The 114,791-nt window shown below is 74.7% G+C and carries 109 protein-coding genes and 2 riboswitches (1 of these 111 running past the window's edge); of the genes, 91 read left to right on the top strand and 18 right to left on the bottom strand.

Translation table 11 applies throughout. The features are described from left to right. The 12 genes from EV189_RS05985 to EV189_RS05930 all read left to right on the top strand — a co-directional run. Positions 1-759, top strand: partial view of a glycosyltransferase family 4 protein gene (locus tag EV189_RS05985; protein WP_130492060.1) — the 3' portion only. It extends 414 nt beyond the left edge of the window; the window shows 759 of its 1,173 coding nt (coding positions 415-1,173); its start codon lies off the left edge, out of view; its stop codon occupies positions 757-759. Next, positions 759-1,301, top strand: coding sequence for a hypothetical protein (locus tag EV189_RS05980; RefSeq protein WP_130492059.1), 543 nt, complete (start codon positions 759-761; stop codon positions 1,299-1,301). The genes EV189_RS05985 and EV189_RS05980 overlap by 1 nt, the downstream gene beginning before the upstream one ends. Before the next feature lie 46 nt (positions 1,302-1,347). Continuing rightward, positions 1,348-2,304, top strand: coding sequence for a pyridoxal 5'-phosphate synthase lyase subunit PdxS (gene pdxS, locus EV189_RS05975; RefSeq protein ID WP_407938115.1), 957 nt, complete (start codon positions 1,348-1,350; stop codon positions 2,302-2,304). A gap of 88 nt (positions 2,305-2,392) precedes the next feature. Beyond that, positions 2,393-3,037: a pyridoxal 5'-phosphate synthase glutaminase subunit PdxT gene (gene pdxT, locus EV189_RS05970; RefSeq protein ID WP_130492057.1), complete on the top strand. Its 645-nt coding sequence runs from the start codon at positions 2,393-2,395 to the stop codon at positions 3,035-3,037. After that, a complete protein-coding gene (locus EV189_RS05965; protein WP_130492056.1) occupies positions 3,037-3,789 on the top strand; it encodes a YebC/PmpR family DNA-binding transcriptional regulator in 753 nt (250 codons plus the stop codon). The genes pdxT and EV189_RS05965 overlap by 1 nt, the downstream gene beginning before the upstream one ends. 249 nt (positions 3,790-4,038) lie before the next feature. Beyond that, positions 4,039-4,551 carry a crossover junction endodeoxyribonuclease RuvC gene (ruvC, locus tag EV189_RS05960; protein ID WP_130492055.1) on the top strand — a complete coding sequence of 171 codons (513 nt, stop codon included), beginning with the start codon at positions 4,039-4,041 and terminating at the stop codon, positions 4,549-4,551. Continuing rightward, the gene (ruvA, locus tag EV189_RS05955) at positions 4,548-5,147 is read left to right on the top strand and encodes a Holliday junction branch migration protein RuvA (protein WP_130492054.1); all 600 of its coding nucleotides are present in this window, start codon (positions 4,548-4,550) and stop codon (positions 5,145-5,147) included. The genes ruvC and ruvA overlap by 4 nt, the downstream gene beginning before the upstream one ends. Positions 5,148-5,157: 10 nt before the next feature. After that, entirely contained in the window at positions 5,158-6,231 is a 1,074-nt protein-coding gene (gene ruvB / locus EV189_RS05950) for a Holliday junction branch migration DNA helicase RuvB (RefSeq protein WP_130492053.1), read from the top strand. A gap of 282 nt (positions 6,232-6,513) precedes the next feature. Further along, positions 6,514-8,388: a protein translocase subunit SecD gene (gene secD, locus EV189_RS05945; protein ID WP_231116114.1), complete on the top strand. Its 1,875-nt coding sequence runs from the start codon at positions 6,514-6,516 to the stop codon at positions 8,386-8,388. Between the two features lie 2 nt (positions 8,389-8,390). Continuing rightward, the gene (gene secF, locus EV189_RS05940; RefSeq protein ID WP_130492052.1) at positions 8,391-9,551 is read left to right on the top strand and encodes a protein translocase subunit SecF; all 1,161 of its coding nucleotides are present in this window, start codon (positions 8,391-8,393) and stop codon (positions 9,549-9,551) included. Beyond that, positions 9,548-10,072 carry an adenine phosphoribosyltransferase gene (locus tag EV189_RS05935; RefSeq protein WP_130492051.1) on the top strand — a complete coding sequence of 175 codons (525 nt, stop codon included), beginning with the start codon at positions 9,548-9,550 and terminating at the stop codon, positions 10,070-10,072. Before secF ends, EV189_RS05935 begins: the two co-directional genes overlap by 4 nt. A gap of 99 nt (positions 10,073-10,171) precedes the next feature. After that, positions 10,172-12,532, top strand: coding sequence for a RelA/SpoT family protein (locus tag EV189_RS05930; protein ID WP_269204175.1), 2,361 nt, complete (start codon positions 10,172-10,174; stop codon positions 12,530-12,532). 151 nt (positions 12,533-12,683) lie between these two features. On the opposite strand, the gene EV189_RS05925 is transcribed toward EV189_RS05930, so the two are convergent. The 3 genes from EV189_RS05925 to EV189_RS05915 all read right to left on the bottom strand — a co-directional run bounded on the left by EV189_RS05925 (position 12,684) and on the right by EV189_RS05915 (position 15,872). Next, positions 12,684-13,571, bottom strand: a complete 888-nt coding sequence (locus tag EV189_RS05925; RefSeq protein WP_130492049.1) for a type IV toxin-antitoxin system AbiEi family antitoxin domain-containing protein — start codon at positions 13,569-13,571, stop codon at positions 12,684-12,686. Between the two features lie 232 nt (positions 13,572-13,803). Next, positions 13,804-15,033 carry a DUF349 domain-containing protein gene (locus tag EV189_RS05920; protein ID WP_130492048.1) on the bottom strand — a complete coding sequence of 410 codons (1,230 nt, stop codon included), beginning with the start codon at positions 15,031-15,033 and terminating at the stop codon, positions 13,804-13,806. A gap of 2 nt (positions 15,034-15,035) precedes the next feature. Next, the gene (locus tag EV189_RS05915; protein WP_130492047.1) at positions 15,036-15,872 is read right to left on the bottom strand and encodes a peptidylprolyl isomerase; all 837 of its coding nucleotides are present in this window, start codon (positions 15,870-15,872) and stop codon (positions 15,036-15,038) included. Positions 15,873-16,028: 156 nt separating this feature from the next. Between EV189_RS05915 and EV189_RS05910 the strand changes: the two genes are divergently transcribed. From EV189_RS05910 to aroQ, 24 genes are all read left to right on the top strand, one after another. Next, complete coding sequence (locus tag EV189_RS05910; protein ID WP_130492046.1) at positions 16,029-16,703, top strand: MBL fold metallo-hydrolase; 675 nt, start codon at positions 16,029-16,031, stop codon at positions 16,701-16,703. A gap of 21 nt (positions 16,704-16,724) precedes the next feature. Continuing rightward, positions 16,725-17,999: a histidine--tRNA ligase gene (gene hisS / locus EV189_RS05905; RefSeq protein ID WP_130492045.1), complete on the top strand. Its 1,275-nt coding sequence runs from the start codon at positions 16,725-16,727 to the stop codon at positions 17,997-17,999. Beyond that, the gene (gene aspS, locus EV189_RS05900; RefSeq protein WP_130492044.1) at positions 17,996-19,756 is read left to right on the top strand and encodes an aspartate--tRNA ligase; all 1,761 of its coding nucleotides are present in this window, start codon (positions 17,996-17,998) and stop codon (positions 19,754-19,756) included. Before hisS ends, aspS begins: the two co-directional genes overlap by 4 nt. A gap of 103 nt (positions 19,757-19,859) precedes the next feature. Beyond that, complete coding sequence (locus EV189_RS05895) at positions 19,860-21,527, top strand: EAL domain-containing protein (RefSeq protein WP_130492043.1); 1,668 nt, start codon at positions 19,860-19,862, stop codon at positions 21,525-21,527. 41 nt (positions 21,528-21,568) lie between these two features. Continuing rightward, positions 21,569-22,930 carry a replication-associated recombination protein A gene (locus EV189_RS05890; RefSeq protein ID WP_130492042.1) on the top strand — a complete coding sequence of 454 codons (1,362 nt, stop codon included), beginning with the start codon at positions 21,569-21,571 and terminating at the stop codon, positions 22,928-22,930. Between the two features lie 53 nt (positions 22,931-22,983). Beyond that, the gene (gene alaS / locus EV189_RS05885; RefSeq protein WP_130492041.1) at positions 22,984-25,662 is read left to right on the top strand and encodes an alanine--tRNA ligase; all 2,679 of its coding nucleotides are present in this window, start codon (positions 22,984-22,986) and stop codon (positions 25,660-25,662) included. Between the two features lie 11 nt (positions 25,663-25,673). Next, positions 25,674-26,165 (top strand): Holliday junction resolvase RuvX, encoded by a 492-nt coding sequence (ruvX, locus tag EV189_RS05880; protein ID WP_130492040.1) that lies wholly within the window; start codon positions 25,674-25,676, stop codon positions 26,163-26,165. Next, positions 26,162-27,286, top strand: a complete 1,125-nt coding sequence (mltG, locus tag EV189_RS05875) for an endolytic transglycosylase MltG (protein WP_130492039.1) — start codon at positions 26,162-26,164, stop codon at positions 27,284-27,286. The genes ruvX and mltG overlap by 4 nt, the downstream gene beginning before the upstream one ends. Continuing rightward, entirely contained in the window at positions 27,286-28,119 is an 834-nt protein-coding gene (locus EV189_RS05870) for a shikimate dehydrogenase (RefSeq protein ID WP_130492038.1), read from the top strand. The genes mltG and EV189_RS05870 overlap by 1 nt, the downstream gene beginning before the upstream one ends. Before the next feature lie 86 nt (positions 28,120-28,205). Then, a complete protein-coding gene (locus EV189_RS05865; protein ID WP_269204174.1) occupies positions 28,206-29,393 on the top strand; it encodes a type IV pilus twitching motility protein PilT in 1,188 nt (395 codons plus the stop codon). 4 nt (positions 29,394-29,397) lie between these two features. Beyond that, positions 29,398-30,618, top strand: coding sequence for a type II secretion system F family protein (locus tag EV189_RS05860; protein WP_130492037.1), 1,221 nt, complete (start codon positions 29,398-29,400; stop codon positions 30,616-30,618). 308 nt (positions 30,619-30,926) lie between these two features. Beyond that, positions 30,927-31,385, top strand: a complete 459-nt coding sequence (locus EV189_RS05855; RefSeq protein ID WP_130492036.1) for a prepilin-type N-terminal cleavage/methylation domain-containing protein — start codon at positions 30,927-30,929, stop codon at positions 31,383-31,385. Positions 31,386-31,510: 125 nt separating this feature from the next. After that, positions 31,511-32,809: a carboxypeptidase regulatory-like domain-containing protein gene (locus EV189_RS05850; RefSeq protein WP_130492035.1), complete on the top strand. Its 1,299-nt coding sequence runs from the start codon at positions 31,511-31,513 to the stop codon at positions 32,807-32,809. Further along, positions 32,806-33,561 carry a hypothetical protein gene (locus tag EV189_RS05845; RefSeq protein ID WP_130492034.1) on the top strand — a complete coding sequence of 252 codons (756 nt, stop codon included), beginning with the start codon at positions 32,806-32,808 and terminating at the stop codon, positions 33,559-33,561. The genes EV189_RS05850 and EV189_RS05845 overlap by 4 nt, the downstream gene beginning before the upstream one ends. Further along, on the top strand, positions 33,558-35,345 hold the full coding sequence (locus tag EV189_RS05840) for a hypothetical protein (RefSeq protein WP_130492033.1): 1,788 nt from the start codon (positions 33,558-33,560) through the stop codon (positions 35,343-35,345). The genes EV189_RS05845 and EV189_RS05840 overlap by 4 nt, the downstream gene beginning before the upstream one ends. Further along, on the top strand, positions 35,342-36,124 hold the full coding sequence (locus tag EV189_RS05835; protein ID WP_130492032.1) for a prepilin peptidase: 783 nt from the start codon (positions 35,342-35,344) through the stop codon (positions 36,122-36,124). The genes EV189_RS05840 and EV189_RS05835 overlap by 4 nt, the downstream gene beginning before the upstream one ends. A gap of 87 nt (positions 36,125-36,211) precedes the next feature. Further along, positions 36,212-37,240 carry a type IV pilus assembly protein PilM gene (gene pilM, locus EV189_RS05830; RefSeq protein WP_165400155.1) on the top strand — a complete coding sequence of 343 codons (1,029 nt, stop codon included), beginning with the start codon at positions 36,212-36,214 and terminating at the stop codon, positions 37,238-37,240. Then, on the top strand, positions 37,241-37,945 hold the full coding sequence (locus tag EV189_RS05825; RefSeq protein ID WP_130492030.1) for a PilN domain-containing protein: 705 nt from the start codon (positions 37,241-37,243) through the stop codon (positions 37,943-37,945). Next, positions 37,942-38,622 carry a type 4a pilus biogenesis protein PilO gene (gene pilO, locus EV189_RS05820; protein ID WP_130492029.1) on the top strand — a complete coding sequence of 227 codons (681 nt, stop codon included), beginning with the start codon at positions 37,942-37,944 and terminating at the stop codon, positions 38,620-38,622. The genes EV189_RS05825 and pilO overlap by 4 nt, the downstream gene beginning before the upstream one ends. Before the next feature lie 529 nt (positions 38,623-39,151). Then, positions 39,152-39,355, top strand: coding sequence for a hypothetical protein (locus tag EV189_RS20065; RefSeq protein ID WP_165400154.1), 204 nt, complete (start codon positions 39,152-39,154; stop codon positions 39,353-39,355). Between the two features lie 42 nt (positions 39,356-39,397). After that, a complete protein-coding gene (gene aroC, locus EV189_RS05810; protein ID WP_196788525.1) occupies positions 39,398-40,579 on the top strand; it encodes a chorismate synthase in 1,182 nt (393 codons plus the stop codon). Then, complete coding sequence (locus EV189_RS05805) at positions 40,576-41,097, top strand: shikimate kinase (protein ID WP_130492027.1); 522 nt, start codon at positions 40,576-40,578, stop codon at positions 41,095-41,097. Before aroC ends, EV189_RS05805 begins: the two co-directional genes overlap by 4 nt. Beyond that, positions 41,094-42,188, top strand: coding sequence for a 3-dehydroquinate synthase (gene aroB, locus EV189_RS05800; RefSeq protein WP_130492026.1), 1,095 nt, complete (start codon positions 41,094-41,096; stop codon positions 42,186-42,188). Before EV189_RS05805 ends, aroB begins: the two co-directional genes overlap by 4 nt. Continuing rightward, the gene (aroQ, locus tag EV189_RS05795) at positions 42,185-42,622 is read left to right on the top strand and encodes a type II 3-dehydroquinate dehydratase (protein ID WP_130492025.1); all 438 of its coding nucleotides are present in this window, start codon (positions 42,185-42,187) and stop codon (positions 42,620-42,622) included. Before aroB ends, aroQ begins: the two co-directional genes overlap by 4 nt. A 34-nt stretch (positions 42,623-42,656) precedes the next feature. On the opposite strand, the gene EV189_RS05790 is transcribed toward aroQ, so the two are convergent. Beyond that, the gene (locus tag EV189_RS05790) at positions 42,657-45,086 is read right to left on the bottom strand and encodes a phage tail protein (protein ID WP_130492024.1); all 2,430 of its coding nucleotides are present in this window, start codon (positions 45,084-45,086) and stop codon (positions 42,657-42,659) included. 108 nt (positions 45,087-45,194) lie between these two features. Between EV189_RS05790 and EV189_RS05785 the strand changes: the two genes are divergently transcribed. The 3 genes from EV189_RS05785 to nusB are packed head-to-tail and all read left to right on the top strand — an operon-like array spanning position 45,195 to position 47,326. Continuing rightward, complete coding sequence (locus EV189_RS05785) at positions 45,195-46,271, top strand: M24 family metallopeptidase (RefSeq protein WP_130492023.1); 1,077 nt, start codon at positions 45,195-45,197, stop codon at positions 46,269-46,271. A gap of 45 nt (positions 46,272-46,316) precedes the next feature. Beyond that, the gene (efp, locus tag EV189_RS05780; RefSeq protein WP_130492022.1) at positions 46,317-46,880 is read left to right on the top strand and encodes an elongation factor P; all 564 of its coding nucleotides are present in this window, start codon (positions 46,317-46,319) and stop codon (positions 46,878-46,880) included. A gap of 5 nt (positions 46,881-46,885) precedes the next feature. Then, on the top strand, positions 46,886-47,326 hold the full coding sequence (nusB, locus tag EV189_RS05775; RefSeq protein ID WP_130492021.1) for a transcription antitermination factor NusB: 441 nt from the start codon (positions 46,886-46,888) through the stop codon (positions 47,324-47,326). 75 nt (positions 47,327-47,401) lie between these two features. Here the strand turns inward: nusB and bldD are convergent, their stop codons facing one another. After that, positions 47,402-47,896, bottom strand: coding sequence for a transcriptional regulator BldD (bldD, locus tag EV189_RS05770; protein ID WP_130492020.1), 495 nt, complete (start codon positions 47,894-47,896; stop codon positions 47,402-47,404). A 523-nt stretch (positions 47,897-48,419) separates the two neighbouring features. Between bldD and pyrR the strand changes: the two genes are divergently transcribed. From pyrR to rpe, 19 genes are all read left to right on the top strand, one after another. Then, the gene (pyrR, locus tag EV189_RS05765; RefSeq protein ID WP_130492019.1) at positions 48,420-49,010 is read left to right on the top strand and encodes a bifunctional pyr operon transcriptional regulator/uracil phosphoribosyltransferase PyrR; all 591 of its coding nucleotides are present in this window, start codon (positions 48,420-48,422) and stop codon (positions 49,008-49,010) included. Beyond that, complete coding sequence (locus tag EV189_RS05760; RefSeq protein ID WP_130492018.1) at positions 49,007-49,945, top strand: aspartate carbamoyltransferase catalytic subunit; 939 nt, start codon at positions 49,007-49,009, stop codon at positions 49,943-49,945. The genes pyrR and EV189_RS05760 overlap by 4 nt, the downstream gene beginning before the upstream one ends. After that, on the top strand, positions 49,942-51,225 hold the full coding sequence (locus tag EV189_RS05755) for a dihydroorotase (protein ID WP_130492017.1): 1,284 nt from the start codon (positions 49,942-49,944) through the stop codon (positions 51,223-51,225). Before EV189_RS05760 ends, EV189_RS05755 begins: the two co-directional genes overlap by 4 nt. After that, a complete protein-coding gene (locus EV189_RS05750; protein ID WP_231116113.1) occupies positions 51,222-51,767 on the top strand; it encodes a PH-like domain-containing protein in 546 nt (181 codons plus the stop codon). The genes EV189_RS05755 and EV189_RS05750 overlap by 4 nt, the downstream gene beginning before the upstream one ends. Beyond that, on the top strand, positions 51,764-52,876 hold the full coding sequence (gene carA / locus EV189_RS05745) for a glutamine-hydrolyzing carbamoyl-phosphate synthase small subunit (RefSeq protein ID WP_130492016.1): 1,113 nt from the start codon (positions 51,764-51,766) through the stop codon (positions 52,874-52,876). The genes EV189_RS05750 and carA overlap by 4 nt, the downstream gene beginning before the upstream one ends. After that, positions 52,877-56,176: a carbamoyl-phosphate synthase large subunit gene (carB, locus tag EV189_RS05740; RefSeq protein ID WP_130492015.1), complete on the top strand. Its 3,300-nt coding sequence runs from the start codon at positions 52,877-52,879 to the stop codon at positions 56,174-56,176. Beyond that, positions 56,176-57,039, top strand: a complete 864-nt coding sequence (locus EV189_RS05735) for a dihydroorotate dehydrogenase electron transfer subunit (protein ID WP_231116112.1) — start codon at positions 56,176-56,178, stop codon at positions 57,037-57,039. The genes carB and EV189_RS05735 overlap by 1 nt, the downstream gene beginning before the upstream one ends. After that, positions 57,039-57,977 carry a dihydroorotate dehydrogenase gene (locus tag EV189_RS05730; protein ID WP_130492013.1) on the top strand — a complete coding sequence of 313 codons (939 nt, stop codon included), beginning with the start codon at positions 57,039-57,041 and terminating at the stop codon, positions 57,975-57,977. Before EV189_RS05735 ends, EV189_RS05730 begins: the two co-directional genes overlap by 1 nt. A 3-nt stretch (positions 57,978-57,980) precedes the next feature. Continuing rightward, complete coding sequence (gene pyrF, locus EV189_RS05725) at positions 57,981-58,667, top strand: orotidine-5'-phosphate decarboxylase (RefSeq protein WP_130492012.1); 687 nt, start codon at positions 57,981-57,983, stop codon at positions 58,665-58,667. Positions 58,668-58,847: 180 nt separating this feature from the next. Further along, entirely contained in the window at positions 58,848-59,171 is a 324-nt protein-coding gene (mihF, locus tag EV189_RS05720) for an integration host factor, actinobacterial type (RefSeq protein WP_130492011.1), read from the top strand. Continuing rightward, a complete protein-coding gene (gmk, locus tag EV189_RS05715; protein ID WP_231116111.1) occupies positions 59,168-59,713 on the top strand; it encodes a guanylate kinase in 546 nt (181 codons plus the stop codon). Before mihF ends, gmk begins: the two co-directional genes overlap by 4 nt. A gap of 102 nt (positions 59,714-59,815) precedes the next feature. Further along, complete coding sequence (gene rpoZ / locus EV189_RS05710; RefSeq protein ID WP_130492010.1) at positions 59,816-60,082, top strand: DNA-directed RNA polymerase subunit omega; 267 nt, start codon at positions 59,816-59,818, stop codon at positions 60,080-60,082. 39 nt (positions 60,083-60,121) lie between these two features. Further along, positions 60,122-61,348: a bifunctional phosphopantothenoylcysteine decarboxylase/phosphopantothenate--cysteine ligase CoaBC gene (gene coaBC / locus EV189_RS05705; protein WP_130492009.1), complete on the top strand. Its 1,227-nt coding sequence runs from the start codon at positions 60,122-60,124 to the stop codon at positions 61,346-61,348. 83 nt (positions 61,349-61,431) lie between these two features. Beyond that, complete coding sequence (gene metK, locus EV189_RS05700; RefSeq protein WP_130492008.1) at positions 61,432-62,631, top strand: methionine adenosyltransferase; 1,200 nt, start codon at positions 61,432-61,434, stop codon at positions 62,629-62,631. Positions 62,632-62,917: 286 nt separating this feature from the next. Further along, a complete protein-coding gene (locus tag EV189_RS05695) occupies positions 62,918-65,056 on the top strand; it encodes a primosomal protein N' (protein ID WP_165400153.1) in 2,139 nt (712 codons plus the stop codon). A 93-nt stretch (positions 65,057-65,149) separates the two neighbouring features. After that, the gene (def, locus tag EV189_RS05690; RefSeq protein ID WP_130492007.1) at positions 65,150-65,695 is read left to right on the top strand and encodes a peptide deformylase; all 546 of its coding nucleotides are present in this window, start codon (positions 65,150-65,152) and stop codon (positions 65,693-65,695) included. Then, a complete protein-coding gene (gene fmt, locus EV189_RS05685; RefSeq protein WP_130492006.1) occupies positions 65,695-66,621 on the top strand; it encodes a methionyl-tRNA formyltransferase in 927 nt (308 codons plus the stop codon). Before def ends, fmt begins: the two co-directional genes overlap by 1 nt. After that, entirely contained in the window at positions 66,618-67,973 is a 1,356-nt protein-coding gene (locus EV189_RS05680; RefSeq protein ID WP_231116110.1) for an RsmB/NOP family class I SAM-dependent RNA methyltransferase, read from the top strand. Before fmt ends, EV189_RS05680 begins: the two co-directional genes overlap by 4 nt. 9 nt (positions 67,974-67,982) lie before the next feature. Beyond that, entirely contained in the window at positions 67,983-68,660 is a 678-nt protein-coding gene (gene rpe, locus EV189_RS05675; protein WP_130492005.1) for a ribulose-phosphate 3-epimerase, read from the top strand. Here rpe and EV189_RS05670 read toward each other — a convergent pair. Then, complete coding sequence (locus tag EV189_RS05670; RefSeq protein WP_130492004.1) at positions 68,644-69,489, bottom strand: DMT family transporter; 846 nt, start codon at positions 69,487-69,489, stop codon at positions 68,644-68,646. The two genes, rpe and EV189_RS05670, sit on opposite strands and share 17 nt — an antisense overlap. Before the next feature lie 117 nt (positions 69,490-69,606). Between EV189_RS05670 and EV189_RS05665 the strand changes: the two genes are divergently transcribed. Beyond that, the gene (locus EV189_RS05665; protein ID WP_130492003.1) at positions 69,607-70,221 is read left to right on the top strand and encodes a helix-turn-helix domain-containing protein; all 615 of its coding nucleotides are present in this window, start codon (positions 69,607-69,609) and stop codon (positions 70,219-70,221) included. Here the strand turns inward: EV189_RS05665 and EV189_RS05660 are convergent. From EV189_RS05660 to EV189_RS05650, 3 genes are all read right to left on the bottom strand, one after another. Further along, complete coding sequence (locus tag EV189_RS05660) at positions 70,212-70,967, bottom strand: ABC transporter permease (protein ID WP_130492002.1); 756 nt, start codon at positions 70,965-70,967, stop codon at positions 70,212-70,214. The genes EV189_RS05665 and EV189_RS05660 overlap by 10 nt on opposite strands. Further along, the gene (locus EV189_RS05655; protein WP_231116109.1) at positions 70,964-71,785 is read right to left on the bottom strand and encodes an ABC transporter ATP-binding protein; all 822 of its coding nucleotides are present in this window, start codon (positions 71,783-71,785) and stop codon (positions 70,964-70,966) included. Before EV189_RS05655 ends, EV189_RS05660 begins: the two co-directional genes overlap by 4 nt. A 76-nt stretch (positions 71,786-71,861) precedes the next feature. Beyond that, positions 71,862-72,257: a VOC family protein gene (locus EV189_RS05650; RefSeq protein WP_130492001.1), complete on the bottom strand. Its 396-nt coding sequence runs from the start codon at positions 72,255-72,257 to the stop codon at positions 71,862-71,864. A 171-nt stretch (positions 72,258-72,428) separates the two neighbouring features. Further along, positions 72,429-72,559: riboswitch (FMN riboswitch) on the top strand. 107 nt (positions 72,560-72,666) lie between these two features. Here EV189_RS05650 and ribD point away from each other — a divergent pair. The 7 genes from ribD to EV189_RS05615 are packed head-to-tail and all read left to right on the top strand — an operon-like array spanning position 72,667 to position 78,150. Next, positions 72,667-73,713 carry a bifunctional diaminohydroxyphosphoribosylaminopyrimidine deaminase/5-amino-6-(5-phosphoribosylamino)uracil reductase RibD gene (ribD, locus tag EV189_RS05645; RefSeq protein WP_407938121.1) on the top strand — a complete coding sequence of 349 codons (1,047 nt, stop codon included), beginning with the start codon at positions 72,667-72,669 and terminating at the stop codon, positions 73,711-73,713. A 3-nt stretch (positions 73,714-73,716) separates the two neighbouring features. Then, positions 73,717-74,325, top strand: a complete 609-nt coding sequence (locus tag EV189_RS05640) for a riboflavin synthase (RefSeq protein WP_130492000.1) — start codon at positions 73,717-73,719, stop codon at positions 74,323-74,325. Beyond that, complete coding sequence (locus EV189_RS05635; protein ID WP_130491999.1) at positions 74,322-75,605, top strand: bifunctional 3,4-dihydroxy-2-butanone-4-phosphate synthase/GTP cyclohydrolase II; 1,284 nt, start codon at positions 74,322-74,324, stop codon at positions 75,603-75,605. The genes EV189_RS05640 and EV189_RS05635 overlap by 4 nt, the downstream gene beginning before the upstream one ends. Next, entirely contained in the window at positions 75,602-76,084 is a 483-nt protein-coding gene (gene ribH, locus EV189_RS05630; protein WP_130491998.1) for a 6,7-dimethyl-8-ribityllumazine synthase, read from the top strand. Before EV189_RS05635 ends, ribH begins: the two co-directional genes overlap by 4 nt. Further along, positions 76,081-76,344: a phosphoribosyl-ATP diphosphatase gene (locus tag EV189_RS05625; protein ID WP_130491997.1), complete on the top strand. Its 264-nt coding sequence runs from the start codon at positions 76,081-76,083 to the stop codon at positions 76,342-76,344. The genes ribH and EV189_RS05625 overlap by 4 nt, the downstream gene beginning before the upstream one ends. A gap of 7 nt (positions 76,345-76,351) precedes the next feature. Beyond that, positions 76,352-77,266: a pseudouridine-5'-phosphate glycosidase gene (locus EV189_RS05620; RefSeq protein ID WP_130491996.1), complete on the top strand. Its 915-nt coding sequence runs from the start codon at positions 76,352-76,354 to the stop codon at positions 77,264-77,266. 5 nt (positions 77,267-77,271) lie between these two features. Further along, complete coding sequence (locus EV189_RS05615; RefSeq protein WP_231116107.1) at positions 77,272-78,150, top strand: carbohydrate kinase family protein; 879 nt, start codon at positions 77,272-77,274, stop codon at positions 78,148-78,150. Here the strand turns inward: EV189_RS05615 and EV189_RS05610 are convergent. Next, the gene (locus EV189_RS05610; RefSeq protein ID WP_130491995.1) at positions 78,147-78,959 is read right to left on the bottom strand and encodes a hypothetical protein; all 813 of its coding nucleotides are present in this window, start codon (positions 78,957-78,959) and stop codon (positions 78,147-78,149) included. The genes EV189_RS05615 and EV189_RS05610 overlap by 4 nt on opposite strands. A gap of 355 nt (positions 78,960-79,314) precedes the next feature. Between EV189_RS05610 and dhaK the strand changes: the two genes are divergently transcribed. From dhaK to dhaM, 3 genes are read left to right on the top strand one after another with little or no spacing between them, the layout of a single operon-like run. Beyond that, entirely contained in the window at positions 79,315-80,316 is a 1,002-nt protein-coding gene (dhaK, locus tag EV189_RS05605; protein WP_130491994.1) for a dihydroxyacetone kinase subunit DhaK, read from the top strand. Continuing rightward, entirely contained in the window at positions 80,316-80,966 is a 651-nt protein-coding gene (dhaL, locus tag EV189_RS05600) for a dihydroxyacetone kinase subunit DhaL (protein WP_130491993.1), read from the top strand. The genes dhaK and dhaL overlap by 1 nt, the downstream gene beginning before the upstream one ends. 2 nt (positions 80,967-80,968) lie before the next feature. Beyond that, positions 80,969-83,239, top strand: a complete 2,271-nt coding sequence (gene dhaM, locus EV189_RS05595) for a dihydroxyacetone kinase phosphoryl donor subunit DhaM (RefSeq protein WP_130491992.1) — start codon at positions 80,969-80,971, stop codon at positions 83,237-83,239. Between the two features lie 4 nt (positions 83,240-83,243). Here the strand turns inward: dhaM and EV189_RS05590 are convergent, their stop codons facing one another. Next, positions 83,244-84,521: a DUF1501 domain-containing protein gene (locus tag EV189_RS05590; RefSeq protein ID WP_130491991.1), complete on the bottom strand. Its 1,278-nt coding sequence runs from the start codon at positions 84,519-84,521 to the stop codon at positions 83,244-83,246. Continuing rightward, entirely contained in the window at positions 84,518-85,951 is a 1,434-nt protein-coding gene (locus EV189_RS05585; RefSeq protein ID WP_231116106.1) for a DUF1800 domain-containing protein, read from the bottom strand. Before EV189_RS05585 ends, EV189_RS05590 begins: the two co-directional genes overlap by 4 nt. On the opposite strand from EV189_RS05585, the gene EV189_RS20605 reads away from it, so the two are divergent. Further along, a complete protein-coding gene (locus tag EV189_RS20605) occupies positions 85,938-86,486 on the top strand; it encodes a hypothetical protein (RefSeq protein ID WP_165400150.1) in 549 nt (182 codons plus the stop codon). The genes EV189_RS05585 and EV189_RS20605 overlap by 14 nt on opposite strands. Before the next feature lie 63 nt (positions 86,487-86,549). Here the strand turns inward: EV189_RS20605 and EV189_RS05580 are convergent, their stop codons facing one another. Further along, the gene (locus tag EV189_RS05580) at positions 86,550-87,758 is read right to left on the bottom strand and encodes an aminotransferase-like domain-containing protein (protein ID WP_130491989.1); all 1,209 of its coding nucleotides are present in this window, start codon (positions 87,756-87,758) and stop codon (positions 86,550-86,552) included. Positions 87,759-87,882: 124 nt separating this feature from the next. Here EV189_RS05580 and hisG point away from each other — a divergent pair, with 124 nt between their 5' ends. Together hisG and EV189_RS05570 are read left to right on the top strand one after the other, a co-directional pair. Then, positions 87,883-88,728: an ATP phosphoribosyltransferase gene (gene hisG, locus EV189_RS05575; RefSeq protein ID WP_130491988.1), complete on the top strand. Its 846-nt coding sequence runs from the start codon at positions 87,883-87,885 to the stop codon at positions 88,726-88,728. A gap of 26 nt (positions 88,729-88,754) precedes the next feature. Next, positions 88,755-89,192 (top strand): PH domain-containing protein, encoded by a 438-nt coding sequence (locus tag EV189_RS05570; RefSeq protein ID WP_130491987.1) that lies wholly within the window; start codon positions 88,755-88,757, stop codon positions 89,190-89,192. On the opposite strand, the gene EV189_RS05565 is transcribed toward EV189_RS05570, so the two are convergent. Further along, the gene (locus EV189_RS05565) at positions 89,168-89,755 is read right to left on the bottom strand and encodes a uridine kinase family protein (protein WP_231116105.1); all 588 of its coding nucleotides are present in this window, start codon (positions 89,753-89,755) and stop codon (positions 89,168-89,170) included. The two genes, EV189_RS05570 and EV189_RS05565, sit on opposite strands and share 25 nt — an antisense overlap. Positions 89,756-89,781: 26 nt before the next feature. Here EV189_RS05565 and EV189_RS05560 point away from each other — a divergent pair, with 26 nt between their 5' ends. Both EV189_RS05560 and EV189_RS05555 read left to right on the top strand, forming a co-directional pair. After that, complete coding sequence (locus EV189_RS05560) at positions 89,782-90,492, top strand: SseB family protein (RefSeq protein WP_130491986.1); 711 nt, start codon at positions 89,782-89,784, stop codon at positions 90,490-90,492. A 1-nt stretch (position 90,493) separates the two neighbouring features. Continuing rightward, positions 90,494-90,874: a tautomerase family protein gene (locus EV189_RS05555; protein ID WP_130491985.1), complete on the top strand. Its 381-nt coding sequence runs from the start codon at positions 90,494-90,496 to the stop codon at positions 90,872-90,874. 19 nt (positions 90,875-90,893) lie between these two features. Here the strand turns inward: EV189_RS05555 and EV189_RS05550 are convergent, their stop codons facing one another. Further along, positions 90,894-91,382 carry a DUF1844 domain-containing protein gene (locus tag EV189_RS05550; RefSeq protein WP_231116104.1) on the bottom strand — a complete coding sequence of 163 codons (489 nt, stop codon included), beginning with the start codon at positions 91,380-91,382 and terminating at the stop codon, positions 90,894-90,896. Between the two features lie 324 nt (positions 91,383-91,706). Here EV189_RS05550 and infC point away from each other — a divergent pair, with 324 nt between their 5' ends. The 5 genes from infC to EV189_RS05525 all read left to right on the top strand — a co-directional run bounded on the left by infC (position 91,707) and on the right by EV189_RS05525 (position 96,028). Further along, complete coding sequence (infC, locus tag EV189_RS20955; protein WP_130492879.1) at positions 91,707-92,405, top strand: translation initiation factor IF-3; 699 nt, start codon at positions 91,707-91,709, stop codon at positions 92,403-92,405. An 86-nt stretch (positions 92,406-92,491) separates the two neighbouring features. After that, a complete protein-coding gene (gene rpmI / locus EV189_RS05540) occupies positions 92,492-92,686 on the top strand; it encodes a 50S ribosomal protein L35 (protein WP_130491984.1) in 195 nt (64 codons plus the stop codon). Between the two features lie 47 nt (positions 92,687-92,733). Beyond that, entirely contained in the window at positions 92,734-93,111 is a 378-nt protein-coding gene (gene rplT, locus EV189_RS05535; RefSeq protein ID WP_130491983.1) for a 50S ribosomal protein L20, read from the top strand. Positions 93,112-93,129: 18 nt separating this feature from the next. Next, a complete protein-coding gene (locus EV189_RS05530) occupies positions 93,130-93,972 on the top strand; it encodes a TrmH family RNA methyltransferase (protein WP_165400152.1) in 843 nt (280 codons plus the stop codon). A gap of 148 nt (positions 93,973-94,120) precedes the next feature. Then, positions 94,121-96,028, top strand: coding sequence for an ABC transporter ATP-binding protein (locus EV189_RS05525; RefSeq protein WP_130491982.1), 1,908 nt, complete (start codon positions 94,121-94,123; stop codon positions 96,026-96,028). Between the two features lie 57 nt (positions 96,029-96,085). Here EV189_RS05525 and EV189_RS05520 read toward each other — a convergent pair whose 3' ends face one another. Then, positions 96,086-97,561 carry a glycine hydroxymethyltransferase gene (locus EV189_RS05520; protein ID WP_130491981.1) on the bottom strand — a complete coding sequence of 492 codons (1,476 nt, stop codon included), beginning with the start codon at positions 97,559-97,561 and terminating at the stop codon, positions 96,086-96,088. Positions 97,562-97,582: 21 nt separating this feature from the next. Continuing rightward, positions 97,583-97,672: riboswitch (ZMP/ZTP riboswitch) on the bottom strand. A 28-nt stretch (positions 97,673-97,700) separates the two neighbouring features. Next, positions 97,701-98,309, bottom strand: coding sequence for a cyclase family protein (locus EV189_RS05515; RefSeq protein WP_407938120.1), 609 nt, complete (start codon positions 98,307-98,309; stop codon positions 97,701-97,703). A gap of 108 nt (positions 98,310-98,417) precedes the next feature. Between EV189_RS05515 and EV189_RS05510 the strand changes: the two genes are divergently transcribed. The 3 genes from EV189_RS05510 to pheT are packed head-to-tail and all read left to right on the top strand — an operon-like array spanning position 98,418 to position 103,129. Beyond that, positions 98,418-99,461, top strand: a complete 1,044-nt coding sequence (locus tag EV189_RS05510; RefSeq protein WP_231116102.1) for a sensor histidine kinase — start codon at positions 98,418-98,420, stop codon at positions 99,459-99,461. Positions 99,462-99,512: 51 nt separating this feature from the next. Beyond that, complete coding sequence (gene pheS, locus EV189_RS05505) at positions 99,513-100,622, top strand: phenylalanine--tRNA ligase subunit alpha (RefSeq protein WP_130491978.1); 1,110 nt, start codon at positions 99,513-99,515, stop codon at positions 100,620-100,622. Between the two features lie 2 nt (positions 100,623-100,624). Further along, positions 100,625-103,129 carry a phenylalanine--tRNA ligase subunit beta gene (gene pheT / locus EV189_RS05500; protein ID WP_130491977.1) on the top strand — a complete coding sequence of 835 codons (2,505 nt, stop codon included), beginning with the start codon at positions 100,625-100,627 and terminating at the stop codon, positions 103,127-103,129. On the opposite strand, the gene EV189_RS05495 is transcribed toward pheT, so the two are convergent. Then, positions 103,130-105,118 (bottom strand): putative bifunctional diguanylate cyclase/phosphodiesterase, encoded by a 1,989-nt coding sequence (locus EV189_RS05495; protein WP_130491976.1) that lies wholly within the window; start codon positions 105,116-105,118, stop codon positions 103,130-103,132. Positions 105,119-105,223: 105 nt separating this feature from the next. Between EV189_RS05495 and argC the strand changes: the two genes are divergently transcribed. From argC to tyrS, 9 genes are read left to right on the top strand one after another with little or no spacing between them, the layout of a single operon-like run. Continuing rightward, a complete protein-coding gene (argC, locus tag EV189_RS05490; RefSeq protein WP_130491975.1) occupies positions 105,224-106,258 on the top strand; it encodes an N-acetyl-gamma-glutamyl-phosphate reductase in 1,035 nt (344 codons plus the stop codon). Further along, positions 106,255-107,406, top strand: a complete 1,152-nt coding sequence (argJ, locus tag EV189_RS05485) for a bifunctional glutamate N-acetyltransferase/amino-acid acetyltransferase ArgJ (protein WP_130491974.1) — start codon at positions 106,255-106,257, stop codon at positions 107,404-107,406. Before argC ends, argJ begins: the two co-directional genes overlap by 4 nt. Next, on the top strand, positions 107,403-108,281 hold the full coding sequence (gene argB / locus EV189_RS05480; protein WP_130491973.1) for an acetylglutamate kinase: 879 nt from the start codon (positions 107,403-107,405) through the stop codon (positions 108,279-108,281). The genes argJ and argB overlap by 4 nt, the downstream gene beginning before the upstream one ends. Beyond that, on the top strand, positions 108,278-109,495 hold the full coding sequence (locus EV189_RS05475; protein ID WP_130491972.1) for an acetylornithine transaminase: 1,218 nt from the start codon (positions 108,278-108,280) through the stop codon (positions 109,493-109,495). Before argB ends, EV189_RS05475 begins: the two co-directional genes overlap by 4 nt. Beyond that, a complete protein-coding gene (gene argF / locus EV189_RS05470) occupies positions 109,495-110,418 on the top strand; it encodes an ornithine carbamoyltransferase (RefSeq protein ID WP_130491971.1) in 924 nt (307 codons plus the stop codon). The genes EV189_RS05475 and argF overlap by 1 nt, the downstream gene beginning before the upstream one ends. Continuing rightward, the gene (locus tag EV189_RS05465) at positions 110,415-110,942 is read left to right on the top strand and encodes an arginine repressor (protein WP_231116101.1); all 528 of its coding nucleotides are present in this window, start codon (positions 110,415-110,417) and stop codon (positions 110,940-110,942) included. Before argF ends, EV189_RS05465 begins: the two co-directional genes overlap by 4 nt. Before the next feature lie 46 nt (positions 110,943-110,988). After that, entirely contained in the window at positions 110,989-112,431 is a 1,443-nt protein-coding gene (gene argH, locus EV189_RS05460; protein WP_130491970.1) for an argininosuccinate lyase, read from the top strand. Beyond that, positions 112,416-113,057 (top strand): DNA-3-methyladenine glycosylase, encoded by a 642-nt coding sequence (locus EV189_RS05455; RefSeq protein WP_130491969.1) that lies wholly within the window; start codon positions 112,416-112,418, stop codon positions 113,055-113,057. The genes argH and EV189_RS05455 overlap by 16 nt, the downstream gene beginning before the upstream one ends. After that, positions 113,054-114,322, top strand: coding sequence for a tyrosine--tRNA ligase (tyrS, locus tag EV189_RS05450; protein WP_130491968.1), 1,269 nt, complete (start codon positions 113,054-113,056; stop codon positions 114,320-114,322). Before EV189_RS05455 ends, tyrS begins: the two co-directional genes overlap by 4 nt. Positions 114,323-114,791: the final 469 nt, after the last annotated feature.

Genomic DNA, 114,791 nt, shown 5'->3' with positions numbered 1-114,791 from the left:
GAGAAGCTCTCGGCCCGCATCGCGGTGAGCGAGGACGCCCGGCGCACCGTCGTCGAGCACATCGGCGGCGACGCGGTCGTCATCCCGAACGGCGTCGTCGTCGACGCGTTCGCGCGCGCCGCACCCCGCGAGGAGTGGCGCGGTGCGGACGGGACCGTCGCGTTCCTCGGGCGACTGGACGAGCCGCGCAAGGGGCTGCCGACGCTGCTCGCGGCCTGGCCCGCCGTGCTGGCCGAGCTGCCGCACGCGCGGCTGCTCGTGGGCGGGCGCGGGGACCTGGACGCCGCGTCGGCGCTGCTGCCGGCTGGCACCCAGGGCTCGGTGCGCTTCCTCGGCCAGCTCGATGACGCCGACAAGGCCGCGATGCTGCGCACGGCGGACGTCTACGCCGCACCCAACACGGGCGGCGAGAGCTTCGGGATCGTGCTCGCCGAGGCGATGGCCGCGGGCGCGGCGGTCGTGGCGAGCGACCTGCCGGCGTTCACCCGGGTCCTCGAGGGCGGGCGGGCCGGGGTGCTCGTCCCCGTCGAGGACCCCGCGTCGCTGGCGGCCGCGCTCGTCGCCGTGCTGCGCGACGGCGAGCTGCGCCGCTCGGTCCAGTCCGAGGCGGCGGTCGCAGTGCGCCGCTACGACTGGTCGGTCGTCGCAGCCGACGTCCTCGCGGTCTACGAGACGGTCGCCCAGGGCGCGGAGCACGTGCGCGCCGTCGAGGAGGACGGTCCGGGCCGGCTCGGCCGGCTCTGGGCACGGAGGTCCTGATGCCGCCCGTGCTCGACGTCGTGCTCCTCGTGGTCCTGCTCGCGCTCGTCACCTGGCAGCTCACCTGGACCGCGGGACGGCTCGACCGGCTGCACGGCCGCGTCGAGGGCGCCCGAGCCGCGCTGGACGCGGCGCTCCTGCGCCGGGCCACCGCGGTCCTCGAGCTCGCCGGGTCCGGCCTGCTCGACCCGGCGACGAGCGTGATCCTGGCCGACACCGCGCACGCCGCGCGCACGGCGGGGGAGCCGGAGCGCGAGCTCGCCGAGTCCCAGCTCTCGGTCGCGCTGCGCGCCGTGCTCGACGAGGAGGCCGTCGCGATCCTGCGGGAGGAGCCGGTCGGCGAGGAGGCGCTGGTCGACCTGGCGGACGCCTGCCGCCGGGTGGCGCTGGCGCGCCGCCTGCACAACGACGCCGTACGCTCCGCGACCGTCCTGCGCCGCAAGCGCGTCGTGCGCTGGGCGCGCCTGGCCGGGCACGCAGGAGCGCCGGGATCGTTCGAGATCGACGACGAGGTGCCGCCCGCGCTGGCGCCGCAGGGCTAGTGGTCATCGGGGCGGACGAGGAGCGAGGACGGCCACCGCGACTACGATGGAGGGCGACAGGACCCGTCCGGAAGGCGCGATCGTGACCGAGCAGAGCACCGCCCAGCAGCAGCCCGTGGAGAACGGCGTCGGCACCGCGCGCGTGAAGCGCGGAATGGCCGAGATGCTCAAGGGCGGCGTCATCATGGACGTGATCGACGCCGAGCAGGCGAAGATCGCCGAGGACGCCGGCGCGGTCGCGGTCATGGCGCTCGAGCGGGTCCCCGCCGACATCCGCGCGCAGGGCGGCATCGCCCGCATGAGCGACCCCGACATGATCGAGGGCATCGTCGGCGCCGTCTCCATCCCCGTCATGGCCAAGGCCCGCATCGGCCACTTCGTCGAGGCGCAGGTGCTGCAGTCGCTCGGCGTCGACTACGTCGACGAGTCCGAGGTGCTCACGCCCGCCGACGAGGCGCACCACATCGACAAGTGGGCCTTCACGGTCCCCTTCGTCTGCGGGGCGACCGGCCTGGGCGAGGCGCTGCGCCGCATCGCCGAGGGCGCAGCCATGATCCGCAGCAAGGGCGAGGCCGGGACGGGCAACGTCGTCGAGGCCACGCGCCACATGCGGCAGATCCGCTCCGACATCCGCCGGCTCACCACGCTCGACGAGACCGAGCTGTTCGTCGCGGCCAAGGAGCTGCGGGCGCCGTACGAGCTGGTCGCCGAGGTCGCCCGCCTGGGCAAGCTGCCTGTCGTGCTCTTCACCGCCGGCGGCATCGCCACCCCCGCCGACGCGGCGATGATGATGCAGCTCGGCGCCGAGGGCGTCTTCGTGGGCTCCGGGATCTTCAAGTCCGGCGACCCGGCCAAGCGCGCCGAGGCGATCGTCAAGGCCACGACGTTCCACGACGACCCCGACGTCATCGCGAAGGTCTCGCGCGGCCTCGGCGAGCCGATGGTCGGCATCGGCATCTCCGAGCTGCCCGCGGACCAGCGCTTCGCCGCGCGCGGCTGGTAGCCGCAGCGGCGAGCCGACCACCCACGACCGGGTAGCGCCACCGCGCTGCCCGGTCGCGCGCGCTGCGCCCACGTCGACGAGGAGGACCGTGACCCAGCCGGAGATCGGCGTGCTCGCCCTGCAGGGCGACGTGCGCGAGCACGTCCACGCCCTCGAGGCGGCCGGTGCGCGCCCGGTGCTCGTGCGCCGCCCGAGCGAGGTCGAGGCGGTCGACGCCATCGTCCTCCCGGGCGGGGAGTCGACGACGATCGTCCGCCTCGCCCGGACCTTCGACGTGCTGGAGCCGCTGCGCGCGCGCATCGCCGGGGGGATGCCGGCGTACGGCTCCTGCGCCGGGATGATCCTGCTGGCCGACCGCATCCTGGACGGGGTCGAGGGCCAGGAGACGGTCGGCGGGCTCGACGTGACCGTGCGCCGCAACGCGTTCGGCCGCCAGGTGGACTCGTTCGAGGCCGACGTGGACTTCACCGGCGTCGAGGGCCCGGACGTGCACGCCGTCTTCATCCGGGCGCCCTGGGTGGAGGAGACCGGGCCCGGGGCCCAGCCCCTCGCCCGCGTCCGCGGTGGCGAGGCCGACGGTAGGATCGTCGCCGTCCGCGGCGGACCCACCGGGGCCCTGCTCGCCACCTCGTTCCACCCCGAGCTGACCGGGGACCTGCGCGTCCACGCGCTGTTCGTGGACCTCGTGCGGGACTCCGCCAGCGATCGAGCCGAAGGGCCGGTGAACCGCTGATGAGCGGCCACTCCAAGTGGGCGACCACGAAGCACAAGAAGGCCGTCATCGACGCGAAGCGCGGCAAGCTCTTCGCGAAGCTGATCAAGAACATCGAGGTCGCGGCCCGCACCGGCGGTGGCGACCCCGCGGGCAACCCGACGCTCTACGACGCCATCCAGAAGGCGAAGAAGTCCTCGGTCCCCAACGACAACATCGACCGCGCGGTCAAGCGCGGCTCCGGTGCCGAGGCGGGCGGCGCGGACTACCAGACGATCATGTACGAGGGCTACGCCGCCGGAGGCGTGGCCGTGCTCGTCGAGTGCCTGACGGACAACCGCAACCGCGCCGCGGCCGACGTGCGCATCGCCTTCACCCGCAACGGCGGCTCGATGGCCGACCCGGGCTCCGTGTCGTACATGTTCAACCGCAAGGGCCTCATCATCGTCCCGAAGGCCGACGGGCTGACCGAGGACGACGTCCTCACCGCCGTGCTCGAGGCCGGCGCCGACGAGGTCAACGACGACGGCGAGCAGTTCGAGGTCGTCTGCGAGGCGACCGACCTCGTGGCGGTCCGTACGGCGCTGCAGGACGCGGGCATCGACTACGACTCGGCCGACGCGTCGTTCCTCCCCAGCGTCAAGGTCGAGCTCGACGAGGAGGGCGCGCGCAAGGTCTTCAAGCTCATCGACGCCCTCGAGGACAGCGACGACGTGCAGGAGATCTACGCCAACTACGACGTCTCGGACGAGGTGCTCGAGGCCGTCGGCTGACACGCGGCGCGCCCGGCCCCAGTTGATCGGGGTCCCCGATCAACCGGGGCCCGTCCCGAGCGGATCTGCTCGGGACGGGCCCCCTTGCTGGACGGGCCGCACACCTGGTGCGGTCCGCGGCCCCAGTCGATCGGGCACCCCGATCAACTGGTCCGCTCCGCCGCGACACGCGGCGCCCCCGCCTCCCCGGCAGCCCCGGCAGCGCCCGCTAGCGTGGTCCTCGAACGTACGTTCGGCGGAGGGATGCGCGTGCGCGTGCTGGGAGTCGACCCCGGGCTGACCCGGTGCGGCATCGGGGTCGTCGAGGGGGTGCCGGGCCGCCCGCCTGCGCTCGTCGACGTCGGGGTGATCCGCACACCGGCCGACGCAGCGATCGGGCTGCGCCTGGTGCTGCTCGAGCGCGGCATCGAGGAGTGGCTGGACCGCGCGCAGCCGGAGGCCGTCGCGGTGGAGCGGGTCTTCAGCCAGCACAACGTGCGCACGGTCATGGGCACGGCCCAGGCCAGCGCCGTCGCCATCACCTGCGCGGCACGGCGCGGACTGCCCGTCGCCCTCCACACCCCGAGCGAGGTGAAGGCCGCGATCACCGGCTCCGGACGGGCCGACAAGGCGCAGGTGGCGGCCATGGTCGTGCGCGTGCTGCGCCTCGACGCGGCGCCCAAGCCCGCCGACGCCAGCGACGCGCTGGCGCTGGCGGTCTGCCACGTCTGGCGCGGCGCCGCCCAGCAGCGGCTGGCGAGCGCGCTGGCGGCGCACCGGTGATCGCGTACGTCGCGGGCCGGGTCGCCGCGCTCACCCTGGACACCGCCGTCGTCGAGGTCGGCGGCGTGGGGCTCGCCGTCCGCTGCACCCCGGGGACCCTCGCGGGGCTGCGCGTGGGGGAGACCGGACGGCTGTCGACGACGCTCATCGTCCGCGAGGACGACCTCACGCTCTACGGCTTCGCCGACGACGACGAGCGCGGCACCTTCGAGACCGTGCAGACCGTCAGCGGCATCGGCCCGCGGATCGCCCAGGCGCTGCTCGCCGTGCTCACCCCGGACGCCCTGCGCCGGGCCGTCGCCGACGAGGACCTCACCGCGCTGATGCGCGTGCCCGGCATCGGGAAGAAGGGCGCGCAGCGCCTCGTCCTCGAGCTCAAGGACAAGCTCGGCGCGCCGAGCGGCCCGGAGCTGCCCCAGCAGGCGAGCGGGGGCGGTGAGCCGTGGCGCGACCAGGTCGCCGAGGCGCTGACCGGCCTCGGCTACAGCGCGAAGGACGCGGAGTCGGCGCTCGAGTCCGTCGCCCCGCTGGCCGAGGACGGCGCCGATGTCGGAGCGCTGCTGCGGGCGGCGCTGCGCGGGCTGAGCCGGGCGTGAGCGCCGCCACATGAGCACCGACCGCCTGGTCGGCGGCGCCGCCGACGACGAGGAGCGCGCCGTCGAGGCGGCGCTGCGCCCCACCAGCCTCGACGAGTTCATCGGGCAGGACCGCGTCCGCGACCAGCTCGGGCTCGTCCTCGACGCCGCACGGGCGCGCGGGAAGACCGCGGACCACGTGCTGCTCTCCGGCGGACCGGGGCTCGGCAAGACGACGCTGGCCATGATCATCGCAGGGGAGATGGGCGCGCCGCTGAGGCTCACCAGCGGCCCGGCGATCACGCACGCAGGCGACCTCGCCGCGATCCTCTCCAGCCTCAACGAGGGCGAGGTCCTCTTCCTCGACGAGATCCACCGCCTGGCACGCCCGGCGGAGGAGATGCTCTACATGGCGATGGAGGACTTCCGCGTCGACGTCGTCGTCGGCAAGGGACCCGGCGCGACGGCGATCCCGCTCGAGCTGCCGCCGTTCACGCTCGTGGGCGCGACGACCCGCGCGGGTCTGCTGCCCGCGCCGCTGCGCGACCGCTTCGGCTTCACCGCGCACATGGACCTCTACGAGCCGGCCGAGCTCGAGCTGGTCCTGCGCCGCAGCGCCGGCCTGCTCAAGGTCGACCTGCGCCCGGACGGTGCCTCGACCGTCGCCCGCCGCTCGCGGGGCACCCCCCGCATCGCCAACCGGCTGCTCCGCCGCGTACGCGACTTCGCGGAGGTCCGCGGCACCGGCGTCGTCACCGGCCCCGTCGCCAGCGCGGCCCTCGAGATCTACGAGGTCGACGAGCTGGGCCTCGACCGGCTCGACCGCGGCGTGCTCACCGCGCTCGTCAAGCTGTTCGGCGGTGGTCCGGTCGGCCTGTCCACGCTGGCCGTCGCGGTCGGCGAGGAGCCCGAGACGGTCGAGGTCGTCGCCGAGCCGTTCCTCGTGCGCGCGGGGCTGCTGGCCCGTACGCCACGGGGGCGGATCGCCACGCCGGCCGCGTGGCACCACCTGGGGCTCGTGCCCCCGGCGCCCGCGCCAGTCGCCGTGGCGCTGGCGCGCCAGGACGTGCCCCTGCCGCTCGACGCCGCCGACGACGGCGCCTGACAGCACTCCTGACGGCGCCGACGGTGCCTCCTCACACCCCCGCCACGCCCGAGGACCTACACTCCCGAGTGCGCTGCGGGCACCTCAGGTGACCGGAGCGCGTTGTCGAGGTGGACAGGGCGGCCCGTGTCGGGAGTCCGGTCCGCCCGTGGCCGGTGCCGGCGCTGCGCGCCGGGTCGGCCGCGCCCCGGGGCAGCCGCTCCGGGCACGGCACCGGTGGCGTCCGCCGCCCGCCCCCCGGCCCCGGGGGGCTCCCGCAACGACCCTGCAAGGAGACGACGCGTGGCCAGGAGCCAGCAGTCGCGGAGCACCAGGCCCGGCAAGGCCCTGGGGCTCATGGTGCTCGTGCTCGCCGTGCTCTTCGGCGGCATCGGGCTGGGCGTCGCCTTCGGCAAGGACGCGAGCTGGGCCCCGAAGCTCGGCCTCGACCTCGAGGGCGGCAGCACGATCACGCTGACCCCGCAGGCGACCCAGGGCAGCAAGGTCACCGGCGAGAGCATCAACGAGGCGATCAGCATCATCCGCCAGCGCATCGACGCGGCGGGTGTCGGCGAGAGCGAGGTGACCGCGCAGGGCACGGGCACCGGGCGCAGCATCGTCGTCTCGGTCCCCGGCAAGCAGGACAACGCACTGCTCAAGGCCGCCTCGCAGACCGCCCAGCTGCGCATCCGCCAGGTCCTCGCGACCGCGAGCGACCCCTCCGCCGCCGCGACGGCCTCGCCGAGCGCCTCCTCCTCCGCGGGGTCGGCGACGGGCAGCGCCAGCGCGACCGCCAGTGCCTCGGCGAGCGCGAGCCCGAGCCCCTCCACCAGCGGCCAGGGCCGGGCGCCGTCCGCTGCGCTCGCCGCCGCGACCCCGTCGGCGAGCGGTGCGGCCATCACCGCCACGGCTGCCACCGCCACCCCGGCTGCGTCGCCCACGGAGACGACGGTCGCCGCGAGCGCGGCGGCCAGTGCGCCGGCCTCCAGCGCCGCCGCGGTCCCGGTCACCCCGGCCTCCGACCTGCCCGCCCTCGCCAAGCAGCTCGCCGCGCAGGCGGCCGCCGGGCAGGACGTCACGGCCGCGCTCGCCGGCGCGCAGTGCCCGCCCGGCGACCAGGTGCCCTACGACCAGGACGACGCGAACTCCCCCGTCATCACCTGCTACGCGGGCGGCAAGTTCCTCCTCGCCAAGGCCGACCTCGTCGGCAAGGACGTGTCCGACGCCTACGGTGAGCCCGAGCCCGACTCCCGCGGCAACGCCACCAACACGTGGCAGGTCACGCTGAAGTTCACCGGCGCCGGCGCGACGAAGTGGGGCAACCTGACCGAGCGCGTCTCGTCGCAGGCCCTGCAGAACGCGCAGCTCAACTACATCTCGGTCGAGCTCGACGGCAAGATCATCTCCAACGCGACCGTCACCCAGCGGCTCGGCGGCGACTCGCGCATCACCGGCAACTTCTCGGTGTCGCAGGCGCAGCAGCTGGGCCGGCAGATCAAGTTCGGTGCGCTGCCGCTGTCGTTCACGCAGAGCGACGTCCAGACGGTCTCGGCCTCGCTCGGCTCCGACCAGCTGCGCGGCGGGCTCATCGCCGGCGGCATCGGCCTGCTGCTCGTCGTCCTCTACTCGCTGCTCTACTACCGCGGCCTCGGCCTCATCAGCGTCGCGAGCCTCGTGGTGTCCGCCGTGACGACGTACGGCCTGGTGGCCTTCCTGTCGAACCAGATGGGCTACCGGCTGAGCCTGCCGGGCATCGCCGGTCTCATCGTCGCGATCGGCATCACCGCCGACTCGTTCATCGTCTACTTCGAGCGCCTGCGCGACGAGGTGCGGGAGGGCCGTACCCTCCGGGTCGCGGTCGAGACCGGCTGGAGCCGCGCGCGCCGCACGATCCTCACCGCCGACTTCGTCTCGTTCCTCGCGGCCGCGGTCCTCTACGTCATCTCGGTCGGCAGCGTGAAGGGCTTCGCGTTCACCCTCGGGCTGACGACGATCGTCGACGTGGTCATCGTCTTCCTGTTCACCAAGCCGCTCGTGACCCTGGCCGCCCGGCACGACTTCTTCACCGGCGGGCACCCCTGGTCCGGCCTCGACCCGAGGCGCCTCGGGGCGAAGCCGCGCGCCGCGGTCGCAGCCCCCGCGCGGCCCACCCGTCCCTCGCTCTCGAAGGAGGCCTGAGCATGTCCCGGCTCGGTGACGTCGGCGGCCGCCTCTACCGCGGTGACGTCTCGTACGACTTCGTCGGCAACCAGAAGCGCTGGTACGCCATCAGCGGGGTGATCCTCGTCGTGACCATCGCGGCGCTGTTCCTCCGCCCCCTGCAGCTCGGCATCGAGTTCAAGGGCGGCGCGGAGTTCCGCGTCCCGGGAGCGACCTCCTGCTCGCTGCCCGACGCGCGCAGCACGGTCTCGTCCATCACGGGGACCGAGGTCGTCGCGACGGAGATCGGCGCCGGCGGCAACCGCACCCTGCGCATCCAGACCGAGACGATCAAGCCCGACCAGCGGGTGGCGATCCAGAACGCCCTCGCGAAGACCTGCGGGGTCAAGGCCGACGACGTCAACACGCAGTCGATCAGCGGCTCGTGGGGCCGGGACATCTCGAAGAAGGCCCTGCAGGGCCTGATCATCTTCCTCGTCCTGGTCGCGGTCTACATGGCGATCGCGTTCCGCGAGTGGAAGATGTCCGCGGCCGCGCTGGTCGCGCTGGCCCACGACCTCGTCATCACCGCGGGCGTCTACGCGCTGTCGGGCTTCGAAGTCACGCCGGCGACCGTCACCGGCCTGCTCACCATCCTCGGCTACTCGCTCTACGACACCGTCGTCGTCTTCGACAAGGTGCGCGAGAACACCGCCGGCATCACCGCCGGCAACCGCTACAGCTACAGCGACGCGGCCAACCTGGCGGTCAACCAGACGCTCGTCCGCTCGGTCAACACGAGCCTCATCGCGCTGCTCCCGGTCGCGGGCATCCTGTTCGTCGGCGCCGGTCTGCTCGGCGCGGGTGCGCTGAAGGACATCGCGCTCGCGCTGTTCGTCGGCATCGCGGCCGGCACGTACTCCTCGATCTTCATCGCCACGCCGCTGCTCGCCGACCTCAAGGAGCGCGAGCCCGCGATGCGGGCCCTGCGCAAGCGGGTGGCTGCCCGCAAGGCCGCCCCCGCGCCGGTGCCCGCGGCCGCTGCCGCCGCAGCTCCCGTCGGGGGCTCTACCGCGCTGGTGCTCGAGGACGAGCCCGCCGACGAGGAGTCCTCCGCAGTCGCGCCGCGCCCGCGCACCCAGGCGCAGCGCCGACCCGGGGGCCAGCGCCCGCAGCAGCGTCGCGGCGGCCGCAAGCGGTGAGCGACGAGCGCGCGGCGTACCTCGCGAGCCTGGTCCGCGACGTCCCCGACTTCCCGAAGCCGGGCGTGCTGTTCAAGGACGTCTCGCCGTTGCTCGCCGACCCGCGGGGCTTCCGGACCGTGGTCGACGCACTCGCCGAGGCGGGGGAGGGCGTCGACCTCGTCGCCGGCATCGAGGCGCGCGGGTTCGTCCTCGGCGCGCCCGTGGCCTACGCGCTCGGCGTCGGCTTCGTGCCGCTGCGCAAGGCCGGCAAGCTGCCCGGGCCGACCGTGAGCGTGTCCTACCAGCTGGAGTACGCCACGGCGGAGATCGAGGCCCGCGCCGAGACCGTGCCGCAGGGCGCCCGGGTCCTCCTCGTGGACGACGTCCTCGCGACCGGCGGGACGCTCGTCGCCGGCGCGCAGCTGCTCGAGCGGTGCGGGGCCGCGGTCGAGCGGGCCGCCGTGCTGCTCGAGATCGGGCCCCTCGGCGGCCGCGACCGGCTCGGCGGCTTCCCGCTGACCGCGCTGCTCACGGTCTAGCCCCCGCCCACCCGTCTGCGACGCCTGCCTCTGGCGGGCGGCGACGCGGCGCGCCCGGTCCGGCGTAGACTCGGACGCCCGGGCTGCGAGGAGCTGCGAGTGGCGGACGAGCGTGTCGCGACGGTCGAGTCCGACCGAGCGGAGGACGGCACGCCCGCTGACGCCCCGGCGAGCGCCCCCAAGCCCGCGGCCGACGGCTCCGTCAGCGCCGCGCGCGTCCGCAAGCGGCTCGCCCGCCTCGGTGCGCAGCGCAGCACCAACCCGGTCCTCGAGCCGCTGTTCCGGACCGTTCGCGCGACGCACCCCAAGGCCGACCTGCGCGACCTCGAGCGGGCCTACGACATCGCCGAGCGGTGCCACCGCGGCCAGCGGCGGCGCAGCGGCGACCCGTACATCACGCACCCGCTCGCGGTCGCCACCATCCTCGCCGAGCTCGGCATGACGGTGCCGACGCTGTGCGCGGCGCTGCTGCACGACACCGTCGAGGACACCGAGTACACCCTCGTCCAGCTGCGCGGCGACTTCGGCGACGAGATCGCCGCGCTCGTCGACGGCGTCACCAAGCTCGACAAGGTGAAGTACGGCGAGGCCGCCCAGGCCGAGACCGTCCGCAAGATGGTCGTCGCGATGTCGCGCGACATCCGCGTGCTCGTCATCAAGCTGGCCGACCGGCTGCACAACGCCCGCACCTGGCGCTACATCCCGGCGGAGAAGGCGGAGCGCAAGGCGCGCGAGACCCTCGAGATCTACGCGCCGCTGGCGCACCGGCTCGGCATGAACACCATCAAGTGGGAGCTCGAGGACCTCTCGTTCGCGACGCTCTACCCGAAGATGTACGACGAGATCGTCCGCCTCGTCGCCGACCGCGCGCCCAGCCGTGACGAGTACCTCGCCCGCGTCATCGACCTCGTCACCAGCGACCTGCGCGACTCGAAGATCAAGTGCGTGGTGACGGGCCGGCCGAAGCACTACTACTCCGTCTACCAGAAGATGATCGTGCGCGGCCGCGACTTCGCCGACATCTACGACCTCGTCGGCGTGCGCATCCTCGTCGACAGCGTCCGCGACTGCTACGCGGTCCTCGGCTCGGTGCACGCGCGGTGGAACCCCGTGCCCGGGCGGTTCAAGGACTACATCGCGATGCCCAAGTTCAACCTCTACCAGTCGCTGCACACGACGGTGATCGGGCCGGACGGCAAGCCCGTCGAGCTGCAGATCCGCACGCACGCGATGCACCGCCGCGCGGAGTACGGCGTCGCCGCCCACTGGAAGTACAAGGAGGAGGCGCGCCCCAGCGGCGCCGCGGAGAGCGGCAGCAACGACATGCCGTGGCTGCGCCAGCTGCTCGACTGGCAGCGCGAGACCGAGGACCCGGGGGAGTTCCTCGACTCGCTGCGCTTCGACCTGCAGACCTCCGAGGTCTTCGTCTTCACGCCCAAGGGCGACGTCATCGCCCTGCCCGCGGGCTCGACGCCGGTGGACTTCGCGTACGCCGTGCACACCGAGGTCGGGCACCGCTGCATCGGCGCCCGCGTGAACGGGCGGCTCGTGCCGCTCGAGTCGACGCTGGAGAACGGCGACGCGGTCGAGATCTTCACCTCGAAGGCCGCTGGTGCCGGACCGTCGAGGGACTGGCTGGGCTTCGTCGCCTCGCCGCGTGCCCGCAACAAGATCCGCCACTGGTTCTCCAAGGAGCGCCGCGAGGAGGCGATCGAGCAGGGCAAGGACCAGCTCGCGCGCGCCCTACGCAAGCAGAACCTCCCGATCCAGCGGCTGCTCTCCAGCGAGGCGCTGACCGGGCTGGCCGCCGAGCTGCGCTACCCGGACATCTCCTCGCTCTACGCCGCGATCGGCGAGAACCACGTCTCCGCCCAGTCCGTCGTCAGCAAGCTCGTCGTGCTGTTCGGCGGCGAGGAGGGCGCCGAGGAGGACATCGCCGAGGCGACGGTCCCGACCTCGCCCCGCGTCGCCCGCGGGCGGGCCCGGCCGGCCGGTGACCCCGGCGTCATCGTCTCTGGTGCGCCGGACGTCTGGATCAAGCTGGCCCGCTGCTGCACGCCCGTGCCGGGCGACCCGATCGTCGGCTTCGTGACGCGCGGCAACGGCGTCTCCGTGCACCGCGGCGACTGCGTCAACGTCGTCGGCGAGGCGCTCGACCCCGACCGCATGGTCGACGTCGAGTGGGCTCCGACCTCAAACTCGGTCTTCCTCGTCGCGATCCAGGTCGAGGCGCTCGACCGCTCGCGGCTGCTGTCGGACGTCACCCGTGCGCTGTCCGACCAGCACGTCAACATCCTCTCCGCATCGGTGACGACGACCCGCGACCGCGTCGCGGTCTCCCGCTTCACCTTCGAGATGGGCGACCCCACACACCTCGGGCACGTGCTCCGCGCCGTACGCGGTGTCGAGGGCGTCTACGACGTCTACCGCGTGACGAGCACCGCCCCCGCGCTCGCCTGACCCCGGGTCGGCTGGGCCACCCTTCCCCCCGTGATCATGCAGATCCTGGAGGGCTGGGGTGGGCCGGTGCGCGCCCACCTCTCCGTGATCATGCACTTCGTGGGGGGCGTTACAGCATCTCCTTCCCCGTGATCATGCACGTCCTGGTCGATCAGCTGGCGAGCCGCTCGGGCACTACTCCGAGCAGCCGGGCCACGACCTCCTCGAAGTGCCGTCCCCGGCCGAGCACGTGCTCCTTCGTCACGACGGCGACCTCCCACCCGACCGACCCCAGCAGGCGCCGGCGCTCCTCGTCGCGGCGCCGCTGCTTCGCGCTCGAGTGCCACTCCTGCCCGTCGTACTCGAGGGCCTTGCGCAGCCGGGTCCACGCGAGGTCGAGCCGGAACCTGCGGCGCCCGACGATGACCTCCACCTGCGCGGCGGGCGCCGGGAACCCGGCGTCGTGCAGCCGGAGGCGGGTCGTCGACTCGCCCCAGGACTCGCTGCGCGGCTCCACCAGGGCGGCCAACTCCCGCGCCTGCCGCACATGCGCGTAGCCCGTCCACCGGTCGAGCTCTCTGGCGAGGCCCGTACGGTCCAGTGCGCCGCTGCGGCTCAGGGCGTCCAGCGCAGCGAGGGCGTCAGGGCGCGGCAGCCAGCGAGCAAGATCTGCCGCCGTGCGCAGCGGCGTGGTGACGGGGACACCGTCGAGCCGGTGGACGTCGCCGGCTGCCAGGTCCTCGACGAAGCAGCGCAGGCCCGCCCGGCGTACCGGCTGCACGCCCCGCGGCACCGCGACCTCGAGGACGAGGGCCTCCCGCTCGGTGCCTGGCGGCCGGGCGTCGATGCCGTACGCCCACGCCGCACCCCGACGGGCGAGCACCCCGCCCTCGGGCAGGACCAGTGCGGCGACCTGCAGGCGCGTGACGATGTCGTCGGGGGCTCCGGCGGGGAGGTAGACGCCCTTGGTGACACGGCGGACGTCCCCGTCGCGTACGCGCCGGCGCAGCTCCTCGTAGGAGCCGTGCTGCAGGAACTGAGCGGTGGTGAAGGGGCGCACGACGAGCAGGGTCGACCGAAGACGGCGGTGCTGCGCTCCCGTGGCCGTGAGTTGTGGACGACTCAGGCTGTCCGACGCAGGGCAGCCCTGTGGACCGCCCCGACACGTGCATGATCACGGGCAGGGGTTGGAGCCCACGATGTGCATGATCACGAGAAGGGGTTGTGCCCAGGACGTGCATGATCACGGGGGAGGGGTGCCCAGGATCTGCATGATCACGAGGGGGTGGGGGTCAGGCGGTGAACTCCGCCAGCGCCTTCTCGGCCTCCGTCAGCCAGGAGCGGCGGGCCTCGATGGCGGCCTCGGCGTCGGCGACGTCCTTCGCCTTGCCGGCCGTGCGCGCCTTCTCCGCCTTCGTCTCCAGCTGCGCGATCGACTGCTGCAGCTGGTTCACGGTGGCCTCGGCGCGGGCGCGCGCCTCGGGGTTCGTCCGCCGCCACTCCGCCTGCTCGGCGTCGCGGACGGCGTCCTCGACGCGGCGCAGCCGGCCCTCGATGCGGTCGCGGTCGCCGCGCGGCACGTGGCCGATGGCCTCCCAGCGCTCGCCGATGGAGCGCAGGGCGCGCCGTGCGGTGCGGTGGTCGGTGATGGGGAGCAGGCCCTCGGCCTCGACGACCAGGGCCTCCTTCTGCTCGAGGTTGCCGCGGAACTCCTGGTCGCGGACGTCGAAGGTCGCGTTGCGCGCGGCGAAGAACACGTCCTGCGCGGTGCGGAAGCGCTGCCACAGCGCCTCTTCGTCGTCGCGGCCGGCGCGGCCCGACGTCTTCCACTGCTGCATGAGGTCGCGGTAGGCGGCGGCGGTCTCGCCCCACTCGGTGGAGGTAGAGAGCTCCTCGGCCTTGCGCACCAGCGCTTCCTTGCGCGCCTTGATCTCCGCGCGCTCGGCGTCGAGCGACGCGAAGTGGGCCCGCCGCGACTTGTCGAACGTCGAACGCGCTGCGCTGAAGCGCTTCCACAGCTCGTCGTCTGCGCGGCGGTCGAGGCGCGGCGCCTTCTTCCACTCGTCGAGCAGCTCGCGGAAGCGGTCGCCGCTCGCCTTCCAGGACGTCGCGGTGGCGAGGCCCTCCGCCTCGGTGACGATCCGCTCCTTGTCCTCGCGCGCCTTCTCGCGTGCCTGTGCCCGAGCGGCGTCGGCCTCGACGCGGCGGGCGGCCGCCCGCTCCGCGAGGGAGTCGAGCCGCGTCGAGAGACCGGCGAGGTCACCCACGGCGTTGGCGGTCGCGACCGCGATGCGCAGCCGCTCGACCGAGGCGTCGACGTCCTTGAGCGCCACCTCGGACTTGGCGACCCGCTGCTCCAGCAGGGTCACCTCGGCGTCGAGCGCGTCGTACTTGCGCGCGAAGTAGGCCAGCGCCTCCTCCGGCGTCGCCCCGGGGTAGGAGCCGACGGGCCGCTCGACGTCACCGACGGTCACGTAGACGGTGCCGTCCTCGGCGACGCGGCCGAACTCGCTGCTGGCCATGGTCAGCTCCCTGCCTTCTCGACGGTGACCTTCTCGAAGACCACCGGCTGGTTGGGCTTGCCGTCGCCCTCGGCGTTGCTGTTGTCCGAGCCCGCGCTCGCGATGCGCTGCAGGATGTCGAGGCCGTCGGTCACCTTGCCGAACACGGTGTAGCTCGCCGGCAGGGAGGTGTCCTTGTAGACGATGAAGAACTGGCTCCCGCCCGTGTGCGGCTGGCCCGTGTTGGCCATCGCCAGGGTGCCCGCGGGGTAGGTGACGCCGGTCGCCTTGGTGGGGAGGTTCTCGTCGGGGATCGTGTAGCCCGGGCCGCCCGTGCCCTTGAGGGTCGGGTCGCCGCACTGCAGGACGTAGATGCCGCTGGTCGTGAGGCGGTGGCACCCGGTGCCGTCGAAGAAGCCCTTGCCGGACAGGAACGCGAACGACTTCACGGTCTCCGGTGCCTTGGCGCCGTCGAGGGTGGCGACGACCGTGCCGCAGTCGGTCACCATCGTCATCGTGTAGTCCGCCGCCGCGACCGAGCCGCTGGGCGCGGGGTACGTCGGCTTCGTGGTCGGCTTCGCCGTCTCGTCGTCGCACCCCTGCACGGGCACGGCGGCCTGGGCGGAGGACGAGGCCGAGGCGCTCGGGGACGCGCCGGCGTCCGCTCCCTTGCCCGAGCCACCGGGCTTGACGAGGAACGCGACCACCGCGACGAGGGCGATGACGGCGACGACCGAGCCCGCGGCGGCGACGACCTGCCGCCGCTGCCTCGCCCTCGCCCGCTGGGCAGCCCGACGGGCCTGCTGGCGCTGGTACTTCTCCCGCGCGAGCTGCCGCTCCCGCTTGCTGCTGCCGGCCAAGGGTCGGCCTCCTCGCCGCATGTCATCGGTCGACTACGATTTCCGCCGGACAGTCTAGGCAGCCCCCACGCCCGACGGCCGCGTGGCCCGCCGGGGGACCGGCGAGCAGCGATCACCGCGGGCCCCACGCCGCCGCCCCGCTAGGCTGGGCGCACCATGTTCGTGGCCGGCCTCCCTGCAGCGTCCACGGGGACCAACTGCTGGGTGCTCGCTCCCGCCGCTGGTGCCCAGTGCGTCGTCGTCGACCCCGGCATCGGGATCGTGCCCGGGCTGCGCGACCTGCTCCGCGAGCACCGCCTGCAGCCGGCGGCCGTCGTGCTCACCCACGGGCACCTCGACCACACGTTCTCCGTGCGCCCGGTCTGCGGCAGCGAGCTCCCCGCCTACGTCGGCCCGGGCGACGACTGGATGATCGCCGACCCGTGGGCGGGGCTGTCCCCGGAGTTCCGTGAGATGGCGTGGGCGCAGGGCCTCGAGTGGCAGGAGCCGGACGACGTGCGTCCGCTGCACGACGGCGCGACCGTCGAGCTCGCCGGCGTCCCGCTCACCGTCGCGCACGCACCGGGACACACGCCGGGCTCGGTGCTGCTCTCGACGGCGACGGAGCAGGGGGAGCCGCTGACGCTCTCCGGCGACGTCCTCTTCAAGGGCGCCGTGGGGCGTACGGACCTGCCCGGGGGCAGCTGGGGCCAGATGGTCGCCAGCCTGCGCGACCGGGTCCTGCCCCTGCCCGACGAGACGGTCGTCCTGCCCGGGCACGGGGAGACGACGACCATCGGCGCCGAGCGCGCCACCAACCCGTACCTCCGCGAGATCCTCCTCGCCGGCTGAGGCCGGAGACCGGAAGGCAGCATGAGCAGCTCCCTGCAGGCGCCGAAGGGCGTCGCCGAGTACGTCCCGCCCGACTCCGAGGCGTGGCTCGCCGTGCGCTCCGCGCTCGAGCTGCCGGCGGAGCGCGCGGGCTACGGCTACGCCGAGCTGCCGGTCTTCGAGGACACGACGCTGTTCGTCCGCGGCGTGGGCGAGTCGACCGACGTCGTCAGCAAGGAGATGTACACCTTCGACGACCGCGGCGGCCGCTCCATCACGCTGCGCCCCGAGGGCACCGCGGGCGTCATCCGCGCCGTCATCGAGCACCGGCTCGACCGGGGCCAGCTGCCGGTGAAGCTGCGCTACGCCGGGCCCTTCTTCCGCGCCGAGCGCCCGCAGGCCGGGCGCTACCGCCAGTTCTCCCAGGTGGGCGTCGAGGCCGTCGGCACCGACGACCCCGCGCTCGACGCCGAGGTCGTCGCGATCGGCGACGAGGCGTTCCGCGGGCTGGGGCTCACGGGCTACCGGCTCGAGCTGACGAGCCTCGGCGACGCGACGTGCCGGCCGGCGTACCGCGAGCAGCTGCTGGGCTTCCTGCGCGCGCTGCCCCTCGACGAGGCGACCCGGGCGCGCGCCGAGATCAACCCGCTGCGGGTGCTCGACGACAAGCGGGCCGACGTCCGCGCCCTCACCGCCGACGCTCCGCTCATGCTGGACTCGCTCTGCGACGCCTGCGCGGAGCACTTCGCCACGGTGCGCGGGCTGCTCGAGGCGCTCGGCGTGGCCTACACGGTCAACCCGCGCATGGTCCGCGGGCTCGACTACTACACGCGCACGACCTTCGAGTTCGTCCACGACGGGCTCGGTGCCCAGTCGGGGATCGGAGGCGGCGGCCGCTACGACGGGCTCATGGAGCAGCTCGGCGGGCAGCCGCTCTCCGGCATCGGCTTCGGGCTCGGCGTGGACCGGGCGCTGCTCGCCTGCGGCGTCGAGGGGATCGACCCGGTGCAGCGGCGGCGGGTCGACGCGTACCTCGTCCCACTGGGCGCGGAGGCCAAGCGCCGCGCGGTCGTGCTCGCCGCGCAGCTGCGCGCTGCCGACGTGCGCACCGACATCGCGTACGGCGACCGCGGGCTCAAGGGCGCGATGAAGGGCGCCGACCGCAGCGGCGCGCGCCTCGCCGTCGTCCTCGGCGAGCGCGACCTCGAGGCGGGCGTGGCGCAGGTGAAGGACCTGTCCAGCGGCGAGCAGCACGCCGTGCCGCTGGACGACGTGACCGATCGGGTCATGACGACGATCAGGGAGACAGCGCAGTGATCCGTACCCACGAGGCAGGCACCCTGCGTGCCGAGCACGCCGGCGAGACCGTGACCCTGGCCGGTTGGGTCGCCCGCCGGCGCGACCACGGTGGTGTGGCGTTCCTCGACCTGCGCGACGCCAGCGGCGTGGTGCAGGTGGTCGTGCGCGAGTCCGACGTCGCTCACGACCTGCGCGCCGAGTACTGCGTCAAGGTGACCGGCGAGGTGCGCCGCCGCCCGGAGGGCAACGAGAACCCCGACCTGCCCACCGGCGAGGTCGAGGTCGTCGTCAGCGCGCTCGACGTGCTCTCGGCCGCCGCGCCGCTGCCGTTCCAGCTCGAGGACCAGCTCAACGTCAACGAGGAGACGCGGCTGCACTACCGCTACCTCGACCTGCGCCGCCCGCGCCAGGCGCACGCCCTGCGGATGCGCAGCGAGGTCAGCCGCATCGCGCGGGAGCTGCTGTCCGGCAGGCACTTCGTCGAGGTGGAGACCCCGACGCTCACCGCGTCGACGCCGGAGGGGGCGCGCGACTTCCTCGTGCCCGCACGGCTCCAGCCCGGCAGCTGGTACGCCCTTCCCCAGTCCCCGCAGCTGTTCAAGCAGCTGCTCATGGTCGCCGGGCTCGAGCGCTACTACCAGATCGCCCGCTGCTACCGCGACGAGGACTTCCGCAAGGACCGCCAGCCGGAGTTCACCCAGCTCGACATCGAGATGTCCTTCGTCGAGCAGGACGACGTCATCGAGCTCGGCGAGGCGCTCGTGCGCGCCATCTGGAAGGGCACGATCGGCGTCGAGGTCGGCGACATCCCGCGGATGACGTACGCCGACGCCATGACGCGCTACGGCTCCGACAAGCCCGACCTGCGGTTCGGGCTCGAGCTCGTCGACCTCACGGAGTACTTCCGGGAGACGCCGTTCCGCGTCTTCCAGGCCGAGCACGTCGGCGCCGTCGTCATGCCGGGTGGCGGCTCGCAGCCGCGCAAGACCTTCGACGCGTGGCAGGAGTGGGCCAAGCAGCGCGGCGCCCGCGGTCTCGCGTACGTCACCTTCAGCGAGGACGGCGAGCTCGGCGGCCCGGTCGCGAAGAACCTCTCCGAGTCCGAGCGCGCGGGCCTCCAGGCCGCCACCGGCGCGCAGCCCGGCGACTGCGTCTTCTTCGGCGCGGGTGCCCGCGGTGACGCGCTCGCGCTGCTCGGCGCGGCCCGGCTCGAGATCGCCAAGCGGGGCGGTCTCGTCGACGACACCCTGCCGCCCGAGCAGCAGGAGTGGCGCTTCGTGTGGATCGTCGACGCCCCCATGTTCGAGCGCACGGACGAGGGGGGCTGGACCGCGGTCCACCACCCCTTCACCTCGCCCAAGGCGGAGTGGCAGGACCGGTTCGAGGAGGCGCCGGACCAGGCGCTCGCCTACGCGTACGACATCGTCTGCAACGGCAACGAGATCGGCGGCGGGTCGGTCCGTATCCACCGGGGCGAGGTGCAGCGCCGGGTGTTCGAGCTGCTCGGCATCACCGCCGAGCAGGCCGAGGCGAAGTTCGGCTTCCTGCTCGAGGCCTTCCAGTACGGGCCGCCGCCCCACGCGGGCATCGCCTTCGGCTGGGACCGCGTCTGCATGCTGCTGGCCGGGGCGGACTCCCTGCGCGACGTCATCGCCTTCCCGAAGACGGGCGCCGGCTTCGACCCGCTGACCGGCGCTCCCACGCCGATCACGCCGCAGCAGCGCAAGGAGGCCGGCGTCGACGCGAAGCCGGCCGCGGCGCCCAGCGGCGGCTGAGCCACCCGGACGACGTGCGGCGCGGGCGTGAGTGCCGCGCTGAGCACGGGGTACGGGACCCGCGCGGCAGCGAGGGGGCTGCCGCATCCGTCCGGAGGTCGGCATGGATCGCCCGCAGGGTCGTCTCGTCCGTCCCGCGCGCGGTGACACCCGGCTCCGCCTGGGGCTGGCGGCCGTCGTCACCGGCGCGCTGCTGACGGTCGTCGTCTGGGCGGTGTGCCGCGCCGTCTCCGCGTCGGGGTACGACGCGACCGCCGCCGCGGTCCTGCTCACCCTCACGATCGTGGGCACCGGCGTCAGCGGGACGGTCCTCGAGCTGCGCGCCTCCTCCACGCGCAGCGGGCGGCTGGGGTCCTTGGCGGCGCTGTTCGAGGTCCAGACGCTGCTCCTCGTGCTCCGCGCCGCGGGACTGTCCGTCACGGGAGGGGTGCCCCCGTCGTCCGGGATGGGGTGGGGGTCCTTCGCGACGGCGTACTCCCTGCTCGCGCTGACGTGGTACGCCGGCGGCGCTCCCGTCCACCGGCCCGCCCGGCGCTGGTTCCTCGTCGCCTGCGCCGTGCTGGCCGGCGCCGCGGTCGTGCTGCTCGCCGAGCTCCTGCCGGACCCGTTCGACCGGGATGGCCACCTCGTCGGGTGGGCGCGCGCGGCCTGGTGCGCCGCCGCTGTGCTGGAGGCGGGAGCCCTCGCCCGGCTGTGGCGCAGCGTCTCGGCCCACAGCATGACGGACTGGGCGGTCCGCTGGCCCGTCGTCGCCCTGCTGTCGGCGGAGAGCGCGCTGGTCCTGAGGGCGGCGTCCCCCCGGGTGTACGACGAGGAGTGGTGGACCGCGGTCGTGCTGCAGGCGGGGATCGGCGTCGTCACGATGGTCGGGCTCGTACTCGGGTCCGCCTCCCTGCTGCGCAAGCTGGAGGGCTTCACCGAGGACCTCGCCGGCGGGCTGGACGCCGAGGTTCGGCGCGCAGGCGCCGAGCTCGACCCGTCGGCGCCGCTCCGGCTCCAGGGCGCCTTCGCTGCCGACCAGGAGGGCGGAGCGGTGGAGCGGCTCCTGGCGGGCCGCGACCTCCGGATCGTGCTCCAGGCCGTCGTCGACCTGCGTACCGGCGGTGTGGTGGGCGTCGAAGCGCTCTCGCGGGTGTCCGGCGAGCCTCCGCTGCAGCCTGCGGAGCTCTTCGCCGCGGCGGCGGACCTCGGGGTGCTGCGCGAGGTCGAGCTGCTCGCGGTCGAGCGGGCGCTCGGGCTGCTCTCGGCCGTCCCGGCGCGGGCGTGGCTCGCCGTCAACGTCTCCCCGGAGACGGCCTCGAGCCCCCAGCTCGCCGCGCTGCTGCGCAACGCGCCCCGCCGTCGGCTCGTGCTCGAGCTCACGGAGCACGCCGAGGTCGCGGAGTACGACCTGCTGGTCGACGCGCTCGGCCGGCTGCGCGAGACCGGTGTCCGCATCGCGGTGGACGACGCGGGAGCCGGCTTCTCGAGCTTCCGGCACGTGGTCCGCCTGCGGCCCGACATCGTCAAGCTGGACATGAGCCTCATCGCCGGCATCGACACCGACCCGGTGCGCCGCGCGCTCGTCGCCTCGCTGCTCGGCTTCACCTCCAGCATCGGCGCCTCGGTCGTCGCCGAGGGCATCGAGACCGCCGCCGAGCTCGAGGTGCTGCGCGGGCTCGGCGTGCGCCTGGGGCAGGGCTACCTGCTCGCCCGCCCGCGCCCCGCGCCGGACGCGCTGGTCGTGCAGCTGCCGGACACCGTGGGCTACGCACCGACGTACGGCACCTGAACGACACCGGCGTCGGTGCCGCGCCGTAGCCTGCAGGCGAGATGAGCGACCTGTTCACGAGCGCCGGCGAGGACGTCGCGCGCGAGCGCGCCCCGCTGGCCGTGCGGATGCGCCCGCGCACGCTCGACGAGGTGGTGGGGCAGGCGGCGCTCGTCGGACCCGGCACCCCGCTCCGCCGGCTCGCCGAGGGTGGCCGCGCACCGAGCTCGCTGATCCTCTGGGGCCCGCCGGGCACGGGGAAGACCACGCTCGCGACGTTGGTGGCGCACGCGGGCGAGCGCCACTTCGTCGAGCTCTCCGCGGTGATGGCGGGCGTCAAGGAGGTCCGCGCCGTCGTCGAGGACGCGCGGCGCCGGCTCGGCAGCACCGGGCAGGAGACCGTGCTCTTCGTCGACGAGGTCCACCGCTTCTCGCGCACCCAGCAGGACGCCCTGCTGCCGAGCGTGGAGAACCGGTGGGTCGTCCTCGTCGCGGCCACGACGGAGAACCCGTCGTTCTCGGTGGTCAGCCCGCTGCTCTCCCGCTCGCTGCTGCTGACGCTGCAGCCGCTCGACGACGAGGACGTCCGCACCCTCGTGCGCCGCGCGCTCGCGGAGGAGCGCGGGCTGGGCGGACGCGTCGTCCTCGAGCCGGAGGCCGAGGAGCAGCTGCTGCGCATCGCCGGTGGAGACGCCCGGCGCGCGCTGACCTCGCTCGAGGCGGCCGCCGCCGCGGTCCCCGAGGGCGGCACCGTGGACGCCGCGACCCTGTCCCGGGCCGTCGACCGGGCGCTCGTGCGCTACGACAAGACCGGCGACCAGCACTACGACGTCGCCAGCGCGTTCATCAAGTCCATGCGCGGCTCGGACGTCGACGCCGCGCTGCACTACCTCGCCCGGATGATCGAGGCCGGGGAGGACCCCCGCTTCATCGCCCGCCGGGTCGTCGTCCACGCGGCCGAGGACGTCGGCATGGCCGACCCGACCGTGCTGCAGACCGCGGTCGCCGCCGCCCAGGCCGTCCAGCTCATCGGGCTGCCCGAAGCGCGGATCCCGCTCGCCCAGGCGGTCATCGCGGTGGCCACGGCGCCCAAGTCGAACGCCGTCGTCCGCGGCATCGACGGTGCGCTGGCGGACGTCCGCCGCGGGCTGGCCGGACCCGTACCCGCCCACCTGCGCGACGCCCACTACGCCGGCGCGAAGCGGCTCGAGCACGGGGTGGGCTACCGCTACGCGCACGACTCCCCGCACGGCGTCGTCGAGCAGCAGTACCCGCCCGACGCGCTCGTCGGGCGCGACTACTACCTGCCGGGCGACAACGGCGCCGAGCGCAGTCTCGCCGAGCGCGTCCAGCGGCTGCGGCGGGTCGTCCGCGGGACCCCCGGCGACGCCTCCAGCGCCGGTGACGAGGGGTCGAGCGGGTAGGGTTCCCACCCAGCGGCAGCGGCAGCGCCGCGGGCAGTCGAGCAGGAGGAACCGTGGAGTCCGCTGAGATCGCGCGGCGCTGGCTGAGCTTCTTCGGGGAGCGTGGCCACACGGTGGTCCCCTCCGCCTCGCTCATCGCCGACGACCCCACGCTGCTGCTCGTCAACGCAGGCATGGTGCCGTTCAAGCCGTTCTTCCTCGGGGAGCAGGCCCCGCCGTACCCCCGTGCCACGAGCATCCAGAAGTGCGTGCGCACCCTCGACATCGACGAGGTCGGCAAGACGACGCGGCACGCGTCGTTCTTCCAGATGTGCGGCAACTTCTCCTTCGGCGACTACTTCAAGGAGCGGGCGATCCCGCTCGCCTGGGAGCTGCTGACCCGCTCGCAGTCCGACGGCGGCTACGGCTTCCCCGAGGAGCGGCTCTGGGTCACGGTCCTCCACGACGACGACGAGTCCGCCGACCTCTGGCACCGCGTGGTCGGCGTGCCCCACGAGCGCATCCAGCGCCGCGGCCTCAAGGACAACTACTGGAACATGGGCGTCCCGGGTCCGGGCGGCCCCTGCTCCGAGATCTACTTCGACCGCGGCCCCGAGCACGGGCGCGACGGCGGTCCCGAGGCCGACGAGGAGCGCTACCTCGAGGTCTGGAACCTCGTCTTCATGCAGTACGAGCTCTCCGCCGTGCGCTCCAAGGAGGACTTCGACGTCGCGGGCGAGCTGCCGGCGAAGAACGTCGACACCGGCATGGGCCTCGAGCGGATGGCCACGCTGCTCCAGGGCGTCGACAACCTCTACGAGATCGACACGACCTGGCAGGTGCTCGACCGCGCGTCGACGCTGACCGGGCGCCGCTACGGCTCGGACACCCGCACCGACGTCGCGCTCCGCGTGGTCGCGGACCACGCGCGGACCGCCGCGATGCTCATCGGCGACGGCGTCGCGCCCGGCAACGAGGGCCGCGGCTACGTCCTGCGCCGCATGATGCGCCGCACGATCCGCAACATGCGGCTGCTCGGCGGCCCCGAGCACACGATGGCCGAGCTCGTCGACGCGTCGATCACGGCGATGGCGCCGCAGTACCCCGAGCTCGAGCGCGACCGCACCCGCATCACCACGGTCGCGGTGGCGGAGGAGACGAGCTTCAACTCGACGCTGCGCTCTGGCACGTCGCGCTTCGAGCTCGCCGTCGGCGAGCTCAAGGGCAGCGGCACGGCCCAGGTGCCCGGCGAGGAGGCCTTCCGGCTCCACGACACCTACGGCTTCCCCATCGACCTGACCCTGGAGATGGCCGAGGAGCAGGGCCTCTCGGTCGACACCGAGGGCTTCCGCCGGCTCATGCAGGAGCAGCGCGACCGCGCGAAGGCCGACGCGCGCGCGAAGAAGACCGGCCACGCCGACGTCAGCGCTTACCGCGAGATCGCCGACCGGCTCGGCCGCGCCGTGACCTTCACCGGCTACGACACCGTCGTCGACGAGGGCGTGGTCTCCGGGCTGCTGCGCGACGGCGTGCCCGTACGCGCCGCGGGGGAGGGCGAGGTCGTCGAGGTCGTCCTCGACCGCACGCCGTTCTACGCCGAGGGCGGCGGTCAGCTCGCCGACGCCGGCTACCTGCAGCTGGCGAACGGCGCCCAGGTCGAGGTCTACGACGTCCAGCAGCCCGTCCCCGGTGTCATCGTCCACCGGGGCAAGGTCATGGCCGGCGAGGCCGTCCTCGACCTCGCGGCGCAGGGCCAGGTCGACGTCGAGCGCCGGCGCGCGATCAGCCGCGCGCACACCGCGACGCACATGGTCCACAAGGCCATCCGCGAGGCGCTGGGCGAGACCGCGACGCAGGCCGGTTCGGAGAACGCTCCCGGCCGCTTCCGCTTCGACTTCAGCGCGACCGGCGCCGTGCCCCTCAGCGTGCTGCACGACGTCGAGGCGCGGGTCAACGCGCTGCTGCTCGAGGACCTGCCGGTGCAGGCCGAGCTCATGAGCCAGCAGCAGGCGGTGTCGAGCGGCGCCATGGCGCTGTTCGGCGAGAAGTACGGCGACACCGTCCGCGTCGTGTCGGTCGGCGACTGGGCGCGGGAGCTCTGCGGCGGCACCCACGCGCAGCGCTCCGGCCAGCTCGGCGTCGTCAAGCTGCTCGGCGAGTCCTCCATCGGCGCCGGCGTGCGCCGCATCGAGGCGCTCGTCGCGGCCGACGCGTACGAGTTCCTGGCGCGGGAGCACGTGCTGCTCGCCCAGGTCTCCGAGGCGCTCAAGGCGCGCCCCGAGGAGCTGCCGGAGCGCATCTCCGGGCTCGTCAGCCGGCTGCGCGACGCGGAGAAGGAGCTCGAGCGGGTGCGCTCGGCGCAGGTGCTGGCCGCGGCCGGCAGCCTCGCGTCCTCGCCCACCGACGTGTTCGGCGTCGCCGTCGTCACGCACGCCGCGCCGGACGGCACGAGCGCGGACGACCTGCGCAAGCTCGTCCTCGACCTGCGCGGCCGCCTCGGCCAGGAGCGCCCGAGCGTCGTCGCGGTCGCGGCGAAGGCCGGCGAGCGCCCGGTGGTCGTCATCGCGGTCAACGACAAGGGCCGCGAGTGGGGGCTCAAGGCCGGCGCGCTCGTCAAGGTCGCCGCCCAGGTCCTCGGCGGCGGCGGCGGCGGCAAGGACGACGTCGCGCAGGGCGGCGGCGCGGACGCCTCGCGGATCGGCGACGCGCTCGCGGCGGTGGAGCACACCGTCGGCGCGACGGTGACCGGCTGAGCGTGCCGCCCGTGACGGCGAGCGGCGTGCGCCTGGGCGTCGACGTGGGCAGCGTCCGCGTCGGCGTGGCGGTGAGCGACCCGCGCGGGACGCTCGCGGTGCCGCTCGAGACGGTGCCGCGGGCGACCGGGCGGTCGCGTACGGACGTGGATCGGATCGCCCAGCTCGTGGCGGACTACGCCGCCGTCGAGGTCGTCGTCGGCCTGCCGCTGACGCTGCGCGGCGAGGAGGGGGCGGCCGCGGAGGCCGCGCGGCTGTTCGCCCGCCGGCTCGAGGGCCGGCTCGGGCGGATCCCGGTGCGCTTCGTGGACGAGCGGCTCTCCACGGTGAGCGCGACCCGGGACCTGCGCTCCGCGGGGCTCGGGAGCCGCGAGTCCCGTGGCAGAGTGGATGCGTCCGCCGCGGCGGTGCTCCTGCAGAGCGCCCTCGACGCCGACCGGGCGGCGCAGCAGCACGACCAGCACGCACCCGACACGTACGACGACCCGCAGGTGGAGCGATGACGACGACGCAGGAGACCCCGCAGCGCAGCCCTCGGCCGCCGCGCCCCGGGCGCGGCGCCGAGCGCGTCAAGAGCGCCATCGCCGTGCTCATCGCCCTCGCGATGCTCGGCGGGCTGGGCGGCGGCGCGTACTACGCCGTGCACAAGGCGTTCGGGAAGGTCAGCACGACCGACGACTGGTCCGGCGAGGGCACGGCGGCGCAGCCGGTGACCGTCGAGAAGGGTGACACCGCGGCCGTCATCGGCCGGCGGATGAAGGCGCTCGGAGTCGTGCGCACGGTGCAGGCGTTCGTCGACGCCGCGCGCGCGGACGACCGCTCCGCCAAGATCCAGCCCGGGACCTACCGCCTGCGCAAGCACATGGGGGCGAAGGACGCCCTCGACCTCCTGCTCGACCCGACCGCCCGGGTCTCCATCAAGGTCGTCGTGCCCGAGGGCATGACCGCCGAGGAGATCGTCGCCCTGCTGGCGAAGAAGACGAAGCTGCCGCAGGCGCAGTTCGAGGCGGCGCTGACCAACCCGCGGCTCGGGCTGCCGAGCTGGGCGGGCGGGAAGGCCGAGGGCTTCCTGTTCCCGGCGACGTACGCCTTCGAGCCGGGCGACAAGCCGCTCGCGATGGTCCAGCAGATGGTCGCGCAGGCGCGCCGGCAGTTCGTGAAGCTCGGCATCACCGACGCCAGCGGCGCCCCCGCGTCCGGCGACGGAGGGGCGAACCGCGCGCCGTACGACGTGCTGCGCGTCGCGAGCATGCTGGAGAAGGAGGTCAACAGCCAGGAGGACTACGGCAAGGCCGCGCGGGTCGCGTACAACCGCCTCGACTCGCACCAGGCCCTCGGCTTCGACTCCGCGCTGCACTACTCCTTGGGCCAGGACGTCCCGCTGACGACGGAGATCATCGACGGCAAGGAGCGGGACAACCCGTACAACCTGCGCCGCCGGCCCGGCCTGCCGCCGACGCCGATCAGCAACCCGGGCGCGGCGACGCTCGCCGCCGCCATGGACCCGACGCCCGGCGACTGGCTCTACTTCCTCACCATCGACATGAAGAAGGGCACGACGCTGTTCTTCAAGACCAACAGCGAGTTCGTGGCCGCCAAGGCGAAGTACGGGATCGACTACTGATGCGCGCGGCGGTCCTCGGCCGGCCCGTCGCCCACTCGCTCTCCCCGGTCCTGCACCGCGCCGCGTACGCCGTGCTGGGGCTCGCGGACTGGAGCTACGACGCGGTCGAGGTGGGGGAGGAGGGGCTGGCGGATCTGGTCGGAGGACTCGGTCCGGAGTGGGTGGGGCTCTCGCTCACGATGCCGCTGAAGCGGGCGGTCCTGCCGCTGCTCGACGCGCGCGACGAGGTCGTCGACGCGACCGGCGCCGCGAACACGCTCGTGCTGCGCGACGGGCGCCGGGTGGGGGCGAACACCGACGTCCCCGGCCTCGTGGCCGCGCTCGCCGAGCGGGGAGTACGCCGGACCGAGCGTCCGCTCGTCCTCGGCGGGGGAGCGACGGCGGCGTCCGCGCTGGTCGCGCTCGGGCGGCTCGGGGCTCGGCAGGTGACGCTCGTCGTCCGCAGGCCGCAGGCCGCCGACGAGCTGTCCGCCGTCGCGCGCGCTGCCGGCGTCACGACCAGCGTGGTGCCGTGGGAGCCCGAGCGGGCGGCCGTGGCGATGGCGGCCGCCGACCTGGTCGTGTCCACCGCCCCGGCCGGGGCGACCGACGGTCTGGTCGACGCGCTGCCGCCGCTGGTGTCCGGTGTGCTGTTCGACGTCGTCTACGCCCCCTGGCCCACGCCGCTCGCCGTGTCGTGGCTGCAGCACGGGGAGGACGTCCTGGGCGGTCTCGACCTCCTCGTGCACCAGGCGGCGCTGCAGGTCGTCCTCATGACGGGCACGGCCACGCCGGCCGCGGAGCTCGTCGCCCCGATGCGCGCTGCGGGCGAGGCGGCGCTCGCGGCCGCGTGATCGTCCTGCTCAACCCGGCGGTCCGCCTGCCGATGCGCTAGCCGGAGGGTGGCGTCCGGAGCCGCCCGAGGTGGCAGGAGGCGCACGTGGAGCCCAGTTGGTCCAAGCCGGCGGCGACGTACGGCCTGGAGCCGAGCCCGGTCGCAGCGCCCGCCGTCGCTGCGCTCCCGGCGGCCCGTACGCCCGAGCAGGGCGACGCCCCGTCCGCGCCGCTGGACCTGCACGCGCTGCTCGAGCGGATGCTGGAGCTGCGCGCCTCGGACCTGCACCTCACCGCCGGCGCGGCTCCGGCCTTCCGCGTGCACGGCCGGCTGACGCAGATGACCGACGTGCCGCGGCTCACGCCCACGGACCTCCAGGGCGCGATCTACGGCATGCTGACGCAGCGCCAGCGCGAGCGGTTCGAGCACGCGCTCGAGCTCGACCTGTCGTACAGCCTGCCGGGGCGCGCGCGCTTCCGCGTCAACGTCTACCGCCAGCGCGACGCGCTGGGCGCGGCCTTCCGCGTCATCCCCTTCGAGATCAAGCCGCTCGAGGAGCTCGGCGTGCCCGCTGCCGTCGCGGGGTTCGCCGACCTGCCGCGCGGCTTCGTGCTCGTGACCGGTCCCACGGGCTCGGGCAAGTCGACGACGCTCGCGAGCCTCATCGACCTCGCGAACCGCACCCGCGACGACCACATCCTCACGGTCGAGGACCCGCTGGAGTTCCTGCACCGCCACCAGCGCTGCATCGTCAACCAGCGCGAGGTGGGCGAGGACACGCTGTCGTTCAACGAGGCGCTCAAGCACGCGCTGCGCCAGGACCCGGACATCATCCTCGTCGGCGAGCTCCGCGACCTCGAGACGATCAGCGTCGCGCTGACCGCCGCCGAGACCGGCCACCTCGTCTTCGCGACCCTGCACACCCAGGACGCGGCACAGACGATCGATCGTGTCATCGACGTCTTCCCTCCGGAGCAGCAGGCGCAGGTGCGGGTGCAGCTCGCCGGCACGCTCCAGGGTGTGGTCTCCCAGACACTGGTGAAGCGGGCGGACGGCACCGGCCGGGCGGTGGCGTGCGAGGTCCTCACCATGACGCCCGCCATCAGGAACCTCGTGCGTGACGGCAAGACGCACCAGATCGGCTCCATGATGCAGTCGGGTGCCGCGCACGGGATGCAGACCATGGACCAGCACCTGGCACAGCTCGTGCGCCAGGGCGTGGTGGACTTCGACGAGGCCCTGACCAAGGCGCACCACATCGACGAGTTCCGCCGACTGAGCGGACGGATGTGACAGCGTGAGCCTCACCTTCGAGTACACCGGACGCGACTCCGCGGGGAAGTCGGTCAAGGGCAAGCTCCAGGCGGACTCCAGTGGGTCCGCTCTCACGCGGCTGCGCAGTCAAGGAGTGGCGCCGCTGTCACTGAAGGAAGCGGGTGGCAGCGGCCTCAATCGGGAGCTGGCCCTGCCGACGTTCGGAGCCAAGGTCAAGCTCAAGGACCTGGCGGTCTTCTCCCGCCAGTTCGCGACGATGATCAACTCGGGCCTTTCGCTGCTCCGAGCGCTCACCATCCTCGAGCAGCAGACGGAGAATGCCTTCCTGGCGAGAGCACTCACGACGGTGCGGTCGGACGTCGAGACCGGGGTCTCGCTGTCGGTAGCGATGGCGCGCCACGGCAAGGCGTTCCCGCCGCTGATGGTGAACATGGTGAAGGCGGGCGAGGTCGGCGGCTTCCTCGACACCACGCTGCTGCGGGTCGCCGAGAACTTCGAGGCCGAGGTGAAGCTCCGCGGCAAGGTGAAGTCGGCGATGACCTATCCGGTCGTGGTCTTCGTCATGGCCATCCTCATGTGCACGGGCATGCTCGTCTTCATCGTGCCGACCTTCGCCGGCATGTTCAAGACGCTGGGGGGCACGCTGCCCCTGCCGACCCGGATCCTCCTTCAGCTGAGCCACTTCATGAAGTTCGGCGGCCCGATCGGTCTCGTCACGGTCGTCGCTCTCGCCTTCGCCTGGCCGCGGCTGAAGCACGACCCACGGGTGCGGAACGTGCTCGACCCGCTCTTCCTCAAGGTGCCGATCTTCGGTCCGCTCGTGCAGAAGATCGCGATCAGCAGGTTCACCCGGAACCTGGGGGCGATGCTGCGCGCAGGTGTTCCCATCCTGCAGAGCCTCGACATCGTCGGCAGCACTGCAGGCAACACCGTCATCGCCCAGGCGGTTCGCGAGATCCAGAACAGCGTGCGCTCGGGAGAGTCCGTCACTCGCCCGCTCGAGCGGCACCCGGTCTTCCCTCCCATGGTCGTGCAGATGCTGACCGTGGGCGAGGACACCGGCGCTCTGGACCTCATGCTCGAGAAGATCGCGGAGTTCTACGACCAGGAAGTCGAGCAGACGACCGAGCAGCTGACTGCCCTCATCGAGCCGATCATGATCGCGTTCCTCGGCGCTACTGTCGGCGCGATGATCCTCGCGCTCTACATGCCGATCTTCAAGGTCTCGGACCTGATCAAGTAGCGCTTCCTGCTCCACCGGCCCGGCAGTCCACAAGGGACTGCCGGGCCGTCCTCGTCTGCACGAGCAGGGGCGGCACGGCCTGGAAGCACCACCCGTTCGGAGCACGAGCGGCTCTCAAGTCGGACTGTGGTGGACCGATCTGCTTGGTGTCAGCAAGAGCTGCACCGGCCAGAGACGGACCCGCCCAGGGCGCGGTCGACGGTCGGAGCCTCCGGAGCCTCCGGAGGAATCGGCTGGCCTCGGCCGGCGCCTCGGCGCCGCGGGAGGACCGGCGGGGCAGCACACGTCATCGGTCCCCGGAGGACATCATGCTCGCTCGGTTCCGCAAGGCCATGCAGGAGGAGGAGCAGGGCTTCACCCTGATCGAGCTCCTCGTCGTCATCATCATCATCGGCATCCTCGCGGCTGTCGCCGTTCCCGTCTTCCTCAACCAGCGGAAGAAGGGCTGGGACGCGCAGGCCCAGTCCGACGCGAAGAACCTCTCCACGATCGAGGAGACCTACTTCACGGACAACAACGCCTACGCGCTCGTCGCGGCGGGTAGCACCGGCGCCGCGGCCCACGGCGTGCTGAGCGACTACAACCCCTCGTCCACGATCGCCACTGTCACGATCAAGGGCTACGACTCGACGGGCGCGATCACCACCACCGCTGCGAACGCGGTGAACGGGTACTGCATCGACGTGAAGAGCAAGTCGGGCAACTACTACACCTGGGACAGCTCGAAGGGCGGCCTCCAGGCCGTCGGTACCGCTGCCAAGTGCTGATAGCGGACTGAGCGGGGCCGGGCCCGGGACGGATTCCTCCGTCCCGGGCCCTGGCTCGTCCCTGCCGGCACTCAAGTGCCGGCCCGGGTGGCCGATCCAGAAGGCGCGACCTACCAGGGGGAGACGTGCACCGACTGCGCGCCGATCGCGGCGACGAGGGCTTCACGCTCATCGAGATCGTCGTCTCGATGGTGGTCTTCGCCCTGTTCGCCACCGGCATCCTCGGGGCACTGGTCACGATCGTGCGGACGCAGCGGACCAACAGTGCCCGCGTCGTCGCCGCGCAGTTGGCGAGCTCGGCGATCGAGCTGGCGCGCGGCACTTCCGCGGTGAAGATCCCGCTGGGGACGTCGACGCCCGGCCTGCCCGTGCCGGCCGGGTTCTCGGTCCAACAGGACGCCGCACTCGTCCCCTTCAACGCCACCGGCAGCGCATGCATGGCGACCGGGGGCAAGCTGACCTACGTCAGGGTCACCGAGACCGTGACCTGGTCGGGCATGGGCACGACAGCACCCGTCCGGTCGGACACCCTGGTGGCGCTGCCGATCACCGGCCTCGACCCCACCAAGGGCACCCTGGGCATCCCCGTGCAGGATGCGACCAGCGCTCCCGTCGCCGGTGCGACGGTCACCATCACGGGCGGCGCCAGCGTGGTCACGGGTGCCGACGGGTGCGCGCTGTTCACGGGGCTCACCCCGGGGACCTACACCGGTACCGTGAGCAAGGCGGGCTACGTGGACACGCTCGGCAACCTGAGTGCGACGTCGACCAGCACCAGCGTCACGGCCGCAGCCCTCACCGTGGCCTCGCCCGTCTCGTACGCCGCCGCTGGGATGCTCACCGTGGGCTACGCCGCGCCGGCCGGCTACGCCATCCCTGGCTCCCTGCCGCTGACCGTCGCAGGAACCTCCTCGTCCTACCCGGCACGGACCTTCTACGCCTGTGGCACGCCGCAGGCCACGGCGAGCTTCTGCGCCTCGACGGGCCAGGCGCCGCGCCTGGTGGGGTCCGTCTCCAACAGCGACCCCAGCCGCAACGGGCTCTTCCCCACGGGTACCAGCGGGTCCTACCTGACCTACGCCGGTGACTGCGCGGACAACGCGCTGCCGACTCCGGTCGCGGCCACCCTGGCTCCGGCGGGCAGCACCGCGGTCTCCGTCCCGTTGGGAGGGGTCGCGGTGACGGTGAGGCGCGCGGGGGTCGGAACCGCCGGTGTCACGCTCCGAGCGGTGCACCAGGTCAGCGCGGGGTGCTCCCTCGTCACAACGGTGCCCCTCGGAGTCAGCGGGAGCGGTGGCGCTGCCCCGGTGGCACTCCCCTACGGGCGGTGGACTATCCAGGCACTGGACTCGCTCCTCACCGTCCTCGGCTCCGCGGACGTCACGGTCGACGCCACGGTCAAGACTGCGACGGTGAACGCATGAGGACCCTGCGACTGCAGCGCCGACGTCCCCGCGGTGACGAAGGAGTGACGCTCGCCGAACTCCTGGTCTCCATCGGCCTCATGGCCGTCCTGGGAACGCTCCTCGTGACGTTGTCCGTGGCCGTGCAGCGCACGAGCCGGAGCGCGGACCTGTCGGCACAGCAGGTGGCCGACGTGAGGGCGGCCTACGAGCGCGTCGCGTCCGTGATGCGCGTTGCCGTGGTCCTCAACGACGGGGACACGACACCCTTCCTCACCGCCTCCGGCAACGACGCGGTGTTCTTCGCGAACCTGCGTACGGTCAACCTGAGCGCCGCCAACGCCAGCACCTCGGTGTCCGGGCCCACGAAGGTCGAGTACGTCGCCGTGCCGGGAGCGACGGGGACCGCCTGCAAGGCGACGGAGCAGTGCCTGGTCGAGAGGCTGACGAGCACGTCCTGGTCGTCGGGAGCCGGTGGCACGTACGCCTGGCGCGCGTCCGGGACCACGACCAGCCGCGTGCTCCTGCACGGCCTGTCGCCGTCGGCGACGCTGTTCAGCTTCAACGGGAGCGCGTCCTCTGCCACGGCTGCGCCGCTGCCCGTGGGGAGCACTGGCCTCGCGCCGGCAGACCTGTCGAAGGTGCGGGCCGTCAGCATCACCATCACGCCGGCGGACGCGTACGGCGTCTCGCTGCCCACGGCGACGGCGAGCGGACGGGTGACGCTGGTCGGAACGTCGCACGCCGCCACCGTCCCGGGAGACCTGTCATGAGGATGCGCGCAGCTGGCCGCGATGAGCAGGGCTTCGCCATGGTCGTCGTCATGGGCATGGCGCTCGTGCTGACGCTCGTCGTGTCCGCCTCTCTGTTCGCGGTGACGCGCCAGGCCGCGCCTGACCGCAGGACGCAGGACTACCAAGCCGCGCTCGCCGCCGCTCAAGCCGGTCTCGACGACTACGTGTCCCGGCTCAACGCCTGCGACACCTACTGGCTGGACGCCTGTGGAGCGCCCGCCGGCAGCAACGCGGCGCTCGTCACGGCCTCGGCCGCCCCGACCACGTGGGCGCGGGTCCCCGACACCTCCGGTGTCGCCATCGCGTCGTTCTACCAGTACTCCGTCCTGACCCGGCCCTCGAGCGGCCTGCTGCGCATCCGCGTCACGGGCAGGGTGAACGGCGTCCGCCGCACGCTGACCGCAGACCTGCGCAAGGAACGACTGCTCAACCTCATCTACTACACGACCTACGAGACGCTCGCTCCTGCGCTCTACCCCTACGTCCACCCGGCTGGCCAGATCGTCCCTGGAAGCGACAGCACGCACCGCTTCCAGTACCAGAGCGCCATCTCTGCATCGACCGCCGCCGCCTGCGAGAAGTTCTACTACAACGGGCGGAACAACGTCCGCCTCGGGTCCCGGACCTACTACGCCCAGACGTACAACAGCAACTCGGGTCAGTGGACCAACTCGGGAGGTCCCCAGTCCGAGACGCCCACCTGCGACACCATCTCCTTCGGCGGCGGTGACAAGCTCACGGGGCACGTGCACTCGGAGGACGCGATGAGCATCGGCGCCGGTGGCATCACCTTCCAGTCGCTCCGCGCAGGTGACGTCGTCGGCAGCAACTGGCCGGAGACGGCATCGATCCAGCCCAGCAACCCGAACAAGGTCTACTACGGCCCCGGGGACCCGGTGATGACCTGCACCGGCTGCATGACACCCCAGCGGGAGGACACGATCTCTCTCCCGCCCAGCAATGCCGCTCTGGTCAGCTATGCGGACAAGAGCCAGGGAGGGGAGGGCTGCCTCTACACCGGTCCGACCAAGCTCGCCTTCAACGCCGACGGCAGCGTCAGCGTGACCAGCCCGGGCAGCAGCGACGCGAGCGTGCTCAACAGCGGCTGCGGGAGTGCGTCCGCTCTGGCCTCGGGAGGCACGGCGACGGCGCGCCCGGCCAACGGCGTCATCTACGTGCGGGGGATCACCTCCGGCGGCTGCTCGTCCACCCAGCTCGGCTACACTCTCACGGCCGCGGAGTCCTGTCTGGACGGCAACGCCTTCGTCTCCGGGAGCGTGTCCGGCCACTTCACCGTGGGCGCGCAGAAGGACGTCGACATCGTGGGCAACACCACGTACGCCGGCGGGACGAGCAGCTCGAGCACGGACTCGTTGGGGCTCATCGGCAACGGCTTCGTGCAGGTGTACCACCCGGTGACCGACAGCGACGGCGACGGCGTCTACACCAACGACGTCACCTACAGCCTCCCCAGCGGCGGCGCTGGTATCGAGGTGGACGCCGCCCTGCTCTCGGTCCAGGGATCCATCACCGTGCAGAACTACAACAAGGGTCCGGCGCTCGGCACCCTGCGGCTCGTCGGGGCGCTCGCGCAGAAGTTCCGTGGGCCGGTCGCGTCGACCTCGAGCGGCTCGACCGTGAGCGGGTTCGTCAAGGACTACAGGTACGACTCGCGGCTCGTCACCCAGCCGCCGCCGTTCTTCCTCGACCCCACCAGCGCACGGTGGCAGGTCCAGGCGGTGGCCGAGCAGGCCAACCCGTGACCGGCATCCTCGTCACCTTCGCAGCGATCCTCGGGCTCGCCGTCGGCAGCTTCCTCAACGTGGTGGTGCACCGCGTCCCGCTCGGCGAGAGCGTGGTGTCGCCGCCGTCCCGCTGCCCCGGCTGCGAGACCCGGATCCGGCCGCTCGACAACGTCCCGGTGCTCAGCTGGCTGCTGCTGCGGGGCAAGTGCCGGACCTGCAGGTGCCGCATCTCGCCGCGCTACCCGCTCGTGGAAGTCGGGACGGGGGCGTTGTTCGCCGGGCTGGCAGCGCACTTCGGTGCCGCGCCCGAGCTGCCGGCCTTCCTCTACCTGGCGGCGGTGGGGCTCGCGCTCGCCCTGATCGACCTCGACTGCAAGCGCCTGCCGAACGCGCTGGTGCTCCCGTCGTACCCCGTCGCGATCGTCCTGCTCGCGCTCGCCGTCGCGGGCCCGGCGCCGCTGTCCGCGCTGCTGCGCGCCCTGGTCTGCGGGGTGGCGCTGTTCCTGGTCTTCCTCGGTATCGCTCTCGTCAAGCCGGGAGGGATGGGGTTCGGAGACGTGAAGCTCGCCGGCCTGCTGGGCTGCTACCTCGGGTGGGTCGGGTGGGACAGCACCGTGGTGGGCGGGTTCCTGCCGTTCCTGCTGGGCGGCGCTGTGGGCCTCGTGCTCATGGCGCTGCGTCGCGCCGGCCGACGCAGCGCGATCCCCTTCGGGCCCTTCATGGTCGCGGGGGCGATGATCGCGGTCGTCGCGGGCCAGCCCGTGGGGCATGCGTACGCCTCCTTCGTCCTCGGCTGATCACGCCTCTGCTTGCTTCCCTCAACTGCGCACCGCAGGAGCCGAAGAGGGAGGGGGCAGCAGAGGGCTGAGTCTCGAGGAGGACCTGTGGCGAGTCGTGCCGGCATCGGCCTCGACATCGGCACCACCGCAGTGCGTGTGGTCCAGGTCGCGGAGAGGCGTGGTCGCCTCCGGGTGACCCGCATGGGCGAGGTCGCCCTGCCTCCCGGAGCGGTCCGCGAGGGCGAGGTCGTCGACAGCGCCGCGGTCGCTGCCGCGATCCGACAGCTGTGGGCGGAGGTGCGACCGTCCTCGAAGCGGGTCGGCCTGGGGCTCGCCAGCCGTCGCGTCGTCGTCCGGCAGGTCGACCTGCCCAGCATGCCCGTCGACGAGCTGAGGGCGAGCCTGCCGTTCGCCGTCGGTGACCTCATCCCGATGCCGACGGACGCCGCCATGCTCGACTTCTGGCCCGTCGAGGAGCGGGATGCCGGCGGAGGGAGCGTCGTGCGCGGTCTGCTGGTCGCTGCCGCCAAGCAGGCTGTCGACGACGCGGTGGGCGCCGTCCAGGCCGCCGGGCTGACGCCCGTCTCGATCGACATCCTGCCGTTCGCGCTGCTGCGCGCCCTGCACAGCGGCGCACCGCAGGACGCGCCCCCCGCCGTCGAGGCGCTCGTCGACATCGGCGCCGACGTCACGAGCATGGTCGTGCACTCGGCAGGCCGACCGCTGTTCGTGCGCAGCCTGCTCCGCGGCGGTGCCGCCGCGACCGAGGCCATCGCCACCCGCCTGGCCGTCGACTTCGCGACTGCTGAAGCGCTCAAGCGCGGCGACCTCGCGCCGCCGGACGTCGAGACCGGCGAGGCCGTGCGCGCCCTGCTCGACGAGTCCGCCGCCGAGGTGGCCTTGGAGATCCGCAACTCCTTGGGCTACTACGCAGCGACCGCGGGCGGGAGCTCGCCCGTCGAGCGCGTCGTGCTCTCGGGTGGAGGTGCTCTGCTGTCCGGGCTGCTGCCCCGACTGGTCCTGGACGGCATGCCCGTCGAGGTGGCGTCCCCGACGCACGCCCTGCCCGGGGACGACTCCGTCCCGTCCTTCGCCACGGCCATCCCCGTCGGCCTCGCACTGGGGTGCATCTAGATGCCGACCACCCTCTCCCCGATCGAGTCGGTGCGCTCCAGCGCTCTCGATGCCGCAGCCTTCCGGAGCCTTCCCAGGGTCGACCTGCTGCCGCCGCACGTCCTCGCGGCCGAGCGCCGGCGGCGCGTGCAGCTCGCGCTCGCCGCCACGTCCGTGCTCACGCTGCTCGCGCTGCTCGGCCTCCACCTGGTAGCCGCCCACGGTCGCGACCAGGAACGGGGTCGGCTCGCCGCCGCTCAGGCGGCGGGCGCCGAGGTCGTCTCGCGGCAGCACGAGTACGCCGCGGTCCCGCTCGTCCTGCAGCAGGCGCGGGCCGCGGAGGTGAGGCTCTCGGCCGTCATGGCGGACGAGGTGCGCTGGTCCACCGTGCTGGACCAGCTGACCCGCCGAGTGCCCTCCGGGGTCTGGCTCACGAGCCTCACCGTCTCGCCGCAGCAGGGCGCCGCGGCCGGTGGAGCGACGAGCGCCACCCCGGTGGGGACGGTGGCCTCGATCCAGTTCATCGGCACAGCAGTGAGCTACGACGCGATCTCGCGCTGGTTGGTCGCTCTGTCCGAACAGCCGGGCTTCACCGGTGTCGGGCTGAGCAGCGCCACGGAGGTGCCGGGAGACGCATCGGGGTCGCCGGCGACCTACACGTTCACCTCGTCGGTCAGCGTCACTGGTGAGGCGCTGTCGCACCGCTTCGACACGAAGGGGAAGTGATCGAGGTGAACCGCGTCTACGCCCTCGCCGCAGCGGGGAACCTGGCCCTGGCAGTGGGCGGCTACTGGCTCGGGGTCCATCCGGCGCAGGAGGACACCGGCCACCTGCGGAGCAGCGTCGCGCAGACACTGCAGGCGAACGCCGCTCAGCAGGCCCACCTGGCGAAGCTCCAGGAGCAGGCGGCCGAGCTCCCTGCCGTGCAGCGCCGCCTGGAGGTCCTCGCGGACCAGATCCCGCCGACGGTCGGTCTTCCGGTCGTGGTCCGCCAGCTGACGACGTCGGCGTCCGCGGCCGGCGTCTCCGTGCAGAGCCTGGCACCGGGTGCGCCGACGGCGTTGACCGACGCGACGGGCGGCACCAGCTCCACTGTCGCGGGAGTGCAGCAGGTCCCCGTCGACGTCGTCGTCTCGGGCTCGTACTTCCAGGTGCAGGCCTACCTCCACCGCATCGAGGACCTGCCGCGGGCCGTCCGGATCGTGTCGGTGGCGCTCGCGCGCAACGAGACGGGCGGCACCGCCGGCGGCGAGGTCTCCGGTCACGTCTCCCTGCGTCTGTTCACAGCGGGAGGCGCTACTGCTGGCGCCGATGCCGGTGCGGCCGCCGCTGCCGCAGGTAGCGCGGCCGCAGCCGAGGCTGCGACCGGCGGTGCCCACCCCACGACGACGACGATGAACTGAGGGAGCGGTCGTGAACCTCACCCCTGCCCAGGGTCTGTCCCAGCCGCGACTGGCGGTCGCAGCCGTCCTAGCGGCGCTCGGGGTCGCCGTGACCGGGCTGGTCGTCGTCCCGCACGTCCTCGGTGCCGGGCCGTCCGGCGGTGCGCAGCCCGCGGCTGCCAGCACGCCGGCCTCCACGCGCACCCCCGCTCCGACGGGACGACCCACGGGGACTCGGCCGGCATCCTCCGGGGCTACGAGCGCCGAGCCGGTGGCTGGGGACAGCCCCTCCACCCCACCCACCCACGGCCCGCGCGACCCCTTCGGGGTCCCCGCGGCGTATGCCGCGCGCGCGTCGTCCACCGGTGCTCCTGACGCCAACGGGCTGCCTGCGGCCCCGGCCGGCAGTCCCGCCCCGGTCGCCACGAGCAGCCCGTCGACGACGCCCATCCCCGCCCCTGCGCCGAGCGCCTCCGGGACGCCGTCGGCCCCGTCGCCGCAGCCGACTGCTCCTGCGGCCTCCCCGGCCGCCACGCGGTCGGCGGCGCCCGTGGTGGTCCTGGTGCTGGACGTGGCGGATGACAACAGCTCGGCCCGCGTCCGTGTCGGCACGCGGGCGACGGTGGTCGCCGTCGGCGGTACTGACCTCTCCGGCGTCTCCGTCGTCCGAGCGGAGGGCGGCAGCTGCGTGACCGTGGCCTACGCGGCACAGCGGGACGACCTGTGCGAGGGGCAGAGCGCCACTCTGGGCTGATGGACGCGGGGTGACCGCGGGCGCTGTGGGAGGATCGGCCACGTGCTGCGCTGGATCACCGCAGGTGAGTCCCACGGACCCGCCCTGACCGCCGTCCTCGAGGGACTCCCCGCCGGGGTCCGCGTCACGTCCACGGACGTGGCGGACGACCTCGCCCGGCGCCGCCTCGGCTACGGCCGGGGCGCGCGCATGTCCTTCGAGCGCGACGAGGTGCAGCTGCTCGGCGGCGTGCGCCACGGGCTCTCGCAGGGCGGCCCCGTCGCGGTGCAGGTCGGCAACACCGAGTGGCCGAAGTGGGAGCAGGTCATGTCGGCCGACCCGGTCGACGAGGAGGTCCTCGCCGGCCTCGCCCGCAACGCCGCGCTCACCCGGCCGCGCCCCGGCCACGCCGACCTCGTGGGCATGCAGAAGTACGACGTGGACGACGCGCGCCCGATCCTCGAGCGGGCCTCCGCGCGGGAGACCGCCGCTCGCGTCGCGCTCGGCGTCGTCGCCAAGAAGTTCCTCGAGCAGGTGCTCGGGGCCTCCGTGCTGAGCCACGTCGTCCGCATCGGCGGCGCCGTCGCCCCGGCCGGGTCCGTGCCCGAGCCGGGCGACCTGGAGCGCGTCGACGCCGACCCCGTACGCGCCCTGGACCCCGCCGCCAGCGCTGCGATGGTCGAGGAGATCGACCGCGCGCACAAGGACGGCGACACCCTAGGTGGCGTCGTCGAGGTGGTCGTGCACGGCCTGCCGCCGGGCCTCGGCAGCCACGTGCACTGGGACCGCCGCATCGACGCCCGCCTCGCCGGGGCGCTCATGGGCATCCAGGCGATCAAGGGCGTCGAGGTCGGCGACGGGTTCGAGCTCGCCGCCACGCCGGGGTCCCGCGCGCACGACGAGATCGAGACCGACGACGCCGGGCACGTACGCCGCCGGTCCGGCCGCTCCGGCGGCACCGAGGGCGGCATGACGACGGGCGAGGTGCTGCGCGTCCGCGCCGCCATGAAGCCCATCGCGACCGTGCCGCGCGCGCTCGACACGATCGACACCGCGACGGGCGAGGCGGCCAAGGCCCACCACCAGCGCAGCGACGTCTGCGCTGTGCCGGCAGCCGGCGTGGTGGCCGAGGCGATGGTCGCGCTGGTCCTGGCCGACGCCGTCCTGGAGAAGTTCGGCGGCGACTCGGTGGGGGAGACGCGGCGCAACGTCCAGGGCTACCTCGAGCACCTGCGGGTGAAGTGAGCCCCGTCGCCGTCCTCACCGGTCCTCCCGGTGCCGGGAAGACGACGGTCGGCACCGCCCTGGCGACTCGCCTCGACGTGGGTTTTCGCGACACGGACGCGGACGTCGAGGCGGGCGCCGGCCGCACGGTCGCGGAGATCTTCGTCGAGGACGGCGAACCCCGCTTCCGCGAGCTGGAGGCGGCGGCCGTCCGCGCGGCGCTCGCCGACCACGACGGCGTGCTCGCCCTCGGCGGCGGCGCGATCCTCGACCCTGCAACGCGGAAGGTCCTGCAGGACAGCGGTTCTCCGGTCGTTCTCCTCGAGGTCGGGGTCGCGGAGGCGGCCGTTCGCGTCGGCTTCAACCGCGAACGCCCGCTGCTGCTGGGAAACCCGCGCCAGCAGTGGTCCCGCCTGCTGGAGGCGCGCCTCCCGCTCTACCTCGAGGTGGCCTCGGTCCGCGTCTCCACCGACGACCGCGAGCCGGACCAGGTCGTGGACGAGATCGTCGACGCACTGCAGCACAGGGAGATCTCGTGAACGAGCAGGGCGCGGTCACGCGCATCCCCGTGACGGGCGCTGAGGCGTACGACGTCGTCGTGGGGCGCGGGCTGCTCGGCGAGCTGCGGGGCCTGGTCGGGGAGAAGGTCGCGCGCGTGGCGATCGTGCATCCCGAGGCGCTGGCCGCGACAGCGGAGGCCGTCCGGGAAGACCTGGCAGCTCAGGAGCTCGAGGTCATCCTGCTCGAGACGCCCAACGGCGAGGAAGCCAAGACCGCGCAGGTCGCGGCCTTCTGCTGGGGGGTCCTCGGACAGGCGGGCTTCACCCGCACCGACGCTGTCGTGGGGCTCGGGGGAGGAGCGACGACGGACCTCGCGGGCTTCGTCGCGGCGACCTGGCTGCGTGGCGTCCGCGTCGTGCAGGTCCCGACCACTCTGCTGGGCATGGTCGACGCGGCCGTCGGGGGCAAGACGGGCATCAACACCGCGGAGGGCAAGAACCTCGTCGGCTCCTTCCATCCGCCGGCGGGGGTGCTCTGCGACCTGGCAGCACTGGACACCCTGTCGCGCAACGACCTCGTCGCCGGCATGGCCGAGGTCGTCAAGGCCGGCTTCATCGCCGACCCGCGCATCCTCGAGCTGGTCGAGGCCGACCCGGCTGCGGCGACCGACCCCGCCAGCCCGGTGCTGCGCGAGCTCGTGGAGCGCGCGATCGCGGTCAAGGCGAAGGTCGTCAGCGCCGACCTCAAGGAGGCGGGGGAGCGCGAGTTCCTCAACTACGGCCACACCCTCGGCCACGCGATCGAGAAGGCTGAGCGCTACCAGTGGCGGCACGGGGCCGCCGTGTCCGTGGGCATGGTCTTCGCGGCCGAGCTCGGTCGCATCGCCGGTCGTCTCGACGACGCGACCGCTGACCGGCACCGCAGCGTGCTCGAGCTGCTCGGCCTGCCGACGACGTACGCGGGGGGAGCCGCCGCCTGGCCCAAGCTCCTCGAGGCCATGCAGGTCGACAAGAAGACCCGCGCCAGCATGCTGCGCTTCATCGTCCTCGACGGGCTCGCGCGCCCCGGACGGCTCGAGGGCCCCGACCCGGCGCTCCTGTCGGCGGCGTACGCGGAGGTCTGCCCGTGAGCACGAAGGTCCTCGTCCTCAACGGCCCCAACCTCGGCCGTCTCGGCTCGCGCGAGCCGGAGGTCTACGGCTCAGCCACGCTCGAGGACCTGCGTGCCCGCTGCACATCCTGGGGCGCGGAGCTCGGGCTGGACGTCGAGGTGCGGCAGACCGACGACGAGGCCGAGCTCGTCCACTGGCTGCACGAGGCCGCAGACGCCGCGACGCCCGTGGTGCTGAACCCCGCGGCGTTCACGCACTACTCCTACGCCCTGCGCGACGCCTGCGCCCAGCTGCACGGCCGCGCGCCGCTCGTCGAGGTGCACATCACGAACCCCGCGACCCGCGAGCTCTTCCGCCACACCAGCGTGGTCGCGGGTGTCGCGACCGGCACGGTCGCGGGCTTCGGACTCGACTCCTACCGCCTGGCCCTCAGCTCGCTCGCCCCGCGCTGACGAGTCGGCGCGGGGCGAGCGGGTCGAGCCATGATCAGGACGTCGCGATGGCGTCGACGCCGACGACGGTGCCGCGCGAGCGCGGGTCCTTGCGGCCAGTGGCGGTCACGGCGACCTGGTGCGTCCCGGACGCCACCTTCCGCTGCCACACCAGCCCGCACCCGCTGAAGGAGCGGTAGAGGTCGAGGTCGGCGACGATCTTGCGGTCGACGCTGATGCGGGCCGTGCCCGAGTGCGGGCTGCGGCACAAGTAGACCCGCACGCTGGACCCGGAGACCTGCGTGCTGATCCGCCCGGCCGTGGTGGTGGTCCAGAGGTAGGACCGGCCTATGGCGTCCGACGCGCTGCGTCCGGTCCAGCGACCGGTGCGGGTCGTCGGCGCGGACGCGCTCAGCGAGGCGTCCGCCACGGTGGAGGCGCGAAGCACCGCGCTCAGCGGAGCCGCGCTGTTCCCGCCGGGGTCGGTGACGCCCATGACGGAGACCGCGTACGCCTGGCCAGTGACCCAGCCGCCCTTCGGGGTGAACGACCACGTGGCGGTGCCGCGACCACTGAGGGTGCCGGCGACGGGCGCGCCCCCGGAGGTGACTGCCAGCGTCCCGGTGCTGACCGGCTCCGAGAAGGCGACCTGCAGCGGCGCGCCCTGCTGGAAGCCCGTGCTCGTGAGGAGCTTGGCGGTCGGCGCGGTGACGTCACGCAGGAACGGCGTGCCGTAGGACCAGGGGTAGGCGAACCCCGACTCGTCGACGGCCCGGACGCGCCAGAGGTACGTGCCGTCGGCCAGGCCGGCGAGCGGGAGCGTCGCCCGACTCACCTCCGGACCGTCCCCGGGCAGGCGCGCGGCGTCGACGGTGACGTCCACCGGGGGCTTGGCCCACGTGGTGCCCTGGACGTCGACCTGCACCTGGTACGCCCGGGCGTCGGAGTCCGTGCTGGGCACGAGGTCCGCCCCCGAGCGGGCCGCGTCGCTCTGCGTCCGCCACACGACGTCGGCGTCAGTGGCCGTGACGGTACTGGCGAGGGCGGCGACGGGAGTCGCAGCCCGCTTGACGAACGAGAGCGGGGTGATCGGGCCGCAGCTGCGCCACCCGCAGGCCTGCACGCCCCAGTAGGTCCGCGCCGAGTCCGGCAGCGTGCCGTATGGCATGAGGGAGGTGGTCTCGGTCTCCCACACGTGGTCGGAGCTGCGCAAGTCGCGCGTCCGGCCGACGTACACGCGGTACTTCGCGGCGCCCGGCACTGCGGCCCAGGTGAACAGCGGGGTGCTGCTGACGCGGCCGGCGACGGCCGGCTGGACGGTGGCTGCCGTGACGGCCGTGGTGATGTCAGCGGTCACCGCGTGGACGGTGATGCCGAAGGGGACCGGCGTGGACCACGAGCTGCACTCCGGCGCCGCCACATACGTCGGGACGGTCGACGGGATCGGCACCGTCACCGTCGGAGGGTTCGCCGTGCTGTCCTGCTTGCCGTCAGCGGTGTGCCAGACACCGGTGCACGTCACAGCTGCCGCTGCGAACGGGGTCGTGACCTGGGAGGGCGTGCCGTTTCGCCCGCGGACCCGGACGTACCACGCGACTGGCTGCCCCTGGGAGTCGACCTGCGGGAAGAAGAGCTTGCTGGTGAGGGGGTTCGTGTTGGCGAAGGTGTCCTGCGCCTTGGCGTAGCAGGTGGCGCGGGCGCTCGCCACGCCGTCGAGCGCGGACTGCGTGGGGTTGGTGAGCCCGCCGATGGCGGCCTGGTACGTCGCGTCGCAGGCGGCCAAGTCCTTGGTGAGCTGGTCGAGCCGCGGGTCGTGGGCGGCGGAGCCGAAGACGCAGGTCTGCTCGTCCCCGGGCAGCGCTTCCTTGCCCGTGGCGACGCCGTACGGCGCCAGGTAGGGGTGTTGCGTGAAGCAGGTGTAGCGGTCAGTGTCCTCGAGCCCCTGCTGCGCCGGCTCGTCGGTGTAGGGCGAGTTGCTGAACTCCACCTCGTAGAAGGAGGCTCCCGGCAGCGCGTCCCAGCGGACCGTCGGCACGTCCTCGCTGCCGAGCACTTGGACGCCGCCCGGCGCAGTCTCCCAGCTCCGCGTGAAGGCCGCGGTCGTGCTCCAATCGCCCGCGGCGCCCGCGGCGGTCGCGCGCACCCGCCACACGTAGTCGCCGGCGGGGACGGTGGCGGGCAGCGCCCAGGAGGTGGTGGTCGTCGTCTGGCCGAGCACGTCGGGATCGAAGCCCTCGTCGTCGCTGACCTGGACCTCGTAGCCCGTGGCGCCGCTGACGGGTGCCCAGGAGAGGAGGAGGTCCGTCTGGGCCTTCGTCGCAGCGGGCGCGCCAGAGGAGCTGTCGGGGGACAGCCCGGTGGGGACCCCGAGCGTCACGGCCGAGGCCGAGCCCGGCACCGAGAGCAGCCCGGCGACGAGGGTGAGCAGGGCGACGAGCACCGCTGTGCTCCCGCGGCGGCTGACGGCGGACCCCTGGCCAGTCATGTGGTCTCCCCTCACTGGAGCCCTCGGCTCCTGATCGCCTCCCCTTCGGCCGGACTCGCGCCGTTCCCAGCCACCGTCCGGGTGACCGTCCGACCTAGACTGCGCCGCGTGCCCGGCCCCGAGACCCGCCGCGACGCCCTACGGGCCGTCCTCGCTGAGCGCGGCGTCGACGCCGCGCTGGTGACCGCGCCGGCCGACGTGCGCTACCTCAGCGGCTTCACCGGCTCCAACGGCGCGCTGCTCGTCGCCGCGGACGGGACGGACCGGCTCGCCACCGACGGGCGCTACCTCGAGCAGGCGGCTGGCCAGAGCCCGGGGCTCGAGGTGCTGCCGGCACGGGCGGTGGCCGCGGCGCTGGTGGCAGCGGCGGCGGGCACCGTCGCGTACCAGGCCCAGCACGTGACGGTCGCGCTGCACGCCGACCTCGTGGCGGCGGGGGAGGACCGCGTCGAGCTCGTGGAGCTCGGGCCCGCGGTCGAGGAGCTGCGCCGGGTGAAGGACGACGCCGAGCTCGCCCTGCTGCGCACCGCCTGCGAGGTCACCGACGCGGCGCTCGCCGACCTGCTGGACTCCGTCCACGTCGGCGACACCGAGCGCGCGCTCGCGCTGCGCCTGGAGACCCGCTTCCGCGAGCTCGGCGCGGACGGCGCGGCCTTCGCGAGCATCGTCGCGGGCGGACCGCACAGCGCCGTCCCGCACCACGAGCCGACCGACCGTCCGCTCGCCGCAGGGGACCTGCTCAAGGTCGACTGCGGGGCGCGCTGGGCGGGCTACTGCGCCGACACCACCCGCACGGTCGTGGTCGGTGCGGCCCCCGCGGGCTGGCAGCAGGAGGTCCACGACGTCGTGCGCGCGGCGCAGCGGGCCGGCCTCGACGCCGTACGCCCCGGGGCCGCCGCCCGCGACGTCGACGCCGCGGCCCGCTCGGTGGTCGAGGGCGCGGGGTGGGGGGAGCGGTTCGTGCACGGCCTGGGCCACGGCGTCGGGCTCGAGGTCCACGAGGCGCCGCTGCTCGCGGCCTCCAGCAGCGGTAGGATCGACGCTCGTGTGCCGGTGACCGTGGAGCCGGGGGTCTACCTCCCCGGCTCGGGCGGGGTCCGGATCGAGGACGTGTGCGTCCTCCTGGACGACGCCTCGCGCGTGGAGCTGACCGGGACCGGCCGGGAGCTCCGCCGCGTCGGCTGAGCGCCGGCACCGGACGAGCAGCACTCGACGAGCGAAGGCGACGCAGTGGCGACGACGAACGACTTCAAGAACGGCCTGGTCCTCAACATCGACGGCCAGCTCTGGACCGTCGTGGAGTTCCAGCACGTGAAGCCCGGCAAGGGCGGCGCGTTCGTGCGCAGCAAGCTGAAGAACGTCCTGTCGGGCAAGGTCGTGGACCGCACGTTCAACGCCGGCGTCAAGGTCGAGACCGCGACGGTGGACAAGCGCGACATGCAGTTCCTCTACAAGGACGGCAGCGACTTCGTCTTCATGGACACCGACACCTACGACCAGGTGCACATCCCCGGCCAGGTCGTCGGCAGCAACGCGGACTACCTCCTGGAGAACCAGGAGGCCATGGTCGCCACGCATGAGGGCGCCGCCCTCTACATCGAGCTCCCGGCCTCGGTCGAGCTCGTCATCGAGTACACCGAGCCCGGCCTCCAGGGCGACCGCTCTACCGGCGGCACGAAGCCCGCGCGGCTCGAGACCGGCGCCGAGATCGCGGTGCCGCTGTTCATCACGACGGGCGAGAAGGTCAAGGTGGACACCCGCGACGGGTCCTACCTCGGCCGCGTCAGCTCCTGAGTCCCGTGCCCGACAGCCAGCAGGACGCCTCCCGACCGCCGGCCCGCCACCGGGCGCGGCGGCGCGCCGTCGAGGTGCTCTACGAGTCCGACGCGCGCGGCCGCGACCCGCGCACGACGCTGGCCGAACGCCTCGAGCGGGCCGACCCGCCCGTGAGCGAGTTCGCCGCCGAGATCGTCGAGGGCGTCGTCGCGCACCAGGAGCAGATCGACGGCCTCCTCGCCCAGTACGCCGTGGGCTGGGAGCTCGACCGCATGCCCGCGGTCGACCGGGCGATCCTGCGCATCGGGGCCTACGAGCTGCTGCACGCCGACGTCCCCGACGCCGTGGTGCTCAGCGAGGCCGTCGGGCTGGCGGAGGAGCTCTCGACCGAGGAGTCGCCCCAGTTCGTCAACGGCCTGCTGGCCAAGCTGGCCGCGGTCCGCACCGGGGCCCAGCACTCGTAGCCCGAGCAGCCCCCCACCAGCACGGACGGGCCCCCGGCGGCTGCCGGGGGCCCGTGCGTCGTGCGGGGGAGGGCGTCAGTCGTCGGAGACCGCGCGGCGCGCCTCGGCGTTGAGCACGCCCCAGGCGATGAGCTGCTCGGTGAGCACGCTCGGCGACTGGTCGTAGATCACCGCGAGGGTGCGCAGGTCGTCCTGCCGGATCGAGAGGATCCGCCCGTTGTAGTCGCCGCGCTGGCTCTGGATCGTCGCCGCGTAGCGGGCCAGCGGACCGGCCTTCTCCGCGGGGACCGTGCTCAGCCGCTCGAGGTCGAGGACCAGGCGCGGCGGCGGCTCGGCGGCGCCGCCGGGAGCCCCCTCCGGCAGCAGCTCGGCCACGGGCACGCCGTAGAAGTCCGCCAGCTCGGCGAGCCGCTGGACGGTGACCGCCCGGTCACCTCGCTCGTAGGATCCCACCACGACCGCCTTCCAGCGGCCGTCGGACTTCTCCTCGACGCCGTGCAGCGACAGCCCCTGCTGGGTCCTGATCGCGCGCAGCCGGGCACCCAGTGCCCGTCCGTACTCACTCGCCATGTGGTGGCCCTCCCGTCCACTCCGACGGAGCTCCCCCGCCCGTCACTTTCCGTGACGTTACGGAGCGTGAGGAGGGCGGTCAAGCGGAAGTCCAGACCTTACCCTCATCCGGCGGAATCCATGCTGGTACCCGCGAGGACCGCGCGATGCGTCACCCGTCCGGAGGCCCAGGACCTCCGTCCCGACTCCGCTCCGCACTCGCCGCCGGAGGTCCTGGGGCTCCGGTCCGTACGCGGTGCGTGAGCTGCTTCCCGCGCGTACGACCCTGCCCCGGCCGGCAGCGGGGGTCCCGGGACCGTCCCACCGGGGGGAGCTGGCGCGGCGCCGTAGTGCCCGTCCGGGAGCGGAGCGCTCCGTACGCGCTGGCGGAGCGGAGCGCTCCGCTCCCCGGAGCGGCACCCGCTCCTTCCGGCCCGACGGAGGAGCTGGGGCCGCGCGCCGGCGCGGGAGGGGCGGTGGTAGCGTCAGCCCCGCACGACGTCCTTTAAGACCCGTCCAGCGAGGCGGGGAAGGGGGTCCCCTCATGACGCACGCCCCGAGCGGTGCGGACGGCGGTCCGGCAGCAGCCGGGCGGGTCGTCCTCGACGCCGCCGACGTGGACCGCGCCCTCTCGCGCATCGCCCACGAGGTGATCGAGCGCACGCGCGGCGCCGACGACCTCGTCCTGCTCGGCATCCCCACCCGCGGCGTGCCCCTGGCCGCCCGGCTGGCGGAGCGCATCGCGACCTTCAGCGGCAGCGCGGTGCCCGTGGGAAGCCTCGACGTGACGATGTACCGCGACGACCTGCGGCTGCGCCCGGCGCGCGGCCTCGAGCACACCGACATCCCCGCCGGCGGCGTCGACGGGCGGCTGGTCCTGCTCGTCGACGACGTGCTCTTCTCCGGCCGTACCGTGCGCTCCGCGCTGACGGCGCTCGACGACATCGGGCGGCCCCGCGCGGTGCAGCTCGCCGTCCTCGTCGACCGCGGCCACCGCGAGCTGCCCATCCGGGCGGACTACGTCGGCAAGAACCTCCCCACCTCGCTGCGCGAGCGCGTGCTGGTGCGGCTCGCCGGGCCCGACGGCGCGGACGGGACCGACGCGGTCGTCATCACGACGGAGGAGGCGGCGTGAGGCACCTCGTCAGCGCCGCCGACCTCACCCGCGACGAGGCCGTGCTCGTCCTCGACACCGCGGCGGAGATGGCTGCCCTGCAGCAGCGCGAGATCAAGAAGCTCCCGACGCTGCGCGGCCGGACGGTCGTCAACCTGTTCTACGAGGACTCGACCCGCACCCGGATCTCCTTCGAGGCCGCGGCCAAGCGGCTGTCGGCCGACGTCATCAACTTCTCCGCCAAGGGGTCGAGCGTCTCCAAGGGCGAGAGCCTCAAGGACACCGCGCTGACCCTGCAGTCGATGGGCGCCGACGCCGTCGTCGTGCGGCACAGCGCGAGCGGGGCCGCGCACCGGCTGGCGGCCAGCGGCTGGCTCACCGGCAGCGTCGTCAACGCCGGGGACGGCACCCACGAGCACCCGACGCAGGCGCTGCTCGACGCGTACACCATGCGGACGCGGCTGGGGGAGCTCGCGGGCCGGCGGGTCGTCGTGGTCGGCGACGTGCTGCACAGCCGGGTGGCCCGCTCCAACGTGCTGCTGCTGGCCACGCTCGGCGCCGAGGTCACGCTCGCCGCACCGCCGACACTGCTGCCCGTGGGCGTGGAGTCCTGGCCCTGCTCGGTGACCTACGACCTCGACGCCGTGCTGCCCAAGGCCGACGTCGTCATGGCCCTGCGGGTCCAGCGCGAGCGGATGACCGAGGCGTACTTCCCCTCGGTCAGGGAGTACTCCCGGCGCTTCGGCCTCGACACCACTCGCGCGGCGGCGCTGCCCGAGCACGCCATCGTCATGCACCCGGGGCCGATGAACCGCGGCGTCGAGATCGCCGGCGAGGTCGCCGACAGCCCGCGCTCGACGATCGTCGAGCAGGTCGCCAACGGCGTCAGCGTCCGCATGGCCGTGCTCTACCTGCTCCTCGGTGGAGCGCTCTCGATCGGAGGGACCTCCCGGTGACCGCCACCGTCCTGCGCGCCGCGCGCCCCTACGGCGGGGACCCCGTCGACCTCGTCCTCCGCGACGGGGTCGTGGCCGAGGTCCTCCCGGCCGGCACCGGCTCCGGCAGCGTCGTCGACGCCGACGGCCTCGTCGCGCTGCCGGGCCTCGTCGACCTGCACACCCACCTGCGCGAGCCCGGCCGGGAGGACGCCGAGACCGTCGAGACCGGCACCCGCGCGGCGGCGCTTGGCGGCTTCACCGCGGTCCACGCCATGGCCAACACCGACCCCGTCGCCGACACGGCGGGCGTCGTCGAGCAGGTCTGGCGGCTCGGGCGCGAGGCCGGCCACTGCGACGTCGCCCCGGTCGGCGCCGTGACCGTCGGCCTGCGCGGCGAGCGGCTCGCCGAGCTCGGCGCCATGGCGGAGAGCGCCGCGCGGGTGCGCGTCTTCTCCGACGACGGCCACTGCGTCTCGGACGCGGTCCTCATGCGCCGCGCGCTGGAGTACGTCAAGGCCTTCGACGGCGTCATCGCGCAGCACGCCCAGGAGCCGCGGCTCACCGAGGGCGCGCAGATGAACGAGGGCGCCCTGTCCGGCGTGCTCGGGCTCAAGGGCTGGCCGAGCGTCGCGGAGGAGTCGGTGATCGCGCGCGACATCCTGCTCACCGCTCACGTCGGCAGCCGGCTGCACGTCTGCCACGTCTCCACCGCCGGGTCGGTCGAGATCCTGCGGCTGGCCAAGGAGCGCGGGCTGGCTGTCACCGCTGAAGTGACGCCGCACCACCTGCTCCTCGACGAGGAGCTCGCCGCGACCTACGACGCGGTCTACAAGGTGAACCCCCCGCTGCGCAGCAAGGCCGACGTCGAGGCGCTGCGGCAGGGCGTCGCCGACGGCACCATCGACGCGATCGCCACCGACCACGCGCCGCACGCGGGGGAGGACAAGGAGGGCGAGTGGGCGCACGCGCTGCCCGGCATGCTCGGCCTCGAGACCGCCCTGTCCGTCGCGCAGCTCGCTCTGGTCGACACCGGCCTGCTCGACTGGGCCGGCGTCGCCGAGCGGCTCTCGGTCGCACCCGCCCGGATCGGCCGGCTCGCCGGTCAAGGCCGCCCGCTCTCCGTGGGGGAGCCCGCCAACGTCGTGCTCGTCGACCCCGCCGCCCGCTGGACCGTCGACCCCGCTGCACTGGCCTCGAAGAGCCGCAACACGCCGTACGCCGGGCGCGAGCTCCCCGGGCGGGTGGTCGCGACGTTCCTGCGCGGCAGAGCGACCGTCCTCGACGGGGCGCTCGCGTGACGCTGCTCGCCGCGCCGCACTCGGCGCCCACGACGCACCTCGGCGAGCGGCTCGGCTGGACCGCGCTCGTGCTCGTGCTCCTCGCCCTCGCGTACCTCCTGATGTGGCGGGGCTGGAAGGCCCGTGCCCGCAGGCAGTCCGACGTCCCCGAGCTGGCGGCGGTGCCCCCGGCCGTCGCCCGCGGGCCGCAGCGTGCGCGCTCCGAGGGGACCTACGTCGTCACGACCACCGCGGGCGACTGGCTCGACCGCATCGTCGCGCACGGCCTGGGGGAGCGCAGCCTCGCGCACCTCGCCGTGCACGAGTCCGGCGTGCTGTTCAGCCGCGTCGGCGCACCAGACCTTTTCGTCCCGGCCGCCGCGCTCCGCGGTGCGCGTCTCGAGCGCGGCATGGCCGGCAAGTTCGTGGAGGAAGGAGGCCTCGTCGTGGTGACGTGGCAGCACGGAGACCGCTTGCTGGACACGGGGTTCCGTCCCCGTGCGGCTGCTGACCGCGACGCCCTCGTGGCCGCGGTGGAGTCGCTCGCGGGAGCGGCGCGATGAGGCCGCCGGCGCTGCTCGTCCTCGAGGACGGCCGGAGCTTCCGCGGGGTCGGGTTCGGCGCGGAGGGCGAGACGTTCGGCGAGGCCGTCTTCTCCACCGGCATGACCGGCTACCAGGAGACGCTGACCGACCCGTCGTACCACCGGCAGGTCGTGGTCATGACCGCGCCGCACGTGGGCAACACCGGCGTCAACGACGAGGACCCCGAGTCCGGGCGGATCTGGGTCGCGGGCTACGTCGTCCGCGACCCCTCGCCGCGCCCGTCGAACTGGCGCTCGCGGCGCACCCTCGACGCGGAGCTCGCGGCGCAGGGCGTCGTCGGCATCGCCGGCATCGACACCCGCGCGCTGACGCGGCACCTGCGCGAGCGCGGCGCGATGCGCGTCGGCGTCTCCTCGGTCGAGCGCGACCCGGACGCGCTGCTGCAGCGGGTCCTCGCGAGCCCGGAGATGGTGGGCGCCGACCTCGCGCACGAGGTCACCACGCCCGAGGCGTACGTCGTGCCGGCCCTCGGCGAGCCGCGGCTGCGCGTCGCCTGCCTCGACCTCGGGCTCAAGCGCGCGACGCCCCAGCGCATGGCGCGTCGCGGCATCGAGACCCACGTCCTGCCGGCCACGTCGACCATCGAGGACGTCCTGGCCGTCGCGCCGGACGGGCTGTTCGTCAGCAACGGCCCGGGTGACCCGGCGACCACCGACGGCCCGGTCGAGCTGGTGCGCGCGGCGCTGGAGCGCGAGCTGCCGACCTTCGGCATCTGCTTCGGCAACCAGATCCTCGGCCGCGCGCTCGGTCTCGGGACCTACAAGCTGCGCTACGGCCACCGCGGGATCAACCAGCCCGTCAAGGACTTCGCGACCGGCAAGGTCGAGGTGACGGCGCACAACCACGGCTTCGCGGTCGAGGCGCCGACCGACGGCTCCGCGGTCGACACGCCCTTCGGCCGTGCGCGCGTCAGCCACGTCGGCCTCAACGACGGCGTGGTCGAGGGGCTCTCCTGCGACGAGGTGCCGGCCTTCTCCGTGCAGTACCACCCCGAAGCCGCAGGCGGCCCGCACGACGCCGACTACCTCTTCGACCGCTTCGCCGCGCTCATGGAAGGACGCAAGTAGATGCCGCGCAGGGAAGACATCTCCAGCGTCCTCGTCATCGGCTCCGGCCCGATCGTCATCGGCCAGGCCGCGGAGTTCGACTACTCCGGCACGCAGGCCTGCCGGGTGCTGCGCAGCGAGGGCATCCGCGTGATCCTCGTCAACAGCAACCCCGCGACGATCATGACCGACCCCGAGATCGCCGACGCCACCTACGTCGAGCCGATCACGCCGGAGATGGTCACGAAGGTCATCGAGAAGGAGCGCCCGGACGCGCTCCTCCCGACGCTCGGCGGGCAGACCGCGCTCAACACCGCGATCGCGCTGCACGAGTCCGGCGTCCTCGAGCAGTACGCCGTGGAGCTCATCGGCGCCAACGTCGACGCGATCCGCCGGGGCGAGAACCGCCAGCAGTTCAAGGAGGTCCTCGACACCATCGGGGCGGGCTACGCGAAGTCGCGCATCGCCCACTCGATGGAGGAGTGCTTCGCCGCGGCCGAGGAGCTCGGCTACCCCTGCGTGGTGCGCCCGTCTTTCACCATGGGCGGCGCGGGCTCCGGCATGGCGTACTCACCGGAGGACCTGCAGCGCATCGCGGGCTCCGGCCTCCAGGCGAGCCCGACCAGCGAGGTCCTCCTCGAGGAGTCGATCATCGGCTGGAAGGAGTACGAGCTGGAGATGATGCGCGACCGCAACGACAACGTGGTCGTCGTCTGCTCCATCGAGAACCTCGACCCGATGGGCGTGCACACCGGCGACTCGATCACGGTCGCTCCGGCGATGACGCTGACCGACCGCGAGTACCAGGTGCTGCGCGACTACTCCATCGGCATCATCCGGACGGTCGGCGTCGACACCGGCGGCTGCAACATCCAGTTCGCGGTCAACCCCGAGGACGGCCGCATCGTCGTCATCGAGATGAACCCGCGCGTGTCGCGCTCCTCGGCGCTCGCCTCGAAGGCCACCGGCTTCCCCATCGCGAAGATCGCCGCGCGCCTCGCGATCGGCTACACCCTCGACGAGATCCGCAACGACATCACGCAGGAGACGCCGGCGAGCTTCGAGCCGACGCTCGACTACGTCGTCGTGAAGACGCCGCGCTTCGCCTTCGAGAAGTTCCCGTACGCCGACTCCACCCTCACCACGCACATGAAGTCGGTAGGTGAGGCCATGGCCATCGGGCGCAACTTCACCGAGGCGCTGCAGAAGTCCCTGCGGTCGCTGGAGAAGAAGGGCTCGCAGTTCTCCTGGGCCGGCCCGCTCGGTGACCCGGAGGAGCTGCTGCGCCAGGCGGCGCGACCGCACGACGGACGGCTCCAGCTGGTGCAGCAGGCGATCCGCGCGGGCGCGACCGTCGAGCAGGCCCACGAGGCGACGAAGATCGACCCGTGGTTCCTCGACCAGCTCGCGCTGCTCGACGAGGTCGCCAAGGAGATCGCGGCCGCCGACGAGCTGACCCCGGAGCTGCTGCGCACCGCCAAGCGGCACGGGTTCTCCGACCAGCAGCTCGGCGAGATCCGCAGCCTGCCCGAGCCGGTGGTCCGCGGAGTCCGCCACGCGCTGGGCATCCGCCCGGTCTACAAGACGGTCGACACGTGCGCCGCGGAGTTCGCGGCGCGCACGCCGTACCACTACTCGTCCTACGACGAGGAGACCGAGGTCGTCCCGCGCGAGACGCCCGCGGTGCTCATCCTCGGGTCGGGCCCCAACCGCATCGGCCAGGGCATCGAGTTCGACTACTCCTGCGTGCACGCGAGCTTCGCCCTGCGCGACGCGGGCTTCCAGACCGTCATGGTCAACTGCAACCCCGAGACGGTCTCGACCGACTACGACACCAGCGACCGGCTCTACTTCGAGCCGCTCACGCTGGAGGACGTGCTCGAGGTCGTGCACGCCGAGCGCCAGGCCGGTCCGCTCGCGGGCGTCGTCGTGCAGCTCGGCGGCCAGACCCCGCTCGGGCTCGCGGCCGCGCTCGAGGAGGCCGGTGTCCCGATCGTCGGCACGCCCCCCGCGGCCATCCACCTCGCGGAGGACCGGGGAGCGTTCGGGCGCGTGCTGGCGGCGGCAGACCTGCCGGCGCCCAAGCACGGCACGGCCACGAGCATCGACGAGGCCTCCGAGATCGCCGCCGGCATCGGCTACCCCGTGCTGGTCCGCCCGTCCTACGTCCTCGGCGGGCGCGGCATGCAGATCGTCCACGAGCGCGAGGAGCTCGAGGAGTGGTTCTCGGCCGTGGCCGGCGCGGTCACCCCCGAGCACCCGGTCCTCGTCGACCGCTTCCTCGACGACGCGGTCGAGATCGACGTCGACGCGCTCTACGACGGCACCGAGCTCTACCTCGCCGGCGTCATGGAGCACATCGAGGAGGCCGGGATCCACTCCGGCGACTCGGCATGCGTCCTGCCGCCGGTGACCCTGGGCAGCGAGGAGATCGAGCGCGTACGCCGCTCCACCGAGGCGATCGCCCGCGGTGTCGGGGTGCGCGGCCTGCTCAACGTGCAGTTCGCCCTGGCCGCCGACATCCTCTACGTCCTCGAGGCCAACCCCCGCGCCTCGCGCACGGCGCCGTTCGTCAGCAAGGCGACCGCGGTCCCGCTGGCGAAGGCCGCGGCCCGCGTCATGCTCGGCGCGACGGTCGCGCAGCTGCGCGAGGAGGGGCTGCTGCCCAGGGAGGGTGACGGCGGCGACCTCCCGCTGGGCGCGCCGATCGCGGTCAAGGAGGCGGTCCTGCCGTTCAGCCGCTTCCGCACCGTCGAGGGCGTCCACGTCGACGCGGTCCTCGGCCCGGAGATGCGGTCCACCGGCGAGGTCATGGGCATCGACTCGACCTTCGGCATCGCGTTCGCGAAGTCGCAGGCCGCGGCGTTCGGCGGCCTGCCCACCAAGGGCCGCATCTTCGTCAGCGTCGCCAACCGCGACAAGCGCGCGATGGTGTTCCCGGTGAAGCGCCTGGCGGACCTGGGGTTCGAGCTGCTGGCGACGGCCGGCACCGCGAGTGTGCTCGCCCGCAACGGCGTCCAGGCGACGGTCGTGCGCAAGCACAGCCAGGGCCGCGGCGCCGACGGCGAGCCGACGATCGTCGATCGCATCCTCGCCGGCGAGGTCGACATGGTCGTCAACACGCCGACCGGCCGGGCCGCACGGGCCGACGGCTACGAGATCCGCACCGCCGCGACCGCGATGGACCGTCCGATCATCACGACGGTGCAGGAGCTCGCGGCCGCCGTGCAGGGCATCGAAGCGCTGGGGCGCGACGACATCGGCGTCCGCTCGCTGCAGGAGCACGCCGTGACGATCGCGGCCCTGCGGGGGCAGGGCTGATGGCGGCTGGGCCCCTGCAGGTCAAGGGCGAGGTGATCTCGGTGCGGCGGGTCGGCGCGTACTCCCACGTGACGCTGCTGGCGCCGGGCATCGCAGAGCGCGTGCGCCCCGGGCACTTCGTCGCGCTGGCAGTCGGCGACGCGACCTCGAGCACGCTGCTGCGCCGGTCGTTCTCGATCTACCGCGCCCAGGAGCGCGGCGTCTACGGCGGGACCGTCGAGGTCGTGCTCTCCGCCCACGGGCCTGGCACCCGGTGGCTCAGCGAGCGCCGCGAGCGCGACGCCGTCGACGTCGTCGGCCCGCTCGGTACGCCGTTCACCCTCCCGCGCGACCCGGCGTCCTGCACGCTCGTCGGCGGCGGCTACGGCTCCGCCCCGCTCTTCGGCCTCGCCGACGCCCTGCGCCAGCGGGGCTGCCGGGTCGACGTCGTGCTCGGCGCCGCCACCGAGGAGCGCCTCTTCGGCGTCCTCGACGCCAAGCGCATCGCCCAGTCCGTCACGGTCACCACCGACGACGGCTCCATGGGGGTGCGGGGCCGCGTCACCGACGTGCTGCCCGCGCTGTTCGAGCGCGCCGAGACCGACGTCGTCTACGCCTGCGGTCCCATGCCCATGCTGCGCGCCGTGGCGGGCGTCGCCGCGGCGTACGAGGTCGCCTCGCAGGTCGCCGTCGAGGAGGCCATGGCCTGCGGCATCGGCGTCTGCATGACCTGCGTCCTGCCCGTCGTCGGCGACGACGGCGTCACGCGCATGGTCCGCTCCTGCACCGAGGGGCCGGTCTTCCGCGGCGAGAGCGTCCGCTTCGACGCCGTCGGGACCGTCCCCGCCGACGCGTACGGCGCGCCGCAGGGGAGCGGGCACTGATGGCCGACCTGCAGACCTCGCTGGCCTCCGCCTGGCTCCCGAACCCCCTCGCGACCGCCTCCGGCTGCGCCGCGATGGGCCGGGAGCTGGCCCGCTTCTTCCCGCTGTCCGACCTCGGCGCCGTCGTGACGAAGAGCGTCATGCTCGCGCCCCGGTCCGGGCGTCCCACCCCGCGCATGGCCGAGACGCCGAGCGGCATGCTCAACTCCATCGGCCTGCAGGGCTCGGGCGTCGACGCGCTCGTGGAGCACGACCTGCCGTGGCTGCAGGCGGCGGGCGCGCGGACGATCGTCTCGATCGCCGGCGGCTCCATCGAGGAGTACGCCCTGGTGGCCGAGCGGGTCAACCTCGCCCCGCCGGGCTCGGTGGCGGCCGTCGAGGTCAACATCTCCTGCCCCAACGTCGAGGACCGCGGGCTCGTCTTCGCCTGCGACCCGATGGCCGCGGCCTCCGCGGTCCACGCCGCCCGCCGGGCGCTCGACCCCTCGGTCCCGGTGCTGGCGAAGCTCTCCCCGGACGTGACCGACATCGTCGCGATCGCCCGGGCCTGCGTCGGCGCCGGCGCGGACGGCCTCACGATGATCAACACCGTGCTCGGCATGGTCATCGACACCGACACGCTGCGCCCCGCCCTCGCCGGCATCACCGGCGGGCTCTCCGGCCCGGCGATCCGGCCGGTCGCGGTGCGCTGCGTCTGGCAGGTGCACGCCGCGCTGCCCGACGTCCCGATCCTCGGCGTCGGCGGGGTCCGCACGGGCCTCGACGCCCTGCAGCTCGTCCTCGCCGGGGCCAGCGCGGTCTCGGTCGGCACCGTCGTCTTCAACGACCCCACGGCCCCCGTGCGCGTCCTGCGCGAGCTGGACGAGGCGCTCGACGCCCGGGGCTTCGACTCGCTCGCCCAGGCGGTGGGCTACGCCCACCGCGGACTGGAGGTCTGACCCGTGCGCGCCCCGATCGCCGTCGCCCTCGACGCCCCCGACCTCGCCACCGCCGTGTCCTGGGCCGCTGCCGCGGGCCCCCACGTCCAGTGCCTCAAGGTCGGGCTCGAGACGTACCTCCGCGACGGGCGTGCCGCCGTCGAGGCCGTCCGGGCCGCGGCGCCGGGGGTCGAGCTCTTCCTCGACCTCAAGCTCCACGACATCCCCAACACCGTCGCGGGCGCGGTCCGCTCGGTCGCCGCGCTGGCCCCGGACTACCTCACGGTCCACGCGTCCGGGGGAGCGGCGATGGTGCGCGCGGCCGCCGAGGCGCTGCCGAGCGGCCGCGTCACCGCCGTCACCGTGCTCACGTCGCTGTCCGAGGGCGAGCTCGCGCAGGTCGGGCTCGCGGGACCGCCCATCGACGCCGTACGCCGCCTGGCGGTCCTCGCCGTCGGCGCGGGCGCGGGCGCCCTCGTCTGCTCGCCGCAGGAGGTCGCGGCGGTGCGCGCCGAGGTGGGCCCGGACGTCGTGCTCATCACGCCCGGGGTTCGTCCCGCCGGCGCGGACGCGGGCGACCAGGCGCGCGTCGCGACGCCCGAGCAGGCGCTCGCCGACGGCGCCGACCTGCTCGTCCTGGGGCGCCCCGTCACCGCGGCCGCCGACCCCGGCGCCGCCGCCGCCGCGCTCGCCGCGGCGCTCACCGGCTGACCCGGCGCCCCGGTCCCGCCTGGAGCGGCGGGACTGCCCTCCCGTACGTTGCTCTGCACAGGTCGAGTCGCTAGGTTGCGCACGAGCCGCCCTGCACCGGAGGACCTGCGCACTGCCTGACCCGCGTACCGACGAAGACCGCCCTGCCCGACCCGTGGCCGAGACCCCCGAGGTGACCTGGTGCCCCTTCCCACGCTGACCCCCGAGCAGCGCGCCGCCGCGCTGGAGAAGGCCGCCGCCGCCCGCCGCGCCCGCGCCGAGGTCAAGAGCCGGCTCAAGCACTCGGGCGCGAGCATCGGGGAGGTCATCCGCGCGGGCCAGTCCGACGACGTCGTCGGCAAGATGAAGGTCTCGGCCCTGCTGGAGTCGCTGCCGGGCGTGGGCAAGGTGCGCGCGAAGCAGATCATGGAGCGGCTCGGCATCGCCGAGACCCGGCGGGTGCGGGGCCTCGGTGCGAACCAGGCCGCTGCGCTGGAGCGCGAGTTCCCGGCCCGGGAGGCGTGACCCGCCTGCTGGTGCTGTCCGGTCCCTCCGGCGTCGGCAAGACGACGGTGGTCCGCCAGCTGCGCGAGCGCCACCCCGAGGTCTGGGTCTCCGTCTCCGCCACGACGCGCTTCCCGCGGCCCGGCGAGGTCGACGGCGTGCACTACACCTTCGTCGGCGACGAGGAGTTCGACCGGCTGGTCGCCGACGACGCCCTGCTCGAGTGGGCCGAGTTCGCCGGCAACCGCTACGGCACCCCCCGCCAGGGCGTCGAGCGCCGGCTGGCCGACGGCGTCCCGGTCGTGCTCGAGATCGACCTGCAGGGCGCGCGGCAGGTGCGCGAGCGCGTCCCGGACGCGCTGCTCGTCTTCGTCGCACCGCCGTCGTGGGACGAGCTGGTGCGGCGCCTCTCCGGGCGCGGCACCGAGGCCCCCGACGTCGTCGAGCGGCGCCTCGAGGTCGCCCGCACCGAGCTGGCGGCCGAGCCGGAGTTCGACGTCACGCTCGTCAACACGAGCGTCGACGAGGTCTGCGACGCGCTCGTGGGACTGCTGGAGCGCTGAGCCCGGGCGCTGGGCCCCCCCGATCCCCGTGATCATGCACGACTCGGGGCGCGGCGGCCTGGGGTACCCTGGGACGCTGGCCCGCTCTGGAAGGAAGTCTGCGTGTCTGGAACCTCCGCCGTCCCCGAGGGCATCACCAACCCCCCGATCGACGAGCTGCTCGCAGCGACCGACAGCAAGTACAGCCTCGTCATCTACTCGGCGAAGCGCGCGCGCCAGATCAACGCCTACTACTCCCAGCTCGGCGAGGGCCTGCTGGAGTACGTCGGCCCGCTGGTGGAGACCCACCCGCACGAGAAGCCGCTGTCCATCGCGCTGCGCGAGATCAACAGCGACCTGCTGACCGCCGAGCCGATCGACCAGCCGTAGCGGTCCGGCTCGGCTGACCCGGCGGGAGGTCCGGCGCTCGTGGCGCGCGTCGTGCTCGGCGTCGCCGGCGGCATCGCGGCGTACAAGGCCTGCGAGCTGCTGCGCCGGCTGCGCGAGTCCGGCCACGCCGTCCGCGTCGTCCCCACCGCCTCGGCGCTGCGCTTCGTCGGCGCGGCGACCTGGGAGGCGCTGTCCGGGGAGCCGGTGCACACCGAGGTGTGGGACTCCGTCCCCGAGGTCGAGCACGTGCGCCTCGGCCGCGAGGCGGACCTCGTCATGGTCGTGCCCGCCACCGCCGACCTGCTCGCCCGCGCCGCGCACGGGCAGGCCGACGACCTGCTCACCAGCGTGCTGCTCACCGCGCGCTGCCCGGTGGTGCTCGCCCCCGCGATGCACACCGAGATGTGGGAGCACCCCGCCACCCGCGACAACGTCGCGCTGCTGCGCTCGCGCGGCACGCTCGTCGTCGACCCCACCGTGGGGCGGCTGACCGGCGCCGACAGCGGCCCCGGCCGGCTGCCGGAGCCCGAGCAGCTCGCCGAGGTCGCCCGCGCGGTGCTCGCGCGGGGCGGGCTCGCCCGCGACCTCGCCGGGCGCCACGTCGTGGTCTCCGCCGGCGGGACCCGCGAGCCGCTCGACCCCGTCCGCTTCCTCGGCAACCGCTCCTCGGGCCGGCAGGGCGTCGCCCTCGCGACCACGGCGCTCGCCCGCGGCGCGCGGGTCACGCTGCTCGCCGCCCACCTGGCCGTCCCGGCGCCCGCGGGGGTCGAGGTCGTGCCCGTGCCCACTGCCGCCGCCCTGCTCGACGCTGCGGTCGCCGCCGCGCCCTTGGCCGACGCCGTCGTCATGGCCGCCGCGGTCGCGGACTTCCGCCCGGTGACGACGGCCGCCACCAAGATCAAGAAGTCGCGCGGCGGCGTGCCGCAGGTCGAGCTGGAGCAGACGGCCGACGTCCTCGCGGCGCTCGTGGCCGCGCGCCGGGACGGCCAGGTCGTCGTCGGGTTCGCCGCCGAGACCGGCGACGCGAGCGGGGACGCGCTGGCGCACGGGCGCGCGAAGCTCGCGGCGAAGGGGTGCGACCTGCTCGTCGTCAACGAGGTGGGCGGTCCGGGCCACCCCACCGGCTTCGAGGGCGAGCGCAACGCCGGCGTCGTGCTGCTGCGGGAGGGCGGGGAGGTGCCCGTGCCGCTCGGCAGCAAGGAGGCGCTCGCCGACCTCGTCTGGGACCTCGTGTCCGAGCGCTGGGACTCACCGCTCCCTCGCTGAGACCGCTCGCAGCGCGGGGGTGCCGCCGGACCCGCTCCCGATAGACTCCGGACGTCCGTCGAGCCACCTCCCCGAGGAGCCCCGTGTCGCGCCGCCTCTTCACGTCCGAGTCCGTCACCGAGGGCCACCCGGACAAGATCGCTGACCGCATCAGCGACTCGATCCTCGACGCCCTGCTGCGGGACGACCCGAAGAGCCGCGTCGCCGTCGAGACCCTCATCACGACCGGCCAGGTGCACGTCGCGGGCGAGGTCACCACCTCGACCTACGCCGACATCCCGGGCATCGTGCGCGACGCGGTCCTCGACATCGGCTACGACTCCTCCGCCAAGGGCTTCGACGGCCGCTCCTGCGGCGTCTCGGTCTCGATCGGCGCCCAGTCGCCCGACATCGCCCAGGGCGTCGACGCCGCGTACGAGGCGCGGGTCGAGGGCGACGAGGACCCGCTCGACCGCCAGGGCGCGGGCGACCAGGGCCTGATGTTCGGCTACGCCAACGACGACACCCCCGAGCTGCTGCCGCTGCCGATCGCGCTGGCGCACAAGCTCGCCCAGCGGCTCTCCCAGGTCCGCAAGGACGGCGTCCTGCCCTACCTGCGGCCGGACGGCAAGACCCAGGTGACGATCGAGTACGACGGGGACCGCGCCGTCCGCCTCGACACCGTCGTCGTCTCCAGCCAGCACGCGGGCGACATCGACATCGAGGGCCTGCTCGCCCCCGACATCGAGAACGAGGTCATCAAGCCCGTCCTCGCCTCGCTGCCCGAGGGGCTGTCCGCCGAGGGCCACCGGCTGCTCGTCAACCCGACCGGGAAGTTCGAGATCGGCGGCCCCATGGGCGACGCCGGCCTCACCGGCCGCAAGATCATCGTCGACACCTACGGCGGCTACGCCCGCCACGGCGGCGGCGCGTTCTCCGGCAAGGACCCGTCCAAGGTCGACCGCTCCGCCGCGTACGCGATGCGCTGGGTCGCGAAGAACGTCGTCGCTGCCGGGCTCGCCCGCCGCTGCGAGGTGCAGGTGGCGTACGCCATCGGCAAGGCGGAGCCGGTGGGCCTGTTCGTCGAGACCTTCGGGACCGGCACGGTGCCGGACGAGCAGATCCAGGACGCCGTCAGCACGGTGTTCGACCTGCGGCCCGCGGCGATCATCCGCGACCTCGACCTGCTCCGCCCGATCTACGCGCAGACCTCGGCGTACGGCCACTTCGGCCGCGAGCTCCCCGACTTCACCTGGGAGCGCACCGAGCGCGCCGAGGCGCTCCAGCGCGCCGTCAAGGGCTAGCCGCCGCTGCTGCTCCGCAGCAGGCTCCGCACGTCCCGAGGGGGCGCCCGACCGCGGTCGGGCGCCCCTCGCGCGTCCGTCCCCCCGTGCCACTTGATCAGGCTGCCTGATCGAGTAGGGGTCCGGCCGCACGAGGTCGGCGCCGTACCGACGAGATCTCGTCCGTCCCGCGCACACCTGGTACGGCCGGGCGGGCGGCGCGACGTGGCCGGGCGCCGCGCGCGCCGGGCACCGGGCAGTGGACGGCCCCGGCGCGGCGTCGGCGCCGGCTGGTAGACAGGCGGGCGTGACGACGGCCGGCCCCGAGCAGCAGCAGGGGACCGCCGAGGCGCCGCACACCGTGCCGCACGAGCAGCTCGCCCTCGTGCGCGAGCGCGTGCGACGCGCGGCGCCGAAGCCGGTGGACCCGCCCGCGGCCGAGCTGCCCGTCGCCCGGGTCGCGCTCGACGTGCCCCTCGCCCACCTGGACCGCCCGTTCGACTACCTCGTGCCCGAGGGCATGTCCGCCGGCGCGCAGCCCGGGACCAGGGTGCGGGTCCGCTTCGCCGGGCGCGACGTCGACGGCTTCGTCGTCGCGCGCGAGCCGGGGTCGGACCACCCGGGGCGGCTCGAGCGCGTACGCCGGCTGGTCAGCCCGGAGCCCGTGCTCCACCCCGAGGTGCTGGAGCTCGCCCGCCGGGTGGCCGACCGCTACGCCGGCACGCTCACCGACGTCCTGCGCCTGGCCGTGCCGCCGCGCCACGCCGCCGCCGAGGCCGAGCCGGCGGCAGAGCAGGAGCCGGCAGCCCTCCCGGTCGCCGATCCCGCCGCGTGGGCGGACTACGACGGCGGACCGGCGGCCCTGGCGGCGCTCGCGGACGGTGCGTCCCCGCGCGTCGTCTGGGCGGTGCTGCCGGGACCGCGGTGGGCGGCCGAGGTCGCCCAGGCCGTCGTGGCCACTGCGGCGTCCGGGCGCGGCGCGCTCGTCCTCGCCCCCGACCAGCGCGACGTCGACCGGCTCGACGCCGCGCTCACCGAGCGGCTCGGCGAGGGCCGGCACGTCGTGCTCACGGCGGGGCTCGGGCCGGCCGAGCGCTACCGGCGCTACCTGCGCGCGTCGCGCGGCGAGGTGCGCGTCGTCCTCGGGACGCGGGCGGCCGCCTTCGCCCCGGTGCAGGACCTCGGCCTCGTCCTCGTCTGGGACGACGGCGACGACAGCCTCGCCGAGCCGCGCGCGCCGTACCCGCACGCCCGGGAGGTCGCGCTGCTCCGCGCCTCCGCTGCGTCGTCGGCAGGGCGCCCGCCTGCGCTGGTGCTGGCCGGCCACGCGGTCACCGCGGAGGGGGCGCTGCTCGTCCGCAGCGGGTGGGCGGCACCCTTGCGGGCGCCCCGCGACGTCGTGCGCGCCCGGGCTCCTCGCGTCGTCGTGCCGGAGCGCGAGCCGGGGGGCGAGGACCCGCTGGCGGTGGCGGCGCGGATCCCGACCGCGGCGTGGCGGGCGGCGAGCGCCGCGCTCGAGCGGGGCCCGGTGCTGGTCCAGGTCCCGCGGCTGGGCTACCTCGTCCGGCTCGCCTGCTCGCGCTGCCGCACGCCCACCGCCTGCCCGTCGTGCTCCGGCCCGCTGGCGCTCCCCGCCCCTGGTACGTCCGACGCGGACCTCCCGGCCGCGCTGCGGTGCCGGTGGTGCGCGACCCAGGTGCCCGGCTGGCGCTGCCCGGTCTGCTCCTCGCCCGGGCTGCGCGCCGTGCAGGTGGGCGCCGAGCGCACTGCCGAGGAGCTCGGGCGGGCCTTCCCACGTGCCCGCGTCCTGCAGAGCACGGGGGAGCGGTCCCGGGCGCGGGTGCCCGACCGGCCGGCCATCGTCGTCGCCACCCCCGGGGTCGAGCCCGTCGCCGACGCCGGCTACGCCGCCGCGCTGCTCCTCGACGGCGGCGCCATGCTCGCCCGGCCCGCCCTGCGCGCGCAGGAGGACGCGCTGCGCCGCTGGCTCGACGCCGCCTCGCTCGTGCGACCCGCCGGCGAGGGCGGGACCGTCGTCGTCTGCCTCGAGGGCGAGCGCCCGGTCGTCTCGGCGCTGCTGCGCTGGGACCCCTTCGGCCACGGGCTCGCCGAGCTCGAGGAGCGCGAGCCGCTCGGCCTGCCCCCGGCCGCCCGCGTCGCCGTGCTCAGCGGCGCCCCCGCCACGGTCGCGGAGGCTGCGGTCGAGCTCGACCGTCTCGTGCGCGAGGCCCGCCTCGACGGCGTACGCGCCGGCAGCGTCCTCGAGCTCGAGCCGGAGCCGCGCCCCGGCTCGGCGCCCGAGCCCCGCGCCCGGGTGCTCGTCCGCGCCCCGCGCCGCAGCGGCGCCGGGCTGGCCGCCGCCCTGGCCGCGCTGCAGGCCGGGAGGAGCGCGCGGCGGGCGCGCGACCCGCTGCGCGTGGTCGTCGATCCCGTCGACCTCGGGTGAGCGACCGGGGGATGGGCGACGGGCTGAGCGACCGTCACTGGGCGACGGGCTGAGCGACGGGGAGGGCTCGCGCCCCCGCCTAGACTGGAGCCCATGGCCATCCAGCCCATCCGCCTGTTCGGCGACCCCGTGCTGCGCACGCCCGCGGCGCCGGTCGAGGTCTTCGACAAGGAGCTCCGCGTCCTCGTCAAGGACCTCACCGAGACCATGCTGGAGGCGCCCGGGGCCGGGCTGGCGGCACCGCAGATCGGGGTCTCGCTGCGGGTCTTCACCTACAACGTCGACGGCGTGGTGGGCCACCTCGTCAACCCGAGCCTCGAGCTCTCCGACGAGACGCAGGACGGCGAGGAGGGCTGCCTCTCGCTGCCCGGCTTCAGCGTCGACTGCCGCCGCGCGCTCCGGGTGGCGGCGAAGGGGTTCAACGAGTTCGGCGAGCCCGTGGTCCTCGAGGGCAGCGAGCTGCTCGCCCGCTGCGTGCAGCACGAGACCGACCACCTCGACGGCATCCTGTTCATCGACCGCCTCGACCGCGAGCAGCGCAAGCTCGCCCTCCGCATGATGCGCGAGTCCGAGTGGTTCGGGCAGCCGGCGCCCGTCGTGCGCCTCAGCCCGCACGCCACCTTCGGGGCCGGCCGCTAGTGCGCCTGGTCTTCGCCGGCACCCCCGAGGTCGCCGTCCCGTCGCTCGACGCCCTGCTCGCGAGCGGGCACGAGGTCGTCGCCGTCGTCACCCGCCCCGACGCCCCCGCCGGGCGTGGTCGTCGCCTCACCCCGAGCCCCGTGGCCGAGCGGGCCGCCGCCGAGGGCGTCGAGGTGCTCAAGCCGGAGCGGGTCCGCGACCCGAGGTTCCTCGACCGGCTGCGCGAGCTCGCGCCGGACTGCTGCCCCGTCGTCGCGTACGGCGCCCTGGTCCCGCCCGTCGCGCTCGAGGTCCCGCCGCGCGGCTGGGTCAACCTCCACTTCAGCCTGCTCCCCGCCTGGCGCGGTGCCGCCCCCGTGCAGCGCGCCGTGCTGGCGGGCGACGACGTCACCGGCGCGACCACCTTCCTGCTCGAGGAGGGCCTCGACACCGGCCCGGTCCTCGGCACGCTCACCGAGACCGTGCGCCCGGCCGACACCAGCGGCGACCTGCTCGGCCGGCTCGCCACCGCGGGGGCGGGCCTGCTCGTCGCCACCCTCGACGCGCTGGAGGACGGCTCCGCCCTCCCGGTGGCGCAGCCGACCGACGGCATCAGCCTCGCGCCGAAGCTGACCGTCGACGACGCCCGCGTGCGGTGGGACGAGCCGGCGTTCGCCGTCGACCGCCGGGTCCGCGCCTGCACGCCCGCTCCCGGGGCGTGGTCCACGCTGCGCGGCGAGCGGGTCCGGCTGGGGCCCGTCCGCCCGCTGCGCGACGCCGACCCGCTCGCCCCCGGCGAGCTCGTGGTCGACAAGGCGGGCGCACGGGTCGGCACCGCGACCGGGCCCGTCCTCCTCGGCGAGGTGCGCCCGGCCGGCAGGAAGCCGATGGCGGCGGCGGACTGGCTGCGCGGGCTGCGGCCCGAGCCGGGGGAGCGCTTCGCGTGAGCCCCGCCGCGGGGAGCGCCGCCCGCGACGTCGCCTACGCGGTCCTGCGCGCGGTGAGCTCGCGCGACGCGTACGCCAACCTCGTGCTGCCGGCCCTGCTCCGCGAGCGCGACCTCTCCACGCGCGACGCGGCGCTGGCGACCGAGCTCGCCTACGGCACGCTGCGGGCGAGCGGCACCTACGACGCGGTCCTCGCCACGCTCGTCGACCGCCCGCTGCACCGCATCGACCCGCCGGTGCTCGACGCCCTCCGCCTCGGCGCGCACCAGCTGCTCGCCACCCGGATCCCCAGCCACGCGGCGGTCTCCGAGAGCGTCGAGCTCGTCCGCCGGGAGGCGCGCAGCGCGACCGGCTTCGTCAACGCCGTGCTGCGCAAGGTCGGGCGACAGGACCTCGTCGCGTGGACCGAGGAGCTGGGACGCGACCAGGACGCGCTCGGCCGGCTCGCGCTGCGCCACGCGCACCCGCGCTGGGTCGCCGCCGCCTTCGCCGACGCCCTCGACGGCGACCTCGGCGAGGTCGAGCGCGCGCTCGAGGCCGACAACGCCGCGCCCAGCGTCACCCTCGTCGCCCGCCCGGGCCGCGCCGTCCCCGAGGAGCTCGACGGGACCCGGCCCACCCGCTGGTCGCCGTACGCCCGGGTGCTCGAGTCCGGCGACCCCGGCCGCCTGCCCGCCGTGCGCAGCGGCGCCGCCGGGGTGCAGGACGAGGGCAGCCAGCTCGTCGCCCTCGCCCTCGCCGCGGCGCCGCTGGACGGGCCCGACGCCCGCTGGCTCGACGGCTGCGCGGGACCGGGTGGCAAGGCCGCGCTGCTCGCCGCGCTCGCCGGGCAGCGGGGCGCCGACCTGCTCGCGGTCGAGCGCGCGCCGCACCGGGCGCGGCTGGTCCGCCAGGCCCTCGGCGACGACGCGACGGTGCTCACCGCCGACACGACCACCCGGCCGTACCGCGCCGGCAGCTTCGACCGCGTGCTCGTCGACGTGCCGTGCAGCGGGCTCGGCGCGCTGCGCCGGCGTCCAGAGGCCCGGTGGCGGCGCACGCCGCAGGACGTCGCCGGCCTCGGCTCGCTCCAGCGCGAGCTGCTGAGGGCCGCGCTCGACGGCGTGCGCCCCGGCGGCGTCGTCGCGTACGCCACGTGCAGCCCGCACCTCGCCGAGACGCGCGGGGTCGTCGACGACGTGCTCGCGGAGCGCGACGACGCCGACTGGCTCGACGCGCGGGACGCCCTGCGCACGGCGACCGGGCAGGACCTGCCCGAGCTCGGCGCGGGTCCCGACGTGCAGCTCTGGCCGCACCGGCACGGGACCGACGCGATGTACCTCGCCCTGCTGCGCAAGGACGCCGCTTCCTAGACTGCCCGAGTGACGATCCGCCTGACGCCGAGCATCCTCAACTCCGACTTCAGCGACCTGCGGGGGGAGATCGGGCGCATCGCCGACGCCGCGGACTGGGTGCACGTCGACGTCATGGACGGCCACTTCGTCCCCAACCTCACGCTCGGCCTGCCGGTCGTCGAGCGGCTCGCACAGGCGAGCCCGCTGCCGCTGGACTGCCACCTCATGATCGAGGCCCCCGACCGCTGGGCACCGGCGTACGCGGAGGCGGGCGCCCGGTCGGTGACCTTCCACGCCGAGGCCGTCAGCGCCCCGCTGCGGACGGCCCGCGAGATCCGCGCCCGCGGCGCGCGGGCCGGGCTCGCGCTCAACCCGGCGACGCCGGTCGAGCCGTACGCCGAGCTGCTCGCGGAGTTCGACATGGTGCTCGTCATGACGATCGAGCCCGGCTTCGGCGGCCAGCCGTTCCTGGACTCGGTGCTGCCGAAGCTGCGCCGCACCCGCGAGCTCATCGACGCCTCGGGGGGCGAGCTGTGGCTGCAGGTCGACGGGGGCGTCGGGCTGCAGACGATCGAGCGCGTGGTCGAGGCGGGCGCGGACACGATCGTCGCGGGCTCGGCGGTCTACGGCAGCGCCGACCCGGCGGCGGCGTGCCGGGAGCTGCGGGCCGCGGGCGAGGCGGCGCGCCCTACGGCAGCGAGATGAGCACGACCGCGCCGGTCGCGGCGCCCAGGCCCACGACCTGGGCGAGGACGAGCCGCTCGCGGAGCACGGCCTGGGCGAGCAGCACGGTGCTGACGGGGTAGAGCGAGGCGAGCAGCCCCGTCACCGCCAGCACGCCGTGCGCCGTCGCGAGCAGGTAGAGCGCGTTGGCCGACATGTCGAGCACGCCGGCGCCCACGACGAGCGGCAGGCTCGGCCGGGGGAGCCGGATGCTGCGCCGGGTGGCCGTGGCGAGGGTGACGACGAGCAGGATCGAGGCCGCGCGGGCGCCGACGAGCGGCCAGAGCCCCGCCTCCGAGCGGGCCTGGTCGAGCGTGACGAAGAAGACCCCGAAGCCCGCTCCCGCGAGCAGGGGAGCGCCGAGCCGGCTGTGCCGCAGCGTCTGCCAGGACGGCAGTCCGCCCTCGGCGCTGATGAGGACGACGGCCACGAGGGCCAGCACGATGCCGACGAGCGCGGCCGCCGTGACGGCGTCCCCGAGGGCGAGGCCGACGAGGACCGGCGCGGCGGCGGCGCTCACCGCCGTGACCGGCGCGGCCACGCTCATCACGCTCGTCGCGAGTGCGCGGTAGAACACGAGCAGCCCGCAGCCGCCGCCGAGCCCGGACGCCACGCCCCAGGCGATGTCGCCGGCCGTCGGGTCCTCGCCCAGCCCGGGGACGGACACGAGCAGCGCGAGCAGCGCGAGCAGGCCGGCGGCCTGCGAGACGACGACGACCGGCAGGGTGCCCGCGCGCCGGGTCGCCAGGCCGCCGCAGAAGTCCGACGAGCCGTAGACGACGGCGGAGAGCAGCGCGAGCAGGACGCCCACCGGACCTCCTGTTCACGAAGGGAGTGCACTAGGCTGATCACCTAGTGCAGTGCAGTGCTCCGTCTGTTGTAGCACTCTGCTGCACCGCCAGGCCACTGCGATCACCCGGAGCGTCCCGTGCCCGATGCCGACGCCGTCGCCGCGGCCGTCGCCCGCAACACCCGCCGGCTGCGCCAGGAGCGCGGGTGGACGCTCGAGGTCCTCGCCGGCCGCGCCGGGCTGAGCAAGGGCATGCTCGTCCAGGTCGAGCAGGCGCGCACCAACCCCAGCCTGCAGACGCTGTGCCGGCTCGCCGAGGCCATCGGCGTCACGCTCGCCCGGCTCGTCGAGCTCGACGAGGCGCCCGCGGTGCGCGTCGTCAGCGCGGACCAGGCCGCCGTGCTCTGGCGGCAGGGCGAGAGCCGGGCGACCCTGCTCGTCGGCTCCGACCGGCGCGAGCACGTCGAGCTCTGGGAGTGGGTGCTCGCGCCGGGCCAGGTGCACGAGAGCGAGGAGCACGCGCCGGGCACGCAGGAGCTGCTCCACGTGCTCGAGGGTGCGCTGCTGCTCGAGGTCGACGGGACGACCCACCGCGTCGGGACCGGCGGGGCGGCGGTGTTCCAGGCCGACCGCGGCCACGCGTACCGCTCGGCGGGGGAGACCGCCCTCCGGTTCACGATGACCGTCGTGCAGCCGGAGAGCGACCTCGACCCGGCGGTCTTCCGGTCCGCCGCGCCCGACGCTCAGTCGTAGGAGCGGATGACCCGGACCGACAGGGCGAGCATCACCGCGCCCGCGACCGCCACCACCGCGTACGCCGCGAGCACCCGGCCGCCGATGCCGTCGTCGAGGATCAGCGCGCGCATCCCCTCCATGATGTAGGTCACCGGGTTGATGCTCGCCGCGACCTCCATGGGCCGGGTCAGCATGTGGCGCGGCACGAAGCTCGGGGTGAGGAAGAGCAGCGGGAAGAAGATGAGCCCGCCGGACTGGGTCGCGGCGGCGCTCCGCGTCGTCAGCGCGATGAGCTGCATGAAGCCCGAGTAGACGACGGCCCAGCCGGCGGCGAGCACGACGAGCAGCACGAAGCCGACGAGCCCGCTGGCGATGCGGACCCCGAACGGCAGCGCCACGAGGACCATGACCGTCGTGATGCCGACGTTCTTCACCGCCTCGGCGACGAGCCGGCCGAGCACGATCGAGGACCGGCTGACCGGCGTCGCCCGCAGCTTGTCGAAGTAGCCGCCCTCGATCTCCTCGACGAGGTAGAGCGCCGCGCTGCCGAACGACGCGGCCAGCAGGATCGAGCTGGGCAGCTGGAACGCGGCGTACGACTGGCCGTGCAGGAAGCCGGTCGAGCCCCTGGGGAAGATGCGCCCCGCCTGTCCGACGTTGACGACGAGGAAGAACAGCGGGATCAGCAGCGTCGGGACGAGGGCGTCGGGCTGGCGCAGCGACTCACGCACCGCGCGACGGCCGAGGACCACGGTGTCGCTCATGCCCGCACCTCCTGCACGTCGCCCTCGACCCGCTGCCGCGTCCCGCCGACCGCGTCGAGGAAGACGTCGTCGAGCGTGGGGTCGGCGTCCAGGCCCCGGCGCGACCGCAGCTCGTCCTTCAGCGAGCGCGGGCTCCCCTCCCGGACGATCCGGCCCGCGCTGATGATGGCGAGCCGGCCGCACAGGGCGTCGGCCTCCTCGAGGTACTGCGTGGTGAGGAAGACCGTCGTGCCCTCGCGGTTGATGCGGCGCACCTCGTCCCACACGGTCAGCCGGCTCGCGGGGTCCAGCCCTGTCGTCGGCTCGTCGAGGAAGAGCACCTCCGGCTGGTGCACGAGCGCGGAGGCCAGGTCGAGCCGGCGCTTCATCCCGCCCGAGTAGCCCTTGATGCGGCGGTCGGCGGCCTCCGTGAGGTCGACCAGCTCGAGCAGCTCCTGCGCGCGCTGCTTCGCCTGGGCGGCGGGCGAGCCGAACAGCTGGGCCTGCAGGACGAGCAGCTCGCGCGCGGTCTGCCGGGGGTCGAGCCCGGCCTCCTGCAGCGCGACGCCGATGCGCCGCCGGGCGACGTCCGGCTCGGTGGTGACGTCCGCACCGGCGACCCGGGCGCTGCCCGAGGTGATCGTCAGCAGGGTCGTGAGCATGCGCACGGTCGTCGACTTGCCGGCACCGTTGGGGCCGAGGAACCCGAACACCTCGCCGCGCTCGACCCGCAGGTCGACGCCGCGCACCGCCTCGACGGCTCCTCCGCGGCCCTTGTAGGTCTTGACGAGCCCGGTCGCCTCGACGGCAGCACCCGGGCTGGAGGACTGGACGGGCACGTGGCCACCTCGCATCTGATCCATGCTCCAGAGACGGTCCTCGCCGGGCACGCTCATCGCCAGGCGTCCCCCCGGCTCAGTCGAGCGCGAGTCCGGCGGCCGGCTGGTCGATGCAGAGCACGTTGCCCTCGGAGTCCGTGAACCAGGCGGCGTAGCCCATCCCCTCGTGGTAGGCGATGCCGTCGGTCCAGGTCGTGCCCGGCAGGTCGTACTGCTCGAACACGACGCCGCGCGCGCGCAGCTCCTTCGCCTCGGTCTGGATGTCAGTGACGTGGAACTGGGCGAGGGTGTGGCCGGCCTGGCCGGCGTGCTCGGTCTGGTAGACGCTGAAGAGCGTGTCGCCGGCGCGGTAGACGACCATCCCGCCGAGGTCCTGGGCGGGCTCGAAGCCGAGCACCTCGCTGTAGAAGGCCTTCGCGCGGCCGATGTCGGCGGCGGGGATGTTGGCGGTGACGCGGCTGTCGCTGAGCATGGCCCCTCCTCGGGGAGCGGACGACGGTGCTGCACGTGCTCGCGACGCTAGCCGCGGCTCCGGCCCAGGTCCACGTACGGACGGGCACGCCGGTCCGCCACCTGGACCGCAGCCTGCTCCCGTCGGAATCAGGAATCCCGGAGCGTGAGAGGCTGTTGGACGCGTACAGCGACGCGTGCCCCGGGGTCGGTGCAATTCCGAACCGGCGGTGACAGTCCGCGACCCGGCAGCAGCCAGCTGCCGGCTGACCCGGTGCGACTCCGGGACCGACGGTGAGAGTCCGGACGGGAGGCGGCACGCGGCGGGACGGCGGGAGCGCCGTGCCGTCGCCCCTGCCTGCCCCCACCCACGGACGCGCGTCCGGACCACCCGGCACCCGCCGGGACGGAGCGGAGGCGAGGTGAGCGCGGTGGCGGGCCCCGAGGAGGTCGCGGCGATGCGCCGCGCCGTCGAGCTGGCCGCGCTCGGGCTCCCCACGGCGTCCCCCAACCCGGTCGTCGGGTGCGTCCTGCTCGCCCCCGACGGCACGACCGTCGGTGAGGGCTGGCACGAGCGGCCCGGCGGGCCGCACGCCGAGGTCGCCGCCCTCCGCGACGCGGGGGAGCGCGCCCGCGGCGCCACGGCCGTCGTCACCCTCGAGCCCTGCCGCCACACCGGCCGAACCGGGCCGTGCACCACGGCGCTGCTCGAGGCCGGCGTGCGCCGCGTCGTGTACGCCGTCCCCGACCCCTCGGCCGTCGCCGGGGGCGGCGGTGCGCTGCTGCGCGCCGCCGGCGTCGAGGTGGAGGAGGGCCTGCTCCGCGACGAGGCCGAGGCCGGCAACGCGCGGTGGCTCTTCGCCGCCCGCCACAGCCGCCCGCGCGTGACGTGGAAGTACGCCGCCACCCTCGACGGGCGCGTCGCCGCTGCCGACGGCACGAGCCGCTGGATCACCAGCCCGGAGGCGCGCCTCGACGTGCACCGGCTGCGCGCCGAGCACGACGCGGTCGTCGCGGGCGTCGGCACTGTGCTCGCCGACGACGCCCACCTGGCGGTCCGGCTCGACGAGCCCGTCGCGCGCCAGCCCCTGCGCGTCGTCGTCGACAGCAGCGGGCGCACCCCCGCCGGAGCCCGCGTGCGCGACGACGCCGCCCCGACCTGGGTCGCGACCGCCGCCGAGGTCGGGACGGGTCCCGACGGCCGGGTCGACCTGGAGGCGCTGCTGCGCATCTTGGTCGACCGCGGCGTGCTCACGGCCTTCGTCGAGGGCGGGCCGACGCTGGCCTCCGCGCTGCTGCGCGCCGGGCTCGTCGACCGCGTCGTCGCGTACGTCGCCCCCGCCCTGCTGGGCGCCGGCCCCGCGGCCGTCGCCGACCTCGGCGTCACCACCATCGCCGACGCCCGTCGGCTCACCGTCACGGACCTGCGCAGCGTCGGTCCCGACATCCGGATCACGCTCGAACCGAAGGAGGGGTGACCGGTGTTCACCGGCATCATCGAGGAGCTCGGCACCATCGAGGCCGTCGAGCAGCTGGCCGACAGCGCCCGGCTGCGGGTGCGCGGCCCGCTCGTGACGAGCGACGCCGTGCACGGCGCGAGCATCGCGGTCAACGGCGTGTGCCTCACCGTCGTCGAGCTCGCGGAGGGCGCGTTCACCGCCGACGTGATGCAGGAGACCCTCGACCGCTCGGCGCTCGGCGGGTTGGGCGCGGGCGACCGGGTCAACCTCGAGCGCCCGGTGCGCCTGCAGGACCGGCTCGGCGGCCACGTCGTCCAGGGCCACGTCGACGGCGTCGGCACGGTCGCCTCGCGCACGCCCGGCGAGAAGTGGGAGGTGGTGCGCGTCGCGCTCCCGGCCGGCCTGCGCCGCTACGTCGTCGAGAAGGGCTCGATCACCGTCGACGGCATCTCGCTCACCGTGAGCGCGGTCGGTCCCGACTGGTTCGAGGTCAGCCTCATCCCCACCACCCTCGAGCTCACCACGCTCGGCACCAAGCAGCCGGGCGCACCGGTCAACCTGGAGGTCGACGTGCTCGCGAAGTACGTCGAGAACCTCCTGCAGCACAGCACGTCCGAGGAGTCAGCATGACGCAGGAGCAGCCCGTCCTCGACACGGTCGACCGCGCGATCGCGGAGATCGCGGCGGGGCGACCGGTGGTCGTCGTCGACGACGCCGACCGCGAGGACGAGGGCGACATCATCTTCGCCGCGGAGCACGCGACCCCCGAGCTCGTCGCGTTCCTCGTCAAGCACACCTCGGGCTACGTCTGCGTCTCGCTGCCCGAGGAGGAGGCCGAGCGGCTCGACCTCCCGCCGATGACGCGCGTCAACGAGGACCGGCGGCAGACGGCGTACTCCGTGACGGTGGACGCCCGTGAGGGCGTGACGACCGGCATCTCGGCGACCGACCGCGCGCGGACCATCAGGCTGCTCGCCTCGGCGCAGACCTCGCCCGACGACCTCATCCGGCCGGGCCACGTCGTGCCCCTGCGCGCCCGCAGCGGCGGCGTGCTCCACCGCGCCGGGCACACCGAGGCCGCGGTCGACCTCGCCCGGCTCGCCGGCCTGCGCGCCGCCGGCGTGCTCGCCGAGGTCGTGAGCGACGAGCGGCCCGGCGACATGGCGCGGCTGCCCGAGCTGCGCCGGTTCGCCGACGAGCACGGGCTCGCGCTCGTCTCGATCGCCGACCTCATCGCCTACCGCCGGCGCTTCGACCGCCAGGTGGAGCGCATCGCCGACACGCGGCTGCCCACGGCGTTCGGGGAGTTCCGCGCGGTCGGCTACCGCGACCAGGTCGACGGTGCCGAGCAGATGGCCCTGGTCATGGGCGACATCGGCGACGGCGAGGACGTCCTCGTGCGCGTGCACTCGGAGTGCCTCACCGGCGACGCGTTCGCCTCGCTGCGCTGCGACTGCGGCCCGCAGCTGCACGCGGCGCTCGAGGCGGTCGCCGAGCAGGGCCGGGGCGTCGTGCTGTACCTGCGCGGCCACGAGGGCCGGGGGATCGGGCTGCTGCAGAAGCTCCGGGCCTACGCCCTGCAGGACGCCGGCGCCGACACGGTCGAGGCGAACCTCGCGCTCGGCCTGCCCGCCGACGCCCGCACCTACGGCAGCGGCGCCCAGGTCCTCGCCGACCTCGGCATCAAGACGATGCGGCTGCTGACCAACAACCCGACCAAGCGGGCGGGGCTGGAGGGCTACGGCCTGCGCATCACCGGTACGGTTCCGCTGGCGGTCGCGGCCACCCGCGACAACCTGCACTACCTGCAGACGAAGCGCGACCGGATGGGTCACGAGCTGCCCGACCTCCCGGAGCAGCTGCTCGAGGACGACATCACCACGGTCGCCGGGGAGAGGAGCGCGCCGTGAGCGGCGAGGGAGCACCGGTCGTCCACGCGGACGGGTCGGGCCTGCGGGTCGCCGTGGTGGCGGCCCGCTGGCACGAGGAGATCATGCAGGGCCTGCTCGACGGGGCCCTGCGCGCGCTGGCGGACTGCCAGGTCGCCGACCCCGTGGTCCTGCGCGTCCCCGGCACCTTCGAGCTGCCGGTGGCCGCGGCCCGGCTGGCCCGCGGCGGCTACGACGCCGTCGTCGCGCTCGGCGTGGTCATCCGCGGTGGCACCCCGCACTTCGACTACGTCTGCTCCGCGGCGACCCTCGGGCTGACCGACGTCACGACGAGCACCGGGGTCCCCGTCGGCTTCGGCGTGCTGACCTGCGACGACGAGCAGCAGGCCTACGCGCGCAGCGGGCTGCCCGGGTCCCAGGAGGACAAGGGGTACGAGTCGGCGAGCGCCGCCGTCGGCACGGCGGTCGTGCTGCGCGACGTGCTGGAGGGACGGGCGTGAAGTCGTTCGAGCAGCTGTGGGCCGAGCTGTCGGAGAAGGCCGTGACCCGGCCGGCCGGGTCGGGCACCGTCGAGGAGCTGGACCGGGGCGTCCACTTCATCGGCAAGAAGGTGCTGGAGGAGGCCGCCGAGTCCTGGATGGCCGCCGAGCACGAGTCGCCGGAGCGGGCCGCCGAGGAGATCAGCCAGCTGCTCTACCACGCGCAGGTCCTCATGATCGCCAAGGGCCTGACCCTCGACGACGTCTACGCCCACCTGTAGGAGCCCCGTGAGCAGCACCACCCTCGTCGTCGCCCCCGAGGTCGCGGAGGCCCTCGCCGCCGGCGGCCCCGTCGTCGCGCTCGAGAGCACGATCATCAGCCACGGGCTGCCGCGGCCCCGCAACCTCGAGGTCGCCCGCGCCGTCGAGCAGGCCGTGCGCGAGGAGGGCGCCGTCCCCGCCACCATCGGCGTGGTCGGCGGGGTCGCCCGCGTGGGGCTCGACGAGGAGGCCCTGCAGCTGCTGGCGACGAGCGACGACGTCGACAAGGCCTCGGTCCGCGACCTCGGGACCGTGGCGGCCCTGCGCCGCGACGCCGCCACGACGGTCGCCGCGACCTCCGCGCTCGCCGCACGGGCCGGGATCCAGGTCTTCGCGACGGGCGGGCTCGGGGGAGTCCACCGCGAGGCGTCCGCCACGTGGGACGAGTCCGCGGACCTCGTCGCGCTGGCGCGTACGCCGCTGGTCGTCGTCTGCGCCGGCGTGAAGTCGATCCTCGACGTCCCCGCCACCCTCGAGCGGCTCGAGTCCCTCTCGGTGCCGGTGCTGGGCTTCCGGTCGCGGCGCTTCCCCGGCTTCTACCTCAGCGACTCGGGCTACGAGCTCGACTGGCAGGTAGACAGTGCCGAGCAGGTCGCCGACGTCGTGCGAGCCCGCCGCGAGCTCGGCATCCACCGCGAGACCGTGCTCGTCGCGAACCCGCTGCCGGTCAACGAGCAGGTCGACCCCGCGCTGCACGACGCGGTCCTGCAGCAGGCGCTCAGCGAGCTGCGCGAGGGGCACGTCACCGGCAAGGCGGTGACGCCGTTCCTGCTCGAGCGGTTCCACGAGCGCACCGGCGGCGAGAGCCTGCGCGCCAACATCGCGATCATCCTCGCCAACTCGCGGCTGGCCGCCCGGATCGCCGTCGCGCTCGCGTCCTGACGCCGGTGGCCCCGCGGGTGGTGGTCGTCGGCGACCTCGTCGCCGACGTGGTCGTCCGGCTCCCGGGTCCGGTACGCCCCGGCACCGACACCGGCGCGGCCATCTCCACCTCGGGCGGCGGGTCCGCGGCGAACACGGCGGCCTGGCTCGCCTCGCTCGGGCTCGACGTGCTGCTCGTCGCCCGTGTCGGCGACGATCTCCCGGGCCGCTCGCTCGCAGCCGAGCTCGCGGCCGCGGGGGTGGCGACGGCGCTCGCGGTCGACCCCGACCGGCCGACCGGCGCGCTGGTGAGCCTGGTCGCCCCCGACGGCGAGCGCTCGATGCTCGTCGACCGCGGGGCGAACGACGCGCTCCGCCCGGCTGACGTCCCGGACCTCGCCGGCGCCGACCTGCTCCACCTGTCGGGCTACGCGCTGCTCCACGAGGGCTGCCGCGACGCCGGCCTCGCCGCTCTCGCCGCGGCGCACGCGGCCGGCGTCCCCGTGAGCGTCGACCCCTCCTCGGCCGGGCCGCTGCGCGACGCCGGGCCGGCGGAGTTCCTGCGCTGGACGGCGGGCTGCGCGCTCGCCACGCCCAACGACGCGGAGGCCGAGGTGCTCACCGGCAGCGCCGACCCTGCCGCCGCGGCCCACGAGCTGGGCCGGCACTACCGCTCGGTCGTCGTCACCTGCGGCGCCGACGGCGCGGTCGCGTACGCCGGCGGCCGGCTGCACTGGACCCGCGCCCCGCGCGCCGAGGTCGTCGACACGACGGGGGCGGGCGACGCGTACACCGCGGGGCTGCTGGCCGCGCGCCTCGGCGGCGCGGACTGGCCGGAGGCGATGGACGCCGGAGCCGCGCTCGCGGCCCGCGCCGTGGCCGCGGTGGGCGCCCGCCCGCGCTAGGAGCGCAGCGCCGCGCGCAGCAGCGGGACGAGCTCGCCGCTGCGCCGCAGCGAGCCGACGAGCTCGTGCCCGCCCACCGGCCAGCCGTGCAGCGCCACCGTGGGCAGGTCCGCCAGGCGCAGCGCGTGCTCGGAGTCCCGGCCGTGCGTCCGGCAGTAGTGCACGTGCACGCCGTCCGCCGGGTGCGCGGCGAGCACCTCGCGGGCGTCGAGCAGCTCGGGCGTGGGCGTGGTCGCGGCGAGCAGGGCGCGCCGCTCCTCCCAGACGCTGGGGTCGCTGCCGCCCTCGAGCAGCGTCGTGCGCGGGGCGAAGGCGTGGACGGCGTCAGCGCCGAGCAGCGCACCGGCGACGAGGGCGGCGTACGCGCCGGCGGAGTTCCCGACGACGACCAGCCGTCCGGGAGCGGCGGAGGCGAGCAGGCCGCGCAGGTGCTCGACCAGGGCCGGCAGCGTGGACCCGGCACCGCGGGCGCCGGCGTGGTACCAGAAGCGGGCGTGGTCGCGGACGGCGAGCGTGCGGCAGCCGAGCTCGCCCCCGACGCGCCCGAACTCGAACGGCGGGGCGCCCGCGGTGCCGAACATCCCGCCGAAGGCCAGCAGCACCGGCCCCTCGCCCGCGAGCGACGCGCAGACGCCGGCACCGTCGTCGGCGAAGGCCGCCCGCTCCTCCTCGCCCGCGCGCCAGCCGCCGAGGTCGGGGGTCGGTACCGTGGCGTCCGACCCGAGCCACGCGGGTCGCTCGACCAGCTCGGGTCGGGGGGCGGGCAGGACGACGGGCGCGTCGAGCGCCGCGGCGAGGGTGTCCGTCACGGAGGTCCTGTCGGGCAGCAGCAGCGGGGGGCGGCGCCCATGATGCAGCCCGCGGCGGCCCGCTGTCCTGCTTCCGCGGTCCCCGCCCAGCGGACGGGGGAGGGAGCGCCGTCAGCGGAATCGAACCACTGCTGCACCCATGCTGACTGCCACGCCTCGTGGGCGTCGTGTACCGGCGGATCACGCCTGCGCATCCAGGGACGGCTGCCTGGCACAACGACCGGGCGCAGCGGCGCATTCCCGACGCCCGAGGCCCTGGTCAGCGGCACTCCGCTGCGGTAGGACAGGGAGACCGGACCCCTGGCGGGGGCCGGCGGCAGCCCGGCGCGGGCGCCGTCTCGACGAGGAGGCGGACGTGAAGAAGATCCTCAACGACCCTGCGGACGCGGTGGGGGACGCGCTGACCGGCATGGCGCTCGCGCACCCCGACCTGCTCGCGGTCTCCCGGGACCCGGACTTCGTCGTGCGGGCCGGCGGGCCGGTGGAGGGCCGGGTCGCGCTCGTGTCCGGCGGCGGCAGCGGGCACGAGCCGCTGCACGGCGGGTACGTCGGGCGCGGGATGCTCGCCGCGGCCTGCCCGGGCGCGGTGTTCACCTCCCCGACCCCCGACCAGGTCGAGGCGGCGAGCAAGGCCGCCCACGGCGGCGCCGGCGTGCTGCACCTGGTGAAGAACTACACCGGCGACGTGCTCAACTTCGAGACCGCCGCCGAGCTCGTCGCCGCGGACGGCATCGAGGTCGCCTCCGTGCTCGTGGACGACGACGTGGCCGTGAAGGACAGCCTCTACACCGCCGGCCGCAGGGGAGTCGGGGGCACGGTCCTCGTCGAGAAGATCGCAGGGGCCGCGGCGGAGCGCGGCGACGACCTCGCCGCCGTCACCGCCGTCGCCCAGCGCGTCGTCGCGCAGGTCCGCTCGATGGGGGTCGCCCTCACCTCCTGCACCGTGCCCCACGCGGGCCGGCCGACGTTCGAGCTCGGCGAGGACGAGATGGAGGTCGGCATCGGCATCCACGGCGAGCCGGGCCGGCAGCGCGTCCCGCTCGAGCCGGCCGACGCGATCGTCGACCGGCTGCTCGAGCCCGTGCTCGAGGACCTGCCGTTCGCGTCCGGCGACCGGGTGCTGCTGTTCGTCAACGGCATGGGCGGGACGCCGCTGCTCGAGCTCTACATCGCGTACGCCCGGGCGGAGCAGGTGCTGCGCGAGCGCGGGATCGCCGTCGAGCGGCGGCTCGTCGGCAACTACATCACCAGCCTGGAGATGCAGGGCATGTCGATCTCGCTGCTGCGCCTCGACGACGACCTCGTCGAGCTCTGGGACGCCCCCGTCTGGACCCCCGCCCTGCGCTGGGGCTGCTGATGCGGACGACCGCGGACGTCGTGGAGGGCGTACGCCGCTACGCCGCCGTCGTGCAGGAGCAGCGCCAGCGGCTCATCGACCTCGACGCCGCCATCGGCGACGCCGACCACGGCGAGAACATGGCCCGCGGGCTCGCCGCATGCGTCGAGCAGCTCGCCACCGAGCCGCCCGCCTCGCCCTCCGCGGCCCTGAAGAGCGTGGCGACCACGTTGATGCGCAAGGTGGGTGGGGCCTCCGGACCGCTGTACGGCACGGCGTTCCTGCGCGCTTCCACTGCGGTGGGGGACAAGGACGAGCTCGAGCCGGCCGACGTGGCCGCCGCGCTGACCGCCGCGCGCGACGGGATCGTCGCGCGCGGCAAGGCCGAGCCCGGTGACAAGACGATGGTCGACGCGTGGACGCCCGCAGTCGAGGCTGCCGGCGCGGCACTGGAGGCGGGCGGCGACACGGCGCAGGTCCTGCGGGCCGCTGCCGACGCTGCACTGGCGGGAGCGGAGGCCACGGTGCCGCTGGTCGCGCGCAAGGGCAGGGCCAGCTACCTCGGTGAGCGCAGCGCGGGGCACCAGGACCCCGGCGCGACCTCCACCGCCCTGCTCCTCGCCGTGCTGGCCGCGGTCGCGGAGGAGCGCACCGCGGCCGCGGCGGGCTGACGGTGCCCGAGCGCGTCGGGCTCGTCGTCGTCTCGCACGTCGCTGGCGTCGCGGCGGGCGTGGTCGAGCTCGTCGCGCAGATGGCGCCCGACGTGGTCGTCGTCCCCGCCGGTGGCACCGACGACGGCGGGATCGGCACGAGCTTCGACCTCGTCCTCGCTGCGCTCGAGCAGGCCGAGCACGGTGACGGCGCGGTCGTCGTCTACGACCTCGGCTCCGCCCTGCTCACCGCCGAGAGCGCGCTCGAGCTGCTCGACGACGACCGGCGTGGGCGGGTCCGCATCGCCGACGGGCCGCTCGTCGAGGGCGCGCTGGCCGCGGCGGTCGCGGCGCAGGGCGGGGCGGACCTGGCCGCCGTGGCGCTGGCAGCCCGCGGCGCGTCGGGGACCGGAGCGGAGCCGCTGACCTCCTCGGCGGGCAGGAGCGCCGTGCTCGTCAACCCCCTCGGGCTGCACGCCCGGCCGGCCGCGGTCCTCGTCCGCGCGCTGGAGGGGCGCTCGACCGAGGTGCGCGTCGGGCGGCCCGGCGGCCCGTACGCGGACGCCCGCAGCCTGCTCGGCGTGGTCGGCCTCGCGCTCCGCGGGGGCGACGAGGTGGAGGTGCAGGCGGCGGGCGCCGACGCCGAGGAGGTGGTGGCCGCGCTCGTCGCGCTGCTGTCCAGCGGCTTCGGGGAGGACGGGGAGGCTGTGGAGGCGCCGCCGGCCGCGGGCGGGACCCCCACGTGCGGTGCGCCCGGACTGGCCGTGGGCTCGCTGCGCCGACTCCCGCCCGCCACCGTGCGGCTGCCGGAGGAGGCGGATCGCGACCCTGCTGTCGAGCAGGGACGGCTCGACGCCGCCCTCGCCGCAGCGGGACGGGCCGCAGCGGGCGAGCTCGCCGAGGCGCACCGGGCGCTGCTGGGCGACGCTGCGCTCACGGCGCCGGCGGGCGCAGCCGTCGGGGCGGGCGCCTCGGCCGAGCGCGCCTGGTGGGAGGCCGTCACCGCCGCCCGGGAGCGGCTCGCCGCCGGCGACGAGCTCGTCGCCGGGCGCGCGGCCGACGTGCTCGACGTCGGTCTCGCGGTGCTCGCCGCGCTCGACCCGGGCTGCGTCCCGGCGCCCGACCTCGCCGGGCTCGCCGGCGCGGTGGTCGTGGCCGAGGACCTCGTCCCCTCCCAGGTCCCCGCGCTCGCCGCAGCGGGGGCCGCCGGCGCCGCGACCGCCGGCGGGGCGCCTACCGCGCACGCGAGCCTGCTCGCCCGCGGGCTCGGGCTGCCCCTGCTCGTCGGGTGCGGCCCGGGCGTGCTCGACCTGCCCGAGGGTGCCGCGGCGGTCCTCGACGCCGACGCCGGCACGCTCCTCGCGCCTGCCGGACCGGAGGCGGTCGCCACGGCCGAGGAGCGGGTCCGGCGCGGGGAGGCGGAGCGGCGGGAGGCGGCACGTACGGCCCGCGCTCCGGTCGTCCTCCCCGACGGCCGGGTCGTGCGCGTGGAGGCCAACGTCGCCTCGGCGGCGGAGGCCGCGGCAGCCCGCGAGGGCGGGGCGGACGGGATCGGGCTGCTGCGCACCGAGCTGCTCTGGCTGGGCCGCTCCGACCTCCCCGACGAGGACGAGCAGGTCGCGCTGCTCCGCGCCGTGCTCGCCGAGCTGCCGGGCCGGCCCGTGGTCGTCCGCACGCTCGACGTCGGCGGGGACAAGGACCTCCCGGCCCTGCACCTCGATCCGGCGCGCTCCGGCTTCCTCGGCGAGCGGGGGCTGCGCCACGGCCTCGCCCACCCCGAGCTGCTGCGGACGCAGCTGCGCGCGGTGGCCCGCGCCGCGTACGCGCACGACGGGGAGGTCGGCGTGATGGCGCCGATGGTGACGTTCGCCGACGAGGTGCAGGCCTTCCTGGCGGCGCTCGACGAGGCGGTCGCGTCCCTGGGTGGCGCGGACCACCGGCGCCCCGACCGGGTCGGGGTGATGGTGGAGGTGCCCGCCGCTGCGCTCGCCGTCGACGAGGTCGCCGCCGGGCTGGACTTCGTCAGCGTGGGCACCAACGACCTCGTCCAGTACCTCGTGGCGGCCGAGCGCACGCTCCCGGCCGTCGCCCACCTCCACCGACCGGACGCGACCGCCGTCTGGCGGGTGCTCGAGCAGGTCGTGCGGGGTGCGACGGCGGCCGGGGCGACGGTCGCCGTGTGCGGGAACCTCGCGGCCGACCCCCAGTCCGCCCGCCGCCTGGTGGCGCTGGGGGTCGGCGAGCTCTCGGTCCCGCCGCCCGCCGTGGCCGCGGTGAAGGCCGCCCTGCGCTGAGCGCTCAGGCGGCGGCGGCGGCGAAGGCGCCCGGGAGCCGCACCGGCAACCCGGGGAACACCCCACCCAGCTGCCCCGTCGAGAGGCCCATCCGCTTGACGAGCACCTCGGCGAGGACGTTGCGGTAGTCGGTCGTCCCGGCGAGGTCGCCGTCGTCGAGGGCGGCGTCCGCGAGCCCCGGCCACGTCCCGTGCACCCGGCCGCCGACCAGTCCGCCGCCGAGCAGGAGGACCGCGTTGCCGTGCCCGTGGTCGACGCCGCCCGAGCCGTTCTCGGCGACCCGGCGGCCGAACTCCGAGATGGTGAGCACGGTGACCCGGTCGAACAGCGGCCCGAGGTCCGCCGCGAACGCCGCGAGCCCGGCCGCGAGCTCGGCCAGCTTGGTCGCCATCCAGCCGGTGTCCGTGTCGCCCAGCCCGTTGTGCATGTCCCAGTCGCCGACGTCGATGGTCAGCGCCTGCAGGCCGAGCCCTGAGCGGACCAGCGTCGCTGCGTCGGCGAGCACGGAGCCGAGGTCGCCGGAGGGGTACTGCGCGCCGTTCTGCGGCGCGCCGCGCCCGGCGACCACCGACTGCGCCGTCGCCAGCGCGTCGAGCGTCATGGTGCCGGCGGCCGCCGTCGGCAGGTCCGTGCCCGCGTGCAGCGTGCGCAGCGCCCTCGTCATCTGCGGCGTGATCCAGTCCCCGCCCTCGAGGGCGAAGCCGGCGAGCCCGTTCATCGCGAGCGCGGGGGCGGGGCCGGCGAGCAGCGCGGGGACCGTGCCCGCCCCGAGGTGGACGGACTCGTAGACCGTCCCGGTGCCGGCCGCCGCGAGGACGCGGTCGAGCCACCCGGTGCGCACGCTCGTCCCGGGCGCGGCCCGCTCGAGCTCCTCGGTCGCCTGGAAGTGGCTGCGCGACCCGTCGGGCGTCCCCACCGCGTGCACCGCGGCCATCCGGCCCGACTGCCAGAGCGGCAGCAGCGGGGCGAGCTTCGGGTGCAGGCCGAACATCCGGTCGCCGGTCGGCAGCGCGACCGACGCGGGGACGCCGATGCCCGGCCGCTTGCGCGCGTAGTCCGGGTCGCCCACCGGCACGACGGTGCTGAGGCCGTCCATGCCGCCGCGCAGGGACAGCACGAGCAGGACCGGGCCCGACCACGAGCCCGAGGCCGCCCAGGCCGCACGGGTGGAGACCATCGGCAGCGCGGCCGCGCCGGCCAGACCGGCGGCCGTGAGGAAGCGGCGGCGGCTGAGCGTACGGTCCTCGGCGCAGCCGCAGCCGGACTCGGGGGTGGGGTTCATCGCACGCTCCAGTACGGGCTGTCGAGCACGACCGCGACGAGGGGGCCGAGCATCCAGGTGAGGTCGCCGTTCCGGACCGGCCCGTCGGCGCCGAGGAAGCCGACAAGCGCTGCGCGGTGGGCGCTGGTCAGGGTCTGGCCCGGGAGCAGCCGGGCGCACAGCGCGTCGACCAGCGCACCGCGCGTCGTCGGCTTGGTCGCCCCGAGCAGGCGGTCGGCCAGCCCGGCGTACGTCACACCGTCCTTCCACCACTGCTGCACCGCGGCGAGGTGGAGGTTCCAGCGCCCGAGCGTCGTGCCGGCTCCGCTCCAGGCGCTCGCGACGTCGGGGTAGCCGTCCGGCTGCCCCCAGCCGAGCGGGCCGTTGCCGAGGTCCTCGACGGCCCACATCCAGCCCTCGACCGCGGCGCGGCTCGAGCTCGTCGGGTCGGGCGCCACCCCGACGGCGCGCAGCGTCGCCATCCAGTCCTCGTGCGGGCGGCGCACCTTCTGCCCGACCGAGGCCGCGAACTCCGGGCTCGCGAACAGCGCGCGGAGCACGGGCACGACCGCCGTCCCGCCGGCGAGGTACGCCGCGGCGAGCGCGTCGACGAGCGACTGCGGCGGGTCGTCGGAGACGAAGCGCACGGCGAGCTTGCGCGCGATGCGGGCCGCGGTCGCCGGGTGGCCGGCGAGGTAGCGCACGAGCGAGCGGGCGACCGCCACCCCGGCCGTGCGGTCGGCGTTGGGGTGCTGCCAGCCGAGGACCTGGACCGGGCCGACCCAGTGCCAGTCCGCGCGGTATCGGAAGGTGCCGTTGGTGGCGGCAGTCCCGCCGTTCCACGGGTTCCACACCGAGAGCCCCGACAGCGCACGCGCCGCGGCGACGACGTCGGCCTGGGCGTAGCCGGCGTCGATGCCGACCGTGTGCAGCTCGAGCAGCTCGCGGCCGTAGTTCTCGTTCGGCGCCCGGCCCTGGCTCTCCGCGTTGTTGAGGTAGAGCAGCATCGCCGGGCTCGTCACGGACGCGGCGAGCATGTCGGCGAAGCTGCCGAGCGCGTTCGCGCGCACGACGTGCACGTCGTCCCAGGCCTTCGTCGCCCAGACCTCGCTGCTCGGGCAGGTGATGTTGAGGTGGTTGGACCAGAAGTCGACCATCACCTCGAGCAGCTGGCGCCGCGACCACAGCTGGCGGGCGACCGTCGCGCCGACGACCTGCACCATCGAGTCCCAGGCGCCGTTGCTCATCGCGCCGTAGCAGACCGGTGGGTCGGCGACCGCCAGCGGGAAGCGGGCCAGGACCGCGTCGGCCACCGGGTCCGCGACGCCCTGCGGCGCGAGCTGCTGCTCGAGCCAGGCGCCCGGCCCGCCGACCGCCGCGACGTCGGCGAGCAGCTCGGGGGTGATGCCGTACGTCGTGCGGCGCAGCAGGTGGACGGTGTCCAGCGGCACGCTCGGCAGCGGGGGCGCGGCCGGGGTGCTGGGGGTCGGTGCCGGGGTCGACGGTGCCGGGGCCGACGACGAGCTCGGCCGCGGTTCCGGGATCCGGGCCGGCGGCGCGGGCGGCGGCGTACGGACCGGCTCGGGACGCGGCGCCGGGCTCGTGCCCGTCCCTGGCGGGGTGGTCGGGGACGCCCCGGGCTTCGGCGTCGGCTTCGGCGTCGGCTTCGCCGTGGGCTTCGGTGCCGCCTTCGCGACCGGCTCGGGCGTCGGCTTCGGGGTCGTCGCGCTGCCGGCCTTCGGCCGCGCCTTCGTCGTCGTCGTCCGCCCGGCCCGCGCGTCCGCCGCCGTCGTCGAGCGCGGGCGGCGCTTGCGCGGCACCGCCGCCGCACCGCGCGTCGCGGCCTCGGCGGTGCCGGCGTCGAGCAGGCTGCCGCCGGCGAGCAGGGAGGCGACCAGCGCCGCGCCGAGGAAGGCGCGGCGGCCGGTCGCGTCGGGCCTGGGGGAGTCCGCCGAGGGGGGCATGACCTCTCCTCGGCCCCGGTGAGGGCAGGGCGCAGGGCCGTCCACCCGTTCGGCGCGGAGCCGGGAGGACGAACGTCCCGGGCGCTCAGCCCCTGAGCACCACGGCGAGCCGGGCGGTGCCCGCGGCGATCTCGTCCTCGGTGTGCGTGGTGAACGACAGCCGCAGCGTGGCGTGGTCGGGCTCGCCGCAGAAGAACGACGCTCCCGGCACGTACGCGACGTCCGCGGCGAGCGCCGCCGGCAGCAGCGCGGCCGTGTCGACACCACCGGGCAGCCGGGCCCAGACGAACATCCCGCCCTCCGGGCGCGTCCACGTGCTGCCCGGCGGGAGCGTCGAGGGCAGGGCGGCGAGCATCGCGTCGCGCCGCGACCGGTAGACCGCGCAGAGGCGGGCGACGTGCGCGTCGAGGTCCGCCGACGCGAGGTACGCCGCCCCTGCCGCCTGGTCGACCGTCGAGGTGTGGAGGTCCGCCGCCTGCTTCGCGACGGTCATGGGGCGCAGCAGCCGCTCCGGCGCGCGCAGCCAGCCGAGACGCAGGCCAGGAGCGCCGGTCTTGGAGAAGCTGCCGAGGTGGAGGACGTGCTCGTCGGCGCCCGGCTGCGCGGCCATCGCCGGGACGGGCGCGCCGTCGTAGCGCAGCTCGCCGTACGGGTCGTCCTCCACCACCCACGTCCCGTGCCGGGCGGTCAGCTCGACGACCGCGCGCCGGCGCTCCTCGGGCAGCGTGCGGCCCGTCGGGTTGGCGAAGGTGGGCACGAGGTAGACGAGCGCCGGCCGGTGCTCGGCGAGCACGCGGGCGAGGTCGTCGGGGTCGACGCCGTCGGCGTCGGAGGCGACCGGCACGACGGACGCGCCGGCGAGCTGGAAGACCTGCAGCGCCGCGAGGTACGTCGGCTCCTCGACCGCCACGACGGCGCCGGGGTCGAGCAGCGCGGCGGCGACGAGCGTCAGCGCCTGCTGCGAGCCCGTCGTCACGAGCAGCTGCTCGGTCGTGGTGGGCAGTCCGCGCCCGGTCATCCGCGCGGCCACCGCCGCCCGGAGCGCGGGGTCGCCCTCGGTGGGGGCGTACTGCAGGTTCCTGCGGGCCGCCGGCCCGGTCAGCACCTCGGCGTACGCCGCGCGCAGCCCCTCGACGTCGAACAGCTCGGGCGCCGGCAGGCCTCCGGCGAAGGAGATGACGCCCGGGCGGTCCACCAGCGCGAGCAGGTCGCGCACCGGGGAGCTGCGGACGCCCGCGAGGCGGGCGGCGAGCGGGCCTCCGTGCGCACCGGGGTGCGGGGCGGCGAGCGTCATGGGGCACCTCCGAGGACGGCTGCGCGTCGTCCCGGCAGCGTAGGACCGCGCTCGCCGCCGCCGCGGCGACGACCGCATGGCGGACACCGCGCCACCGCGTACGGGCGTCTGGGAGGATGGCGACGTGCTGAAGGTCGCCGTGCCCAACAAGGGCTCCCTGTCCGCCGCCGCCAGCGACATGCTCCGCGAGGCGGGCTACGCGCAGCGCAACGACCCGCGCGAGCTCGTGCTGCAGGACGAGGCGAACGACGTCGAGTTCTTCTTCCTGCGCCCGCGCGACATCGCGGTCTACGTGGGCTCGGGCCAGCTCGACGTCGGTGTGACCGGCCGCGACCTGCTGCTCGACTCCGGCGCGCCCGCCGAGGAGATCCTGCCGCTGGGCTTCGCGCGCTCGACGTTCCGCTACGCCGCCCGGCCCGGCACGGCCACCGGGCCGCAGGACTTCGCGGGCAAGCGGGTCGCGACGTCGTACGCCGGTCTCGTCGCCAAGCACCTCGCCGACCTCGGGGTGACCGCCGAGGTCATCCGCCTCGACGGCGCCGTCGAGACCTCGGTCCGCCTCGGCGTCGCCGACGCGATCGCCGACGTCGTGGAGACCGGGACCACGCTGCGCCAGGCCGGGCTCGAGGTCCTCGGCGAGCCGATCCTGCGCAGCGAGGCCGTCCTCGCCCGCCGCACGGGCAGCGCCCCCGACCCCGCGGTCGATCAGCTCGTCCGGCGCATCCAGGGCGTCATCATCGCCCGGCAGTACGTCCTTATGGACTACGACGTCCGCGCCGAGCTGGTCCAGCAGGCCGTGGCCATCACGCCGGGCCTGGAGTCCCCGACCGTGTCCCCCCTCCACGACCGGGGCTGGGTCGCGGTGCGGGCCATGGTCAAGCGCCACGAGACCAACCGGGTCATGGACGAGCTCTGGGAGCTCGGCGCCCGCGGCATCCTCGTCACCGGCATCCACGCCTGCCGGCTCTGAGCGGCTCGACCCCGACCAGCACGACGGTGGCGTCCCCGGCCCTGCCCCGGACCTTCCGGCCCCGCTGGGGGCGGTGGGTGCCGTACGCCGTGGCGCTGGTCCTCCTCGCCGCCGCGGTGCTGCTCGCCCTCCTGGTGACGAGCTTCGCGCCGGCCGACCGCATCCTCACGGTCCTGCTCGTCCTCGCGCTGGTCTGGGTGCTGCACCGGCTGGCCGACGTGCGGGTCGTCGCGCGCGAGGAGGGGCTCGAGGTCGTCAACGTCCTGGGCCGTCGCCGGCTCGCCTGGGCCGAGGTGCTGAGCCTGCACCTGCACCCGGGGGAGCCCTGGCTGGTGCTCGACCTCTCCGACGGCACCTCGCTCTCGGCGATGGGCGTGCAGGGCTCCGAGGGGGACTACGCCCAGCGCCAGGGCCGCGAGATCGCCACCCTCGTCCTGCGCTACTCCACCCCGGACGCGCCGTGAGCGAGCAGCGTCACGGGAGGCGCGGCGCCGTCGACCAGGAGGTCGGCACGCCCGCGCGTGCCCTCGCGGGAGAAGTGCGCCGCCTCGACCTCGCGCCAGCGCACCCACTCCGCGCGCAGGGCCTCGCCGTCGCGCTCGAGGCCGCGCTCCAGCCGCAGCGCGCTCGGCGCCTCGACCCAGACGAGCAGCGACGCGTGCGCCGCGAGCAGCCGGTCCCCGGCGCCGCACCCCTCGAGCACCAGCACCGGTCCCGGCCGCAGGCTCGCGCTGCCGCCCCAGCGGCTCCGCGCCCAGTCCCAGGTGGCGTACGTCGCCGGCCGGCCCTCCGCGAGCGGGGCCAGCACCTGCCCGGCCACCCGCTCGGCGACGCCGTCGAGCCCGGCCCAGCCCGCGTAGACGTCGTCGAGGTGGAGCACGGGAGCGCCCAGCGCGCCGGCCAGCAGCCCGGCGAGGGTCGTCTTGCCCGACCCGGCGGGCCCGTCCACGCAGACCAGCCGGGAGCCGCCGAGCCGCGCAGGTGCGGCGCGCACCCGGTGCGCCAGGTCGCCGGGGTCGGTGCGCACGGCGCCCAGCGTGCCAGGGAGCGCGCGTGAGCACCGGACGCGGCATCCCCGACCCCGGGTTCGCCGGTGACGCGGGCGGGGCTGACCCCGTGCTGCGCGAGGCGCTCGACGCGTACGCCGCCGACCCGGCCCGCGCCCCTCAGGTCCGCTACGCCCTGTCGCGGGCGCGCGTCCTCGTGCCGGTCGTCGCCGTCCTCGTCGAGGAGGACGAGCCGGTCGACGGGCTGCGCCGCGAGAAGGCCACCGACATGGCGCTGGTGACGCTCGCCGGGCCGGACGGCCGCCGGGCGCTGCCCGCCTTCACCTCGCTCGCGACCCTCGCCGCCTGGCGCGCCGATGCGCGGCCCGTGCCGGTCGAGGCGTCCCGCGCGGCGCTCTCGGCCGCCGCGGAGGGGGCGGAGGCGCTCGTGCTCGACCCCGCGGGGCCGGTGGTCTTCGCCGTGACCGGGCCGCTGCTCCGCCTGGTCGCCGAGGAGGGCGTGCAGCCGCCGCTGTGGGCCGACGACGCCGCCCCCGCGGCGGTGCGCGCGGCGCTGGCGGACGTCCCGGAGGTGGTGGGCGTGCGCTTCGAGCCGCTCGCCGGCGGCGACGCGCGGCTCGTGCTCCGGGTGGGCTCCGGCCGCCCGGTGCGCGAGGTCCTCGCGCAGGTGGCGCCGGCCCTCCAGGGGCTCGAGCTGCTGCAGGCCCGGGTGCTCACCGGGCTGGACATCGCCGTCGAGCAGGTGGAGGGGGTCTGAGGTGCAGGTCAAGGTCTACGCCCAGGTGGGGCTGCGCCCCCGGCGCAGCGAGCTGAGCGACGCGCTCCACCGCGCCGCGGTGCGGGCCGTCGGGCTGCCGGAGGACAAGCGGTTCCACCGGTTCCTCTGGTTCGAGCCGGAGGACTTCCTCGCGCCGCCCGGCCGCACCGCGGCGTACGTCGTGGTCGAGGTGCTGCTGTTCGAGGGCCGCTCGGTCGACGCGAAGAAGCGCTACTACGCCGCGCTCGTCGAGGAGTTCGCCGCGCTCGGCATCGGCGCCGACGACCTCGAGGTCACGCTGGTCGAGACGCCTCGGCACGACTGGCTGATCCGCGGGGTGCCGGGCGACGAGCTCGCCCTCGCGTACCGCGTGGAGGCGTGACGCCCCAGCGCTCCGCCCCCTAGCGCGAGGAGGCCGTCGGGTAGACGGGGCCGGTCAGCCGCTCGCCCGGGCCGTCGCCGGGCTCGTCGGGGACGACCGAGGCCTCGCGGAAGGCCAGCTGCAGGCTACGAAGCCCGTCGCGCAGGGGAGCGGCGTGGTGCGAGCCGAGGCGCGGCGCGGCGGCGACGACGAGCCCGGCGAGCGCCTCGATGAGCGTGCGCGCCTCGTCGAGGTCGAGGTGGCCCGCCTGCTCCTCGTCCTCGGCCAGCCCGCACTTCACCGCCGCGGCGCTCATGAGGTGCAGGGCAGCGGCGGACACGACCTCGACCGCCGGGACCTCGGCGATGTCACGAGCCGCGCCCGCGGAGGTGTCACGAGCCGCGCCCGCGGAGGTGTCACGAGCCGCTCCCGCGGAGGTGTCACGAGCCGCTCCCGCAGAGGTGTCCCGAGCCGCTCCCGCGGTGTCGTCTGCAGGTCCGGAATACGACGGGGTGTCCTCAGCGCTCATGACTGGTACCCTGTCATGTCGACCCGCTCGTCCGGACCCGGGACCCCTCGGAGCCGCTCGGGCGCGCAAGCGGAGGCCAGCCTCCCACCCGGCGCGGACCCGCCTCTGGCGAGCCGCTCCCGGGTCCGGTCAGGACGCGGGCGCCGCGAGCAGCGGCAGCCCGGGCAGTGCGCTCCGGTGCACGGCCTGGCGCACCCCGTCGTCCCCCTCGTGCCGCACGCGGCACGGCCGGTCGGGAGCGTTGGCACGACGGTTGCGTCGCGGACGCCCGGCCCCGCCGGCGGACGCGCAGGTCTCCCCCCGCCCCGTCCGCAAGGAGTCAGCATCAGCACTGAGCCCCGCATCAACGACCGGATCCGCGTCCCCGAGGTCCGGCTCGTGGGTCCCAACGGCGAGCAGGTGGGCATCGTCCGCATCGAGGACGCCCTCCGCCTCGCCCAGGAGGCCGACCTCGACCTGGTCGAGGTCGCCCCGATGGCCCGCCCGCCGGTGGCGAAGCTCATGGACTTCGGCAAGTTCAAGTACGAGTCCGCGATGAAGGAGCGTGAGTCGCGGCGCAACCAGGCTCACACCGTCATCAAGGAGATGAAGCTCCGGCCCAAGATCGACCCGCACGACTACGACACCAAGAAGGGTCACGTCGTCCGGTTCCTCAACGCCGGGGACAAGGTCAAGATCACGATCATGTTCCGCGGTCGCGAGCAGTCCCGCCCCGAGCTGGGCTACCGGCTGCTGCAGCGCCTCGCGGAGGACGTCCAGGAGCTCGGCTTCGTCGAGTCCTCGCCGAAGCAGGACGGCCGCAACATGATCATGGTCCTCGGGCCGCACAAGAAGAAGACCGAGGCCATGGCCGAGGCGCGCGAGGCGAAGGCCCGGCGCGCCCAGGGGGCGGCCGGCTCCGACGTCGACCTCGACGCGGACCTGCCGGACGGCCTGGACGACGGTCTGGACGACGGCGCCCTCGCGGCGCCCAGCGAGCAGCCCGCGGCGGCGACCGCCGGTGCGGGAGAGCCCACGCAGTAGCGGGGCGCGGGGATCGAGACCTCCGCCGCGGCCGTCCCGGCCGCGGCGGACCTGTGAAGAGTCGAAGGAACGAGGAGACCGGCGCCATGCCGAAGAACAAGACGCACAGCGGGGCCAGCAAGCGGTTCCGCATCACGGGCACCGGCAAGGTCCTGCGCCAGCAGGCCAACCGCCGGCACCTGCTCGAGCACAAGCCCTCCACGCTGACCCGTCGCCTCGACGGCACCCAGCCGGTGGACGGGGCCGACGTCAAGCGCATCAAGAAGCTGCTCGGTCGCTGAGCGCTCGTCCGTCCCTCGTCCCCAGCACACCCTGAAGGAGCACCAACGTGGCACGCGTGAAGGCAGGCGTCGGTTCGCCCAAGAAGCGCCGCGCGATCCTCGAGCAGGCCAGCGGCTACCGCGGCCAGCGCTCGCGGCTCTACCGCAAGGCCAAGGAGCAGGTCACCCACTCGCTCGTCTACGCCTACCGCGACCGCAAGGCGCGCAAGGGCGACTTCCGCCGCCTCTGGATCCAGCGCATCAACGCCGCTGCACGCCAGAACGGCATGACCTACAACCGCTTCATCCAGGGCCTCAAGGCCGCGGGTGTCGAGGTGGACCGCCGCATGCTCGCCGAGCTCGCGGTCAACGACGCGGCCGCCTTCGCGGCGCTCGTCGAGGTCGCGCGGGCCAACGTGCCGGCGCAGGCGCCCGCCGCCGCCTAGCACCACCGCCGTACGCACGTGTCGCAGCCGCGGCCCCGGGACGCCGGGGGAGGGACCTCGCTGGTCACCTCCTCCCGCAACCCGCGGGTCGCGGCTGCGCGGCGTTGCGCCAAGCGCTCGTTCCGCGAGCAGGACCGCCGCTTCCTCGCCGAGGGCCCGCAGGCCGTGCGCGAGGCGCTGGCCTGCACGCCGTCGCTCGTCTCCTCCGTCCTCGTCACCGACGAGCTGGCCGGCCGCGAGCCCGAGCTGCTCGCCGCCGCCTCCGCGGCGGGGGCGGACGTCGTCCGCGTCGCCGGCGACGTGCTCGCCGAGCTCGCCGGCACCGTGACGCCGCAGGGCGTGGTGGCCGTCTGCGGCTTCCTCGACGTCCCGCTCGGCTCCCTGCTCGCGGGCTCCCCGCGGCTCGTCGCCGTGCTGAGCAACGTGCGCGACCCCGGCAACGCCGGCACCGTCCTGCGCGCGGCCGACGCCGCCGGCGCCGACGGCGTCGTGCTCACCGACGCCTCCGTCGACGTCTACAACGGCAAGGCCGTCCGCGCGACCGCCGGCAGCCTGTTCCACCTCCCGGTCGCGCTCGGCGCGCCGCTGGCCGAGCTCGCCCAGCAGGCGCGCGCCGCCGGGCTGCGCGTGGTCGCGGCCGACGGGAAGGGCCGCCCGCTCCCGGAGGCCGAGGCGGCCGGCGACCTCGGCCTCCCCACTGCCTGGGTGTTCGGCAACGAGGCCTGGGGGCTGCCCGACGACGCGCTCGCGCTGTGCGACGACGTCGTCCGGCTGCCGATCTACGGCCGGGCCGAGAGCCTCAACCTGGCGACGGCCGCCGCCGTCTGCCTGTACGCCAGCGCCCGCGCCCAGCGCGCCTGACGGCCCCGCCCCGGGTGCGGCGCTGAGCTCGTCGGCCCGCCGCCGTCCTCCTGTCGGTGGGCGCGGCTAGCGTCCGCCGGGGAATCCGGTTGACCGCCGCGGGCCCGCTGCCCGAGCGTCGACGGGGACGAGCAGAGGAGGCCGCCGCATGGACATGGAAGTCACGGCGTTCATGTCGATGTACCACGCGGCCAACGCCGAGCAGGAGCGGCGGCCGTTCTCGGTCGCCTCGCTGCGCCGCATCCTCGGCTTCGCCGAGCCGCACCGGCGGCTGCTGGCGGCGTTCCTCTCGCTGAGCGTGCTGCTCGCGGTCATCGGGGTCGCCACCCCCGTCGTCGCCGGGCGCGTCGTCGACGCCATCGTCCAGGGCCGGTCGACGCACCGTGTGGTCGGCCTGGCCCTGCTCATCGCCGCGCTCGCGGTGGCCGAGGCCGGGCTCGGCATCCTCAACCGGTGGCTGTCCGCCCGCATCGGCGAGGGGCTCATCCTCGACCTGCGCACGACCGTCTTCGACCACGTGCAGCGCATGCCGGTCGCGTTCTTCATGCGCACCCGCACCGGTGCGCTGGTGAGCCGGCTCAACAACGACGTCATCGGCGCCCAGCGGGCGTTCAGCGACACCCTCTCCGGCGTCGTCAGCAACGTCGTCGCGCTCCTGCTCACGCTCGCGGTCATGCTGACGCTGTCGTGGCAGGTCACGGTGCTCGCCCTGCTCCTGCTGCCCGTCTTCGTGTGGCCGGCGCGGCGCATGGGCCCGCGGCTCGCCGCGCTCGAGCGCGAGGCGGCGACGCACAACTCCGCGATGAGCACGCAGATGACCGAGCGCTTCTCCGCGCCGGGCGCGACGCTCATCAAGCTGTTCGGCCGGCCCGACCTCGAGTCGCGCGAGTTCGCGGCCCGCGCGCGGCGGGTCCGCGACATCGGCGTGCGGACCGCGATGAACCAGACGCTGTTCATGACCGCGCTCGTCCTCGTCTCCTCGCTGGCGATCGCGCTCATCTACGGCCTCGGGGGCTGGTACGCGCTGCGCGGCCGCCTCGACGCCGGCGACGTCGTGGCCCTGGCGATCCTGCTGACCCGGCTCTACGTCCCGCTCACCTCGCTGGCCAGCGCCCGCGTCGAGGTGATGAGCGCGCTGGTCTCCTTCGAGCGGGTCTTCGAGGTGCTCGACCTCGAGCCGCTGCTGCGCGAGCCCACGGAGCCGCGCGAGCTCCCGCCGGGCCCGGTGGGGGTCGAGCTCGACGGCGTGCGGTTCGCGTACCCCGCGGCCGACAGGGTGTCGCTCGCCTCGCTCGAGGAGGTCGCCCAGCTCGACCCGCGCGCGGGCGTCGAGGTGCTCCACGGCATCTCGTTCCGCGTCGAGCCCGGGCAGACGGTCGCGCTCGTCGGCACCTCCGGCGCGGGCAAGTCGACCATCGCCTCGCTCGTGGCCCGGCTCTACGACCCGGACGAGGGTGCGGTGCGCATCGGGGGCGTCGACCTGCGCGAGCTCTCGGCGGCGACGCGGCGCGCGGTGGTGGGCATGGTGACCCAGGACGGCCACCTGTTCCACGAGTCGGTCCGGGCCAACCTGCTCCTCGCGCGCCCGGAGGCCGACGAGGAGGAGCTCTGGGACGTGCTGCGCCGCGCCCGCCTCGACGCGCTGGTGCGCAGCCTGCCCGACGGCCTCGACACCGTGGTGGGGGAGCGCGGCTACCGGCTGTCGGGAGGGGAGCGGCAGCGGCTGACGATCGCCCGGGTCCTGCTCGCGCGTCAGCGGGTCGTCATCCTCGACGAGGCCACGGCCCACCTCGACTCGACCTCCGAGGCGGCCGTCCAGGAGGCCCTCGCCCAGGCGCTCGACGGGCGGACGGCCCTCGTCATCGCCCACCGGCTGTCGACGGTGCGCGCCGCCGACCAGATCCTCGTCGTCGAGGGCGGCCAGGTCGTCGAGGCCGGGCGGCACGAGGAGCTGCTCGCCCGCGGAGGGCGCTACGCCGAGCTGCACCGCACGCAGTTCGCGGTGGGACGCAGCGTGCCGCAGCCCGCGAGCGGGGCGGACCCGGCTCTCGCCTGAGGCCGGACGCAGTGCGCGCCCGCCCCCGAGGGGAGCGGGCGCGCAGCCGACCGGGGGTCAGCCCAGGTCGATGCTCGGGTAGAGCGGGAACCCCGAGAGCAGGTCCGACGCGCGCTGCGCGACGGCGTCGGACACCTTCGGGTCGAGCACGTGCTTGGCCTTCGAGACGGCGCCGTCCTTGCCCGTCCCCTGCGTGGTGCCCGAGAGCACGGTGTGCATGAGGTCGGCGATGACGTCCATCTCGGCCGTGCCCAGCCCGCGCGTCGTCAGCGCCGGCGTACCGACCCGGATGCCGGTCGTGAACCAGTTGCCGTTGGGGTCGCGGGGGATCGCGTTGCGGTTGGTGACGATGCCGGACTCGAGCAGCGCCGCCTCGGCCTGGCGGCCGGTGATGCCGTACGACGACACGTCGAGCAGCACGAGGTGGTTGTCGGTGCCGTCGGTGACGAGGCGGGCACCCCGGCGCTGCAGGCCCTCCGCCAGCGCGCGGGCGTTGTCGACGATCCGCTGCGCGTAGTCCTGGAACGACGGCTGGCGCGCCTCAGCGAGCGCGACGGCCTTGGCCGCCATGACGTGCGGGAGCGGACCGCCGAGCACCATCGGGCAGCCGCGGTCGACCTGCGGGGCGAGCTCCTCCTGCGCGAGCACGAGGCCACCGCGCGGGCCGCGCAGGGACTTGTGCGTCGTCGTCGTGACGATGTGCGCGTGCGGCACGGGGTCGAAGTCGCCGGTGACGACCTTGCCGGCCACGAGACCCGCGAAGTGCGCCATGTCGACGTGCAGCGTGGCGCCGACCTCGTCGGCGATCTCGCGCATGATGCGGAAGTTCACCAGCCGGGGGTACGCCGAGTAGCCGCCGACGAGGATGAGCGGCTTGAACTCGTGCGCGGTGCGGCGCAGCTCGTCGTAGTCCAGCAGCCCGGTCTCCGGGTCGGTGCCGTAGCTGCGCTGCTGGAACATCTTGCCGGAGATGTTCGGGCGGAACCCGTGCGTGAGGTGGCCGCCGGCGTCGAGCGACATGCCGAGCATCCGCTGGTTGCCGAGCTCGTGGCGCAGCTCCTCCCAGTCGGCCTCGGTGAGGTCGTTGACGAGACGCGCGCCGAGCTTCTCCAGCGCCGGCGCCTCGACCCGCGCCGCGAGCACGGCCCAGAAGGCGACGAGGTTGGCGTCGATGCCCGAGTGCGGTTGGGCGTAGGCGTACGGCGCGCCGAACAGCTCGCGCGCGTGCTCGGCGGCGAGCGCCTCGACGGTGTCGACGTTCTTGCAGCCGGCGTAGAAGCGGCGGCCGATGGTGCCCTCGGCGTACTTGTCGCTGAACCAGTTGCCCATCGCGAGCAGCGTCGCGGGCGAGGCGTAGTTCTCGCTGGCGATGAGCTTGAGCGACTCGCGCTGGTCGGCGAGCTCGGCGCGGATCGCCTCGGCGATGCGCGGCTCGACGCCGGCGACGACCTCGAGGGCGGCGCGGTACGCCACGGACTCGGGGGAGAGGCCGGAGGTGGCGGTGGACGGGGCGTGCTGGTCGGTCGCCGTCATGAGAGCCCTTTCGCTGCGGTCGCGGCAGGCCCAGGCGCGCGGCTCCCGTCACGGTCGACGCAGCCGCTCCACGACGGTGACCCGTCTTTCGCGCCAGTCACGACTGCCCCGGCAGCCTATCGCGCGGCGCCCACCCGCATCAGTCGAGGACGGCGACCGCGCGCACCGGGAACGTGCCCATCTCGGTGAAGGGCGGCGGCAGCACCGTGAGCCGGGCGCTGCGGCCCGCCAGCGCCACCAGCCCGGTGAGGTGCTCCACGATCGGCACACCGGCGCGCAGCAGGCCGGAGTGCGCGGGGCGCGTCGGGTCCGCGATCGAGTCGATGTTGAGCGCGTCGATGCCGACCAGCGCGGGGTCGCGGGCGAGCACCGCCTCGACGCTGGCGGCGGGGAGGTGCGGCCCGCCGGTGCCGTACGTCTCGCTGCCCCAGTGCCGGTCCCACCCGGTCCAGACGAGGACCGCGCTCCCGCGCGGCACCTCCGCGAGCAGCTCGGGCGGCACCGGGCCGTCCCCGCGGGCGTCGACGAGCGCGACCGGCACGTCGACCAGCCGCTCGAGCGCGAGGCCGGCGACGTCGGGGCCGTCGGCCCAGTAGTGCCGGGGGGCGTCGAGGTAGGTCCCCGTGTTGGCGACGAGGTCGACCGAGAGGATCTCGAACGACGACGCGCCGCCCATGCGCTCGGCGGACTGCTCCCGGCTGACCCAGGTCGAGAGCCGCGGCCCGGGCATGCCCGGGTACGTCAGCATCCCGGGGACGATGGGGTGGCTCAGGTCGACCAGGTCGCGGGGCACGGCGGCGAACTGTAGCGGGTGGCGCAGGCAGGGGCGGACGGCCCACTCCGTACGATTCCGGACGTGGACGACGCGAACGGCCTGCTGGCCGTCGAGGAGCTGCCCGACGGCCTCGTCGTGGCCGGCGACGGGGGCGTCGTCACGCTGGTCAACGGCGTGGCCCGCCGGCTGCTCGGGCCGGGCGCCGTGCCCGGGCGCCCGCTCGGCCAGGTCGTCCCGCTCGCCGACCGCGAGGGCCGCGTCTGGTGGGACTGCGTACGCCCCTGGGACTCCCTGCCGACCGTCACCGGTCACCCCGAGCGCACCCTGCTGCTGCCCGACGGCGCGGAGGTCCTCGTCGCCGCACGGTACGTGCGCGAGCGGCCCCTCGGCCCCGTCGCGCGCGTCGTCATCACCGTGCGCAGCGGGCAGGCCCGCGCGCGGGAGGACCGCGGCCGCGCCGAGCTGGTGTCGACGGTCGCGCACGAGCTGCGCTCCCCGCTGACCAGCGTCAAGGGCTTCACCGCGACGCTGCTCAAGCGCTGGGACCGCTTCAGCGACGAGCAGAAGCGGCTCATGCTCGAGACGGTCGAGGCGGACGCCGACCGCGTGACCCGGCTCATCACCGAGCTGCTCGACACGGCGCGCATCGACTCGGGCCGCCTGGCGGTCAACCGCGTGCCCGTGGACCTGGCGGCGACCGTGGACAAGCACGTGGCGGCGCTCGTCGTCTCGGGCTACGAGCCGGAGCGCTTCCGGGTCGCGGTGGAGGGCCCGCTGCCGGAGCTCTGGGCGGACCGCGACAAGCTCGACCAGGTGATCGGCAACCTGCTGGAGAACGCCCTGCGCCACGGCGAGGGGCTGGTCACGATCGGGCTGCGCGGCCTCCCCGACGGGGGCACTGCGCTGGAGGTCCGCGACGAGGGCGACGGCGTGGACGCCGAGATGCGCCAGCGGGTCTTCACGAAGTTCTGGCGCTCCGGGCGGCACGGCGGCACCGGGCTGGGCCTGTTCATCGTCCGCGGGCTCGTCGAGGCGCACGGCGGCCGGATCTCCATCCGCGACGGCGACGGTGGGGGTGCGCTGTTCGCGGTTGAGCTGCCCTCCGGGGTCCCCGACCTCGGCTGAGCGCGCGCAGCGGTCGTCGGCCCGTCGGCGCGGCTCCCTAGACTTCCTGCCGTGTCCGCACCCAACCGGTCCTTCGACCCCGTCGAGGTCAGCACCCTGCAGCCCGAGGCGCTCGCCGCGCAGCAGGAGGCGGCGCTCGCCGCCTTCGCCGCCGCCGAGGACCTCGAGGCGCTGCACGCGGCGAAGGTCGCCCACCTGGGCGACCGGGCCCCGCTGCGCCTCGCCCGCGCCGAGATCGGCGCCCTGCCGCCCCAGGCCAGGGCGGACGCGGGCAAGCGGGTCGGCGCGGTGCTGGGCGCCGTGGAGCGCGCCCACGCGGAGCGGCAGGCCGCGCTCGAGGCCGAGCGCGACGCCCGCGCGCTGGTCGAGGAGGCCGTCGACGTCACGCTGCCCTACGACCGGGCGCCGCTGGGAGCCCGCCACCCGCTGACGACGGTCGCGGAGCGCATCGTCGACGTGTTCGTGGCGATGGGCTGGGAGGTCGCGGAGGGTCCCGAGGTCGAGACCGAGTGGCTCAACTTCGACGCGCTGAACTTCGGGCCCGACCACCCGGCCCGGGCCGAGCAGGACACGTTCTTCGTCGACCCGCCGTCCTCGCGCGTCATCCTGCGCACGCACACCTCGCCCGTCCAGGCGCGCACGCTGCTGACGCGCGAGCTGCCGGTCTACGTCGTGTGCCCCGGCCGCACCTACCGCACCGACGAGCTGGACGCGACGCACACGCCGGTCTTCAACCAGGTCGAGGGCCTGGCGGTCGACGAGGGGCTCACCATGGCCCACCTCAAGGGCACGCTCGACCACTTCGCCACGGCGATGTTCGGGCCCGGCATCGTCACGCGGCTGCGCCCGCACTTCTTCCCCTTCACCGAGCCCAGCGCCGAGATCGACGTGCGCTGCTGGGTCTGCCACGGCGCGTCGGTCGACGACCCGTCGCGCCCGTGCCGCACCTGCCGTTCGGAGGGCTGGGTCGAGTGGGGCGGCTGCGGCGTGGTCAACCCGCGGGTGCTGCGCGCCTGCGGCGTGGACCCCGAGCGCTACACGGGCTTCGCCTTCGGCATGGGCATCGAGCGCACGCTGATGGTCCGCCATGACGGCGAGGACATGCGCGACATGGTCGAGGGCGACGTCCGCTTCACCCTTCCGTTCGGCCTGGAGGTCTGACCGTGCGCGTCCCCCTGTCGTGGCTGCGGGAGCACGTCGCGCTGCCTGCCGGCGAGGACGGCCGCGCCGTCGCCGAGCGGCTCGTCCGGGCCGGCTTCGAGGTCGACGCGGTCCACCGCGCGGGCGAGGTCAGCGGGCCGGTCGTGACCGGCCGCGTCGTCTCCTTCGAGGCGGAGCCCCAGAAGAACGGCAAGACCATCCGCTGGTGCCAGGTGCTCGTCTCCGCGGAGGAGGGCGCTGAGCCGCGCGGCATCGTCTGCGGCGCGGGCAACTTCGCGCCCGGTGACGTCGTGGTCGTGGCCCTGCCCGGCGCGGTGCTCCCCGGCGGCTTCGCCATCAGCGCGCGGAAGACCTACGGCCACGTCAGCGACGGCATGATCTGCTCGGCGCGCGAGCTCGGCGCCGGCGAGGAGGCCGGCGGCATCCTCGTGCTCGACGAGGGGACCCCGCTCGGCGTCGACGCCGTGGAGCTGCTCGGTCTGCGCGACGAGGTGCTCGACGTCCAGCCGACGCCCGACCGTGGCTACGCGCTGTCGCTCCGCGGGCTGGCGCGCGAGCTCGCCACCGCGTACGCCGTGGAGTTCCACGACCCCGCCGCGCTCGACGTGCCCGAGCCCGTCGAGCCGGGGTGGCCCGTCGTGCTCGAGGACACCGCGGCCTGCCCGGTCTTCGTGGCGCGCACCGTCACCGGTCTCGACCCCGGCGTGCCGTCCCCCGGCTGGCTCCAGCGCCGGCTCGCGCTCGCCGGCATGCGCTCGGTGAGCCTGGCCGTCGACGTCACCAACTACGTCATGCTCGAGCTCGGCCAGCCGCTGCACGCCTACGACCGGCAGCGGCTGCAGGGCCCGGTCGTCGTGCGCCGGGCGCGTGCGGGCGAGACCATCGAGACCCTCGACGGCACCAAGCGGGTGCTGGACCCCGACGACCTCGCCATCACCGACGACAGCGGCCCGATCGGCGTCGCCGGGGTCATGGGCGGCGCCAGCACCGAGATCTCCGGCACGACCCGCGAGATCGTCCTCGAGGCGGCGCACTTCGCGCCCTCCGTCGTGAGCCGGGCCGCCCGACGGCACGCGCTCCTGAGCGAGGCGTCCCGCCGCTTCGAGCGCGGGGTGGACCCCGCGCTGCCGGCCGCGGCGGCCGAGCGGGCGGTGCGGCTGCTCGTCGAGCTGGGCGGCGCCACCGCCGAGCCGGCGACGACCGTCGCCGGCGCCGTGCCCGCGCCGGTCGAGCTCGTCCTCGCCCCCGACCTCCCCGCGCGCGTCGTCGGCGTCGACTACGCCGCCGACGAGGTCCTCGACGCGCTCCGCCAGGTCGGCTGCACCGTGGTCGCGGAGGCCGAGGGCCTGCGCGTCACGGTCCCGTCCTGGCGCCTCGACCTGACCCAGCCCTACGACCTGGTCGAGGAGGTCGCGCGGCTCGGCGGCTACGAGCGCATCCCCTCGCGCCTGCCGCAGCCGCCGGCCGGCCGCGGGTGGACCGAGGAGCAGCGGGCCCGCCGGCGCGTCGGCCAGGTGCTGGCCGCGGCCGGGCTGGTCGAGGCCCCGAGCTACCCGTTCGTCGGGGAGCCCGCGCTCGAGGCGCTCGGGATCGGCGCCGGCGACCCGCGGCACCGGCTCGTCCGCCTCGCGAACCCCATCTCGGACGCGGAGCCCTACCTCCGCACGACGCTGCTCCCGGGGCTGCTCGCCGCGCTGCGCCGCAACCTCGGCCGTGGCCAGACCGACGTCGCGCTGTACGAGACGGGGCTGGTCTTCCTCGCCCCGGAGGAGGGGCTCCCGCCGGCGCCCGCCCTGCCCGTCGACGCCAGGCCGGGCGACGACCAGCTCGCCGCCCTCGACGCCGCGCTCCCGGCCCAGCCGCGCTACGTCGCCGCCGTCCTCGCCGGGCAGCGCGAGCCCGCCGGCTGGTGGGGCCCGGGCCGGGCGAGCGGCTGGGCCGACGCCGTCGAGCTCGCCCGCCGCGTCGTCCGCGCCGCGGGGGCAGAGGTCGAGGTGCGCGGCGTGCAGGAGTCGCCCTGGCACCCCGGGCGCTGCGCTGCCGTGCTGCTGCCCGGGGAGGACGGCACCAGCGCGGTCGTCGGCTTCGCCGGCGAGCTGCACCCCCGCGTGGTCGCCGCGCTGGGCCTCCCTCCGCGCACGGCCGCGCTCGAGCTCGACCTCGACGCGGTGGTGGCAGCGGGCGTGAGGAGGGGGCCCGTACCCGCTCCGGCGCTGTCGACCTTCCCGGTCGCCGTCCAGGACGTCGCCCTCGTCGTCGACGCGGCGGTCCCGGCCGCCGAGGTCGAAGCCGCCCTGCGCGCGGGTGCCGGGGAGCTGCTCGAGCGGATCCGGCTCTTCGACGTCTACACCGGCGCTGGCGTCCCCGAGGGTGCCCGGTCGCTGGCCTACCGGCTGGAGCTGCGCGCGCCGGACCGCACGCTCACGAGCGAGGAGGCCTCCGGTGCGCGGGACGCCGCGGTCGCCCGGGCGGCGGCGCGGACGGGAGCGCGGCTGCGCGGGAGCTGATCAGCAGGACGCGCTGGTCACCCGCGGGTCCTGCCCCGCGCCCCGCGGGTGGGCCTCGCTGAGCACCGCGGTCGCGGCGCTGGGCGAGAGCGGACGGTAGTACGCGAAGCCCTGGATCTGGTCGCAGCCGAGCTCGAACAGCCGCGAGCCCGTGGCCGTGTCCTCCACGCCCTCGGCGACGACGTCGAGCCCCAGCTCGTGGGCGAGCAGCAGCAGGCTGCGGACCACGGCCTCGTCCGAGGGCTGGGTGTCGATGCTCTCCAGCGCCTGGATGAAGGACCTGTCGATCTTCAGTTGGTCGACGGGGAGCAGGCGCAGGTGCGCGAGGCAGGTGTAGCCCGCGCCGAAGTCGTCGATGGCGATGCGCACGCCCAGCGAGCGCAGCCAGCCCAGCACGCGGCGCGCCCGGTCCAGGTCGGCCGCGACGGCGGTCTCGGTGATCTCGACCTCGAGCGCGGTGGCCGGGAGGCCGGAGTCCGCGAGCGCCGACTCGACCATGGCCGGGAACGTGCTGTCGAGCAGGACCCGGGCCGAGACGTTGACCGAGACCGTGCCGAGGAAGCCGTCGGCGCGCCAGGACGCCGTCTGCCGGGTGGCCGTGCGCAGCACCCACTCGGTCAGCGGTGCGATGAGGGCGGTGCGCTCGGCGAGCTCGATGAAGGCGGCGGGGGAGAGCAGCCCGCGCTCCGGGTGCTGCCAGCGCACGAGCGCCTCGAGGCTCACGACGGCACCGTCGCTGGCCCGGACCTTCGGCTGGTAGTCGAGGACGAGCTGGTCCTCGCGGATCGCCGCCGGCAGGTCGGCGAGCAGCGAGAGGCGGCGCGCGTCGTGCGGGTCGTCCTCCGCGGCGTACGTCCGGACCCCGCTGCCGTCGTCCTTGGCCTGGTACATCGCGACGTCGGCGTGCTGCAGCAGCTCGGCGAGGCTGCTGCCGTGCTCCGGGGCGACCGCGACGCCGATGCTCGCACCGACGCGCACGGCCACGCCGGAGACCGAGCAGGGCGCGCAGACCGCGTGCCACAGCGTCCAGGCGCGCTCGACGCCCTCCGCTGGCGTGCCGGGCACGAGGACGGCGAACTCGTCGCCGCCGAGCCGGACGAGCAGGTCGTCCGGTCCGCAGCCGTCGGCGAGGACGCGCGCGACCTGGACGAGCAGCTCGTCGCCCGCGGCGTGCCCGAGGGTGTCGTTGACCTCCTTGAAGCCGTCGAGGTCGAGCAGGAGCAGCGAGGCGGGGCGCTCGAGCAGGCCGGGGGCCTCCTCCTGGAGCAGCGTGCGGTTGCCGAGCCCGGTCAGCGCGTCGCGCACCGCCTGGCGGCTGCGCAGCGCGACGCGCCGGCGCAGCAGCAGCAGGCCGCCGGTGAGCACGGTGAGCAGGAGCCCGGCGCCGGCGTACAGCACGTCGCGCGCGCGGCTCACCGCCCCGTCGTACGCGTCGGGCGGGAAGACCACCTCGACGATGACGTCGGTCCCGCGGTCGTCGTCGAGGTCGTACGCCTGCTGCACGTCGAGCGCGTCGCGCAGCCGGCCGTCCCCCGCCGGTGTGTGGTGGAGCAGGTACGGGTGCGTCAGCACCGCGTGCAGCTCGTCGGCGGGCAGCCGGGTCTCGGAGGCGTCGTGCTCGTCGTCGGCCCAGACCAGCCCGCCGTCACGGCGCCAGACCTCCAGGCCCTCGAGCTGCCCGGTCTCCCGGAGCTGGCGCAGCGAGCGGTCGAGCGAGTCCCGGGTGCGGTCGTCGAGCCCGGCGACCTGCCCGTCCGCGTCGACGTGCAGCTGGCGGAGCACGAACAGCGCGCTGACCAGCCGCCCGGCGTGCACGGTGCCGGTCGCGGCGCGCTGGCGGACCGTGGAGTCGAGCGCGTGCACGGCGGTGAGGGTCAGCCCGGCGAGCACGAGGGCGGAGGCGACCAGCGCCCAGGTCGAGCGCAGCAGCCAGGGGAGCGCGGCGCGGTTGTCGCGCCGAGCCCGTCGCGTGCTGCGCAGGAGACCCATGCCGCCCCATCGGCCGGTCGCCCCTGTCGCCCGAGCGGGGCAGCGCAGGACCACCCGTGCGGGGCATCCCTGCATGGCCATGCGCCATGCGGTATGGTCACGGCCATGACGTTGAAGGCAGCCGTCGCGGGCGGTTCGGGCTACGCCGGGGGCGAGCTGCTGCGCCTGCTCGCCGCGCACCCGGAGATCGAGGTCGCCACGGTCACCGGGGCGAGCAGCGCCGGGGAGCTGCTGGGCGCGAGCCAGCCGCACCTCGCCGCCTCGCCGCTGGGCGCGCTGGAGATCGCGAGCACGACGCCCGAGCTGCTCGCCGGGCACGAGGTGGTCTTCCTCGCGCTGCCGCACGGGCAGTCGGCCGCCATCGCCGAGGCCCTGCCGGTCGACACCGTCGTGGTCGACCTCGGCGCCGACTTCCGGCTCGAGGACGCCGCCCGCTGGGAGCACTTCTACGGCGGCACCCACGCCGGCAGCTGGCCGTACGGCCTGCCCGAGCTGCCCGGGCAGCGCCCGCTGCTCGAGGGCGCGCGGCGGATCGCCTCTCCCGGCTGCTACCCGACCTCGGTCGCGCTGGGCACCGCGCCCCTGCTCGCCGCCGGCCTGCTCGAGCCCGACGTGGTGGTCGTCGCGGCGTCTGGGACCTCGGGCGCCGGCCGGGCCGCGAGGACGAGCCTGCTCGGCTCGGAGGTCATGGGCGCGGTGTCGGCGTACGGCGTCGGCGGCGTGCACCGGCACACCGCGGAGATGGAGCAGTCGCTCTCCGGGGCGGCGGGGGTGCCCGTGGCCGTCTCCTTCACCCCGCTGCTCGCGCCGATGCCGCGCGGCATCCTCGCGACGTCCAACGCGCGCCTGCGGGAGGGCGTGACCGGAGCCGACCTGCGGGCGGCGCTGCTCGACGCGTACGCCGCGGAGCCGTTCGTCGTCGTGCTGCCCGAGGGCGCGCAGCCGACGACCGCCGCGACGCTCGGGTCGAACGCCGCGCACGTGCAGGCGGTGGCGGACCCGCGTACGGGCCGGGCCGTCGTCACCGTCGCGGTCGACAACCTCGGCAAGGGCGCGGCAGGCCAGGCGCTGCAGAACGCCAACCTCGCGCTCGGCCTGCCCGAGACCGCAGGCCTGCCGCTCGTGGGGGTGGCGCCGTGAGCGTCACCGGGCCGCAAGGGTTCCGGGCGGCGGGCGTGACCGCGGGGCTCAAGCCGAGCGGCAAGCCCGACGTCGCGCTCGTCGTCAACGAGGGCCCGCGCTTCGAGGCGGCCGCGGTCTTCACCAGCAACCGCTGCAAGGCGCACCCGGTCGTGTGGAGCGAGCAGGCTGCCGCGGACGGCCGCGTCGACGCCGTGGTCCTCAACTCCGGCGGCGCTAACTGCTTCACGGGGCCCGAGGGCTTCGCGACCGTGCACTTCACCGCCGAGCACGTCGCCGACCTGCTGGGGACCAGCGCGGGCGACGTCGTCGTCTGCTCCACCGGCCTCATCGGCGAGGTGCTGGACCGGGCCAGGCTCAGCGCCGGCGTCGCTGCGGCGGTGACCGCGCTGTCGCCGGAGGGCGGCCAGGCCGCGGCCGAGGCGATCATGACGACCGACACCCACGCGAAGCAGGTGCTCGTCGAGCGCGCCGGCTGGAGCGTCGGGGGCATGGCGAAGGGCGCCGGGATGCTGGCGCCGGCGCTCGCCACGATGCTCGTCGTGCTCACCACCGACGCGGTGGCGGAGCAGGCTGCGCTCGACGCGGCCCTGCGCCGGGCGGTGCGGCGCACCTTCGACCGCATCGACTCCGACGGCTGCATGTCGACCAACGACACGGTCGTGCTGCTGGCCTCCGGCGCCTCCGGCGAGGCGCCCGGCCAGGCGGAGCTCGACGCCGCCGTCGAGGAGGCCTGCCTCGACCTCGCCATGCAGCTCATCGGCGACGCCGAGGGCGCCAAGCACGAGGTCACGATCGAGGTCGTCGGCGCCGCCAGCGAGGACGACGCGATCACCGCGGGCCGGGCGATCGCGCGCAGCAACCTGTTGAAGTGCGCGATCTTCGGCGAGGACCCCAACTGGGGCCGAGTGCTCGCCGCCGTCGGCACGACCGACGCCGTCTTCGACCCGGCGCAGATCGACGTCAGCATCAACGGCGTCCAGGTGTGCCGCGCAGGCGGACCGGGGGAGCCCCGCGACCTCGTCCGCTGGGAGGGCCGTGCGGTCCGCTTCGTCGTCGACCTGCACGCCGGCGACGCCGCGGTCACCACGTGGACCACCGACCTCACCACCGACTACGTCATCGAGAACAGCGCGTACTCCACATGAGCAGATCCCGCGAGGCGGCCCTCACGAAGGCCCGCACGCTCACCGACGCCCTGCCCTGGCTCAAGTCCTTCGCCGGCAAGACCGTCGTCATCAAGTTCGGCGGCAACGCCATGGTCGACGAGGCGCTCAAGCAGGCGTTCGCCGAGGACGTGGTGTTCCTGCGGCTGGCCGGCATCCGGCCGGTCGTCGTGCACGGCGGTGGTCCGCAGGTGACCAGCGCGCTCGACAAGCTGGGCATCGAGTCGGTCTTCACCGGTGGCCTCCGCGTCACCACGGCCGAGACGATGGACGTCGTGCGCATGGTCCTCGTCGGGCAGGTGCAGCGCGAGATCGTCGGGCTGGTCAACGCCCACGGTGCGTACGCGGTGGGGCTGTCGGGTGAGGACGCGCGGCTGTTCACCGCAGAGCGCACCCCGGCCTGGGTCGACGGCGAGGCCGTCGACATCGGGCTCGTCGGCGACGTGGTCGAGGTGGACGGCGGCGTCGTCGAGGGGCTGCTGCGCGACGGGCGCATCCCGGTCGTCTCGAGCGTCGCCCGCGGGGCCGACGGCGAGATCTACAACGTCAACGCCGACACGGCGGCGGCGGCCCTGGCGGTCGCGCTCGGCGCGGAGAAGCTCGTCGTGCTCACCGATGTCGAGGGGCTCTACGCCGACTGGCCGAACACCGACGAGGTCGTCTCCTCGCTGCGGGCCGACGTGCTCGAGGGCCTGCTGCCGGGGCTGTCCAGCGGGATGGTGCCGAAGATGGCCGCCTGCCTGCGCGCCGTACGTGGTGGCGTGGCCAAGGCGCACGTGCTCGACGGGCGGGTGCCGCACTCGGTCCTGCTCGAGATCTTCACCGACGAGGGCATCGGCACGGAGGTGCTGCCATGACGAGCACGACGACCAGCACGGGCACGACGAGCGCGAGCGCCGTCTCCCGCTGGCGCGAGGCGATCCTGGGGAGCTACGCAGCCCCGCGGCTGGCGCTGGTCCGCGGGTCGGGGGCGGTCGTCACCGACGAGGACGGGCGCGACTACGTCGACCTGCTCGCCGGCATCGCCACCAACGTGCTGGGCCACGCGCACCCCGCGGTGGTGCAGGCGGTCTCGACCCAGGTCGCGACCCTCGGGCACACGTCCAACCTCTTCGCCAACGAGCCGTCGGTGACGCTCGCCGAGCGGCTGCTCGCCCTGCTCGGCGGCCCGGGGCGCGTCTTCTTCTGCAACTCCGGTGCCGAGGCCAACGAGGCGGCCTTCAAGATCGCCCGCCGCACCGGGCGGACCAAGGTCGTGGCCGCGCAGGACGCCTTCCACGGCCGCACGATGGGCGCGCTGTCGCTCACCGGGCAGCCGGGCAAGCAGCGGCCGTTCGAGCCGCTGGTCCCCGGTGTCGTGCACGTGCCCTTCGGCGACGTGGAGGCGCTGCGCGCCGCCGTGGACGGCGACACCGCTGCGGTCATCCTCGAGCCCGTCCTCGGCGAGGCCGGCGTCGTCGTGCCGCCGGAGGGCTACCTCGCCGCCGCACGGGAGATCACCTCCGCCGCCGGCGCTCTGCTCGTCCTCGACGAGGTGCAGACCGGGATCGGGCGCACCGGTGAGTGGTTCGCCCACCTCGCCCTGGGCGTCCGCCCCGACGTGGTCACGCTCGCGAAGGGCCTCGGCGGCGGACTGCCGCTGGGCGCGTGCGTCGCGCTCGGCGACGCTGCCGCGCTGCTGCAGCCCGGGGACCACGGCAGCACCTTCGGGGGCAACCCAGTGTCCTGCGCGGCAGGTCTCGCGGTGCTCGACACCCTCGTGGCCGAGGACCTCCTCGCGCGGGCGAAGTCGCTGGGGGAGCGCATCTCCTCCGGCATCACCGCTCTCGGCCACCCAGCGGTGTCGCACGTGCGCGGTGCCGGGCTGCTGCTCGGCGTCGTGCTCACCCGGCCCGTCGCCGCCGCGACGGTCGCGGCGCTGCAGGCGAGCGGGTTCCTGGCCAACGCGCCCGCGCCGGGGGTGATCCGCCTGGCACCGCCGCTGGTCCTCACCGACGAGCAGGCGGACGCGTTCGTCGCCGCGCTCGGCCCCGCCCTGGACGTCGCCACCGCACCCGAGGAGACCCCCTGATGGTCCGGCACTTCCTGCGCGACGACGACCTGAGCCCGGCCGAGCAGCTCGAGGTGCTCGACCTCGCCGACCGGATGAAGGCCGACCGGCTCGCCGTGCGCCCGCTCGAAGGACCCCGTGCTGTCGCGGTCATCTTCGACAAGCCGTCGACCCGTACCCGCGTGTCGTTCTCGGTCGGGGTGGCGGAACTCGGTGGGTACCCCCTCGTCATCGACGGCGCGACCAGCCAGCTCGGGCGCGGCGAGCCCGTCGCCGACACCACCCGGGTGCTCGAGCGGCAGGTCGCGGCCATCGTCTGGCGCACCTTCGCCCAGCGCAGCCTCGAGGAGATGGGAGCGGTCTCCCGGGTGCCGGTCGTCAATGCGCTCACCGACGACTTCCACCCGTGCCAGCTGCTCGCCGACCTGCAGACCGTGCGCGAGCACCACGGCCGGTTGGAGGGGCTCACCCTCGCGTACTTCGGCGACGGGGCCAACAACATGGCGCACTCCTACCTGCTGGCCGGTGCGACGGCGGGCATGCACGTCCGCGTCGCCGCGCCCGAGGGCTACGAGCCCCGGCACGACGTCCTCGCCCGGGCCCGCGAGATCGCCCACGTGACGGGCGGTTCGGTGGCTTGCACCCGGGACGCCGAGCACGCGGCGGCCGGGGCGGACGTCCTCGCCACCGACACGTGGGTCTCGATGGGCCAGGAGGACGAGTACGCCGCGCGCTCCGCGCCGTTCCTCCCCTACGCCGTCACCACGGAGCTGCTCCACCTCTCCGCGGCCGGCAGCATCGTGCTGCACTGCCTGCCGGCCTACCGCGACAAGGAGATCGCCGCCGAGGTGATCGACGGCCCGCGCAGCGTCGTCTGGGACGAGGCGGAGAACCGCCTGCACGCGCAGAAGGCGCTGCTCGCCTGGCTGCTGGAGCGGTCGTGAGCGTCCCGCAGACCAAGGCGGCCCGCCACCGGCGGATCGTCGGGCTGCTCGCGAAGCACGACGTCCGCTCGCAGCCGGAGCTGGCCAAGCTGCTCGCGGAGGACGGGATCGTCGCCACGCAGGCGACGCTCTCGCGCGACCTCGACGAGCTCGGCGCCGTGAAGGTCCGCTCCGTCGACGGCGAGCTCGTCTACGCCGTCCCCGGCGAGGGCGGCGACCGCACGCCGCGCCCGCCCGCGGACCGCGGCGTGCTCGACGGGCGCCTGCTCCGCGCGCTCAACGACCTGCTCGTGGCCGCAGAGTCCTCGGCGAACCTCGCGGTGCTCCGCACGCCCCCGGGCGGCGCGAACCTGCTCGCCTCCGCGATCGACGCGGCCGACCTGCCCGACGTCCTCGGTACGCTCGCCGGCGACGACACGGTCCTCGTGGTCGCGCGCGCCGGTGACGGCGGGGCGGCTGTGGCGGACCGGCTGCTCGCCCTCGCGGGCGACGGCCGTCCGGACGCCGCGCGCAGCTTCGCGTAGCCCGCTCTCCAACGCCACCCTGCACGACTCCGCCGGAAGGACCTCCATGCCCAACGCCGCCGACTCCGACGACGTCGACTCCTCGCCGGGCCCCACCCGCCTGTGGGGCGGGCGCTTCGCCGGCGGCCCCGCGGAGGCGCTCGCGAAGCTGTCGGTCAGCGTGCACTTCGACTGGCGGCTGGCGCCGTACGACCTGGCGGGCTCGAAGGCCCACGCGCGCGTCCTGCACCGGGCCGCGCTGCTCAGCGACGAGGAGCTCGAGCGGATGCTCGCCGGTCTCGAGCAGCTCGAGGCGGACGTCCGCTCCGGCGCCTTCACGGCGACCGAGGCCGACGAGGACGTCCACACCGCCCTGGAGCGCGGGCTGCTCGAGCGGCTCGGCCCGCTGGGCGGCAAGCTGCGCGCGGGGCGCTCGCGCAACGACCAGGTCGCGACCGACCTGCGGCTCTACCTGCGCGACGCGGCCAGGCAGGTCGCCGCCGCGGTGGTCGGGCTCGAGGAGGCGCTGCTCGGGCTGGCGGAGCGCGACATCGACGTCCCCGCTCCCGGCATGACCCACCTGCAGCACGCCCAGCCGGTGCTCTTCGCCCACCAGCTGCTCGCGCACGTGCACCCGCTCGCCCGCGACGTCTCGCGCCTGCGCGACTGGGACGTCCGCGCCGACTGGTCGCCGCTCGGGGCAGGTGCGCTCGCCGGGTCGTCGCTGCCGCTCGACCCCGACGCGGTCGCGAAGGACCTCGGCTTCAGCGGGCCGGTGGCGAACTCGATCGACGCCGTCAGCGACCGCGACTTCGTCGCGGAGTTCCTCTTCTGCGCCGCGCTGCTGGGCGTGCACCTCTCGCGCCTCGGTGAGGAGGTGTGCCTGTGGGCGACCTCGGAGTTCTCCTGGGTGCGCCTCGACGACGCCTTCTCGACCGGGTCGTCGATCATGCCGCAGAAGAAGAACCCCGACATCGCCGAGCTCGCCCGTGGCAAGGCCGGCCGCTTCGTCGGCCACCTCACCGCCGTGCTGACGATGCTGAAGGGCCTGCCCCTCGCCTACGACCGGGACATGCAGGAGGACAAGGAGCCGGTCTTCGACGCGGTCGAGCAGCTCCTCCTCGTCCTGCCCGCGATGGCCGGCATGGTGGCGACGCTCTCGGTGGACGGGGAGCGGTTGCGCGCCTCGACGCCGACCGGGCACGCGCTGGCGACGGACGTCGCGGAGTGGCTCGTGCGACAGGGCACGGCGTTCCGCGACGCGCACGAGATCAGCGGGGCGTTCGTGTCCTGGTGCGACGCCCGCGGCCTCGAGCTGTGGGAGGTGCCGGACGAGGACCTGGCGCGGATCGACACCCGGCTCACGCCCGAGGTCCGCTCCGTGCTCAGCGTCGACGGGGCCCTCGCCGCCCGCTCGACGACGGGCGGCACCGCGCCCGCCCGGGTCGTCGAGCAGCTCGCCGCCCTGCGCACCGCCGTGGCCGAGCAGCTGCAGTGGGCCTCGGCCTGACGCCCTTCCCCCGGCCGGCGCTCGGTGCGCCGGCCGAGGAGGTCGCGCCCGCGCTGCTCGGCGCGCTGCTCGTGTCCGACCTGCCGCCGGGCCGCGTGGTCGTGCGGCTGACGGAGGTCGAGGCGTACGCAGGGGAGGCCGACCCCGCCTCGCACGCGTTCCGCGGCCGCACGCCGCGCACCGCGGTGATGTTCGGGCCGGCGGGCGCGCTCTACGTCTACTTCACCTACGGCATGCACTGGTGCGCCAACGTCGTGTGCGGCCCGGACGGCACCGCCGCCGCCGTGCTGCTGCGGGCGGGGGAGGTCCTCGAGGGGGCGGAGGTCGCCGCCGTACGCCGGCCTGCCTGCCGCTCACCGCGCGACCTCGCGCGCGGTCCCGCCCGGCTCTGCAGCGCGCTGGGGATCGACGGCTCGCTCACCGGCCTCGACCTGTACGCGCCGGACAGCCCCCTGCGCCTGCTCGCCCCTCCTGGCCCGCCGGGGGAGGTCCTCGCCGGTCCGCGGGTGGGGGTCGCCGGGGGAGCGCAGACGCCGTGGCGCTTCTGGCTGGCGGGGGAGCCGACGGTGAGCGCGTACAAGGCGCACGCGCGGCGCTCGCGACGTACGGGAGAATCGACGCCATGAGCGCCACGAGCATCCTCGACGACCTGCAGGCGCGCAGCCTGCTCGCCCTGACCACCGACCGCGAGGCGCTGGCCGCGGTGCTGGGCAGCGGGTCGGTGCCGTTCTACGTGGGGTTCGACCCCACGGCGCCGAGCCTGCACATCGGCAACCTCGTGCAGATCCTCACGGCCCGGAGGCTGCAGGACGCCGGCCACCGCCCGCTCGCGCTGGTGGGCGGGGCGACCGGCCTGATCGGCGACCCGAGCGGCAAGAGCGCGGAGCGCTCGCTCAACGAGCGTGACGTCGTCGCCGGGTGGGTGGAGCGCATCCGCAGCCAGGTCTCGCGCTTCCTCGCCTTCGAGGGCCCCGCTGCGGCGACGATGGTCAACAACCTCGACTGGACCGCGTCGGTCTCGGCGATCGACTTCCTGCGTGACGTCGGCAAGCACTTCCCGGTCAACCGGATGCTCGACCGGGAGTCGGTGTCGGTGCGCCTCGCTGCAGGCGGGTTGTCGTACACCGAGTTCAGCTACCAGGTCCTCCAGGCCAACGACTTCCTCGAGCTGCACCGCCGCCACGGATGCGTGCTGCAGTTCGGCGGCAGCGACCAGTGGGGCAACATCACCGCCGGCGTGGACCTGGTCCGGCGGGTGACGGGGACCGGCGTGCACGCGTTCGCGACGCCGCTGGTGACGAAGGCGGACGGCACGAAGTTCGGCAAGACCGAGACGGGGACGGTGTGGCTCGACCCGGAGCTCACCAGCCCGTACGCGTTCTACCAGTTCTGGCTCAACGCCGACGACGCTGACGTGGTGCGCTGGATGCCGGCCTTCTCGTTGCGCCCGGTGGAGGAGATCGCGGCCCTGGCGGAGGAGACCCGGGAGCGGCCGGCTGCTCGCCCCGCGCAGCGCGCGCTGGCGGAGGAGCTGACGACCCTCGTGCACGGGGCGGACGCGACGGCCCGGGTGGTGGCGGCCTCCCGGGCGCTGTTCGGACAGGGGGACCTGGCCGCGCTCGACGGGGCGACCCTCGAGTCCGCGCTCGCGGAGCTGCCGCGGGCGAAGGCGAGCCGGCCGTTCCCCCGGGTGGCGGACCTGCTCGCCGACGCAGGGGTGTGCGCCAGCCGCTCCGCGGCGCGCCGCGACATCGCCGGTGGAGGGGCGTACGTCAACAACGCCAAGGTCAGCGACCCCGACGCGCTGCTCCGGGAGGAGGACGTCCTGGCCGGCCGCTGGGTCGTGCTCCGCCGCGGCAAGCGGGCGCTCGCGGCCGTCGAGGTCCTCTGAGCAGCGGTTTTGCGTTCGCCGCTACGTCGCTGTAACGTTGCTCCTCGTTCCCGGGACGCTCCCCCCTCCTGCCAAGGAGGGGCGCTGCGGCGCGGGGACGGGCGGAAGGACCGAGGCGCTTGACGGCGCGGAGGCCGGTCGCTAAGGTGGAGAAGTTGTCCGGGAGGGACGAGCGGCGCGAGCCGACGGCCCGAGGACAGCGAGAGCGGGAACGAGCGGGAATTTGAATCCCGCGGAAACATCCGCTAAAGTAGAGACATCACCGCGAACGAAGCCCGGAAGGGCTGGCAGCGTGTGTGCTCGTTTCTTGAGAACTCAACAGCGTGCTATTCGAGGAAGATGCCATTTGTTTTGTCCTCGTCGCCCGCACCGTGTGGTGTGGGTGGTGGGTTTCTTTGAGCGCCCCTTCGGGGGTGTTTGAGGGTTTGCTCGATATCGGGTGTCTAGTTTTCTAGATGCTTTGTTGGAG

It is taken from the genome of Motilibacter rhizosphaerae (assembly GCF_004216915.1).
GTDB lineage: Bacteria > Actinomycetota > Actinomycetes > Motilibacterales > Motilibacteraceae > Motilibacter > Motilibacter rhizosphaerae.
The sequence above is the reverse complement of the archived record's forward strand: the minus strand, read 5'-3'. Positions and strand labels throughout refer to the sequence as shown.

Coding starts and splice junctions, on each gene's coding strand:
- EV189_RS05980 (WP_130492059.1), top strand. CDS start 759: ATGCCGCCCGTGCTCGACGTCGTGCTCCTCGTGGTCCTGCTCGCGCTC.
- pdxS (WP_407938115.1), top strand. CDS start 1,348: ATGGAGGGCGACAGGACCCGTCCGGAAGGCGCGATCGTGACCGAGCAG.
- EV189_RS05965 (WP_130492056.1), top strand. CDS start 3,037: ATGAGCGGCCACTCCAAGTGGGCGACCACGAAGCACAAGAAGGCCGTC.
- ruvB (WP_130492053.1), top strand. CDS start 5,158: ATGAGCACCGACCGCCTGGTCGGCGGCGCCGCCGACGACGAGGAGCGC.
- secF (WP_130492052.1), top strand. CDS start 8,391: ATGTCCCGGCTCGGTGACGTCGGCGGCCGCCTCTACCGCGGTGACGTC.
- EV189_RS05920 (WP_130492048.1), bottom strand. CDS start 15,033: ATGGCCAGCAGCGAGTTCGGCCGCGTCGCCGAGGACGGCACCGTCTAC.
- EV189_RS05910 (WP_130492046.1), top strand. CDS start 16,029: ATGTTCGTGGCCGGCCTCCCTGCAGCGTCCACGGGGACCAACTGCTGG.
- hisS (WP_130492045.1), top strand. CDS start 16,725: ATGAGCAGCTCCCTGCAGGCGCCGAAGGGCGTCGCCGAGTACGTCCCG.
- EV189_RS05895 (WP_130492043.1), top strand. CDS start 19,860: ATGGATCGCCCGCAGGGTCGTCTCGTCCGTCCCGCGCGCGGTGACACC.
- EV189_RS05890 (WP_130492042.1), top strand. CDS start 21,569: ATGAGCGACCTGTTCACGAGCGCCGGCGAGGACGTCGCGCGCGAGCGC.
- mltG (WP_130492039.1), top strand. CDS start 26,162: ATGACGACGACGCAGGAGACCCCGCAGCGCAGCCCTCGGCCGCCGCGC.
- EV189_RS05870 (WP_130492038.1), top strand. CDS start 27,286: ATGCGCGCGGCGGTCCTCGGCCGGCCCGTCGCCCACTCGCTCTCCCCG.
- EV189_RS05855 (WP_130492036.1), top strand. CDS start 30,927: ATGCTCGCTCGGTTCCGCAAGGCCATGCAGGAGGAGGAGCAGGGCTTC.
- EV189_RS05845 (WP_130492034.1), top strand. CDS start 32,806: ATGAGGACCCTGCGACTGCAGCGCCGACGTCCCCGCGGTGACGAAGGA.
- EV189_RS05840 (WP_130492033.1), top strand. CDS start 33,558: ATGAGGATGCGCGCAGCTGGCCGCGATGAGCAGGGCTTCGCCATGGTC.
- EV189_RS05825 (WP_130492030.1), top strand. CDS start 37,241: ATGCCGACCACCCTCTCCCCGATCGAGTCGGTGCGCTCCAGCGCTCTC.
- EV189_RS05790 (WP_130492024.1), bottom strand. CDS start 45,086: ATGACTGGCCAGGGGTCCGCCGTCAGCCGCCGCGGGAGCACAGCGGTG.
- bldD (WP_130492020.1), bottom strand. CDS start 47,896: ATGGCGAGTGAGTACGGACGGGCACTGGGTGCCCGGCTGCGCGCGATC.
- pyrR (WP_130492019.1), top strand. CDS start 48,420: ATGACGCACGCCCCGAGCGGTGCGGACGGCGGTCCGGCAGCAGCCGGG.
- carA (WP_130492016.1), top strand. CDS start 51,764: ATGAGGCCGCCGGCGCTGCTCGTCCTCGAGGACGGCCGGAGCTTCCGC.
- carB (WP_130492015.1), top strand. CDS start 52,877: ATGCCGCGCAGGGAAGACATCTCCAGCGTCCTCGTCATCGGCTCCGGC.
- EV189_RS05735 (WP_231116112.1), top strand. CDS start 56,176: ATGGCGGCTGGGCCCCTGCAGGTCAAGGGCGAGGTGATCTCGGTGCGG.
- EV189_RS05730 (WP_130492013.1), top strand. CDS start 57,039: ATGGCCGACCTGCAGACCTCGCTGGCCTCCGCCTGGCTCCCGAACCCC.
- def (WP_130492007.1), top strand. CDS start 65,150: ATGGCCATCCAGCCCATCCGCCTGTTCGGCGACCCCGTGCTGCGCACG.
- EV189_RS05660 (WP_130492002.1), bottom strand. CDS start 70,967: ATGAGCGACACCGTGGTCCTCGGCCGTCGCGCGGTGCGTGAGTCGCTG.
- EV189_RS05650 (WP_130492001.1), bottom strand. CDS start 72,257: ATGCTCAGCGACAGCCGCGTCACCGCCAACATCCCCGCCGCCGACATC.
- EV189_RS05635 (WP_130491999.1), top strand. CDS start 74,322: ATGACGCAGGAGCAGCCCGTCCTCGACACGGTCGACCGCGCGATCGCG.
- dhaL (WP_130491993.1), top strand. CDS start 80,316: ATGCGGACGACCGCGGACGTCGTGGAGGGCGTACGCCGCTACGCCGCC.
- EV189_RS05590 (WP_130491991.1), bottom strand. CDS start 84,521: ATGAACCCCACCCCCGAGTCCGGCTGCGGCTGCGCCGAGGACCGTACG.
- EV189_RS05580 (WP_130491989.1), bottom strand. CDS start 87,758: ATGACGCTCGCCGCCCCGCACCCCGGTGCGCACGGAGGCCCGCTCGCC.
- EV189_RS05550 (WP_231116104.1), bottom strand. CDS start 91,382: ATGAGCGCTGAGGACACCCCGTCGTATTCCGGACCTGCAGACGACACC.
- rpmI (WP_130491984.1), top strand. CDS start 92,492: ATGCCGAAGAACAAGACGCACAGCGGGGCCAGCAAGCGGTTCCGCATC.
- EV189_RS05525 (WP_130491982.1), top strand. CDS start 94,121: ATGGACATGGAAGTCACGGCGTTCATGTCGATGTACCACGCGGCCAAC.
- EV189_RS05520 (WP_130491981.1), bottom strand. CDS start 97,561: ATGACGGCGACCGACCAGCACGCCCCGTCCACCGCCACCTCCGGCCTC.
- EV189_RS05515 (WP_407938120.1), bottom strand. CDS start 98,309: ATGCTGACGTACCCGGGCATGCCCGGGCCGCGGCTCTCGACCTGGGTC.
- EV189_RS05495 (WP_130491976.1), bottom strand. CDS start 105,118: ATGGGTCTCCTGCGCAGCACGCGACGGGCTCGGCGCGACAACCGCGCC.
- argC (WP_130491975.1), top strand. CDS start 105,224: ATGACGTTGAAGGCAGCCGTCGCGGGCGGTTCGGGCTACGCCGGGGGC.
- argB (WP_130491973.1), top strand. CDS start 107,403: ATGAGCAGATCCCGCGAGGCGGCCCTCACGAAGGCCCGCACGCTCACC.
- EV189_RS05475 (WP_130491972.1), top strand. CDS start 108,278: ATGACGAGCACGACGACCAGCACGGGCACGACGAGCGCGAGCGCCGTC.
- argF (WP_130491971.1), top strand. CDS start 109,495: ATGGTCCGGCACTTCCTGCGCGACGACGACCTGAGCCCGGCCGAGCAG.
- argH (WP_130491970.1), top strand. CDS start 110,989: ATGCCCAACGCCGCCGACTCCGACGACGTCGACTCCTCGCCGGGCCCC.
- tyrS (WP_130491968.1), top strand. CDS start 113,054: ATGAGCGCCACGAGCATCCTCGACGACCTGCAGGCGCGCAGCCTGCTC.